Raw genomic sequence first — 114,591 nt, forward strand, 5'->3', positions numbered from 1 at the left:
ATTGTTTGAGTGTATTACAGTGGTTGGACATACACTTGGGGCTCTAACCCGTCTCTAACTGGGGGGGTCCCCCCCCGGGGGGCCGCCCGGGGCACCCCCCGCCCCGCCCCTCGCGTTCTCCCGGTGTCCCCGGGCTCCCGGGCGCTGCCCCTCGTGCGGAGGTCCGAAACCCGGGCGCGTGAGCACCGACGGTCATGGCTCGATACCATGGCCTTTCCGGGCCTGACCGGGGGACCCGGAACCGCACGAGGAGCGCTCTTGCCAGACGAGGCCCAGTCACTCTCCGCCGCGCAGCCCGACCCGAAGGCCGACAAGGCCGCGCAGGGGACCGGCACGCCCCAGAACAAGCCGGCGGAGACCAGGCCCGCGCCCGCCGCGCCCGCCCCGGCGCCGGCCGCCCCCGAGCGCCCCGCGCCCGCACGTTCCGGCGGCTCGTCCAACCGCGTCCGTGCCCGCCTCGCCCGCCTCGGCGTCCAGCGTTCGTCCCCGTACAACCCGGTCCTCGAACCGCTGCTGCGGATCGTCCGCTCCAACGACCCCAAGATCGAGACGGCCACCCTCCGTCAGATCGAGCACGCCTACCAGGTCGCCGAGCGCTGGCACCGCGGTCAGAAGCGCAAGAGCGGCGACCCGTACATCACGCACCCGCTCGCCGTCACCACCATCCTCGCCGAGCTCGGCATGGACCCGGCGACGCTGATGGCCGGCCTGCTGCACGACACCGTCGAGGACACCGAGTACGGCCTGGAGACCCTCCGCCGCGACTTCGGCGACCAGGTCGCCCTGCTCGTCGACGGCGTCACCAAGCTCGACAAGGTCAAGTTCGGCGAGGCCGCCCAGGCCGAGACCGTCCGCAAGATGGTCGTCGCCATGGCCAAGGACCCGCGCGTCCTGGTCATCAAGCTCGCCGACCGCCTGCACAACATGCGCACCATGCGCTACCTCAAGCGGGAGAAGCAGGAGAAGAAGGCCCGCGAGACCCTCGAGATCTACGCGCCCCTGGCCCACCGCCTGGGCATGAACACCATCAAGTGGGAGCTGGAGGACCTCGCCTTCGCGATCCTCTACCCCAAGATGTACGACGAGATCGTCCGCCTCGTCGCCGAGCGCGCGCCCAAGCGGGACGAGTACCTCGCCATAGTGACCGACGAGGTCCAGGCCGACCTGCGCGCCGCCCGCATCAAGGCGACCGTCACCGGACGCCCGAAGCACTACTACAGCGTCTACCAGAAGATGATCGTCCGCGGCCGTGACTTCGCGGAGATCTACGACCTGGTGGGCATCCGCGTCCTCGTGGACACCGTCCGCGACTGCTACGCGGCCCTCGGCACCGTCCACGCGCGATGGAACCCGGTCCCCGGCCGGTTCAAGGACTACATCGCGATGCCGAAGTTCAACATGTACCAGTCGCTGCACACGACGGTCATCGGACCCAACGGCAAGCCCGTCGAGCTCCAGATCCGCACCTTCGACATGCACCGCCGCGCCGAGTACGGCATCGCCGCGCACTGGAAGTACAAGCAGGAGGCCGTCGCCGGCGCCTCCAAGGTCCGCGCCGACGTGCCCAAGAAGGCCGGCAAGGACGACCACCTCAACGACATGGCGTGGCTGCGCCAGCTCCTCGACTGGCAGAAGGAGACCGAGGACCCCAGCGAGTTCCTGGAGTCCCTGCGCTTCGACCTCTCGCGCAACGAGGTCTTCGTCTTCACGCCCAAGGGCGACGTCATCGCCCTGCCCGCCGGCGCGACCCCCGTCGACTTCTCGTACGCCGTCCACACCGAGGTCGGTCACCGGACCATAGGAGCGCGGGTCAACGGACGGCTCGTGCCGCTCGAATCGACCCTCGACAACGGCGACCTCGTCGAGGTCTTCACCTCCAAGGCCGCCGGCGCCGGCCCCTCCCGCGACTGGCTCGGCTTCGTCAAGTCCCCGCGCGCCCGCAACAAGATCCGCGGCTGGTTCTCCAAGGAGCGCCGCGACGAGGCGATCGAGCAGGGCAAGGACGCCATCGCGCGGGCCATGCGCAAGCAGAACCTGCCGATCCAGCGCATCCTCACCGGCGACTCGCTCGTCACCCTCGCCCACGAGCTGCGGTACACCGACATCTCCTCGCTGTACGCGGCGATCGGCGAGGGCCACGTCACGGCCCAGTCCATCGTGCAGAAGCTGGTCCAGGCCCTCGGCGGCGAGGAGGCCGCCACCGAGGACATCGAGGAGGCGGCCCCGCCGACCCGCGGCCGCTCCAAGCGCCGCTCCAGCACCGACCCCGGCGTCGTCGTCAAGGGCGTCGAGGACGTCTGGGTGAAGCTGGCCCGCTGCTGCACGCCCGTGCCCGGCGACCCGATCATCGGCTTCGTCACCCGCGGCAGTGGCGTATCGGTTCACCGCAGCGACTGCGTCAACGTGGACTCGCTGTCCCGCGAGCCGGAGCGGATCCTGGAGGTCGAGTGGGCCCCCACCCAGTCCTCCGTCTTCCTGGTCGCCATCCAGGTCGAGGCGCTCGACCGGTCCCGGCTGCTCTCGGACGTCACGCGGGTCCTCTCGGACCAGCACGTCAACATCCTGTCGGCGGCCGTCCAGACCTCCCGCGACCGGGTGGCCACCTCCCGCTTCACCTTCGAGATGGGCGACCCGAAGCACCTCGGCCACGTCCTGAAGGCCGTCCGGGGCGTGGAGGGCGTGTACGACGTCTACCGCGTGACCTCGGCCCGCAGGCCCTGACGACGACCACGAGGAAGGCCCCCGGCACGGAGCCGGGGGCCTTCCTCGTACGCGTACGGATCCGGGGCGGTCAGCCGCCGAACTCCTCCAGGCCCTTCAGCGCCTGGTCGAGCAGGGCCTGACGGCCCTCGAGCTCGCGGCCGAGCTTGTCGGCCTTGGCGTCGTTGCCCGCGGCACGGGCGGCGTCGATCTGCTTGCGCAGCTTCTCGACGGCGTCCTGGAGCTGACCGGTCAGACCCGCGGCACGCGCACGCGCCTCCGGGTTCGTCCGGCGCCACTCGGCCTCCTCGGCCTCCTGGATCGCCCGCTCCACCGTGTGCATCCGGCCCTCGACCTTCGGGCGGGCGTCACGCGGCACGTGGCCGATGGCCTCCCAGCGCTCGTTGAGGGAACGGAAGGCCGCGCGCGCCGCCTTCAGGTCCGTCACCGGCACCAGCTTCTCGGCCTCGACCGCAAGCTCCTCCTTCAGCTTGAGGTTCTCGGTCTGCTCCGCGTCACGCTCGGCGAAGACCTCGCCCCGCGCCGCGAAGAAGACGTCCTGGGCACCGCGGAAGCGGTTCCACAGGTCGTCCTCGTGCTCGCGCTGCGCACGGCCGGCCGCCTTCCAGTCCGCCATCAGCTCGCGGTAGCGGGCCGCGGTCGCACCCCAGTCGGTGGAGTTCGACAGCGACTCCGCCTCGGCGACCAGGCGCTCCTTGGCCTTGCGGGCGTCCTCGCGCTGGGCGTCCAGCGAGGCGAAGTGGGCCTTGCGGCGCTTCGAGAACGCCGAGCGGGCGTGCGAGAAGCGGTGCCACAGCTCGTCGTCGGACTTGCGGTCGAGCCGGGGGAGACCCTTCCAGGTGTCCACCAGGGCCCGCAGCCGCTCGCCGGCGGAGCGCCACTGCTCGCTCTGCGCCAGCTCCTCGGCCTCGGTGACCAGCGCCTCCTTGGCGGCCCGCGCCTCGTCGGTCTGCTTGGCCTTCTGGGCCTTGCGCTCCTCGCGGCGGGAGTCCACCGACGCGACGAGCTTGTCCAGCCGGGCGCCGAGCGCGGCCAGGTCACCGACGGCGTGGTGCTCGTCGATCTGCTGGCGGATGTGCTCGATGGCCGCGGTGGCGTCCTTCGACGAGAGGTCGGTGGTCCTCACACGCTTCTCGAGGAGGCCGATCTCGACCACCAAGCCCTCGTACTTGCGCTCGAAGTAGGCCAGGGCCTCCTCAGGGGTGCCGGCCTGCCACGATCCGACGACCTTCTCGCCCTCGGCCGTCCGCACGTACACGGTGCCCGTCTCGTCGACGCGGCCCCACGGGTCGCTGCTCACAGCGCCTCCTCACCATGATGCCGTCGCGGGGTCGTACCCCCCGGGCATCGTCCACAGTTTCCCGGCGGGCCTCGCCCGCCATCCGCAGCGCGGCCGACGACGGCCCACACTGCACAACGCCAATCTAGGCGAACGGCGGCCCGGCTGTCCGCACTCAGCGCGACCGAAATTCAACGGTCGCGAAACGGTCGCGCTGGGGTGCGGAAGCGCCGGCTCACTTCTTGGTGACGGTCGCCTTCTCGATGGTGACGGCCTTCTTCGGAGCGCCGTCCGTCGCACCGCCCGCGACACCCGCCGCGGCCACGTCCTCGACGGCCTTCAGGCCGGCCGCGTCGATCTTCCCGAAGGGCGTGTACGACGGGGGCAGCTTGGTGTCCTTGTAGACGAGGAAGAACTGCGAGCCGCCGGAGCCGGGCTGGCCGGTGTTGGCCATCGCGACCGTGCCCGCCGGGTAGGTCACCGCCCCGTCCGAGCCCGCCTTGCCGAGCGCGTCCAGGTTCTCGTCCGGGATCGTGTAGCCCGGGCCGCCGGTGCCGTCGCCCTTCGGGTCGCCGCACTGGAGCACGAAGATGCCCTGCGTGGTGAGGCGGTGGCACTTCGTCCCGTCGAAGTACTTCTTCGCGGCGAGGCTGTGGAAGGAGTTCACCGTGCGCGGGGTCTTCGCCGCGTCCATGGTGATCGTGATGTCGCCCTCGTTGGTCTTGAGGGACATGGCGTACGTGCCCTTGGCGTCGATCCCCATCTTCGGCTCGGGGCTCGCCGACTCGCTCTGCGAGGGCGTGGGCGTGGGCGCGGCCGTCGTGGGCGTGTCGCCCGACGCGCTGTCCGAGGACTTCTTGTCGTCCGTCAGCTGAACCGACGCGTACACGGCGCCGCCGGCGGCGAGGACCACCGCGAGGCCGGCCGCGATGACGGTGTTGCGCTGCTTCGCCTTGCGCCGCGCTTCCTCACGCCGCTGCTGCTGCCGCGCGTACTTCTCCCTGGCAAGCTGCCGCCGCCGCTGATCGCTGGTGACCACCGGGTCCGCTCCTGTCGCTCGTCTGTTCCTGTCCTGGCCGGATGTGCCCGTACCGTATATGGGTTCGCTGTGGAAGCGGCACCGCCGGTAGGCTCTGATCTGCCGAATCGCGTGATCGCCACGACTTCCGCATCCCGTGCCGGACGACAACCTAAGGACGAACGTGCTGATTGCCGGGTTCCCCGCCGGGGCCTGGGGGACCAACTGTTACCTGGTCGCCCCCGCCGCAGGCGAGGAGTGCGTCATCATCGACCCGGGCCACCAGGCCGCCCAGGGAGTCGAGGAGACGCTCAAGAAGCATCGGCTCAAGCCCGTCGCCGTCGTCCTCACCCATGGACACATCGACCACGTCGCCTCCGTCGTCCCGGTGTGCGGCGCCCATGACGTCCCCGCGTGGATCCACCCGTCCGACCGCTACATGATGAGCGACCCGGAGAAGGCCCTCGGCCGTTCCATCGGGATGCCCCTCATGGGCGAGCTGACCGTGGGGGAACCCGACGACGTGCGAGAACTCATCGACGGCGCCGCGCTGACGCTCGCCGGCATGGAGTTCTCCGTCGCCCACGCGCCCGGTCATACCAAGGGGTCGGTGACCTTCAGGATGCCCGAGACCACGGAGATCCCCTCCGTGTTCTTCTCGGGGGACCTGCTCTTCGCCGGCTCCATCGGACGCACCGACCTGCCCGGCGGTGACATGGACGAGATGCTCGGATCGCTGGCCCGCGTGTGCCTGCCCCTCGACAACTCGACCGTGGTGCTGTCGGGGCACGGTCCCCAGACGACCATCGGCCAGGAGCGCGCCACCAATCCCTATCTGCGGCAGGTGGCCTCCGGCCTCGGGAGCGCGGACGCTCCCCGACGAGGAATGTGACGACTTTCGTGAGCAGCTTCAAGGCCCCCAAGGGCACGTACGACCTCATCCCGCCCTTCTCCGCCACCTACCTGGCGGTCCGGGACGCGATCTCCGCCCCCCTGCGGAAGGCCGGCTACGGCTACGTCGAGACCCCCGGCTTCGAGGACGTGAACCTCTTCGCCCGCGGCGTCGGCGAGTCCACCGACATCGTGACCAAGGAGATGTACGCCTTCGAGACCAAGGGCGGCGACAGGCTCGCCCTGCGCCCCGAGGGCACCGCCTCCGTCCTGCGCGCGGCCCTGGAGGCCAACCTGCACAAGCAGGGCAACCTCCCGGTCAAGCTCTGGTACTCCGGCTCGTACTACCGCTACGAGCGCCCTCAGAAGGGCCGCTACCGCCACTTCTCCCAGGTCGGCGCCGAGGCGATCGGTGCCGAGGACCCGGCGCTCGACGCCGAGCTGATCATCCTCGCCGACGAGGCCTACCGCTCGCTCGGCCTGCGGAACTTCCGCATCCTGCTGAACTCGCTCGGCGACAAGGAGTGCCGTCCCGTCTACCGGGAGGCCCTCCAGACCTTCCTGCGCGGCCTCGACCTCGACGAGGAGACCCTGCGCCGCGCCGAGATCAACCCGCTGCGCGTCCTCGACGACAAGCGCGAGGCCGTGCAGAAGCAGCTCGTCGGCGCGCCGCTCCTGCGCGACTACCTGTGCGACGCCTGCAAGGCGTACCACGAGGAGGTCCGCGCCCTGATCACGGCGGCCGGCGTCGTCTTCGAGGACGACCCGAAGCTCGTCCGCGGCCTCGACTACTACACCCGGACCACCTTCGAGTTCGTCCACGACGGCCTCGGCTCGCAGTCGGCGGTCGGCGGCGGCGGCCGCTACGACGGCCTCTCCGAGATGATCGGCGGCCCCGCGCTGCCCTCGGTGGGCTGGGCGCTCGGCGTCGACCGCACGGTCCTCGCCCTGGAGGCCGAGGGCGTCGCGCTCGACATCCCCGCCGCCACCAGCGTCTTCGCCGTGGCCCTCGGCGAGGAGGCCCGTCGCCTCCTCTTCGGCAAGGTCACCGAGCTGCGCCGGGCCGGGATCGCCGCCGACTTCTCGTACGGCGGCAAGGGCCTCAAGGGCGCCATGAAGGACGCCAACCGCTCCGGCGCCCGCCTCGCCGTCGTCGCCGGCGAGCGCGACCTCGCCGAGGGCGTCGTCCAGCTCAAGGACATGGAGTCCGGCGAGCAGCAGGCCGTCTCCCCGGAGGGCCTCCTGGAGGCCGTCAGGACCAAGCTGGCCTGACCGTCCCGCCTGATCGTCATACGGGGGAAGGGCCCGGACCGCACACCGGTCCGGGCCCTTCCTTATGTCCCGCAAACGGCCGAACGTCCCCTCCGTGTTGCAGAATGACCGTGCCCACAAGGCTCGCGAGCGAGGGAAGAGCGACATGGCGAAGGCAGCGGTGGACGGGACGGCGTCCGGCCGGGACGGCGGCACGACGGGCGCGCCCGGAACGATCGGCGCGAGCCGTGGCCTCGCCTGGCTGCTCGTGATCACCGGCGCGGCGGGCCTGCTCGCCGCCTGGGTCATCACGATCGACAAGATCAAGCTCCTGGAGGACCCGAACTTCGTCCCCGGGTGCAGCCTCAACCCGATCGTCTCCTGCGGCAACATCATGAAGAGCGAGCAGGCCTCGGTCTTCGGCTTCCCCAACCCGATGCTCGGCCTCGTCACGTACGGCATGGTCGTCGCGATCGGCGTCGGCCTCCTCGCGGGCGCCCGCTACCGCGGCTGGTACTGGCTCGGCCTCAACGCCGGCACCCTCTTCGGCGTCGGCTTCTGCACCTGGCTCATGCAGCAGTCGCTGTACGAGATCAACTCGCTCTGCCTGTGGTGCTGCCTGGCCTGGGTCGCCACCATCGTCATGTTCTGGTACGTGACCTCCCACAACGTCCGGCACGGCGTCATCCCCGCCCCGCGCGCCCTCAGGACCTTCTTCGCCGAGTTCACGTGGGTGCTGCCCGTCCTGCACGTCGGGATCATCGGCATGCTGATCCTGACGCGCTGGTGGGACTTCTGGACCAGCTGAACCGTTCCCGGAGTGTCAGTGGCCTGACTTAGGCTTCATGCGTGGAGCCCGACCTCTTTACCGCAGCCGCCGAAGACCGCCAGGAGAAGGACCCGTCCAGCAGTCCGCTGGCCGTCCGGATGCGCCCCCGCACCCTCGACGAGGTGGTGGGGCAGCAGCACCTGCTCAGGCCCGGATCCCCGCTGCGCCGCCTGGTCGGGGACGGTGACAGCGGACCGGCCGGCGCCTCCTCGGTGATCCTCTGGGGCCCGCCCGGCATCGGCAAGACCACCCTCGCGTACGTGGTCTCCAAGGCGACCGACAAGCGGTTCGTGGAGCTCTCCGCCATCACCGCCGGGGTCAAGGAGGTCCGGGCCGTGATCGACGGCGCCCGCCGGGCGGTCGGGGGCTACGGCAAGGAGACCGTCCTCTTCCTCGACGAGATCCACCGCTTCTCCAAGGCGCAGCAGGACTCCCTCCTGCCCGCCGTGGAGAACCGCTGGGTGACGCTGATCGCCGCCACCACCGAGAACCCGTACTTCTCGGTGATCTCCCCGCTCCTCTCGCGCTCCCTGCTCCTCACCCTCGAACCCCTCACGGACGGCGACCTGCGCGGCCTGCTCGCCCGCGCGCTCACCGACGAGCGGGGGCTGCGCGGGGCCGTGACCCTGCCCGAGGACGCCGAGGCCCACCTCCTCCGGGTCGCCGGCGGCGACGCCCGGCGCGCCCTCACCGCCCTGGAGGCGGCGGCCGGAGCCGCCCTCGCCAAGGGCGAGGAGGAGATCACGCTCCAGACGGTCGAGGAGACCGTCGACCGGGCCGCCGTGAAGTACGACCGGGACGGCGACCAGCACTACGACGTCGCCAGCGCCCTCATCAAGTCGATCCGCGGCTCCGACGTCGACGCGGCCCTGCACTACCTGGCGCGGATGATCGAGGCGGGGGAGGACCCGCGCTTCATCGCCCGCCGCCTGATGATCTCCGCCAGCGAGGACATCGGCCTCGCCGACCCGAACGCCCTGCCGATCGCCGTCGCCGCCGCCCAGGCCGTCGCCATGATCGGTTTCCCCGAGGCGGCCCTCACCCTGAGCCACGCCACGATCGCCCTCGCCCTGGCCCCGAAGTCGAACACGGCGACGACCGCGATCGGCGCGGCCCTCGCCGACGTGCGGAACGGCCTCGCGGGCTCCGTCCCGCCCCACCTGCGCGACGGCCACTACAAGGGCGCAGCCAAGCTCGGCCACGCCCAGGGGTACGTGTACCCGCACGACGTCCCCGGCGGCATCGCCGCCCAGCAGTACGCCCCGGACGCGATCCACGGCCGCCACTACTACGAGCCCACGCGGTACGGCGCCGAGGCGCGCTACGCGGACGTGGTGGAGAGGGTCCGCGAGCGCCTGAGGGGCGAGGGGAAGTAGCACCCGGGAAAGCCGGTACACTGGACCGGATTGCTGCGTCCCGTGACCGACTCCGGTCGGCACCACCAGAACGGGACAGTCAGCGGGAGACCGGGCCCCCGGGTCGGGTCTCCAGGAGCGTCGCGCACCTTCGAAGGTGTCGCGGGCAACCCATCACCCCCCGGATTCCCGGGACCGGCGATGGGCCGTTCGCGTGCTGCACGTATGTGCCCAGACCTGGGAGCGGCTGCCCGACAGGTCCGTCCCGTACGGACCGCACGGGTTTCCCGGGCTGCGGATGCGACCTCCCCTAACCCTGGTGAAGCCGTATTCGTTCAGATAGAGAGGTTGGTTCATGCCGAACCAGTCCCGTCCCAAGGTCAAGAAGTCGCGTGCCCTCGGCATCGCGCTGACCCCCAAGGCCGTCAAGTACTTCGAGGCCCGCCCCTACCCGCCGGGCGAGCACGGCCGTGGCCGCAAGCAGAACTCGGACTACAAGGTCCGTCTGCTCGAGAAGCAGCGTCTGCGCGCCCAGTACGACATCAGCGAGCGCCAGATGGCGCGCGCCTACGACCGCGCCAAGAAGGCCGAGGGCAAGACGGGCGAGGCGCTGGTCGTCGAGCTCGAGCGTCGCCTCGACGCCCTGGTCCTGCGTTCGGGCATCGCCCGCACCATCTACCAGGCCCGCCAGATGGTCGTCCACGGCCACATCCAGGTCAACGGTGGCAAGGTCGACAAGCCGTCGTTCCGCGTCCGTCCCGACGACGTCGTGATGGTCCGCGAGCGCAGCCGCACCAAGCCGCTCTTCGAGATGGCCCGTGAGGGTGGCTTCGCCGCCGACGGCGAGACCCCGCGCTACCTGCAGGTCAACCTGAAGGCCCTGGCCTTCCGCCTCGACCGCGACCCGAACCGCAAGGAAATCCCGGTCATCTGCGACGAGCAGCTGGTCGTCGAGTACTACGCCCGCTGATCCCAGCAGCGGCGCAGTACCACCCCCGCGGTGTTCAGCCCGCCGCTTCCCCGCCCTTACCGGTGGGGGAGCCGGCGGGCTTCCGCGTTCCCGAGCTCCGTCGCCCTCGCCGTACGGAACGGGCGCGGGGTCACGGGACCGGCCGCCCGCACCGCGCCGCCGAGCGCCGGACCGCGCCGGTGCGCCAGCGCCCGCTCCACCGCCGCGTCCAGCGAGAGTTCGAGCCCCGCGCGCAGCGCCGTCTCGTAGGCCTCGGCACCGAGCGCCTCGACCACCCGCTGCTCGCACAGCGCCCGCGGCCCGTTGAACGAACCCGAGCCGAACAGCCGGATGCCCACCGTGTCCCAGATCGGCACGGTCGCGCCCTGGAGCACGGCCGCCTCCACCGGCTCGCCCTCGCAGGCCGTCACCAGCGCGAGCAGCTCGATCGCGAGGACGAGCCCGACCAGGTCCCGGAAGGCGTGGTTGATGGTGACGCACTCGACGAGCAGCACCCGCGCCTCCCCGTACGCCCCCCGCGTCCACGCCGAGAACGCCAGCACGTACAGCGCGTACGCCCGGGTCCAGCGCTCCCCGCGCTCCTCGCAGACCTCCCGCACCTCGCGGCAGATCGCGACCGCGCCCTCCAGGTCGCCGCCGAAGGCCCGCGCCATCGCGACCTCGACCTGCCCCATCAGGACGTTGCTGTTGAGCTCGCCGAGCGTGCGGTACGCCGCCAGGGCGCGCCCGATCAGCTCCTCCGCCCGCCGCATGTCGTCCGACAGCAGCGCCAGGCACCCCATGCGGTGCGTCGCGTACGCCTCCGCCAACGCGTTGCCCGACGCCCTGGCCCGCTCCCCGCACTCGTGGAGCGCCGCCACCGCGGCCGTGCCGTCGCCCTGGAGGATCGTCACGTAACCGAGCACCCACAGTGCCTTGAGCCGTGCCTCCTCGTGCCCGGACTCCGCCGCGAGCGACCGCTCCAGCCAGTGCCGGCCCTCCGAGAGCCGTCCGCAGCCGACCCAGGCGAACCAGAGCGTGCCCGCCAGGTGCTGGGCGAGATGCCCGTCCTCCGGGTTCTCCAGACACAGGTCGAGAGCCGCCCGCAGATTCGGCAGCGCCCGGTCCGTACGGGCCGCCACCTCCGCCTGGCGCGGGCTGAACCACTCCAGCTCGCACCAGGTCGCGAGCCCCATGTACCAGTCGCGGTGCCGCCGCCGCATCCGGTCGGTGTCGCCGAGCGCGGCCAGCCACTCGGCCCCGTACGCGGCGACCGTGTCGAGGATCCGGTAGCCGGGCCCGGCCGGGGTGTCCTCCCGGACCACGAGCGACTGCGCGAGCAGGCCGCCCATCAGGTCCAGGATCTCTTCCTGCGCGAGCTCCGGACCGGCGCAGACGTACTCCACCGCCTCCAGGTCGAAGGGTCCGGCGAAGACCGAGAGCCGCGCCCAGAGCAGCCGCTCCTCCGGCGTGCACAGCTCGTGGCTCCACCCGATCGCGGTCCGCAGGGTCTGGTGGCGGGGGAGCGCCCCGCGCTCCCCGTGCGCGAGCAGCCGGAAACGGTCGTCGAGCCGGCTCAGCATCTGCTCGACGGAGAGGAGCGGCAGCCGTCCGGCCGCGAGTTCCAGGGCGAGCGGGATGCCGTCGAGCCGACGGCAGAGCTCCCGCACGGCGTCCCGTGGCGCCCGGGGCTCCGGTACGGGACAGGGATCGGGCACGGGGACGGGCGCGCCCGCCTCCGCCGCCCGCTCGGCGAGCAGCGCCACCGCGTCCGCCTCGCCCATCGGCGCCAGCGTGAGCACGGCCTCGCCCGCCACCCGCAGCGGCCGGCGGCCGGCCGCGAGGACGGTCAGGCCGGGGGAGTGCTCCAGCAGCTCCCGTACCAGGGGGGCGCAGCTCTCCACGAGGTGCTCGAAGCCGTCGAGGACCAGGAGGAGCCGCCGCTCCGCGAGGTGCTCGACGAGGACCTCGCGCGGGGCCCGCAGGGTGTGGTCGGTGAGGCCGAGCGCCTCGACCAGGGCGTGGTCCACGAGCTCCGGGTCGCGCACGGGCGCGAGCTCCGCGAGCCGCACCTCCCCGCCGTAGCGTTTCTGCACCGCGCCGGCGACCCGCAGCGCGAGCCGCGTCTTGCCGACGCCGCCCACCCCGACGACCGTGACGAGACGCGACTCCCCGAGGAGTCGGTCGAGTGCGGCCTGTTCCTCGGCCCTTCCGACGAACCGGTTCAGCTCGGCCGGGAGATTGCTCCGTCGCATGAGACACGGAGCGTACTGATCCACACGCGCTCCGTACAATCGGATTCTGTAACTCCCCTCCCACGGCCCGTAATGCGGTACGGCGGGACAGCCCGGGCGCGATAGGGTCGGGGGACTACTTTTGGCAAGGGCCCGACGACACATCAGACGACTTCGAGGAGCGGTGCAGAGTGACCGGTGGAGAGGTTGCCGGCATCCTGGTCGCCGTCTTCTGGGCGATCCTGGTCTCCTTCCTCGCCGTGGTGCTGGTGAGGCTGGCGCAGACGCTCAGGGCGACGACCCGGCTCGTGGCGGACGTGACCGAGCAGGCCGTCCCCCTGCTCGCCGACGCCTCCGCGACCGTGCGCTCCGCGCAGACCCAGCTCGACCGGGTCGACGCCATCGCCTCGGACGTCCAGGAGGTCACCTCCAACGCGTCCGCCCTCTCCTCCACGGTCGCCTCGACGTTCGGCGGCCCGCTCGTGAAGGTCGCCGCCTTCGGCTACGGCGTGCGCAAGGCGCTCGGCCGGGGCCGGGGAGCCGAGGACGTGCCGCGGACGACCGCGCGCCGTACTGTGATCGTCGGGCGTACGGTGCCGTCCGCACGGCGCCGGAAGCAGAAGGGCTGAGCCGCCATGTTCCGCCGCACGTTCTGGTTCACGGCCGGCGCAGCCGCCGGCGTGTGGGCCACCGCCAAGGTCAACCGGAAGCTGAAGCAGCTGACGCCCGAGAGCCTCGCGGCCCAGGCCGCGAACAAGGCGGTCGAGACCGGACACCGGCTCAAGGACTTCGCCCTCGACGTCAGGGCGGGCATGGTCCAGCGGGAAGCCGAGCTGGAGGAGGCCCTCGGCCTCGACGCGCCGGTGGACGCCGCGGACCGGGACCACGAGCTTCCGGCCCCCCGCCGCAGGGCGGCGCTCGGCCCCACCGCACGACCGCACACGACTTATTCGATCCCCACGATCTCGTACAACCGGAATGAGGACCACTGATGGAGTCGGCTGAAATCCGCCGCCGCTGGCTGAGCTTCTTCGAGGAGCGCGGGCACACCGTCGTCCCTTCGGCGTCGCTCATCGCGGACGACCCGACTCTGCTGCTCGTCCCCGCCGGCATGGTGCCGTTCAAGCCCTACTTCCTGGGTGAGGTCAAGCCGCCCTTCACGCGCGCGTCCAGCGTGCAGAAGTGCGTGCGCACGCCCGACATCGAGGAAGTCGGCAAGACCACTCGCCACGGCACGTTCTTCCAGATGTGCGGCAACTTCTCCTTCGGCGACTACTTCAAGGAAGGCGCCATCAAGCTCGCCTGGGAGCTGCTGACCACCCCGGTGGAGCACGGCGGCTACGGGCTCGAACCGGAGAAGCTCTGGATCACCGTCTACCAGGAGGACGACGAGGCCGAGCAGATCTGGCGCGACGTCGTCGGCGTCCCGGCCGAGCGCATCCAGCGCCTCGGCAAGAAGGACAACTACTGGTCGATGGGCGTCCCCGGCCCCTGCGGCCCGTGCTCCGAGATCAACTACGACCGCGGCCCCGAGTTCGGCGTCGAGGGCGGCCCGGCCGTCAACGACGAGCGGTACGTGGAGATCTGGAACCTGGTCTTCATGCAGTACGAGCGCGGCGAGGGCTCGGGCAAGGACGACTTCCCGATCCTCGGCGAGCTGCCGTCGAAGAACATCGACACGGGCCTCGGCCTGGAGCGCCTGGCGATGATCCTCCAGGGCGTCCAGAACATGTACGAGACGGACACCCTCCAGGTCGTCATCGACAAGGCCACCGCCCTCACCGGCGTCGCCTACGGCAAGGCCCAGGACAGCGACGTCTCGCTGCGCGTGGTCGCCGACCACATGCGCACCTCCGTCATGCTCATCGGCGACGGCGTCACCCCGGGCAACGAGGGCCGCGGCTACGTGCTCCGCCGCATCATGCGCCGCGCCGTACGCAACATGCGCCTCCTCGGTGCCACGGGCCCGGTCGTGCAGGAGCTCGTCGACACCGTCATCAACACGATGGGCGAGCAGTACCCGGAGCTCGTCACCGACCGCAAGCGCATCGAGACCGTCGCGCTCGCCGAAGAGGCCGCCTTCCTCAAGGCCCTCAAGGGCGGCACCAACATCCTCGACACCGCCGTGACCGAGACCAAGGCCGCCGGCGGCACGGTCCTCTCCGGCGACAAGGCGTTCCTGCTCCACGACACCTGGGGCTTCCCGATCGACCTCACCCTGGAGATGGCCTCCGAGCAGGGCCTCTCCGTGGACGAGGACGGCTTCCGCCGCCTGATGAAGGAGCAGCGGGAGCGCGCCAAGGCCGACGCCAAGGCCAAGAAGACCGGCCACGCCGACATGACGGCCTACCGGGAGATCGCCGACTCCAACGGCGCCACCGAGTTCGTCGGCTACACCAACACCGAGGGCGAGACCACGGTCGTCGGCCTCCTGGTGAACGGCGTCCCGTCGCCGGCCGCCTCCGAGGGCGACGAGGTCGAGGTCGTCCTCGACCGCACCCCGTTCTACGCCGAGGGCGGCGGCCAGATCGCCGACCAGGGCCGCATCAAGCTGCACTCCGGCGCCGTCATCGAGATCCGCGACGTCCAGCAGCCGGTCCCGGGCGTCTCGGTCCACAAGGGTTCCGTGCAGGTCGGCGAGGTGACCGTCGGCGCCACCGCCTACGCCGCCATCGACGTGCGCCGCCGCCGGGCCATCGCCCGCGCCCACTCGGCCACCCACCTCACGCACCAGGCCCTGCGCGACGCGCTCGGCCCGACGGCCGCCCAGGCCGGCTCCGAGAACCAGCCCGGCCGCTTCCGCTTCGACTTCGGTTCGCCGAACGCCGTCCCCGGCACGGTCCTCATGGACGTCGAGCAGAAGATCAACGAGGTCCTCTCGCGCGAGCTGGAGGTCCACGCCGAGGTCATGCCGATCGACGAGGCCAAGCGACAGGGCGCCATCGCCGAGTTCGGCGAGAAGTACGGCGAGAAGGTCCGCGTCGTCACCATCGGCGACTTCTCCAAGGAGCTGTGCGGCGGCACGCACGTCCACAACACCGCCCAGCTGGGTCTGGTGAAGCTGCTCGGCGAGTCGTCGATCGGTTCCGGCGTGCGCCGCATCGAGGCCCTCGTCGGCGTCGACGCGTACAACTTCCTCGCCCGTGAGCACACGGTCGTCGCCCAGCTCCAGGAGCTCGTCAAGGGCCGCCCGGAGGAGCTGCCGGAGAAGATCTCCTCCATGCTCGGCAAGCTGAAGGACGCCGAGAAGGAGATCGAGAAGTTCCGCGCGGAGAAGGTCCTCCAGGCCGCCGCCGGGCTGGTCGACTCCGCCCAGGACATCCGCGGCGTCGCCCTCGTCACCGGCCAGGTGCCGGACGGCACCGGCGCCGACGACCTGCGCAAGCTGGTCCTCGACGTCCGCGGCCGCATCCCGGGCGGCCGCCCGGCCGTCGTCGCCCTGTTCACCACGGCCAACGGCAAGCCGCTGACGGTCATCGCCACCAACGAGGCCGCCCGCGAGCGCGGTCTCAAGGCCGGCGAGCTCGTCCGCACGGCCGCCAAGACCCTCGGCGGCGGTGGCGGCGGCAAGCCGGACGTCGCCCAGGGCGGCGGTCAGAACCCCGAGGCCGTCGGCGAGGCCATCGCCGCCGTCGAGCGTCTCGTGGTGGAGACGGCGTGACGATGCGTCGCGGCCGTCGCCTCGCGGTCGACGTCGGGGACGCCCGGATCGGGGTCGCCTCGTGCGACCCCGACGGGGTCCTCGCCACGCCGGTGGAGACCGTGCCGGGACGTGACGTCCCGGCCGCCCACCGGCGGCTCCGCCAGATCGTCGAGGAGTACGAGCCCATCGAGGTCGTCGTGGGCCTGCCCCGCTCGCTCAGCGGGCGGGAGGGTCCGGCCGCGACGAAGGTCCGCGCCTTCGCCGGCGAGATGGCCAAGGGCATCGCCCCGATCCCGGTCCGGCTCGTCGACGAGCGGATGACCACGGTGACCGCGACCCAGGGTCTGCGGGCCTCGGGCGTGAAGTCCAAGAAGGGGCGCTCGGTCATCGACCAGGCCGCCGCTGTGATCATCCTGCAGAACGCTCTTGAGTCCGAACGGGTATCAGGTAATCCGCCCGGTGAGGGCGTCGAAGTGGTCATCTGATCGCGGTACGGTAACGTTCCGGCCGATGCGGCGGTGTTCGAACAGCTGCCGCACAACGTAGAGGCGGATCGACCGGAAGCCTCGCGGCTGTTTGGGGATCGATGACTGAGTATGGCCGGGGCCCTGGCTCCGAACCGTGGCACCCCACGGACCCGTTGTACGGGGACCAGGGGTGGGAAGGTCAGCAGCAGTACCAGCACCCGCAGCAGCAGGCGAGCCAGTACGGACAGGGCGGCGGCGGCCAGGGCTACGAGGGCGACCCGTACCAGTACCAGCAGCAGCACTACCAGCAGCCGCAGGGCTACGTGGACCCGCAGTACCAGCAGCAGGGGTACCAGCAGCAGTCGCACCAGCAGCCTCAGCAGCAGCATCAGCCTCACCAACCTCAGCACTACGGCACGGGGTACCCGGGCGGTTACGACACGCCCGGGCATCCCGCGCAGGCGTACGACGGCAACTGGGAGACGGGCCAGGCGGCGATGGCGTACGGCCAGCCGCCCGTCGACCCGTACGCCGGCCAGAACCCCGACCTCTACGGCACCCCCGAGGCGTACCCCCCGCCCCAGCCGCCCGGCCACCGGCAGAACCCGCCGGAGCCGGTGATCGACTGGGCTCCCGAGGAGGAGACCCGCCAGGCGCCCGAGGAGGACCACGCCTTTTTCAGCGACGGCCAGGGCACCGACGACCCCGATGACGGGTACGACGAGGAGCCCGCGCCCGCCGGCCGCGGCTCGCGCGGCGGCGACCGCGACCGCGAACGCCGCAGCAAGGCGAAGAAGCGCAAGGGCAAGAACGGCGTGGCCTGCCTCGTCGTGGCCGCCGTCCTCGTCGGCGGCGTCGGCGGCATCGGCTACTTCGGCTACCAGTTCTGGCAGGGCCAGTTCGGCGCGGCCCCCGACTACGCGGGCGGCGGCACCGGCGACGTCCAGGTCGAGATCCCGAAGGACTCCGGCGGCTACCAGATCGGCAACATCCTCAAGAAGGCCGGCGTCGTGAAAAGCGTCGACGCCTTCGTCTCGGCGCAGCAGCGGAACCCGAAGGGCCTGTCGATCCAGGCGGGCGTCTACACGCTGAAGAAGGAGATGTCGGCGGACAGCGCCGTCTCCCTGATGCTCGACCCGGTGAGCCAGAGCAACCTCGTCATCCCCGAGGGCAAGCGCAACGCCTGGGTGTACGAGCAGATCGACAAGCGCCTCGACCTCAAGGCGGGCACCACGAAGGACATCGCCTTCAAGGAGGCCGACTCCCTCGGGCTGCCCGACTGGGCCAAGAACCACGCGGAGACCAAGGACCCCCTGGAGGGCTTCCTCTTCCCCGCCAGCTACCCCGTCGCCAAGAACAGCAAGCCCGAGGACGCGCTGCGCCGGATGGTCTCCCGCGCCAACGCCGAGTACACCAAGCTGGACCTCGGCGCGAAGGCCAAGGAACTCGGCGTCCAGGGTCCGTGGGAACTCGTCACGATCGCGAGCCTCGTGCAGGCGGAGGGCAAGACGCACGACGACTTCCAGAAGATGGCCGAGGTCGTCTACAACCGCCTCAACCCGGCGTACAAGGAGACGGTCCAGCTCCTCCAGTTCGACTCGAGCCTCAACTACCTCAAGGGCCAGAGCGAGATCAAGATCTCCGAGCAGGAGACCCGTACCAACACGGACCCCTACAACACGTACAAGCACAAGGGTCTGCCGCCGGGTCCGATCGGCAACCCCGGCAACGAGGCGCTCGCCGCCATGCTCAGTCCCACCAAGGACGGATGGCTCTACTTCGTGGCCACGGACGGCATGAACAAGACCGAGTTCGCGAAGACGCACGCAGACTTCCTCAAGCTGAAGGAAAAGTTCAATGCCAGCACGAACCAGTGAGACGCGGCACCGCGCCGCCGTCCTCGGTTCGCCGATCGGCCACTCCCTCTCCCCGGTCCTGCACAACGCCGCGTACGCCGCGCTCGGCCTCGACGACTGGTCCTACGACCGCTTCGACGTCGACGAGGCCGCGCTGCCCGGGTTCATCGGCGAGCTGGACGACAGCTGGGCCGGGTTCTCGCTGACCATGCCGCTCAAGCGGGCCGTCATCCCGCTGCTCGACGAGATCAGCGAGACGGCCGCGGCCGTGGAGGCCGTCAACACACTGGTCTTCCGTGAGGACGGCCGCAGGGTCGGCGACAACACCGACATCCCCGGGATGCTCGCCGCCCTGCGCGAGCGGGGCATCGAGAAGGTCGGCTCGGCGGCGATCCTCGGCGCGGGCGCCACCGCGTCCTCGGCGCTCGCCGCCGTCGCCCGGATCTGCGACGGCCCCGTCACCGCGTACGTACGCAGCGAGGCGCGGGCCGAGGAGATGCGGGGCTGGGGCGAACGGCTCGGCGTGGAGGTCCGTACGGCCGACTGGGAGAAGGCGGCGCGGTCCTTCACGGCGGAGCTGGTCGTCGCGACGACCCCCGCCGGCACCACCAACGCCCTCGCCGAGTCCGTCCCGACCACGGTCGGCACGCTCTTCGACGTCCTGTACGACCCCTGGCCGACCGCCCTGGCCTCCGCCTGGTCCGACCACGGCGGCAAGGTCGTCAGCGGCCTCGACCTCCTGGTCCACCAGGCGGGCCTCCAGTTCGAGCAGATGACCGGCCTCCCGCAGGCCCCGCTCGCGGCCATGCGCGAGGCGGGGGAACGGGCGCTGGCCTCCCGATAGACCGGGCCGCCGCGCCGACGTGCGACGGAACGCGGCTGCGGCCCCGTCCGAGCGCGCCTCGAGCGGCTGCGCACAGGCTTCGGTCGGTCCCCCGGGGCCGCGCTCCTGTCCAGGAACACGACCTCCGCGTCCGATAGCTGGACCGGAGCACGGGTTCCCGTGCCGGACGTGGGAGGATCGGGGGCGGCGGGCCAGGGCCGCGCACCCGGTCGTGCCGTCGCAGTGCCAGGGCGCGAGCATGAGGAGCATCGTTGAGCAGGTTGCGTTGGCTGACCGCTGGGGAATCCCACGGACCCGCGCTGGTCGCGACGCTGGAGGGTCTTCCCGCCGGCGTCCCGGTCACCACTGAGCTGGTGGCGGACCACCTCGCGCGGCGGCGCCTCGGCTATGGACGCGGCGCCCGGATGAAGTTCGAGCAGGACGAGGTCACCTTCCTCGGCGGTGTCCGCCACGGGCTCTCCCTCGGTTCCCCGATCGCCGTCATGGTCGGCAACACCGAGTGGCCCAAGTGGGAGAAGGTCATGTCGGCCGACCCGGTCGACCCGGCCGAGCTCAAGGAGACGGGCCGCAACGCGCCCCTGACCCGGCCCCGCCCCGGCCACGCCGACCTCGCCGGCATGCAGAAGTACGGCTTCGACGAGGCCCGCCCGATCCTGGAGCGCGCCAGCGCCCGGGAGACCGCGGCCCGCGTCGCCCTCGGCGCCGTCGCCCGCTCCTTCATCAAGGAGGCGGCCGGCATCGAGATCGTGAGCCACGTCGTCGAGCTCGCCGCGGCGAAGGCCCCGTACGGCGTCTACCCGACCCCCGCCGACGTCGAGAAGCTCGACGCCGACCCGGTCCGCTGCCTCGACGCCGACGCGTCGAAGGCGATGGTCGCCGAGATCGACCAGGCCCACAAGGACGGGGACACCCTCGGCGGCGTCGTCGAGGTGCTCGCCTACAACGTGCCCGTCGGGCTCGGCTCGCACGTCCACTGGGACCGCCGCCTCGACGCCCGGCTCGCCGCCGCGCTCATGGGCATCCAGGCCATCAAGGGCGTCGAGGTCGGCGACGGCTTCGACCTCGCCCGCGTCCCGGGTTCCCAGGCCCACGACGAGATCGTGCGTGCCGAGGACGGCAGCATCAAGCGCACCTCCGGCCGCTCCGGCGGCACCGAGGGCGGCCTGACCACCGGCGAGCTGCTGCGCGTCCGCGCCGCGATGAAGCCCATCGCGACCGTCCCGCGCGCCCTCGCCACGGTCGACGTCGCCACCGGCGAGGCCGCGGCCGCCCACCACCAGCGCTCCGACGTGTGCGCCGTCCCCGCCGCCGGCATCGTCGCCGAGGCCATGGTCGCGCTCGTCATCGCGGACGCGCTCGTCGAGAAGTTCGGCGGCGACAGCGTCCCGGAGACCCGCCGCAACGTGCGGTCGTACCTCGACAACCTGCACATCCGGTGACCGCCGGACCGCTGGTCGTCCTCGTCGGGCCCATGGGCTCCGGCAAGTCCACGGTGGGCACGCTCCTGGCCGACAGGCTGGGCGTGCCCTACCGGGACACCGACGCCGACATCGTCGCCGCCGAGGGCCGTGAGATCTCCGACATCTTCGTCGAGGACGGCGAGGAGTACTTCCGCGCACGCGAGCGGGAGGCCGTCGCCGCGGCCGTCGCCGCGCACGGGGGCGTCCTCGCCCTCGGCGGCGGTGCCGTCCTCGACGCCGGCACCCGCGCCCTGCTCGCCGGGCTGCCCGTCGCGTACCTGTCGATGGACGTCGACGAGGCGGTCCGCCGCGTCGGCCTCAACACCGCGCGGCCGCTGCTCGCCGTCAACCCGCGCCGCCAGTGGCGCGAGCTGATGGAGGCACGCCGCCACCTCTACACCGAAGTCGCGCGCGTCGTCGTCGCCACCGACGACCGCACGCCCGAGGAGGTCGCCGACGCGATCCTCGCGGAACTCGATCTGAAGAAGGACGCATGACGACGGACCAGGAAGTCACCCGTATCCAGGTCGAGGGCAGCGCGGGCACGGAGGCGTACGAGGTGCTCGTCGGCAGCCAGCTGCTCGGCGAGCTCCCCGCCCTCATCGGCCCCCGGGCCAAGCGGGTCGCCGTGATCCACCCGGAGGCCCTCGCCGGCACCGGCGAGGCGCTCCGCGCGGACCTCGCCGACCAGGGCTACGAGGCCGTCGCCATCCAGGTGCCCAACGCCGAGGAGGCGAAGACCGCCGAGGTCGCCGCCTACTGCTGGAAGGCGCTCGGCCAGACCGGCTTCACCCGGACCGACGTCATCGTCGGCGTCGGCGGCGGCGCCACCACCGACCTCGCCGGCTTCGTCGCCGCGACGTGGCTGCGGGGCGTGCGCTGGATCGCCGTGCCGACCACCGTCCTCGCGATGGTCGACGCGGCCGTCGGCGGCAAGACCGGCATCAACACCGCCGAGGGCAAGAACCTCGTCGGCGCCTTCCACCCGCCGGCCGGTGTCCTCTGCGACCTCGCCGCCCTCGACTCGCTGCCCGTGCACGACTACGTCAGCGGCCTCGCCGAGATCATCAAGGCCGGCTTCATCGCCGACCCGGTGATCCTCGACCTCGTCGAGGAGGACCCCGAGGCGGCCCGTACTCCGGCGGGACCGCACACCGCCGAGCTCATCGTCCGGTCGATCCGGGTGAAGGCCGAGGTCGTCTCCGGGGACCTCAAGGAGTCCGGCCGCCGCGAGATCCTCAACTACGGCCACACCCTGGCCCACGCCATCGAGAAGAACGAGCGGTACAAGTGGCGCCACGGCGCCGCCGTCTCCGTCGGCATGGTCTTCGCCGCCGAGCTCGGCCGGCTGGCCGGCCGCCTCGACGACGCCACCGCCGACCGGCACCGCGCGGTCCTGGAGTCCGTCGGCCTGCCGCTCACCTACCGCGGCGACCAGTGGCCGAAGCTCCTGGAGACGATGAAGGTGGACAAGAAGTCCCGCGGCGACCTGCTGCGCTTCATCGTCCTCGACGGGCTCGGCAAGCCGTCCGTCCTGGAGGGCCCCGACCCGGCCGTCCTGTTCGCCGCGTACGGAGAGGTGTCGGTGTGACCACCGCCCGCCCCGGCCGTCCTGTCCTCGTGCTGAACGGGCCGAACCTCGGTCGGCTCGGCTCCCGGGAGCCGGACATCTACGGCGCGACCTCCTACAAGGGGCTCGTCGAGGCCTGCCGGACGCTCGGCGCGGAGCTCGGCTTCGACGTCGACGTGCGGGAGACCAACGACGAGGGCGAGATGATCCGCTGGCTCCACGAGGCAGCGGACGGCTCGATCCCCGTCGTCATCAATCCCGGTGCCTTCACGCACTACTCGTACGGGATGCGGGACGCGGCCGCGCAGCGGACCGCCCCGCTGGTCGAGGTGCACATCTCGAACCCGTACACCCGGGAGGAGTTCCGGCACACCTCGGTCATCGCGGCCGTGGCGAGCGGGACGGTCGCCGGCTTCGGGATCGGTTCCTACCGGCTGGCCCTGCGGGCGCTCGCCGAGGAACTCGCCGGCTGACGGCGGAGTGAGCGCGGCGGGGTGAGCACGCCGGAGTGAGCACGCCGGAGTGAGCGCGGCGGAGTCAGCTCGACGGGGGCGAACCCGACGGGGTGAGCGCCGCGGGGGCGGGCCGGGCACTTCGGGCCGCCCCCGCCCGTTCCCCCTGTGGGGGGTCGGGGCGGTAACGTTCCGGCGTCCGGGACAGCCCGGAGACGCCCGGAAACAACAGTCGGTCGCACGAGACGGAGTGGCACCGGATGCAGCACGCAGTGGGGGGTCCGCTGCCTCCGCCCGAGCAGACGCCGAGCGGGACCACGGGACCCGAGGGCGGTGCCCAGGCAGGACCGCCGTCCGCACCTCAGGCGCCCCCGCCGCCCGTACCGCGGACGGCTCCGCCGACCGGGCCGTACGCCCCTCCGGAGGCGTCCCGACTCGGCGTGCACCCGGCACTCCACGCCGGGCACCCGCCCCAGGCCGCCCCCGCCCCGCCGCCGCACGCGGCGCCGTCCGCACCCGGGTGGGGCGCCCCCGGGGCCGTACCGCAGCGGTCCGTCGGCCCGACGCACGCGGCCGGAGGCCACGGGCCGGGGCCGCACCCCGCGCCGCACTCCGCCCCGCCCCGCGTCGATCCCACCGGGCACCTGTCCCTCCCGCCCGGCAGCCGCCCCCTCGCACCCCTCGCGCCGCCCGTCGAGTACGGCGGCGGGACCGGGGCCGCGACGCTCGCCGTGCTGCTCATCGGCCCGGCAGGGGCCGGGAAGACGACCGTCGCGCGGCACTGGGCCCAGCGCCGCCGGGTGCCCACCGCGCACATCAGCCTCGACGACGTCCGCGAGTGGGTCTGCTCCGGCTTCGCCGACCCGCAGTCCGGATGGAACGAGCACTCCGAGGCGCAGTACCGTCTCGCCCGTCGGACCTGCGGTTTCGCCGCCCGGAACTTCCTCGCCAACGGCATCTCCTGCATCGTCGACGACGCCGTCTTCCCCGACCGGCCCGTCGTCGGCCTCGGCGGCTGGAAGCGGCACGTCGGCCCCGGCCTGCTGCCCGTCGTGCTGCTGCCGGGCCTGGAAGTCGTCCTGGAGCGCAACGCGGAGCGCAGCGGCAACCGCCGCCTGTCCGACGAGGAGGTCGCCGCCATCCACGGCCGGATGGCCGGCTGGTACGGCTCCGGGCTGCCCATCATCGACAACTCGACGTACGACGTGGAGACCACCGCGCGCGTCCTCGACGACGTCCTCGCCCGCGCGATCGCGAGCCCGCCCGCCTGGTGACCCGCCCCGCGCCGCCCCCGCCCCGCACGCTCCGTCCCGGCCGGCGGGCGGGCGAGGCGCCCGGCCCCGGTCGGACGCGCAGAACAGGCCGGGGCGACGAGCTGCTCGTAGGCTCGGAGCATGTCAGAGGTGTATGCGGACCGCCGTGTTCGACTGCGTGACCGGTGCGCGGCCGCGGGCAGCCCGGCGGCCCTGGTCTCCCGCCCCGCCAACGTCCGCTATCTCGCGGGTGGTTCGCCCCCCGGGGCGGTCCTGCTCGTGGGCCCCGAGCCGGAGGCGGACGTCCTGCTCTGTCCCGTCGCGCCCGGCGGCGAGCCCGCCGACGGGCGGCTCGACGAGCTGCTCCGGCAGCAGGTGCTGTCCGCCGGCGGCGGCGACCCGGCGATCACCGCGGTCGAGCTCGCCTCCCGGGCGGGAGCCGACGCGCTCGCCGTCGAGGAGCACCACCTGACCGTGGCCCGGCACCGGATCATGGGCTCCGCCGTGCCCGGACTCCGTCTCTCCGACCTCTCGTGCGCCGTCGAGCAGCTCAGGATCGTCAAGGACGAGGACGAGATCGCGTGCCTGCGGATCGCCGCCGAGATCGCCGACCAGGCCCTCGGCGAGCTCCTGGAGTCGATCCTCGTCGGCAGGACCGAGCGCCACCTCGCCCTGGAGCTGGAACGGCGGCTCGTCGACCACGGCGCCGACGGTGCCGCCTTCCCGACCTCGGTGGCGACCGGCCCGCACTCCGGCCGCCGTCGGCACCGGCCCACCGACCGCCGGGTCGAGGAGGGCGACTTCCTGTCCGTCTGCCTCGGCGCCGACTACCGCGGCTACCGGTGCGAGATCGGTCGCACTTTCGTCATCGGCACCGCCCCGGCGGACTGGCAGATCGAGCTGTACGACCTCGTCTTCGCCGCTCAGCGGGCCGGACGCGAGTCCCTCGCTCCCGGCGCGGAGTACCGGGACGTGGACCGCGCGGCCCGCCAGATCCTGGACGCCGGAGGCCATGCGGAGGCCGCCGTACCGCTCACCGGGCACGGTGTGGGGCTCGAAATCGACGAGGACCCGCAGTTGTCACCCTCGGCCATGGGTAAACTGGACGCTTGTGTGCCGGTCACCGTCGAACCGGGGGTTCACCTCCCGGGACGGGGCGGGGTCCGGATCGATGACACGCTCGTCGTACGCCAGGAGGCGGACGGCGGACCCGAGCTACTCACCATCACGACCAAGGAGCTGCTCGCGCTGTAGGGCGCGTACGCCTCCCCGGTCACGTCAGTCCAGGAGATTCCGCAACCGTGGCTTCCACGAACGACCTCAAGAACGGCATGGTGCTCAAGCTCGACGGGGGCCAGCTCTGGTCCGTCGTCGAGTTCCAGCACGTCAAGCCCGGCAAGGGCCCGGCCTTCGTGCGCACCAAGCTCAAGAACGTCATGTCCGGCAAGGTCGTCGACAAGACCTTCAACGCGGGCGTGAAGGTCGAGACGGCCACCATCGACCGTCGCGACATGCAGTTCTCCTACATGGACGGCGACTACTTCGTCTTCATGGACATGGAGACCTTCGACCAGCTCATGGTCGACCGCAAGTCGGTCGGTGACACCGCCAACTTCCTCATCGAGGGCTTCACCGCCTCCGTCGCGCAGCACGAGGGCGAGGTGCTCTACGTCGAGCTCCCTGCCGCCGTCGAGCTCGTCATCCAGCACACGGACCCGGGTGTCCAGGGCGACCGCTCCACCGGTGGCACCAAGCCCGCCACGCTGGAGACCGGCCACGAGATCCAGGTCCCGCTCTTCGTCACGACCGGCGAGAAGGTCAAGGTCGACACGCGCGACAGCAGCTACCTCGGCCGGGTGAACAGCTAACCGTGGCCGCTCGGAGCAAGGCCCGCAAGCGGGCCTTCCAGATCCTCTTCGAGGCCGACCAGCGGGGCACCTCCGTGCAGGAGGTCCTCGCGGACCAGGTCCGGCTGTCGCGGTCCGACGACCGCCAGCCGCCGGTCAGCGACTTCACCATGCAGCTGGTCGAGGGGTACGCGACCCAGGTCGCGCGCATCGACGAGCTCATCGCCACCTACGCGGTGGACTGGGACCTCGACCGGATGCCGGTCGCCGACCGGAACATCGTGCGCCTCGGCGCGTACGAGCTGATCTGGGAGGACGGCACGCCGGACGCGGTCGCCATCGACGAGGCCGTGCAGCTCGCCAAGGAGTTCTCCACGGACGAGTCGCCGAACTTCGTGAACGGCATCCTGGCGCGCTTCAAGGACCTGAAGCCGCGTCTCCGCCGGGACGCGGACGCCTGAGTTCCCGATCCCCACGGGGATACGCCGAAGGGGCCCGCAGCATTCGTGCTGTGGGCCCCTTCGGCGTATCCCGGGCATCCAGGGGCAAAGAGGGCGCCGGAGGGCTCTGGTGCCCCCTTCAGGGCCCGGCTCCGGGCAAAGCGACGGGCCCGTCGGACGTCCGGTGACGTCCAACGGGCCCGGCGGTACGTTTCTGCTGGCTCCCCGCACGGGAAGCGGCAGGATCAGTTCTCCTCGTGGGCGACCGCGCGGCGCGCGTCCGCGTCGAGGACGCCCCAGCTGATCAGCTGCTCGGTGAGGACCGAGGGGGACTGGTCGTAGATCACGGCCAGCGTGCGCAGGTCGTCCTGGCGGATCGACAGCACCTTGCCGTTGTAGTCGCCGCGCTGGGACTGGATCGTCGCCGCGTAGCGCTGGAGCGGGCCGGCCTTCTCCTGGGGGACGTGCGCCAGACGCTCCAGGTCCAGGACCAGCTTCGGCGGCGGCTCGGCGGCCCCGCCCGGCGTCGTGCCCGGCAGGAGCTCCTGCACCGGCACCCCGTAGAAGTCCGCCAGCTCGGCGAGGCGCTGCACGGTCACCGCGCGGTCGCCGCGCTCGTACGAGCCGACCACGACGGCCTTCCAGCGGCCCTGGGACTTCTCCTCCACGCCGTGGAGGGAAAGACCCTGCTGGGTACGGATGGCACGGAGTTTGGCCCCGAGCTGCTTTGCGTATTCGCTGGACATAACGCTCCCGGACGCTGTGACGACATGCGGCTGCGCCGCGCGGCTGGTAACTCACTGTGAGGTTACGCAGCGTTACTCTTTCCCGTCAAGCCGAACGGTCCGTACCACCCCTCCCGGGGGGCGAGAGGTGGTAGGGGGCCGCCGGACCCCCGGCAGGCGCGACACGCCGCTCCTGGTAATGTGGGGTCGCACATTCAGACGTCCTTTAAGAACCGTCCCGTGAGGCGGAGAAGGAGGTCCTTTCTTATGGACGCCCAGCAGTACGGCGACGAGGCCCGGCCCGTTCTCGAGGCCGCCGACATCGCGCGGGTCCTGACCCGCATCGCCCACGAGATCGTCGAGCGCGCCAAGGGCGCCGACGACGTGGTCCTCCTCGGCATTCCGACCCGAGGTGTCTTCCTCGCCCGTCGTCTCGCCGAGAAGCTCGAGTCGATCACCGGTGTCAAGGTCCCGGTCGGTTCGCTCGACATCACCATGTACCGGGACGACCTGCGGCTCAAGCCCGCTCGCGCCATCGGCCGCACCGAGATCCCCGGTGACGGCATCGACGGCCGCCTCGTGGTGCTCGTCGACGACGTCCTCTTCTCCGGCCGGACCATCCGCGCCGCCCTCGACGCGCTCGGCGACATCGGCCGCCCGCGCGCCGTCCAGCTCGCGGTCCTCGTCGACCGCGGCCACCGCGAACTTCCGATCCGCGCCGACTACGTCGGCAAGAACCTCCCCACGTCGCTGCGGGAGACGGTCAAGGTGCAGCTCGCCGAGGAGGACGGTCGCGACACCGTCCTGCTCGGTTCCCAGCCCGCCTCCTAGTCGGACCGGCCACCCCGCGGGGCCTCCGGGGGCACATCCCCGCGCCCCCGCATGCCCTCACGCCCTCCCCACCACGGAGAGAAACCCCGATGATGCGTCACCTCATCTCGGCCGCCGACCTCACCCGCGACGACGCCGTCCAGATCCTCGACACCGCCGAGGAGATGGCCCGGGTGGCCGACCGGCCCATCAAGAAGCTGCCGACCCTGCGCGGCCGCACGATCTGCAACCTCTTCTTCGAGGACTCCACCCGCACCCGGATCTCCTTCGAGGCCGCCGAGAAGCGCCTCTCCGCCGACGTGATCAACTTCGCGGCCAAGGGCTCCAGCGTCTCCAAGGGCGAGTCCCTCAAGGACACCGCGCAGACCCTGGAGGCCATGGGCGTCGACGCGGTCGTCATCCGACACGGCGCCTCCGGTGCCCCGTACCGCCTCGCCACCTCCGGCTGGATCGACGCCCCCGTCATCAACGCGGGCGACGGCACCCACCAGCACCCCACCCAGGCCCTCCTGGACGCCTTCACCATGCGCCGCCGCCTCGTCGGCCGCGACACGGGCCTCGGCCAGGACCTGGCCGGCAAGCGCATCACGATCGTCGGCGACGTCCTGCACAGCCGCGTCGCCCGCTCCAACGTCGACCTGCTGCACACCCTCGGCGCCGAGGTCACCCTGGTGGCCCCGCCGACCCTGGTACCCGTCGGCGTCGAGACCTGGCCCTGCGCGATCTCGTACGACCTCGACAGCGTGCTGCCGAAGTCCGACGCGGTGATGATGCTGCGTGTGCAGCGCGAGCGGATGAACGCCGCCTTCTTCCCGACCGAGCGCGAGTACTCGCGCCGCTACGGACTCGACGGCGAACGGATGGCGAGGATGCCCGAGCACGCCATCGTCATGCACCCCGGCCCCATGGTCCGCGGCATGGAGATCACCGCCGAGGTCGCCGACTCCGACCGCTGCACGGTCGTCGAGCAGGTCGCCAACGGCGTGTCCGTCCGCATGGCCGTCCTCTACCTGCTGCTCGGCGGCAACGAGTCGGCCCACCCGTCGCCCACCACCACCCCTGAACGAGACGCCGCGCGCCGCCCCTCCACCGCCACCCCCCGCACCGAGGAGAACAAGTAACCATGAGCAAGATCCTTATCCGCGGTGCGAAGGTCCTCGGCGGCGAGGCCCAGGACGTCCTGATCGACGGCGAGACCATCGAGGCGGTCGGCACGGGCCTGCCGGCCGACGGCGCGACCGTCGTCGAGGCCGAGGGCCAGATCCTCCTGCCGGGCCTCGTCGACCTCCACACCCACCTGCGCGAGCCCGGCCGCGAGGACTCCGAGACCGTCCTCACCGGCACCCGCGCCGCCGCCTCCGGCGGCTACACCTCCGTCTTCGCCATGGCCAACACCCACCCGGTCGCCGACACCGCCGGTGTCGTCGAGCAGGTCTGGCGCCTCGGCAAGGAGTCCGGCTACTGCGACGTGCAGCCCATCGGCGCCGTCACCGTCGGCCTCGAGGGCAAGAAGCTCGCCGAGCTCGGCGCCATGCACGACTCCGCCGCCGGCGTCACCGTCTTCTCCGACGACGGCAAGTGCGTCGACGACGCCGTCATCATGCGCCGCGCCCTGGAGTACGTGAAGGCCTTCGGCGGCGTCGTCGCCCAGCACGCCCAGGAGCCCCGCCTCACCGAGGGCGCCCAGATGAACGAGGGCATCGTCTCCGCCGAGCTCGGCCTCGGCGGCTGGCCTGCGGTGGCCGAGGAGTCGATCATCGCCCGCGACGTCCTCCTCGCCGAGCACGTCGGCTCCCGCGTCCACATCTGCCACCTCTCCACCGCCGGCTCCGTCGAGATCGTCCGCTGGGCCAAGTCCCGCGGCATCGACGTCACCGCCGAGGTCACCCCGCACCACCTCCTCCTGACGGACGAGCTGGTCCGCTCGTACAACCCGGTCTACAAGGTCAACCCGCCGCTGCGCACCGAGAAGGACGTCCTCGCGCTCCGCGAGGCGCTGGCCGACGGCACGATCGACATCGTCGCCACCGACCACGCCCCGCACCCGCACGAGGACAAGGACTGCGAGTGGGCCGCCGCCGCCATGGGCATGGTCGGCCTGGAGACCGCGCTCTCCGTCGTCCAGCAGACGATGGTCGAGACCGGCCTCCTCGACTGGGCCGGCGTCGCGGACCGCATGTCCTTCGCCCCCGCCCGCATCGGACGGGCCACCGGGCACGGACGACCCGTCTCGGCTGGTGAGCCCGCGAACCTGACGCTGGTCGATCCGGCATACCGTGGTGTCGTGGACCCCGCGGACTTCGCCTCCCGCAGCCGCAACACCCCCTACGAGGGTCGCGAGCTGCCGGGACGCGTCACCCACACCTTCCTGCGGGGCCGGGCAACGGTCGTGGACGGGAAGCTGGCGTGACACCACTCATCACCATCGCCGCACAGACGGCGGATCAGAAATCGGCGGAGGTCACCGACTGGGCCGGCCGGATCGGCTGGGTCGCCGGGCTGCTCCTCTTCGTCGTCCTCGTCTACTGGCTGATGCGCCAGGGATGGAAGTGGCGCGGCAGCCTCCAGTCCGACCTGCCCGAGCTCGCCACCGTGCCGGAGCACCCCGGTGAAGCGACACTTTCTCTCAGCGGCCGCTACCACGGCTCCACGACGGCCGGGCAGTGGCTCGACCGGATCGTGGCCCACGGCCTCGGCACCCGCAGCCGCGTCGAGCTCACGCTCACCGACGCCGGAATCGCGGTCGTACGCCCCGGGGCGAACGACTTCTTCATCCCGGCGGACGCCCTGCGCGGGGCCCGCCTCGACAAGGGCATCGCGGGCAAGGTCCTCGCCGAGGGCGGCCTGCTGATCGTCACCTGGGCCCACGGCGACAAGCTGCTCGACTCCGGCTTCCGCTCCGACCGGGCGGCCGAGCACACCGCCTGGGTCGAGGCCCTCAACTCCATGAACCACACCACCACGACGGAAGGCATCGCACGATGACGACCTCCACCAGGGGAGCCTCCAAGACTCCCGCCGTACTCGTCCTGGAGGACGGCCGCATCTTCCGCGGCCGCGCCTACGGGGCCGTGGGGGAGACCTTCGGCGAGGCCGTGTTCTCCACCGGCATGACCGGCTACCAGGAGACCCTCACCGACCCGTCGTACCACCGCCAGGTGGTCGTCATGACCGCCCCGCACGTCGGCAACACCGGCGTCAACGACGAGGACCCCGAGTCCGGCCGCATCTGGGTCTCCGGCTACGTCGTCCGCGACCCCGCACGCGTCTCCTCCAACTGGCGCGCCCAGCGCTCGCTGGACGAGGAGCTGGAGCGCCAGGGCGTCGTCGGCATCTCCGGCATCGACACCCGCGCCCTCACCCGCCACCTCCGCGAGAGCGGCGCCATGCGCGTCGGCATCTTCTCCGGCGGACAGATCGCCGACGACGCGGTCCTCCTGGCGAAGGTGCAGGAGCAGCCCCAGATGAAGGGCGCGAACCTCTCCGCCGAGGTCGCCACCAAGGAGACGTACGTCGTCCCCGCGATCGGTACGAAGAAGTTCACCGTCGCCGCCGTCGACCTCGGCATCAAGGGCATGACCCCGCACCGGATGGCCGAGCGCGGCATCGAGGTCCACGTCCTGCCCGCCACCGCCACCGCCGAGGACATCTACGCGGTCAACCCGGACGGCGTCTTCTTCTCGAACGGCCCGGGCGACCCGGCCACCGCCGACGGCCCCGTCTCCGTCATGCGCGCCGTCCTGGAGCGCAGGACCCCGCTCTTCGGCATCTGCTTCGGCAACCAGATCCTCGGCCGCGCCCTCGGCTTCGGCACGTACAAGCTGAAGTACGGCCACCGCGGCATCAACCAGCCGGTGCAGGACCGCACCACCGGCAAGGTCGAGGTCACGGCGCACAACCACGGCTTCGCCGTCGACGCGCCGCTCGACAAGGTCTCCGACACCCCCTACGGGCGTGCCGAGGTCTCCCACGTCTGCCTCAACGACAACGTGGTGGAGGGCCTCCAGCTGCTCGACCAGCCGGCCTTCTCCGTCCAGTACCACCCCGAGGCGGCCGCGGGCCCGCACGACGCCGCGTACCTCTTCGACCGCTTCGTTTCTCTGATGGAGGCCGAGCGTGCCTAAGCGCACCGATATCCAGTCCGTCCTGGTCATCGGCTCCGGCCCGATCGTCATCGGCCAGGCCGCCGAGTTCGACTACTCCGGCACCCAGGCGTGCCGCATCCTCAAGGCCGAGGGCCTGCGGGTGATCCTGGTCAACTCCAACCCGGCGACGATCATGACCGACCCGGAGATCGCCGACGCCACCTACGTCGAGCCGATCACCCCCGAGTTCGTCGAGAAGATCATCGCCAAGGAGCGCCCCGACGCCCTCCTGCCCACCCTCGGCGGCCAGACCGCGCTCAACACCGCGATCTCCATGCACGAGCAGGGCGTCCTGGAGAAGTACGGCGTCGAGCTCATCGGCGCCAACGTCGAGGCCATCAACAAGGGCGAGGACCGCGACCTCTTCAAGGGCGTCGTCGAGGCCGTCAAGGCCAAGATCGGCTACGGCGAGTCCGCCCGCTCGGTCATCTGCCACTCCATGGACGACGTCCTCCAGGGCGTCGAGACGCTCGGCGGCTACCCCGTCGTCGTCCGCCCCTCCTTCACCATGGGCGGCGCCGGCTCCGGCTTCGCCCACGACGAGGAGGAGCTGCGCCGCATCGCCGGCCAGGGCCTCACGCTCTCCCCGACCACCGAGGTGCTCCTGGAGGAGTCCATCCTCGGCTGGAAGGAGTACGAGCTCGAGCTGATGCGCGACAAGAACGACAACGTCGTGGTCGTCTGCTCCATCGAGAACTTCGACCCGATGGGCGTCCACACCGGTGACTCGATCACCGTCGCCCCGGCGATGACCCTCACCGACCGCGAGTACCAGCGCCTGCGCGACATCGGCATCGCGATCATCCGCGAGGTCGGCGTCGACACCGGCGGCTGCAACATCCAGTTCGCGGTCAACCCGGACGACGGCCGGATCATCGTCATCGAGATGAACCCGCGCGTCTCCCGCTCCTCGGCGCTCGCCTCCAAGGCGACCGGCTTCCCGATCGCCAAGATCGCGGCGCGTCTCGCCGTCGGCTACACGCTCGACGAGATCCCGAACGACATCACGGAGAAGACCCCGGCGTCCTTCGAGCCCACGCTCGACTACGTCGTCGTCAAGGCCCCGCGCTTCGCCTTCGAGAAGTTCCCCTCCGCCGACTCCACGCTGACCACGACCATGAAGTCGGTCGGCGAGGCCATGGCGATCGGCCGCAACTTCACCGAGGCGCTCCAGAAGGCCCTGCGCTCCCTGGAGAAGAAGGGCTCGCAGTTCACCTTCGTCGGTGAGCCCGGCGACAAGGACGAGCTCCTCGCCGAGTCCGTCCGCCCGACCGACGGCCGCATCAACACCGTCATGCAGGCCATCCGCGCCGGCGCCACCCCGCAGGAGGTCTTCGACGCCACGAAGATCGACCCGTGGTTCGTCGACCAGCTCTTCCTGATCAAGGAGATCGCCGACGAGCTGACCGCCGCCGAGAAGCTCGACCCCGAGCTCCTCGCCGAGGCCAAGCGCCACGGCTTCTCCGACGCCCAGATCGCCGAGATCCGAGGCCTGCGCGAGGACGTCGTCCGCGAGGTCCGCCACGCCCTCGGCGTCCGCCCGGTCTACAAGACGGTCGACACCTGCGCCGCCGAGTTCGCCGCCAAGACCCCGTACTTCTACTCCTCGTACGACGAGGAGAGCGAGGTCGCGCCGCGCGAGAAGCCCGCCGTGATCATCCTGGGCTCCGGCCCGAACCGCATCGGCCAGGGCATCGAGTTCGACTACTCCTGCGTCCACGCCTCCTTCGCCCTGAGCGACGCCGGCTACGAGACCGTGATGGTCAACTGCAACCCGGAGACCGTCTCCACCGACTACGACACCTCCGACCGCCTGTACTTCGAGCCGCTGACGCTCGAGGACGTGCTGGAGATCGTCCACGCCGAGACCCTCGCCGGCCCCGTCGCCGGTGTCGTCGTCCAGCTCGGCGGCCAGACCCCGCTGGGTCTGTCGCAGGCGCTCAAGGACAACGGCGTGCCGGTCGTCGGCACCTCCCCGGAGGCCATCCACGCCGCCGAGGACCGCGGCGCCTTCGGCCGCGTCCTCGCCGAGGCCGGCCTCCCGGCTCCGAAGCACGGCACCGCGACCACCTTCGCCGGCGCCAAGGCGATCGCCGACGAGATCGGCTACCCGGTCCTCGTCCGCCCGTCGTACGTGCTCGGCGGCCGCGGCATGGAGATCGTGTACGACGAGACCCGCCTCGAGTCGTACATCGCCGAGTCCACCGAGATCAGCCCCACCCGGCCGGTCCTGGTCGACCGCTTCCTCGACGACGCCATCGAGATCGACGTCGACGCCCTCTACGACGGCGAGGAGCTCTACCTCGGCGGCGTCATGGAGCACATCGAGGAAGCCGGCATCCACTCCGGCGACTCGGCCTGCGCCCTGCCCCCGATCACCCTCGGCGGCTACGACATCAAGCGCCTGCGCGCCTCCACCGAGGCGATCGCCAAGGGCGTCGGCGTGCGCGGCCTGATCAACATCCAGTTCGCGATGGCCGGCGACATCCTCTACGTCCTGGAGGCCAACCCGCGCGCCTCCCGGACCGTCCCCTTCACCTCGAAGGCGACCGCCGTCCCGCTCGCGAAGGCCGCCGCCCGCATCTCGCTCGGCGCCACCGTCGCCGAGCTGCGCGCCGAGGGCCTCCTCCCGAAGACCGGCGACGGCGGCACCCTGCCGATCGACGCGCCGATCTCCGTCAAGGAGGCCGTGATGCCGTGGTCGCGGTTCCGCGACATCCACGGCCGCGGCGTCGACACCGTCCTCGGCCCGGAGATGCGCTCCACCGGCGAGGTCATGGGCATCGACGCGGTCTTCGGCACGGCCTACGCCAAGTCGCAGGCCGGCGCCTACGGCCCGCTGCCCACCAAGGGCCGCGCGTTCATCTCCGTCGCCAATCGCGACAAGCGCTCGATGATCTTCCCGGCCCGCGAACTCGTCGCCCACGGCTTCGAACTGCTCGCCACCTCCGGCACGGCCGAGGTCCTCAAGCGCAACGGCATCAACGCCACCGTCGTGCCCAAGCTCAGCGAGGGCGAGGGCCCGAACGGCGAGAAGACGATCGTCCAGCTGATCCACGACGGCCAGGTCGACCTGATCGTCAACACCCCGTACGGCACCGGCGGCCGCCTCGACGGCTACGAGATCCGTACGGCCGCGGTGGCGCGCAGCGTCCCCTGCCTCACCACGGTCCAGGCGCTCGCCGCGGCCGTCCAGGGCATCGAGGCGCTCGGCCACGGCGACGTCGGCGTCCGGTCGCTCCAGGAGCACGCGGAGCACCTGACCGCGGCCCGCGACTAGCAGCCCGAACGAAAGGGGGGACACCGGAACACCGCGGTGTCCCCCTTTTCATGAGCAGACCTGGATCCGAGACATGTACAAGTTCTTCTTCACCGTCGTCTTCAAGCGCATGGACCCCGAGAAGGCCCACTACCTGGCCTTCCGCTGGATCCGGCTCGCCGCCCGCGTCCCCGTCCTGCGCACCTTCGTCGCCGCCGTCCTCGCGCCCCGGTACGAGGAGCTGCGCACCGAGGCCCTCGGCCTGCGGATGCACGGCCCCTTCGGCCTCGCCGCCGGCTTCGACAAGAACGCCGTCGCCATCGACGGCATGGCGATGCTCGGCTTCGACCACATCGAGATCGGCACGGTCACCGGGGAGGCGCAGCCCGGCAACCCCAAGAAGCGCCTCTTCCGGCTCGTCCCGGACCGCGCCCTGATCAACCGCATGGGCTTCAACAACGAGGGCTCCGCCGCCGTCGCCGAGCGCCTGGGCTCCCGTACCCCGGTCTTCAAGACCGTCGTCGGCGTCAACATCGGCAAGACCAAGGTCGTCCCGGAGGCCGAGGCCGCCGCCGACTACGTGAAGTCCACCGAGCGGCTCGCGGCCCACGCCGACTACCTCGTGGTGAACGTCTCCTCGCCGAACACCCCCGGCCTGCGCAACCTCCAGGCCACCGAGTCGCTGCGCCCGCTCCTCAGCGCCGTCCGGGAGGCCGCCGACCGCGCGGTCACCGGCCGCCGGGTCCCGCTCCTGGTGAAGATCGCCCCCGACCTGGCGGACGAGGACGTCGACGCGGTCGCCGACCTGGCCCTGGAGCTCGGCCTCGACGGCATCATCGCCACCAACACCACCATCGCGCGCGAGGGCCTCGGCCTGAAGTCCGACCCGGCCCTGATCAAGGAGACCGGAGGTCTCTCCGGCGCCCCCGTCAAGGAGCGCTCCCTGGAGGTCCTGCGCCGCCTGTACGCGCGCGTGGGCGACCGCATCGTCCTCGTGGGCGTCGGCGGCGTCGAGAACGCGGAGGACGCCTGGCAGCGCATCCTCGCCGGCGCGACCCTCGTCCAGGGCTACAGCGCCTTCATCTACGAGGGCCCGTTCTACGCCCGCGCGATCCACAAGGGCCTCGCCGCCCGCCTCAAGGCGTCCCCGTACGCCACCCTCGCCGAGGCCATCGGCGCCGACCACCGAAAGGCCACCAAGTGACCCTCTCCTTCGGCACCCGCCTGCGTACCGCCATGGACGAGCGCGGCCCGCTCTGCGTCGGCATCGACCCGCACGCCGCCCTGCTCGACTCCTGGGGCCTGCAGGACGACATCGCCGGCCTGGAGCGCTTCACCTTCACCGTCGTCGAGGCGCTCGCCGACACGGTCGCCGTCTTCAAGCCGCAGGCCGCCTTCTTCGAGCGCTTCGGCTCGCGCGGTGTCGCGGTCCTGGAGCGCGCCGTCGCCGACCTGCGCGCGGCCGGCGGCCTGGTCGTCATGGACGCCAAGCGCGGCGACATCGGCTCGACCATGGCCGCGTACGCCGAGGCCTTCCTCCGCAAGGACTCGCCGCTCTTCTCCGACGCGCTGACGGTCTCCCCGTACCTCGGCTACGGCTCCCTGAAGCCGGCCGTAGACCTGGCCCGCGAGTCGGGCGCAGGACTCTTCGTCCTCGCGCTCACCTCCAACCCGGAGGGGGCGGAGGTCCAGCGGGCGGTCCGAGAGGACGGCCGGACCATCGGCGCGACGATGCTGGGCCACCTCGCCGAGGAGAACGCGGGGGAGACCCCCATGGGCTCCTTCGGCGCGGTGGTCGGTGCCACGCTCGGCGACCTGTCCTCGTTCGACCTGGACATCAACGGCCCGCTCCTGGCTCCCGGCATCGGCGCCCAGGGCGCGACCCCCGCCGACCTTCCCGCCGTCTTCGGCGCGGCGGTCCGCAACGTGGTTCCGAACGTCAGTCGGGGCGTCCTCCGTCACGGCCCCGACGCGTCCGCCCTGCGGGCCTCGGCCGACCGCTACGCGGACGAGATCCGGACGGCCGTCGCCGGCTGACCGGTCCTCCGGACAATCCGCAGGTCGGAGCGGACGGGCCGGGCGAGAACGAGCCGTCTCACCATTTGACGAAAACTTGGCTCAAAACCGGGTCGTTTTGCCGGAAAAGTCCTAGTCGGTCGATGCTGACCAGGACTTTTCCTTCGTTCTCGCTGACGGGAGCGGCCTTGGCCGCTAGTCTCCGGAGCAGAGCAGGCGTTCAACGACCACTCCGTTGAGCGTTGCTCCACTGGTGTGGGGCGCAGGGTTCCTCACCGGTCCGTATCCGACAGATCGACATCCGAGGTGACGTAGGCGTGGCTCTTCCGCCCCTTACCCCTGAACAGCGCGCAGCCGCGCTCGAAAAGGCCGCCGCGGCTCGCCGGGAGCGGGCCGAGGTCAAGAATCGACTCAAGCACTCCGGCGCCTCGCTCCACGAGGTCATCAAGACCGGCCAGGAGAACGACGTCATCGGCAAGATGAAGGTCTCCGCGCTTCTGGAGTCCCTCCCGGGCGTCGGCAAGGTCCGCGCCAAGCAGATCATGGAGCGCCTCGGCATCTCCGAGAGCCGCCGGGTCCGCGGTCTCGGTTCCAACCAGATCGCCTCCCTGGAGCGTGAGTTCGGCAGCACTGGCGCCTGACTTTCCCGGACATTTCCGGCATGCGGCGTCCTCCCTGCGCAAGCGGGGGTGAACCACTGGAATAATCGCTGCATGGCAGCAGAGGTACGTCCGCGGCTGACCGTGCTCTCCGGCCCCTCGGGGGTCGGCAAGAGCACGGTCGTCGCGCATATGCGCAAGGTCCACCCCGAGGTCTGGCTCTCGGTGTCGGCGACGACACGGAAGCCCCGCCCCGGCGAGAAGCACGGCGTCCACTATTTCTTCGTGACGGACGACGAGTTCGACAAGCTGATCGCCAACGGTGAGCTCCTCGAATGGGCCGAGTTCGCGGGGAACCGCTACGGCACCCCCCGTGGCGCCGTCCTCGAGCGGCTCGACTCCGGCGAGCCCGTCCTCCTGGAGATCGACCTCCAGGGCGCCCGCCAGGTCAAGGACTCCATGGACGAGTCCCAGCTGGTCTTCCTGGCCCCGCCGAGCTGGGACGAGCTGGTCCGCCGGCTCACCGGCCGCGGGACCGAGTCGGCCGAGGTCATCGAGCGCCGCCTGGCGGCCGCGAAGGTCGAGCTGGCCGCCGAGTCGGAGTTCGACACCACGCTCGTCAACACCTCCGTCGAGGACGTCGCGCGCGAGCTGCTAACGTTGATGCACGTTGTCTGATCTTTTCTCCATCTTCGGAAGGTAGAGCGTGTCCTCTTCCATGACCGCGCCCGAGGGCATCATCAACCCGCCGATCGACGAGCTGCTCGAGGCCACGGACTCGAAGTACAGCCTCGTGATCTACGCTGCCAAGCGCGCGCGTCAGATCAACGCGTACTACTCCCAGCTCGGCGAGGGCCTGCTGGAGTACGTGGGTCCGCTGGTCGACACCCACGTCCACGAGAAGCCGCTCTCGATCGCCCTGCGCGAGATCAACGCGGGTCTGCTGACGTCCGAGGCCATCGAGGGCCCGGCCCAGTAAGCGCGCATCGCTTGTCATGATTGCCACCACAGGCCCGGCGGAACATCCGCCGGGCCTGTGGTGTCTCATGGAGTCGTACGCATCCGAGTGCGGGGAGTGGCAGTGGTGACCGAACCGAAGGTCGTTCTGGGTGTCAGCGGCGGGATCGCCGCCTACAAGGCGTGCGAGCTGCTGCGCCGGTTCACCGAGTCCGGCCACGACGTCCGCGTCGTGCCCACCGACTCCGCCCTCCACTTCGTCGGCGCGGCCACCTGGTCCGCGCTCTCCGGCAACCCGGTCTCCACCGAGGTCTGGGACTCGGTCCACGAGGTCCCGCACGTCCGCATCGGCCAGGCCGCCGACCTCGTCGTCGTCGCCCCCGCCACCGCCGACATGCTCGCCAAGGCCGCCCACGGCCTCGCCGACGACCTGCTGACCAACACGCTGCTCACCGCGCGCTGTCCGGTCGTCTTCGCCCCCGCCATGCACACCGAGATGTGGGAGCACCCGGCGACCCAGGAGAACGTGGCCACCCTGCGCCGCCGCGGCGCCGTCGTCATCGAGCCGGCCGTCGGCCGCCTCACCGGTGTCGACACCGGCAAGGGCCGGCTGCCCGACCCCGGCGAGATCTTCGCGGTCTGCCGCAGGATCCTGGCCCGCGGCGTCATCGCCCCCGACCTCGCCGGACGCCACGTCGTGGTGAGCGCGGGCGGCACCCGCGAGCCGCTCGACCCCGTCCGCTACCTGGGCAACCGCTCCTCCGGCAAGCAGGGGTACGCCCTCGCCGGGGCCGCCGCCGCGCGCGGCGCCCGGGTCACGCTCATCGAGGCCAACACCGGCATCGCCGACCCGGCCGGCGTCGACGTCGTCCACGTCGGCACCGCGCTCCAGCTCCGCGAGGCCGTCCTGAAGGCGGCCGCGGACGCCGACGCGGTGGTCATGGCCGCGGCCGTCGCCGACTTCCGGCCCGCCGCCTACGCCACCGGGAAGATCAAGAAGAAGGACGACGGGGGCGCGCCGACCGTCGAGCTCGTCCGGAACCCCGACATCCTCGCGGAGATCTCCGCGGAGCGCGCCCTGCCCGGACAGGTGGTCGTCGGCTTCGCGGCCGAGACCGACGACGTCCTCGCCAACGGGCGGCAGAAGCTGGCCCGCAAGGGCTGCGACCTCCTCGTCGTCAACGAGGTGGGGGAGCGGAAGACCTTCGGATCCGAGGAGAACGAGGCCGTGATCCTCGCCTCGGACGGCGCCGAGACCCCTGTGCCGTACGGTCCGAAGGAAGCGCTCGCCGAGACGGTCTGGGACCTGGTCCTGCCGCGGCTGCGCGCGGCCGACTGAGCGGACCTCCGGGCCCGGGGCGGGGCGTGAGCTTGGCTCGATGTCGACCAGGCGAGGGGGAATCGCCGACTGTCGAGTGATTTACGCCCCACCCGAACGCACGGTTCCGCCCCGTCTGAGGCCGATTCCGCGCGCTTCCGACCATTCACCTGGCGAGACACCTGGTCCATTGGCCGACCGTGACCGATAGACTGTTCGTGGAACGTCGCGGGGCGCAGCTCCCTGCGTCGGTCCGAGAAGATAGCCAGCAGCCGCTGCAACCACAGGGAGCGTTGTGTCCCGTCGTCTGTTCACCTCGGAATCCGTCACCGAGGGACACCCCGACAAGATCGCTGACCAGATCAGCGACACCATCCTCGACGCACTGCTGCGCGAGGACCCCACCTCGCGCGTCGCCGTCGAGACGCTGATCACCACCGGCCTCGTGCACGTCGCCGGTGAGGTGACCACGAAGGCGTGGGCGGACATCCCCACCCTCGTCCGGAACAAGATCCTCGAGATCGGTTACGACTCCTCGAAGAAGGGCTTCGACGGCGCCTCCTGCGGCGTGTCGGTGTCCATCGGGTCGCAGTCCCCGGACATCGCCCAGGGTGTCGACACGGCGTACGAGCAGCGTGTCGAGGGCGACGAGGACGAGCTCGACAAGCAGGGCGCCGGCGACCAGGGCCTGATGTTCGGCTACGCGTCGAACGAGACGCCCGAGCTGATGCCGCTGCCGATCCACATCGCGCACCGTCTCTCGCGCCGCCTGACCGAGGTGCGCAAGAACGGGACCATCCCCTACCTGCGCCCCGACGGCAAGACCCAGGTCACCATCGAGTACGACGGCGACAAGGCCGTCCGCCTCGACACCGTCGTCGTCTCCTCGCAGCACGCCTCGGACATCGACCTCGAGTCGCTGCTCGCTCCCGACATCCGTGAGTTCGTCGTCGAGCACGTGCTCAAGCAGCTCGTCGAGGACGGCATCAAGCTGGACACCGAGGGCTACCGCCTCCTGGTGAACCCGACCGGCCGCTTCGAGATCGGCGGCCCGATGGGCGACGCCGGCCTCACCGGCCGCAAGATCATCATCGACACCTACGGCGGCATGGCCCGTCACGGTGGCGGCGCGTTCTCCGGCAAGGACCCGTCCAAGGTCGACCGCTCCGCCGCCTACGCCATGCGCTGGGTCGCGAAGAACGTCGTCGCCGCGGGCCTCGCCTCGCGCTGCGAGGTCCAGGTCGCCTACGCGATCGGCAAGGCCGAGCCCGTGGGCCTGTTCGTCGAGACCTTCGGTACGAACACGGTCGAGACCGAGAAGATCGAGAACGCCATCGGCGAGGTCTTCGACCTCCGCCCGGCCGCGATCATCCGCGACCTCGACCTGCTCCGCCCGATCTACTCCCAGACCGCCGCCTACGGCCACTTCGGCCGCGAGCTGCCGGACTTCACCTGGGAGCGCACGGACCGCGTGGACGCGCTCAAGAAGGCCGCCGGTCTGTAAGACCCGGTCGCACCCGTACGGACGGGAGCCCGGCACCCCTCGGGGTGCCGGGCTCCCGGCTTTCCGCACGCCCGGCTGTCGGTGGCGTCTGGTAGTTATGGGGCTGTGAGCAGCGAGAAGGAGCATGCCGAGAGCGGGGACGGGCCCGAGCAGCTCGCGCTCATCCGGGAGACCGTCCGGAAGGCGAAGGTGCCGCGCGCCAAGCCGCGGACCTGGCGCGGGGCCGCCCTGGCCAAGGAGCTGCCCGTCGCCCGGGTCGTGGTGAACAAGGGCGCGCTCCACCTCGACCAGTTCTTCGACTACGCGGTCCCCGAGGAGCTCGACGGGGTCGCCCGCCCCGGGGTCCGGGTCCGGGTCCGCTTCGGCGCGGGCGCGCACCAGGTGCGGGGCGGTCGCCGCGAGGGAGGCCGGCTCATCGACGGCTTCCTCGTCGAGCGGCGGGCCACCTCCGACTACTCGGGGCCGCTCGCCGCGCTCGCCGACGTCGTCTCGCCCGAGCCGGTCCTCGGCCCCGAGCTGCTCGGCCTGGCCCGGGCCGTCGCCGACCGGTACGCGGGAAGCCTCGCCGACGTCCTCCAGCTCGCCGTGCCGCCGCGCAGCGCCAAGGCCGAGGGCCGTCCCTCGCCCGCGCCGCTGCCGCCGCCGCGGCCCCCGGAGCCGGGGAGCTGGTCGCGGTACGAGCGGGGGACCGCGTTCCTCGACTCCCTCGCGCGCGGCGGCGCGCCCCGGGCCGTGTGGAACGCGCTGCCGGGGCCGTACTGGGCCGAGGAGATCGCCCGGGCCGTCGCCGCGACCCTCGCCTCCGGCCGGGGCGCCCTCGTCGTCGTCCCCGACGGGCGGGCTGCCGGGCGGGTCGACGCGGCGCTGACCGAGGTCCTCGGCCCGGGGCGGCACGCGCTGCTCACCGCCGACGCGGGACCCGAGAAGCGGTACGCGCAGTGGCTCGCCGTCCGGCGCGGCTCCGTGCGGGCCGTCGTCGGCACCCGGGCGGCGATGTTCGCGCCCGTGCGGGACCTCGGGCTCGTCGCCATCTGGGACGACGGCGACGGCAGCCACAGCGAGCCCCACGCGCCCCAGCCGCACGCCCGTGAGGTGCTGCTCCTGCGCGCCTCCCACGACCGCTGCGCCTTCCTCCTCGGCTCGACCAGCTGCACCGTCGAGGCCGCGCAGCTCGTCGAGTCCGGCTGGGCCAAGGCGCTCGGCGCGGGCCGCGAGCAGGTCCGCAGGGCCGCGCCCCTGGTCCGTACCGTCGGGGACGGCGAGCTCGCCCGCGACGAGGCCGCGCGGGCGGCCCGGCTGCCCTCGCTCGCCTGGCAGGCCGTGCGCGAGGGCCTCAGGACCGGCCCGGTCCTCGTCCAGGTGCCCCGCCGGGGGTACGTGCCGAGGCTGGCCTGCGAGCGCTGCCGCACGCCCGCCCGCTGCCGGCACTGCGCAGGGCCCCTCGAAGCGCCCGAACAGCAGGAGCTGCGGTGCGGCTGGTGCGGGAAGGGTGCTCCGGACTGGCACTGCGTGGAGTGCGGCTCGAACCGGCTGCGGGCCCAGATCGTCGGCGCACGCCGGACGGCGGAGGAGCTGGGGCGGGCGTTCCCCGCCGTGCCCGTGCGGACCTCCGGACGCGACCACGTCCTGGACAGCGTGCCCGGACGGCCCGCGCTCGTCGTCTCCACGCCCGGCGCCGAACCCGTCGCCGAGGGCGGATACGCGGCGGCGCTGCTCCTCGACGGCTGGGCGATGCTCGGCCGCCCCGACCTGCGGGCGGGCGAGGAGGCGCTGCGGCGCTGGATCGACGCGGCCTCCCTGGTCCGGGGCCAGGCCGAGGGCGGTGTCGTCGTCGTGGTGGCCGAGCCGACGCTCCGGCCGGTCCAGGCGCTCGTCCGCTGGGACCCGGTGGGCCACGCGCAGCGGGAGCTGGCCGAGCGGGCCGAGCTGGGGTTCCCGCCGGTCTCCCGGATGGCGGCGGTGACCGGGGCGCCGGAGGCCGTGGAGGGCTTCCTCGCCGGGGCCGCGCTCCCCGGTGACGCGGAGATCCTGGGACCCGTACCGCTGCCGGTGGTCCGTCCCGGCGGCCCGCGCCGCCCGGGAGACCCGCCGCCGGGCGAGCAGTGGGACCGGGCCCTGGTCCGGGTGCCGCCGGGGAGCGGGTCGGCCCTGGCGGCGGCCCTCAAGCAGGCGAGGGCCGCGGGTCTCGCGCGGGGCGGGGGCGGCGACCAGGTGCGGATCCGGGTCGATCCGCCGGACATCGGCTGAACCACGCGGGACGGCCGCCCGCCCCGGGGGGTCCGGGGGCGGGCGGCCGTCGGGGTGCGGCGGGTCAGCCGTTGCGCGGGCTGGGGAAGGCGGAGGGACGGGGTTCCTCGCGGAGGGTCGCGCTGCCGGAGGTGGGCTGCGGCGGCATCGAACGGGCGGCGGGGACGGACGGCAGCGTGCGGGTCACGCCCGGCTCCGGTGCGTGGTCCTGGTCCACGGCCATGCCCGGCTGGGGCACGCGCCGGGAACCGTAGCGGCGGTGGACGGCCTGCTTGGTGACGCCGAGCGCGGAGCCGACGGCGTCCCACGAGAAGCCGAGCGAGCGGTCGAAGTCGACCGCGGCGGTCACCAGGGTCTCGACGCTGTCCCGCAGCTCCTGGGCGAGACGTACGGTCGGGGCGGGGGCGCGTCCGTAGACGACGAAGCCCGTGGAGGGGCCGGAGCGGCGGGGGCGGTAGACATTGCCCAGCTGGGCCGTGAGCGTGCGCAGTGCGTCCACCTGCCGCCGGACCCGCTCGATGTCCCGCACCAACAGGTGCAGGCTCGCCCGGGCTTGGGCGTCGTGGGTTGCGTGGTCGGCCATGTGAAAGCCTCTCGAACCGGCGTGGAAGGGGGCGGGTCGCGGAGGGGGGAACGGCGACCCGATTCGGTCAATCTCTCTTGACCAACGCGCCACCGGGAGTTGGGTCACGCTGCGGGGGCGTACACGCATATGCGCGGGGCGCTCGTCCTCCCGTACGCCCCCTGCGTCACTCCCGCCTAGACTGGTGCGTCGCCCGCAATCGCCCCGGACAGACAGGCAGTCGTCACCCATGAAGCTCGTCTTCGCAGGCACCCCCGAGGTCGCCGTACCCGCCCTGGACGCCCTGCTCGCCTCCGGTCGGCACGAGGTGGCCGCCGTCGTCACCCGGCCGGACGCCCCGGCGGGACGCGGGCGGCGGCTCGTCGCCAGCCCCGTGGCCCAGCGGGCCGAGGAGGCCGGGATCGAGATCCTGAAGCCGGCGAAGCCGCGCGACGAGGAGTTCCTGGCCCGGCTGCGGGAGATCGCCCCGGACTGCTGCCCGGTCGTCGCGTACGGCGCGCTGCTTCCCAAGGTCGCGCTCGACGTCCCCGCCCGCGGCTGGGTCAACCTGCACTTCTCGCTGCTGCCCGCGTGGCGCGGCGCGGCGCCGGTGCAGCACTCGCTGATGGCGGGGGACCAGGTGACGGGCGCGTCGACGTTCCTCATCGAGGAGGGCCTCGACTCGGGCCCGGTCTACGGGGTCGTCACCGAGGACGTCCGCCCCACGGACACCAGCGGCGACCTGCTGACCCGGCTCGCGTTCGCGGGCGCGGGGCTGCTCGCCGCGACCATGGACGGCATCGAGGACGGCACCCTCCAGGCCGTACCGCAGCCCGTCGAGGGCGTCACCCTCGCGCCCAAGATCCAGGTCGAGGACGCGCACGTCGACTTCGCGGCCCCCGCGCTCCGCGTCGACCGCGTCGTCCGCGGCTGCACCCCGGCCCCCGGCGCCTGGACCCTCTTCCGCGGCGAGCGCCTGAAGCTCATCCAGGTCACCCCCCTCCCGGACCGCACGGACCTGGCCCCCGGCGAGCTGTCGGTCGGCAAGAACAACGTCTACGCGGGCACGGGCTCGTACGCCGTCGAACTCCTCTGGGTCCAGCCCCAGGGCAAGAAGCCCATGAAGGCCGCCGACTGGGCCCGCGGGGTCCGCATCGGGGCGGGGGAGCGGCTGGGGGCGTAGGCACCCCGGGTGCGGGGCCCAGCGGGGCGCACTGCCGGGAGGACGTAGGCTGAGAGGGTTCGACCTCGTCATTTCGTCACGCGGAGCACCTTTGAGCGAGCAGGCACGTCGCCGTCCCCCCAAGCCCTACCGGCGGCCCCAGAAGGACCCCGTCCGGATGCTGGCGTTCGAGGCGTTGCGGGCGGTGGACGAGCGGGACGCGTACGCGAACCTGGTGCTGCCGCCGCTGCTGCGGAAGGCGCGTGAGAAGGGCGATTTCGACGGGCGGGACGCGGCGCTCGCGACCGAGCTCGTCTACGGGACGCTGCGGCGCCAGGGGACGTACGACGCGATCATCTCGGCCTGCATCGACCGGCCGCTGCGCGAGGTCGACCCGCCCGTGCTCGACGTGCTCGCGCTCGGCGCGCACCAGCTGCTCGGGACCCGCATCCCCACCCACGCCGCCGTCTCCGCCAGCGTCGAGCTGGCCCGGGTCGTCCTCGGCGACGGGCGGGCCAAGTTCGTGAACGCCGTGCTGCGGAAGATCTCGCAGCAGGACCTCGACGCCTGGGTCGCGCAGGTCGCCCCGCCGTACGACGAGGACGCCGAGGACCACCTCGCCGTCGTGCACTCGCACCCGCGCTGGGTCGTCTCGGCCCTGTGGGACGCCCTCGGCGGCGGTCGCGCGGGCATCGAGGACCTCCTGGAGGCCGACAACGAGCGGCCCGAGGTCACCCTCGTCGCCCGTCCCGGCCGCTCCACCACGGAGGAGCTCGCCGCGGCCACCGAGACGCTGCCGGGCCGCTGGTCCCCGTACGCCCTCAGGATGGCCGAGGGCGGCGAGCCCGGTGCCATCGAGGCCGTGAAGGAGGGCCGGGCCGGCGTCCAGGACGAGGGCAGCCAGCTCGTCGCGATCGCGCTCGCCAACGCCCCGGTCGAGGGCACCGACGCCCGGTGGCTCGACGGCTGTGCCGGGCCCGGCGGCAAGGCCGCGCTCCTCGCCGCCCTCGCCGCCGAGCGCGGCGCCGCGCTGCTCGCCTCCGAGAAGCAGCCGCACCGCGCCCGCCTCGTCGAGCGCGCCCTCGCCGGCAACCCCGGCCCCTACCAGGTCATCGCCGCCGACGGCACCCGCCCGCCGTGGCGCCCCGGCACCTTCGACCGGGTCCTCATGGACGTGCCCTGCTCGGGCCTCGGCGCCCTGCGCCGCCGCCCCGAGGCCCGCTGGCGCCGCCGTCCCGACGACCTCGACGGCTTCGCCCCGCTCCAGCGCGCGCTGCTGACCGAGGCGCTGAGCGCCGTCCGCGTCGGCGGTGTCGTCGGGTACGCGACCTGCTCGCCGCACCTCGCCGAGACGCGGGTCGTCGTCGACGACGTCCTGAAGAAGGTCGGCGGAGCCGAACTGATCGACGCCCGCCCGCTGCTCCCCGGCGTCCCGGCGCTCGGCGACGGGCCGGACGTCCAGCTGTGGCCGCATCTGCACGGTACGGACGCCATGTACCTGGCGCTGATCCGCCGTACCGCCTGAGCAACACCCGACCGTAATCACCAGGTTCGTCCCGGTCCGGTCCTCGTCGCTTCGTACCGAAAATGGTCTGGACCGGACCCGAAACCGCTCAGCGGCAAAGAAGTAACCAAGAACGTGGGAGGCTTGGCACATGGCGCAGATCAACCCCAGCATCCTGTCCGCGGACTTCGCCCGGCTCGCCGATGAGGCGAAGGCCGTCGAGGGCGCGGACTGGCTGCACGTCGACGTGATGGACAACCACTTCGTCCCCAACCTGACGCTGGGCGTGCCGATCGTGGAGTCGCTCGCGCGGGCGACCTCGACGCCGCTCGACTGCCATCTGATGATCGAGGACCCCGACCGCTGGGCCCCCCAGTACGTCGAGGCCGGCGCAGGCTCGGTCACCTTCCACGCGGAGGCCGCCGCCGCGCCCGTGCGGCTCGCGCGGGAGATCCGGGCCAAGGGCGCGCGCGCCTCGATGGCGCTCAAGCCGGCCACGCCGATCGAGCCGTACGAGGACCTGCTCCCCGAGCTCGACATGCTGCTGATCATGACGGTCGAGCCGGGCTTCGGCGGCCAGGCGTTCCTCGACATCATGCTCCCCAAGATCCGCCGCACCCGTGAGCTGATCGCCAAGCACGGTCTGGAGCTGTGGCTCCAGGTCGATGGCGGGGTCGCGGAATCCACGATCGAGCGCTGCGCCGAGGCCGGCGCCGACGTCTTCGTCGCGGGCTCCGCGGTCTACGGCGCGGCCGACCCGGCGGCGGCCGTGGCGAGCCTCCGCGCCCGCGCCGAGGCCGCGACGGCCTCGGCCCCGTGGGCGTGTGGCCACTGAGCCTCCGACGAGCCTCCGCCGGATGAACGCGGTCCGTCGGCCCGCCGACAGGACTGATCAAGACCCGCCGTTTCTGACAGGATGAACGGTGAGTCCAGAGTGTGAACGACAGCCGTATCCGAACAGCGGTACGTGAACAGCAGTGAGGAGATCGCGGTGGCGGGTATGTCGGCGGGACGGTCAGCCCTGCGGATGGGCCCCGCGGAGCTGGTGCAGGCGGCGGCCATGGCGCGCCGCTTCTACCTGGAGGGCAAGTCCAAGATCCAGATCGCCGAGGAGTTCGGCGTGAGCCGCTTCAAAGTGGCCCGGGTCCTGGAGACCGCGCTGGAGCGCGACCTCGTCCGCATCGAGATCCGTGTGCCGGCCGAGCTGGACGCCGAGCGCTCCGACGCGCTCCGCGCCCGCTACGGCCTCCGCCACGCCGTCGTCGTCGAATCCCCGGCGGAGGGCGACGACGAGTCGCCCGACCCGGAGAACCTCGGCGAGGTCGCGGCCGACCTGCTCGGCGAGCTGGTGACCGAGGGCGACGTCCTCGGCCTGGCCTGGGGCCGCTCCACCATCCACATGGCGGCGGCCCTCGACCGGCTGCCCCCGTGCACGGTCGTGCAGCTCACCGGCGTGTACGACGCCGGGACCGCCGAGCGCGGCTCCGTCGAGGCGGTCCGGCGCGCCGCCCAGGTCTCCGGCGGCGAGGCCCACCCCATCTACGCGCCCATGCTGCTCCCGGACCCGGCGACCGCGGCGGCGCTGCGCAACCAGACCGGCATCGCGCGGGCCTTCGAGTACTTCGACAAGGTGACGGTCGCCTGCGTCTCCATCGGCTCCTGGGAGCCGGGCATCTCCACCGTCCACGACATGCTCTCCGACACCGAGCGCGCCCACTACGCCTCGCTCGGCGTCGCCGCCGAGATGTCCGCGCACCTCTTCGACGCCGACGGCCGCCGGGTCGGCCGCGACCTCGGCGAGCGCTGCATCACCGTCGAGGCGGACCGGCTCCGCCGCATCCCCGAGGTCGTGGCGATCGCCGGCGGCCAGCGCAAGGCGGCGGCGATCGGCGCGGTGCTCCGCTCCGGACTCGTCACCAGCCTGGTCACCGACCGCGCCGCCGCGGACTACCTGCTCACCGAGTCGCGCCCCGGCACGCACCCGGCCCTGGAGCGCAAGGACCCCGACGGCAACTGACGGCCGCCCGCGGAGTCGTCCAGGGGCCGGAGCCATCCCGTAACGGTATGTTCGGGACATGTTGCTCCGGCCCTTCCGCGTGCTCCTCGCGCTCGTCCTCGCCGTCCTCGCGGCCGTCTTCCTGGCCGGGTGCTCGTCGGCGGGCGAGGCGGTCTCCGCAGGGCCCTCGTCGGGCGCCTCGCGTCCCGCCGCGGCCCCCGCCACCACCGGGACCTCGGGCCTCCCCACCGTACGCGCCGCCGACCTGCCCGCCGAGGCCCGGAAGACGCTCGACCTCATCGCGCGCGGCGGCCCCTTCCCGTACGCCAAGGACGGCACCGTCTTCTCGAACTTCGAACGGGTCCTCCCGCGCGAGAAGCGCGGCTACTACCACGAGTACACCGTGAAGACCCCCGGCTCGCGCGACCGCGGGGCCCGCCGGATCGTCACCGGCGGCGAGGGGGAGCGGTACTACACCGACGACCACTACGAGAGCTTCCGGGAGGTGGTCGGCCGATGAGACTCGACGACCCCGTGGTCCTCGACCTGACCGGCGTCACCGGCAAGGCCGCCCTCATGGAGCGGTGCGCCGCCGCCCTCGCCCTGCCGGAGTGGTTCGGCCGCAACTGGGACGCCCTCGCCGACTGCCTCGCCGACCTCCCCGAGCCCGTCACCCTCGTCGTCGCGGGCTGGCGGGAGTACGCCGAGACGCGCCCCGACGAGTGGGCGACCGCCCAGGAGGTCTTCGCCTCGGCGGTCGACGGGAGCCCCGCCCGCCTCACCGTCCTCGTCGCTCTGGGGGAAGTCTTCGGAGGATCCGACGAACCACCTGCCGCGAGGCTCGGATGAATCGCCCGGGGCTGGTATGCGTAGTCCCGTGGGACAATGAACTACGTGCTTTTTCCCCTGGCTGAAATGCCTAGGGGCCGATCCGAACGACTGGGATGTCAGCACGTGCGTTTCCTCAATGACGTCAAGCCGCCCTACGACCTGACGTACGACGATGTCTTCATGGTGCCGAGCCGCTCGGCCGTCGGTTCCCGCCAGGCGGTGGACCTCTCCTCGCCGGACGGGACCGGGACGACGATCCCGCTGGTCGTCGCGAACATGACCGCCATCGCCGGCCGTCGCATGGCCGAGACCGTCGCCCGCCGCGGCGGCCTGGTCGTCATCCCCCAGGACATCCCGATCGACGTCGTCACCGACGTCATCTCCTGGGTCAAGAGCCGTCACCACGTGCTCGACACCCCGATCGTCCTGGCTCCCCACCAGACCGTCGCCGACGCGCTCTCCCTGCTGCCGAAGCGCGCGCACAACGCCGGCGTCGTCGTCGACGAGAACCACCGCCCGGTGGGCGTCGTCACCGACGCCGACCTCTCCGGCGTGGACCGCTTCACGCAGCTCTCCGAGGTCATGTCCAAGGACCTGCTGCTCCTGGACGCCGACATCGAGCCGCGCGAGGCGTTCAACACGCTCGACGCCGCCAACCGCCGCTACGCCCCGGCCGTGGACAGGGACGGCAAGCTCGTCGGCATCCTGACCCGCAAGGGCGCGCTCCGCGCGACCCTCTACAGCCCGGCCGTCGACAAGAACGGCATGCTCCGCATCGCCGCCGCCGTCGGCATCAACGGCGACGTCGCGGGCAAGGCCAAGCAGCTGCTCGACGCGGGCGTCGACACGCTCGTCATCGACACCGCGCACGGCCACCAGGAGTCGATGATCGCCGCGATCAGGACCGTCCGGGCGCTCGACCCGCAGGTCCCGATCGTCGCGGGCAACATCGTCGCCGCCGAGGGCGTCAAGGACCTCATCGAGGCGGGCGCGGACATCATCAAGGTCGGTGTGGGCCCCGGCGCCATGTGCACCACCCGCATGATGACCGGCGTCGGCCGGCCGCAGTTCTCCGCCGTCCTGGAGTGCGCCGCCGAGGCGAAGAAGTACGGCAAGCACGTCTGGGCCGACGGTGGCGTCCGGCACCCGCGCGACGTCGCCATGGCGCTCGCCGCCGGCGCGTCCAACGTCATGATCGGCTCGTGGTTCGCCGGGACGTACGAGTCCCCGGGCGACCTTCAGCACGACGCGAAGGGCCGCGCCTACAAGGAGTCCTTCGGCATGGCCTCGGCCCGCGCGGTCAAGAACCGCACGAGCGACGAGTCCTCCTACGACCGCGCCCGCAAGGCGCTGTTCGAGGAGGGCATCTCCACCTCGCGCATGTTCCTCGACCCGCAGCGTCCGGGCGTCGAGGACCTGATCGACTCGATCATCGCGGGCGTCCGCTCCTCCTGCACCTACGCCGGTGCCGGCTCGCTCGCCGAGTTCGAGGAGAAGGCCCTGGTCGGCATCCAGTCCGCCGCCGGTTACGCCGAGGGCAAGCCGCTGCACGCCAGCTGGAGCTAGTCGGCCGCAGTCAGGTCAGTCAGTCCGTCCGTGGGCCCCCGGGAGGTTCTCCTCCCGGGGGCCCACGGCGTTCGCGGGGCCGGTACGTACGGGCGCAGGGCCGCCGCGACCGCCGCGGCGATCCGGGCGTGGCCACCGTCGTTCGGGTGCAGGCCGTCCGCCAGGTGCTCGGGGCCCAGCAGGGAGCGCCCCGGCAGCACCAGGAGCCGCCGGTCGCCCTCCGCCGCCAGGTCGCGGCCCGCGCGCTCCATGGCCCTGCGCAGCTCCGTGAGCGTGGCTCCTAGGGCGTTGCGGGTGTGCTCGGCCTCCGGGCGCAGGACCGGCGAGACGATCAGGAGCGGCGTGTCCGGGTGCCCCCGGCGGACCAGGCCCACGAAGGCCCGCACCGTCGCGTACAGCCAGTCGGCGGTGACGGGCACCCGCGACCAGCAGTTCGTGCCGAAGGCGAGCGTGACGAGGTCGCCGGGGAGCCGGGCCAGGTGCTCGGCGAGCGGGAGTTCGCCGCGTGCCCCGCCCGCGTATCCCAGATTGACCGGATCCACGCCGAGGATCCGCCCCGCCGTGGCGGGCCAGGAGTGCGCGGGGCGGGTCGACCACCAGCCCTCGGTGATGGAGTCGCCGTGGACGAGCCACCGCGGGCGGGCCGGGGCGGGGGAGAGCCGGCCGTCGACGGCCCGCAGGGCGAGCGGGACGGGCGCCTGGCCCTCCGGGAGGTGGACGGCGAAGACGCCGCCCTCCGGGGGCAGCGGGAGCCTGACGACGGCCTCGGCGGCCGGGACGGCGAAGGTCTCCCCGACGAGCCGGGCGCCCTGCCAGAGCGCGAAGCCGTGGCGCAGGGCGGCGAGCGGGTCGCCCGGAGCCGGGACGGCCGCACGGTACCGCAGCTCCACCGCCCGCGTCCCGGGCTCCGCCGTGAACTCGATCCGTACGCCGATGGGCAGCGCGGCCCGCTCGGCGATGTCCCACGGCAGCCGCTCCAGGTCGTCCGGGTCCGCCCGCACCGGCCGGTCCCCGTCCAGCCAGGCCGTGCCGCGCAGGAAGGGTGCGGGGGCGAGCCAGCCCACCGGGGCCTCCTCCGGTCGTGGATGTCGAGGGCTCGCAGCGTGGGCGACGGGGGCGGAGGAGTCAATGCACGCGCAAGGACTCGGCCATGCCCTTGATGTGTGGATTCATGCGGGGGAGCGCAATGTTTCCCCGTCTGCGCCCCAAGCGCGCAATGATCAACTGGTACTGCGCAACAACACTGCATTACGACTGCGAAGCTTCGACCCTTAGGCTCATGCCTCGTACCAGGAGTGGCGGCGACCGCCTGCTCGGCGGTTCCCCATCCTTCGCGGGTCGATTCGTCATGCCCGCGTACCGCCGCGGTCGTCCTCGCGTTCACAGGCAGCGATAAGGAGCCTCCGCAGTGCTGGACCAAGGCGTAGCCCCACCGGCCGTCGACACGACCGCCCCCAAGACCTCCGTCCTCGGCGCGCTGATCCGGCGCAAGCCGGTGGAGCGCCTGGTCAGCGAGGGTGGGCAGGGTGAGGGCGGCAGCCTTCGCCGCTCGCTCTCCATGTGGCAGCTGACCATGATCAGCATCGGCGCCACGCTCGGCACCGGCATCTTCGTCGTCCTCGGCGACGCCGTGCCGAAGGCGGGCCCCGCGGTCACGGTCGCGTTCGTCATCGCCGGTCTGACGGCACTCTTCTCGGCCCTCTCGTACGCCGAGCTGGCCGGCTCCATCCCGGTCGCCGGGTCCTCGTACTCGTACACGTACGCAACGATGGGCGAACTCCTCGCCTGGGTCTGCGGCTGGTGTCTGATCCTGGAGTACGGCGTCTCCGTCGCCGCCGTGGCGGTCGGCTGGGGCGAGTACCTCAACGAGCTGCTCGACGGCACGATCGGCGTCACCATCCCCGACGTGCTCTCCTCCGCGCCCGGCGAGGGCGGCATCATCAACCTGCCCGGCCTGATCGTCGTGCTGCTCGCCATGGTCTTCCTGCTCGGCGGCGCCCGTGAGTCCGCCGTCGTCAACACGGTCATGGTGGCCGTGAAGATCGCCGCGCTCGTGCTCTTCTGCGCGATCGGCTTCACCGGCTTCAAGTCCGGCAACTACGACGACTTCATGCCGCTCGGTACGGCGGGCATCGGCGCCGCGAGCGCCACGCTCTTCTTCTCGTACATCGGCTTCGACGCCGCCTCCACGGCCGGCGAGGAGGCCAAGAACCCCAAGCGCGACCTGCCCCGGGCCATCATGCTCTCGCTGGTCATCGTCACCGCGCTGTACGTCCTCGTCGCCGCGGTCGCCGTCGGCGCCTGGCACTGGAAGGACTTCGACGGCTCCGAGGCCACCCTCGCGGCGATCATGAACGACGTCACCGGCCAGTCCCACTGGGGCACCCTGCTCGCCGCCGGCGCCGTCATCTCCATCGCCAGCGTCGTCCTGACCGTGCTCTACGGCCAGACCCGCATCCTCTTCGCGATGTCCCGCGACGGCCTCGTGCCCAAGGTCTTCGGCAAGGTCAGCGCCAAGACCGGCACCCCGCGCGTGAACACGGTCGTCGTCTCCCTCTTCTGCGCCGCCCTCGCCTCGGTCATCCCGCTGGGCAAGCTCGTCGACGCCACCAGCATCGGCACCCTCTTCGCCTTCGCCCTCGTCAACGTCGCCGTCGTCGTGCTCCGCTACACCCGCCCCGACATGCCGCGCACCTTCAAGGTCCTCTTCGGCCCGGTCTTCCCGGTCCTCGGCTTCGTCTTCTGCGCGTACAACATGTTCAGCCTCGACGCCGTCACCTGGGTGGTCTTCGGTTGCTGGATGGCCGCCGGGCTCGTGTTCTACTTCTTGTACGGCATGCGCCGCTCCCGCCTGGCCACCGAGGCACCGGAAGCGGTCCCCGCAGCGACAGAGAAGTGATCCACCCGTAGTGCGACTCAACGACCTCGACGAACGCATCGTCCACGCCCTCGCGGAGGACGCCCGCCGCAGCTACGCCGACATCGGCTCGCTCGTCGGACTCTCCGCGCCCGCCGTGAAGCGGCGCGTGGACCGGCTCAGGGCCGACGGCGCCATCACCGGCTTCACCGTACGGGTGGACCCGGCGGCGCTCGGCTGGGAGACCGAGGGCTTCGTCGAGATCTACTGCCGCCACAACACCTCGCCGGAGGACATCCGGCGGGGTCTGGAGCGGTACCCCGAGGTGGTGTCCGCGTCGACCGTCACCGGTGACGCGGACGCCGTCGTCCAGGTCTTCGCCTCCGACATGCGCCACTTCGAGCGCGTCCTGGAGCGGATCGCGGGCGAGCCCTTCGTGGAGCGCACCAAGTCCGTCCTGGTGCTCTCGCCGCTGCTGCGGCGCTTCTCCTCGGGCTCGCCCGCCTGACCCGGTCCTACTCCGTCGGGTAGACGAACTCCCACGGCGTGACCCGGAAGTCCCCGGAGCCCTCCTTCACCTTCTCGAAGGGGGCGCCGCTGAGGCACGGCTGCACCTTGTCCTTCTTCGGGTCGGCCGTCATCCACGTGTAGCCGAGCCGGTCGGGGCCGCCCTCGACGTCGTGGACCGTGACGCCCACCCGCGCCTTCTCGAACTGCTTCACGTCGGTCTCCACGACGACGCCCGAGACCACGGCCACCTTGCCGCCCGTCGTGAGGCAGTCGACCCGCACCTTCGCGTAGCCGCCCCAGTCGCCCTTGTAGTGGCTGAAGCGGAACGTACCGGTCGCCTTCATCGGATCCTGCCGGTCCTGCTCCGCCAGGTGCGCGTCGAAGGAGAAGGTGATGTCGTCGCCGGCCGGGCGGTACAGCTTCGCGGCGCCGGTGAGGGCGGCGGCCTCCACCGCCGCGGCCGGCGCCGGTACGGGGTTCTCGTCGCCCGTGGCGACGGCCACGCCCCCGGCGCCGAGGGTCAGCAGGACGGCCGCGGCGACGGCGACGGTCTTCGTGCGGCGGCTCATGCGGGGGCTGATGCGGTGGGTCATGGTCTTCCGGTCCCTTCGGCAGGTCGTCCGGTGTTCTCCCGGACGCCCACCACTCTTCCGGGACCGCCGCTCCCGGTCGTCGGGCCCGGGGACGGTCCCCCTCCGCCGCGCGGGGGAGGGGCCCCGCGACCGTGGTCGGAGCCGTACGCAACGAATCGCCGCACGCCCGTCCGATCGCGCAACGGTTCGACGGTCGGTGCACAACGGTCCAGCCTTGTCCCCGGCGAGCCCGGAACCGTACCGTTTTTGAGGTCTCCCTCCCCGTTTCCCACCCCCCGAGGATCGCCCATGCCCGCGCTGCGCACCGCCCTGCTCCAGAGCTCCGGCGAGCTCGGTGACGTGGCCGCCAACCTCAAGATCCTCGACGAGGCCGCCGGCCGCGCCGCGGCCGCCGGAGCGGACGTGCTGCTCGCCCCCGAGCTCTTCCTCACGGGGTACGCGATCGGCGACGCCATGGCGCGCCTCGCCGAGCCGGCGGACGGCCCGTCCGCCCGCGCCGTCGCCGCGATCGCCGTGCGCCACGGCCTCGCCGTCGGCTACGGCTACCCGGAGCGGGACACCGAGGCCCACGGGGTCCTCTACAATGCGGCGCAGCTCTTCGACGCCGACGGCACCTCGCTCGTCCGGTACCGCAAGACCCACCTCTTCGGCGGCTTCGAGTCCGCCTGGTTCACCCCCGGCGACGAGGCCGTCGTCCAGGCCGAGCTCGGCGGACTGACCGTCGGCATGATGATCTGCTACGACGTCGAGTTCCCGGAGAACGTACGGGCGCACGCGCTGGCCGGCACCGACCTCCTCCTCGTGCCGACCGCGCTCATGCACCCCGCCGAGGTCGTGCCCCTGTCCGTGGTGCCGGTCCGCGCCTTCGAGAACCAGCTGTACATCGCGTACGCCAACCGCACCGGGCCCGAGGGCGACTTCGAGTTCGTCGGCCTCTCCGCCCTCGCCGGTCCCGACGGCACCGCCCGGGCCCGGGCCGGCCGCGGCGAGGAGCTCGTCTTCGGCGACGCCGACCCCGACCTCCTGGCGGCCTCGCGCGCCGAGAACCCCTACCTCCGCGACCGGCGCCCGGGCCTCTACGGCCCCCTCGTCTGAGCCGCCCCCAGCCCTCCCGACCTGCCACATCTTTTTTCCGTGCAAGGAGTCCGTACCCCATGACGTCCACGGTGCCCACGACCGCCGTTCCGCACAGCGACGGCCAGCCGCCGATCACCATGTTCGGTCCGGACTTCCCGTACGCCTACGACGACTTCCTGGCCCACCCGGCCGGCCTCGGCCAGGTCCCGGCCACCGCGCACGGCACCGAGGTCGCGGTCATCGGCGGCGGCCTGTCCGGCGTCATCGCCGCGTACGAGCTCATGAAGATGGGCCTCAAGCCCGTCGTCTACGAGGCCGACCAGATCGGCGGCCGCCTGCGGACCGTCGGTTTCGAGGGCACGGGCACCGAGGGCCTCACCGCCGAGATGGGCGCGATGCGCTTCCCGCCCTCCTCGACCGCGCTCCAGCACTACATCGACCTCGTCGGCCTGGAGACCACGCCGTTCCCCAACCCGCTCGCCGAGTCGACCCCATCGACCGTCGTCGACCTCAAGGGCGAGGCGCACTACGCCACCACCGTCGACGACCTCCCGCAGGTCTACCGCGACGTGATGAACGCGTGGAACGCCTGCCTGGAGGAGGGCGCGGACTTCTCCGACATGAACCAGGCCATGCGCGAGCGCGACGTCCCGCGCATCCGCGAGATCTGGGCCAAGCTCGTCGAGAAGCTCGACAACCAGACCTTCTACGGCTACCTCTGCGAGTCCGAGTCCTTCAAGTCCTTCCGGCACCGCGAGATCTTCGGCCAGGTCGGCTTCGGCACGGGCGGCTGGGACACCGACTTCCCCAACTCCATCCTGGAGATCCTCCGCGTCGTCTACACCGAGGCCGACGACCACCACCGCGGCATCGTCGGCGGTTCCCAGCAGCTGCCGCTGCGCCTGTGGGAGCGCGAGCCGGAGAAGATCGTCCACTGGGCGCAGGGCACCTCGCTCAGCTCCCTGCACGGGGGCGCGCCGAAGCCGGCCGTCACCCGCCTGAACCGGACCGCCGGGAACCGCATCACGGTCACCGACGCCTCCGGCGACATCCGCACGTACCAGGCGGCGATCTTCACCGCCCAGTCCTGGATGCTGCTCTCCAAGATCGCCTGCGACGACTCGCTCTTCCCGATCGACCACTGGACGGCGATCGAGCGGACCCACTACATGGAGTCCTCGAAGCTGTTCGTCCCGGTCGACCGGCCGTTCTGGCTGGACAAGGACGAGGAGACCGGCCGTGACGTCATGTCGATGACGCTGACCGACCGGATGACCCGCGGCACGTACCTCCTGGACGACGGCCCGGACAAGCCGGCGACGATCTGCCTCTCGTACACGTGGTGCGACGACAGCCTGAAGTGGCTGCCGCTCTCCGCGAACGAGCGGATGGAGGTCATGCTGAAGTCGCTCGGCGAGATCTACCCGAAGGTCGACATCCGCAAGCACATCATCGGCAACCCGGTGACGGTCTCGTGGGAGAACGAGCCCTACTTCATGGGCGCCTTCAAGGCGAACCTGCCGGGCCACTACCGCTACCAGCGCCGCCTGTTCACGCACTTCATGCAGGACCGGCTGCCCGAGGACAAGCGGGGCATCTTCCTCGCGGGCGACGACATCTCCTGGACGGCCGGCTGGGCCGAGGGCGCGGTGCAGACGGCGCTCAACGCGGTGTGGGGCGTGATGCACCACTTCGGCGGCGCGACCGACGCCACCAACCCGGGTCCGGGCGACGTGTACGACGAGATCGCCCCGGTCGAGCTGCCGGAGGACTGATCCCCTCACGGGGCGATCCCCTCACGGATCAGGGCCTGGTCAGGGGCGTGAGCAGCATCCGACCCACCAGGCCCACCGAGCGGTCGAGGCGTTCCGTGAACTCCCCGGCCAGCTCGGGCAGGCCGCGCAGCTGCCAGAGCGAGCGCGCGGCGAGCCAGGCCCCGTCGCGGGCCCGGTCCAGGCTCCACGCGCCGAGCAGGTGCGTCAGCGGGTCCGCGATCTCCAGGAGGTCCGGGCCCGGAGTCAGTTCCTCCCGGATCCGCTCCTCCAGGAGCACCAGGATGTCCCCGACCCGGTCGAACTCGTCCTCCAGGTCGCCGGGGGCGCACTCCAGGGTCCGGCAGGTGTCGACCACGGCGAGCGCCAGGTCGTGGCCGACGTGGGCGTTGATCCCGGCCAGCGCGAACTGGAGCGGGCGGACGCCCGGATGGCTGCGGTACTGGAACAGGGGCCGCCAGCAGGCGGGCGGCGGGGCCCCGGTGGCGACGGCGTCCACCGCCGCCAGATAGCGCTGGGCGAACCGTACGTCGAGGGTCGCGGCGGCCCGCCGGTCGGCGAAGGTGCCCGCCTCGATGGCGTGGCCGATCTCCTCGGTGACGGTCAGGTAGACCCGGTTGAAGACGCCGACCCCGTCGGCCGGGTGCCAGGTGCCCCGCAGGGCCCGCATCCGGTCCACGACGGGGTCGACGGCCACGAACGGCCCGAGTTCTCCGGCCTGCTGCTGCCTGATCTGCTGGGTCTGCGCCACGGGGGTCTGTGCCATGGGTGGCACGTTTCCAGCCGCCGGGCCGTCGGGGGAACACCTCCGGCCCGGCTTCCCCGGATCGGGCGAATCAGTCAGTTCTTCGACGCGTCGCCGTCGCTCTTCTCGTACGAGCTGGTGCCGGAGTCCAGGAGGGGCTCCTGCTCCTTGAGGTGGGCCGGGGCGAAGGCCCGCAGCACGTGGTAGCCGGTGATGACGACGATCGTGCCGAGCGCGATGCCGCCGAGCTCGAAGGTGTCGGTGAAGGTCAGCTTCACGCCGCCGACGCCGATGATGATGCCGGCGGCGGCCGGGACCAGGTTGAGCGGGTTGCGCAGGTCGACCTCGGCGTTGATCCAGATCTGGGCGCCGAGGAGGCCGATCATGCCGTACAGGATGACGGTGATGCCGCCGAGGACACCACCGGGGATCGCGGCGACGACCGCGCCGAACTTCGGGCAGAGGCCGAAGAGGAGCGCGAAGCCGGCGGCGGCCCAGTAGGCGGCGGTGGAGTAGACCCGGGTGGCGGCCATGACGCCGATGTTCTCGGAGTACGTGGTGTTCGGCGGGCCGCCCACGGCGGTCGACAGCATCGAGGCGGCGCCGTCGGCGGCGATCGCGGTGCCCAGCTTGTCGTCCAGGTTGTCGCCGGTCATCTCGCCGACGGCCTTGACGTGACCGGCGTTCTCGGCGATGAGGGCGATGACGACGGGCAGGGCGACGAGGACCGCGGACCACTCGAAGCTCGGGCCGTGGAAGGAGGGAAGGCCGATCCAGTCGGCCTTCCCGACGCCGGAGAGGTCGAGCCGCCAGTGGTCGGTGACCTGGCCGCTCGGGGACATCGAGTGGATCTTGCCGAAGACGAGGTCGAAGACCCAGGAGATGCCGTAGCCGAAGAGGAGGCCGAGGAAGATCGCGATGCGGGACCAGAAACCGCGCAGGCAGACCACGGCCAGACCGGTGAACAGCATGACGAGCAGCGCCGTCCACTGGTCCTGCGGCCAGTAGGTGGACGCGGTGACCGGGGCGAGGTTGAAGCCGATCAGCATGACGACGGCGCCGGTCACGACCGGGGGCATCGCCGCGTGGATGATCCGCGCGCCGAACTTCCGCACCGCGAGACCCGCGAGGAAGAGCACCGCGCCGACGACGAGCACCGCGCCGGTCACGGTGGCGCTGGTGCCGCCCGAGGCGCGGATGGCTGCGGCGACGCCGACGAAGGAGAGCGAGCAGCCCAGGTACGACGGGACGGTGCCGCGGGTCGCGAGCAGGAAGATCGCGGTGGCGACACCGGACATCATGATCGCGAGGTTCGGGTCCAGGCCCATGAGGACCGGGGCGACGAACGACGCGCCGAACATGGCGACGACGTGCTGGGCGCCGAGGCCGACGGTACGGGGCCAGGAGAGCCGTTCGTCCGGCCGGACGACGGCCCCGGGAGCCGGTGTTCTTCCGTCGCCGTGCAGGGTCCAGCGCACGCCGAGGTTCATGAGGTCGCTCCCGTTCCGAGGTTCCGGCGGCCGACCGCTCGCGAGGGCGTGACCGCAAAAGTCCAGCCACATGCTATGCGTGATGACCTGCCGGTACCGCTTCACGGCCGAGGCTCCGGCCCCGTGCTCCGACGCGACCGGCCCCGAGCTCCTACGCGACCGGCCCCGCGCTCCTCGCCGGCGCGGCCCCCGCCCCGTCGGCCTTCGCTGTGGCCCCGCGCGACCCGGTCCGCAGCACGCCGGCGCCGGCCACGAGCCCCAGGGCGAGCAGCGTGACCAGGCAGAAGGAGAAGACCAGCGAGGTCGCGTCGGCGATGCCGCCGATCGCCGAGGGCGCGATGAGGCCCGAGGTGTACGTGATCGTGGCTACGCCCGCGATGGCCTGGCTCGGGTTCGGACCGCTGCGCGCGGCGGCGGCGAAGGCGAGCGGGACGACGACGGCGATGCCGAGTCCGATCAGACCGAAACCGGCCATCGCCACGGCGGGGTGCGGGGCGAGGACGACCATGAGGCCGCCGAGGGTGGCGACTGCGCCCCCGGCCCGTACCGTACGGACCGCCCCGAAGCGGTCCACGACCCGGTCGCCGGCCAGCCGGGCCACCGCCATCGTCAGGGCGAAGGCGGTCGTGGAGGCGGCGGCGGTCCCGGCCGAGGCACTCAGCTCGTCGCGGAGGTAGACGGCCGACCAGTCGAGGCTGGCGCCCTCGGCGAAGACGGCGCAGAAGCCGATGGCGCCGATGACCAGCGCGGACTTCGGCGGCAGCGAGAAGCGCGGCGGCGCCTCCCCGTCCGGCGCGCTCTGCACGTCGAGGACGCCCTGGCAGAAGACCAGGCCCAGCGCGGTGAGCGCGACGGCGGCGATCAGGTGGTGGGCCCGGGCGTCGCCGCCGAGGTGGGCGGCGAGCGTGCCGGTGGCGGAGCCGAGCAGCGCGCCCACGCTCCACATGCCGTGCAGGCTCGACATGATGGACTTCCCGAGCCGGGTCTCGGTCTCGACGCCCAGCGCGTTCATCGCCACGTCGGACATGCCGGCGGTCGCCCCGTACACGAAGAGGACCCCGCACAGGCCCCAGACGTTCGGGGCGAGCGAGGGGAGCGCGAGCGAGAGGGTCCACAGGGCCAGCAGGACGCGCAGCGCGGTGCGCGCGCCGAGGCGGTGGGAGACCGCCCCGGCCAGCGGCATCGCGAGGGAGGCTCCGAGCGCGGGGAAGGCGAGGGCGAGACCGAGCTGACCGGCGCTGACGCCCGCGTGCTCCTGGATCCAGGGGATGCGGGTCGCGAAGCTGCCGGTCACCGCGCCGTGGACGCAGAAGACGGCGGCGACGGCGAAGCGCGCCCGTCGCAGGCGATCGGTGGCGAAGACGGGCTCGGCCGTCATGGTCCCTCCCTGTGCGGAGTGCGGAGTCGATGCGCCGTAAACTATCAGGGACCCTTCCTGATAAATAGATAGCGGGAGGGATTCCCGGCAGCACCGCGTCTGAGAGGATCCCCGTATGGCCGCATCCCCGAGCACCGCGCGGGCCATCAACGACCGGCTCGCCCTGCGACTGCTCCAGGACGAGGGCCCGTTGACGGCCGCTCAGCTCAAGACCCTCACCGGACTCTCCCGGCCGACCGTCGCCGACCTCGTCGAGCGACTCCGGGAGTCCGGCCTCGTCCACGTCGTGGGGGAGTCGGGCGCGGAGCGCCGTGGCCCCAACGCCAAGCTGTACGGGATCGTCGCCGAGCGCGCCCACCTCGCGGCGCTCGACGTGCGCACCGACTCGGTCTCCGTCGTCGTCGCCGACCTCCTCGGCACCACGCTCGCCGAGGCGTCCGTTCCGGTCGGCGGCGACAGCGCCACCGGACCCGCCGTCGAGAAGGCGGTCACGCTCCTGGAGCGCACCGCGAAGGAGGCCGGTGTCGACCGGCTCCACACCGTGGCCGTGGGCGCGCCCGGCCTGATCGACCCCGCCACCGGGGAACTCCGCGACTCCACCGGGCTGCCGGCCTGGCACCGGCGGCTCGTCGCCGTCCTCCAGGAACGGCTGCCCGCCCGCGTGCTCGTCGAGAACGAGACCAACCTCGCCGCCACGGCCGAACTCCGCGAGGGCGCGGCCCGCGACCGCGAGGACTTCGTGCTCCTCTGGCTCGGCCAGGGCGTCGGCGCCGCCGTCGTCCTCGGCGGCCGGGTCAGGCGCGGGGCCTCCGGCGGAGCGGGCGAGATCGGCTTCCTGCCCGTCCCCGGCACCTCGGGCCTGCCGTCGGGCACGAGCTGCGACGGCGGCTTCCACGAACTGGCCTGCGCGGCCGCCGTCGACACCCTCGCCGCCACCCACGGCCTCGACCCGGCCACGGCGCTGTCCCCCGGTGCGTCCGCCCCCGGCGGCGGGGCGGACGTCTTCCTCGACGCGCTGGCGGAGCGCCTCGCGATCGGTGCCGCCGCCGTCGTCTCCGTACTCGATCCCGGCTGCGTGGTGCTCGGCGGGGAGACCGGGCACCGGGGCGGCCCCGGTCTGGCCTCCCGGGTGGAGACCGGGCTCGCGCGGCTCTCGCCGCTGCGCGCCGAGGTCCGGGCCACCGCCCTCGGCGACGCGGCCGTCCTGCGCGGCGCCCTCCTGCGCGCCCGCGACGCGGCGCAGGACGAGCTCTTCCCGTAGACGCGCGCTTCCGGAAGCACCCGGGAACACCCGAGCGCCGCACCCCCTCGGAAGGGGGTGCGGCGCGGGGGTGGGAGCCCGGCGGCGGCAAGGGCCGTGAGTCCGCCGCCGGGGGGTTTCGGGGGACTGCTCTCAGGGGGTCGTTCTCAGGCGTTCCGCCTCAGCAGGCGCCCTGGTCCTTCCAGACGCCCCACTCGCCGGTCGTGCCCGGCTCCTCGTTCTGGGTCCACCACTGGGCCTTCCAGGTGTGGCCCTTGTGGGAGACGAGGTTGCCCGCGTTGTAGACCGTGCCGGCCACGTACGCCGGGGCGGTGCAGCCCGTGGTGGGCGGCGTCGTCGGCGGGGTCGTCGGAGGCGTGGTCGGGGGAGTCGTCGGCGGGGTGGTGGGCGGCGTGGTCGGCGGGGTGGTCGGCGGAGTGGTGGAGCCGGGCTCCACGACCGTCGTGCCGCGCGCCAGGTCACCGGCGAGGGCGTACGTCGTGCCGTTGATGTTCACCGTCCAGTTGGAGGGGGTGGACACCGGCAGGTAGTAGTTGAACGACAGGTCGATCGTCGCGCCGGGGGCCAGGGACTGCCAGGCCGGGAGCTTCAGCGAGACGCGGTGGAAGTCGCCCTTCAGGCCGCCCACGTTGGAGCCCGTGTGGTCGCTGCTGATGACCTTGGTGCCGAAGCCGGACTGGTCGGAGGCGTTGGCCGGGGCCGAGGTGGAGTAGTCGAACTGGAACTCCGTGCCGCCGGGCAGCGTCGTCGCCGTCCTGTTGGTGATCTTGATCTTCGGCGTGATCGGGTAGTTCGAGTCGCCCAGCTTGAACTCGGTGAACTGGGTCTCGATGTTCACGGCCTGGGCCGGCAGCGCCTTGTTGGACTTCTTCGCGCCGTACGGGGTGGCCGCCTTGAACTTGTCGTACATCAGCGAGGTGAGCGTGGAGCCCATCTCGTACTGGCCCTTGGCGGCGTTCCAGGCGTAGTCGCCGGCCATCTCCCAGACCATGGTGCCGCCGATGCCGCGGTCGACCACGTAGTCGGCCTTCGCGGCCACGGACTGCTCGTCCTCGGTGGAGAGGAAGACCTTCTTCTGCGCGTTCCACAGCCACGGCGCGACCAGGGTCGAGTCGTACTTGCGGGCGTAGGTGCCGGTCAGCGTCGTGTTCGCCGGGAAGCCGTACTGGGTGACGTAGTCGCCGACGATCCCCTTCTCGAGGTTCTTGGCGTGCCACATCGGGTTGGAGCCCGCGGGCGACTCGACACCGTTGGTGTCCTTGTCGTGCCACAGGTTGTCGATGCCGGTGGCGCCGTCACCGCACTTGGTCAGGCCCGCCCCGGCCGGGCAGGTGGCCGCGGAGGCCTTGCCCCACAGGCCGTCGGTGCCGCCCTGCACGTTCTTGTGGCCGCGGGTGTAGTACGGCAGGCCGATGTTGATGCGGCCGGCCGGCATCGAGCCGCGGAAGTAGTGGTAGGCCCAGTCGGTGTTGAGGTAGCCGATGCCGCCGTACTGCGAGGAGCCGTAGACGTTGGCCGCGGCGAGCTCGCCGTCCTTGCCGTCGTCGAAGAGCGAGGCGTTCGGACCGACGTACTCGTTCCAGGCGCCGTGCAGGTCGTAGGACATGATGTTGACGTAGTCCAGGTACTTCTGCATCTGGAACGTCTCCATGCCGCGCAGCAGGTAGCCGGAGGAGGGGGCGGCGACGGTCAGCATGTAGTGCTTGCCGTCGGCGGCGCCGGCCGTGTCCAGCTTCTCGCGCAGGGACTTCATGAGGGCCGCGTAGCCCTGGACGAGCCCGGCGCGGCGCGCGTTGGCGAAGGTCCAGTCGAGCGGGTTGCCCGCGTCCTTCATCGTGGTCGGGTACTCGTAGTCGATGTCGACGCCGTTGAACCCGTACTTGCGGATGAAGTCGACCGCGGAGGTCGCGAAGGTGTCGATGCCGGCCTGGTTGACCGAGCCGTCGGCGTTGGTGGCCATCGAGTAGAAGCCGCCGGAGTTGACCCGGTCGCCGTTGTCCGCGAAGTAGCCGCCGGTCTCCGCCCAGCCGCCGACCGAGATCAGCGTCTTGACGTTCGGGTGCTGCTTCTTGAACTTGTTGAGCAGGTTGAAGTGCCCCTTGTACGCGAAGGCGGGGTCCATCTCGGCACCGGCGACGCCGGGCCAGGTCATTCCCGTGGCCGCGTTGTTCGGACCGTCCGTCCCGACGGAGAGCTTGTTGTCACCGCCGATGTGGCCGAAGGCGTAGTTGATGTGGGTGATCTTGTCCCACGGAATGTCCTTGGCCAGGTAGGCGGGCTGGCCGTTCTTGCCGTCGCGCCAGCCGGTGAAGTAGCCGATGACCCGGCGCTGGTGGTCCGCGCCCATTTTCTCGCGGCCCTCGGTGTCGTAGACCGAGCAGTACGGGACGTCGACGCCGGGGGTCTTGTAGAGCCCGTCGGGACGACAGGACTCGTTGTCGGCCGCGTACGAGACGCCGCCGGAGAGAGAGCTGAGCAGCAGTCCGGCGACGGCCGCGCCGGACGCGAGCGCAGAGGCTCTCTTGGTCGTGGGGGACAGCACGATGGGTTCCTCCTGGGGAGGTGGAAAACACAACGAACAAGGGGGTGGGTCGTGTTGGGCCCGGGGAGTGCGCACACCGTCGGGCCGGGTACCTCGGAGGTGACACGGACATTAAGAGGACTAGACCAGTGCGTCAATAGGTCTGGACCATGCGGAGAGATATTGGTCTCGTGTGAGCCAGGCCACAGCCCTCGGCCGCATGGGCTCGCGCCGGGCGTGGCACACTGGCCCTGTATCAGCAGCAGCGCACTCCGGGGTCGGTGTAATTCCGAACCGGCGGTATAGTCCGCGACCCGTCCGCAGCCAGCGGCCGGTTGACCAGGTGAAATTCCTGGACCGACGGTGAAAGTCCGGATGGGAGGCAGTGCGCGGCGGGTGACCCCTCTCCGGAGGTGTGCCGGCCGTATCGTCCGCTGGTCGCCGTGTCGGCTCGTGCCGCGTCGGCGTACCCGTGGGACGCGGCCCTTTCGGCGCACCCCGTGCGAGTCGTCCCACCCGCTCTCTGTCGTCATCGACAGCCCCGGAGTCCGTGCCCGAAGAGGCAGGAGGACCCGGTGGCCCAGCAGGCCGACATCACCGCCATGCGCCGAGCCGTCGCGCTCGCCGCACGCGGAACCGGCGCCACGAGCCCCAACCCCGTCGTCGGCTGCGTCATTACCGACGCCTCCGGCCACCCGGTCGGCGAGGGCTGGCACCAGCGCGCCGGCGGCCCGCACGCCGAGGTCCACGCCCTGCGCGAGGCCGGCGTCCTGGCCCGCGGCGGCACCGCCTACGTCACCCTCGAACCCTGCAACCACACCGGCCGCACCGGCCCCTGCGCGCAGGCCCTCGTCGAGGCCGGGGTCAGCCGGGTCGTCTACGCGGTCGGCGACCCGAACCCGCAGGCCACGGGCGGTGCGGAGACCCTGCGCGCCGCCGGGGTCGAGGTCTCCCGTGGCCTCCTGGAGGACGAGGCCGAGGCCGTCAACATCGCCTGGCTCACCTCCGTCCGCCGCGGCCGCCCCTTCGTCCGCTGGAAGTACGCCGCCACCCTCGACGGCCGCAGCGCCGCCGCCGACGGCACCTCCCGCTGGATCACCTCCGCCGAGTCCCGCGCCGACGTCCACCGGCTGCGCGCCGAGGCCGACGCCGTCGTGGTCGGCTCCGGCACCGCCCGCGCCGACGACCCCCACCTGGCCGTACGGGGCGTGGAGGGAGCCGTCCAGCCGCTCCGGGTCGTCGTCGACACCGAGGCGGGCGCGGTCAAGCCCGGCGCCCGCGTCCTCGACGACGCCGCGCCGACCCTGATCGCGGTCGCCGAGGACGCCGTCACCGACCTCCCCGACGTCGTACGGCTCCCCAGGGCCGAGCGCGGTCTCTCCGTACCCGCCCTCCTGGACGCCCTGCACGAGCGCGGCGTCCGCTCCGTCCTCCTCGAAGGCGGCCCCACCCTCGCGGGCGCCTTCCTCGCCGCGGGCGCCGTCGACCAGGTCGTCGGCTACCTCGCCCCGGTTCTCCTCGGCGCGGGCCCCCAGGTCCTCGCCGACGCGGGAATCGGCACCATCACCGACGCGTTGCGGCTCGACATCACCGAGACCGTCCGCTTCGGCCCCGACCTTCGCATCACCGCCACTCCCCAGAAGGAGCACTGACCGTGTTCACCGGAATCGTCGAAGAACTGGGCGAGGTCGTCGCCGTCGAGCAGCTGGAGGACGCCTCCCGCTTCCGCCTGCGCGGCCCCCTGGTCACGGAAGGCGCCCAGCACGGCGACTCCATCGCCGTCAACGGTGTCTGTCTCACGGTCGTGGAGTTCGGCGACGGCGAGTTCACCGCCGACGTCATGGCCGAGACCCTCAAGCGCTCCAGCCTCGGCGCCCTCGCCGTCGGCAGCCGCGTCAACCTGGAGCGGCCCATGGCCGTCGGCGGCCGCCTCGGCGGTCACATCGTCCAGGGCCACGTGGACGGCACCGGCACCATCCTCGAACGGACCCCGTCCGAGCACTGGGAGCTCGTCAAGGTCGGCCTCCCCACCCACCTCGCGCGGTACGTCGTCGAGAAGGGCTCGATCACGGTCGACGGCGTCAGCCTCACCGTCGTCGAGGTCGCCGACGACTGGTTCACCATCAGCCTCATCCCCACCACCCTCGCCCTGACCACGCTCGGCATCAAGAAGTCCGGCGACCCGGTCAACCTCGAAGTGGACGTCATCGCCAAGTACGTCGAGCGGCTGCTCGGCCCCAGCGCCCGGGAGAACGTCAAGTGAACTGGCTCAACTCCGAGGCGTTCACCGTCCTCGGCCAGCACATCAAGTGGTCCGACATGATCGGCAACACGATCGGCCTGGTCGCGCTCGCGCTCGGCTGGCGCCGGTCGATATGGACCTGGCCGGCCCAGTTCCTCTCCGGCGTGATCCTCTTCGTCGCCTTCGCCGCCGGCCACCTCGCGGGCAGCGCGGGCAAGCAGGTCGTCGTCATGCTGGTGGCCGCCTGGGGCTGGTGGCAGTGGAACCGCGGGCGCCAGAACGCCCAGGACGGCTCCATCGCCGTCCGCTTCGCCACCTGGCGCGAGCGCGGCGCGCTGGTCGGCGCGGCCGCCCTCGGTACCGTCGCCGTCGCGATGCTCTTCACCGCGTTCCCCGAGCTGTCCTGGGACCCGTGGCCCGACGCGTACATCTTCGTCGGCACGATCGTCGCCATGTACGCCCAGTCCCGCGGCATGGTCGAGTTCTGGTTCGCCTGGCTGCTCGTCGACCTGGTCGGCGTCCCGCTGAACTTCGCCAACGGCTACGCCTTCTCCGGCTTCGTGTACGTCATCTACGGCGCGCTCGTCCTGTGGGGCATGCGCGACTGGTGGCTGCGCTCGCGCAGTGGCGCCACCGTCCTGGAAGGAGCCCACGCATGACCACGAACCCCCTCTGGGACGCCACCGACCTCGCCCTCGACCCCGTCGAGCAGGCCATCCGGGACATCGCCGCCGGGCGCCCCGTCGTCGTCGTCGACGACGAGGACCGCGAGAACGAGGGCGACCTCGTCATCGCCGCCGAGAAGGCGACCCCCGAGATCGTCGCCTTCATGATGAGCGAGTGCCGCGGCCTCATCTGCGCCCCCATGGAGGACGAGGAGCTCCAGCGCCTCGAGCTCCCGCAGATGGTCGACCACAACACCGAGTCGATGCGGACCGCCTTCACCGTCTCCGTCGACGCGTCCCCGGCGTACGGCGTCACCACCGGCATCTCCGCCGCCGACCGCGCCACCACCCTGCGGATGCTGGCGAGCGGCCGCCACGAGCCCTCCGACTTCGTCCGCCCCGGACACGTCTTCCCGCTCCGCGCCAAGGCCGGCGGCGTCCTCGTCCGCAACGGCCACACCGAGGCCGCCGTCGACCTCGCCCGCCTCGCGGGCCTGCGCCCGGCCGGCGCGATCGTCGAGATCGCCGGCGAGGACGGCGTCATGCTGCGCCTGCCCGAACTGGTGCCCTTCGCCCGCAAGCACGGCCTCACGATCATCTCCATCGAGGACCTGATCGCGTACCGCCGCTCCGCCGAGCCGACCGTGCGCCGCGAGGCCGAGGTCCGGCTCCCCACCGCGCACGGCGACTTCACCGCGTACGGCTACCGCTCCACCGTGGACGGCGTCGAACACGTCGCCCTCGTCCACGGCGAGATCGGGGACGGCGAGGACCTCCTCGTCCGCGTCCACTCCGAGTGCCTGACCGGCGACATCTTCCACTCGCTCCGCTGCGACTGCGGCCCGCAGCTCCAGGCCTCCATGGACCGCATCCAGGAGGCCGGCCGTGGCGTCGTCGTCTACCTGCGCGGCCACGAGGGGCGCGGCATCGGGCTGCTCTCCAAGCTGCGCGCGTACGAGCTCCAGGAGCAGGGGCGCGACACCCTCGACGCCAACCTGGAACTCGGCCTGCCCGCCGACGCCCGCGACTACGCGGCCGGCGCCCAGATCCTCGCCGACCTCGGCGTCCGCGGCCTGCGGCTGATGACCAACAACCCCGACAAGATCGAGGCCCTCACCCGGCACGGTCTGCGGGTCGAGGGCCGCGAGCCCATGCCGGTCACGGCCGGCGAGCACAACCTCCGCTACCTGCGCACCAAGCGCGACCGGATGGGCCACGACCTGCCGTGGCTCGACGGCTCGCAGGGCTCCACCTGCGGCAACCAGTAGTCACGCGAGCAGCAGTCACGCGACCTGTGGTCACGCGACCTGTAGTCACGCGACCTGTGGTCACGTTCACCGGCAATCACGTACGTACGAAAGAACGGCTAGGAGAGACATGAGCGGCAAGGGCGCACCCGTCCTCAGCGTGAAGAACTGCGGCGACCTCCGGGTCGCGGTCATCGCGGCCCAGTGGCACGAGAAGATCATGGACGGCCTCGTCGACGGCGCCCTGCGCGCCCTCAGCGAGCTCGGCATCGACGAGCCCACCCTGCTGCGCGTCCCCGGCAGCTTCGAGCTCCCCGTCGTGGCCAAGGTCCTCGCCGGGCGCGGCTACGATGCCATCGTCGCGCTCGGTGTGGTCATCCGGGGCGGAACCCCGCACTTCGAGTACGTGTGCCAGGGCGTGACCCACGGCCTCACCCAGGTCTCGATCGACACCGGCGTACCCGTCGGATTCGGCGTCCTCACCGTCGACAACGAGGAGCAGGCCCTCGACCGGGCCGGCCTCGAGGGCTCATCCGAGGACAAGGGCCACGAAGCGGTCACCGCCGCCGTCGCCACCGCCACCACGCTGCGCACGGTCAGCGAACCCTGGCGCTGAGTGGCGTCTCCCGACCCCGTACTCTAAGGACATCATGGCGAACGGAACCCGCAAGACTTTCGAAGAGCTCTTCGCCGAGCTGAAGCTCAAGGCCGAGAGCGGCGACCCGGCCACCTCCCGCACCGCGGAGCTGGTGGACAAGGGCGTCCATGCCATCGGCAAGAAGGTCGTCGAGGAGGCCGCCGAGGTCTGGATGGCCGCCGAGTACGAGGGCAAGGAAGCGGCCGCCGAGGAGATCTCCCAGCTGCTGTACCACGTCCAGGTGATGATGGTCGCCCGCGGGATCTCCCTCGACGACGTCTACGCCCACCTCTGAGCACACCCGCACCACCGTTCCGAACACCCCAGGTCCGCACACTCCCAGGCAAAGGAAGCTCACCTCATGCTGCGCATCGCCGTTCCCAACAAGGGTTCCCTCTCCGGACCTGCGTCGGCCATGCTCCATGAGGCCGGCTACCGCCAGCGCAAGGAGTCCAAGGAACTGGTGGTGATCGACCCCGACAACGAGGTCGAGTTCTTCTACCTGCGGCCGAAGGACATCGCGATCTACGTCGCCTCCGGGAAGCTGGACATCGGCATCACCGGCCGTGACCTGCTCCTGGACTCCGGAGCCAGCGCCGAGGAGATCCTCGCGCTGAACTTCGGCCGCTCCACCTTCCGTTACGCGACCCGGCCGGGCACGGCGAACGGCGTCGAGGACTTCGGCGGCATGACGATCGCCACCTCCTACGAGGGCATCGTCGCCAAGCACCTCGCCGACCAGGGCGTCGACGCCTCCGTCGTCCACCTGGACGGCGCCGTCGAGACCGCGATCCAGCTGGGCGTCGCCCAGGTCATCGCGGACGTCGTCGAGACCGGCACCAGCCTGCGCAACGCCGGCCTCGAGGTCATCGGCGAGCCGATCCTCACCTCCGAGGCCGTCGTCGTCCGCCGCCACGGCGCCCCGGAGGACCACCCGCAGGTCCAGCAGTTCCTGCGCCGCCTCCAGGGCGTCCTGGTCGCCCGCTCGTACGTGATGATGGACTACGACTGCCGCGCCGAGCACCTGGAGCAGGCCGTCGCCCTCACCCCGGGCCTCGAGTCGCCGACCGTCTCCCCGCTGCACAACGAGGGCTGGGTCGCCGTCCGCGCGATGGTCCCCGCCAAGGAGGCGCAGCGGATCATGGACGACCTGTACGAGATCGGCGCCCGCGCCATCCTCACCACCGCCATCCACGCCTGCCGCCTCTGACGGCCGGCCCGGGGCCCCACACACACCCCGGGCCGCATCCCCGGCACGTACGCACGTCCCCAGGCTCCGAGGAACCCCCGATGTCCCAGTCGACTGCCCCCGCCCTTCCGGTCACCTTCCGTCCCGGGCGCACCCGGGCCGTGCTGCTGACCGTGGGCGCCGCGATGTTCGCCGTCATCACCGCCGTCGCGCTGATGCTGGAGCGGCTCAGCCCGGGGGAGCGCGTCAGCTTCGTCTTCACGGCGGCGCTGCTCACCGGGGTCCTCGTCCTGCTCAGCCGCCCCAAGGTCGTCGCCGACGACGAGGGCGTCACGGTCGTCAACATCACCCGGACGCGGCGGCTCGCCTGGGCGGAGATCCTCAAGGTCAACCTCCGCCCCGGCGACCCGTGGGTCTTCCTCGACCTCAGCGACGGCACGAGCATGCCCGCGCTCGGCATCCAGCCCGGCATCGCCAAGGAGTCGGCGATCCGGGACGCCCGCGCCCTGCGGGCCCTGGCGGACCAGCACGGGACGGGCGCGGAAGCGGCCTGAGACCCGGGCCTCCCGTAGGGGGGACGGCCAGGGGGAACCCCGGTCTGTCCCCCATACGGGGCTGACCCCCTGCCACGCGGGGCGTCCGCGTGACTACTCTGGAGGCGGTGGTGCCGAGCGGCACCACCGCCTCGCACGTGTAGGGCCCCCGCTTCACGGCCCGCGAGGCTCCCCTTCGACCCGAGGAGTGACTCCCTCCAGCAATGGACGGATCATCCGGTAGTACCCGCGCCGCCACCTCTCCGGAGGCGGCGGCATGATCGTCTCTCTCCTGCTGCTCTGCGCGGCCTTCCTTCTCATCCTCGCCAACGGCTTCTTCGTGGCCGCCGAGTTCGGTCTCGTGACCGTCGAGCGCGCCGAGGCCGAGCGGGCCGCGGCCGCCGGCGACCGGCGCGCCCGCACCGTCGTCACCGCGCTCCGCGAGCTCTCCTTCCAGCTCTCCGGCACCCAGCTCGGCATCACCATCACCTCGCTCGTCGTCGGCATGCTCGCCGAGCCCGCGCTCGCCGGACTCCTGCACGGGCCGCTCACCGCGACCGGACTGCCCTCCGGGGCCGTCTCCGGGATCGCCGTGGTGATCGGGATGCTGCTCGCCTCCGCCCTCCAGATGGTCGTGGGCGAGCTCGTGCCGAAGAACTGGGCGGTCTCCCGGCCGCTCCAGGTCGCCCGCTTCGTCGCCACCCCGCAGCGTCGCTTCTCCGCGCTCTTCCGGCCGGTGATCTCGCTGCTCAACCGGGTAGCCAACCGGCTGGTCCGGCTCCTGGGCGTCGAGCCCACCGAGGAGCTGGACTCCGTCCGCACCCCGGGCGAACTCGTCTCGCTCGCCCGGCACTCGGCCCTGGCCGGTGCGCTCGAACAGGACACCGCCGACCTCTTCGTACGGACCCTCTCCCTCGGCGGCCTCACCGCCGAGCAGGTGATGACGCCGCGCGTGAAGGTCAGCGCCCTCCAGTGGGACGCGACCGCGGCCGACGTCCTCAACCTCACCCGGGCCACCGGCCTCTCGCGCTTCCCGGTCTACCGCGAGCGCATCGACGAGGTCGTCGGCATGGTCCACCTCAAGGACGCCCTCGCGGTCGCCCCGCACGCCCGGCTCCGCACCCCCGTCGGCCGGATCTCGGTCCCGCCGCTCCTCGTCCCCGGCACCCTGCCCGCCCAGGCCCTCCTGGAGCGGCTGCGCCGGGAGCAGCCCATCGCGGTCGTCGTCGACGAGTACGGCGGCACCGCGGGCGTCGTCACCCTGGAGGACATCGTGGAGGAGCTCGTCGGCGAGGTCCGCGACGAGCACGACACGCCCGCCGACGGGCGTCCCGAGCTGGCCGCGGCGCCCGCCGAGGACGGCCGGCCCGCCTGGGAGGCGGACGGATCCTGCCGGGTCCACACCCTGCGCCGGATAGGCCTCGACGTGCCCGACGGGCCGTACGAGACCGTCGCCGGGCTCGTCGCCGACCTCCTCGGGCGGATCCCCGCCCCGGGCGACCGGGCCGAACTCCCCGGCTGGCGGCTCTCGGTCCGCCAGGTCGACCGCTACCGGGCCGAACGCGTCCGGATCGTCCGCACGGATGCGGCGGCGGAGCCCGTAGGGGTGTCCGGGGCATCGGCGGCATCAGTGGCATCAGGGGTGTCCGAGGCGCCCGGGGTGTCCGTGGCGGCGGGGGCGGTCCGATGAGCACCCTGCAACTCCTCCAGCTGGTCTTCGCCGTGCTCCTGGTCCTGGCCAACGGCTTCTTCGTCGGGGCCGAGTTCGCGCTCGTCTCCGTCCGCCGCAGCCAGATCGAGCCCCTCGGCGGCGCCCGCGCCCAGCAGGTCCTGCACGGGCTGGAGAACCTGCCGCAGATGATGGCGGCGGCCCAGTTCGGCATCACCGTCTGCTCGCTCACCCTCGGCGCCGTCGCGGAGCCGACGGTCGCCGGCCTCCTCGAACCGGTCTTCCACACGGCCGGTGTCCCCGAGGGCCTGATCCACCCCCTCGGCTACGTCATCGCCCTCGCCGCGGTCGTCTTCCTCCACCTCGTCATCGGCGAGATGGTCCCGAAGAACCTGGCGATGGCCGCGCCCGAGAAGACGGCGCTCTGGCTCGCGCCCGGCCTCGTCGGCTTCGCCCGGCTCTGCCGGCCCGTCACGGCCGCGCTCGGCGCGTGCGCCCGGCTGGTCCTGCGGGTCTTCAAGGTCGAGCCGAAGGACGAGGTGGAGGCGGTCTTCACCCGGACGCAGCTCGGCCGGCTCGTGGAGGACGCGGGCCAGGCCGGTCTGCTGGACCCGGTCGAGCAGGAGCGCCTGGAGGACGCGCTCGAACTGGGCAGCCGCCCGGTGACGGACGTCCTCATCGCCCCGGCCGCCCTGGTCACGGTCCCGCCGTCGGTCACCCCCCGCGAGATCGAGGAGCTGACCGTACGGACCGGCTACTCGCGCTTCCCGGTCCGCGCCCAGGCGTCCGGCACCTTCATGGGCTTCGTGCACGTGAAGGACGTCCTCGACCTGGAGGAGCGGGAGCGGGCCGTCCCGCACCCGCTGTGGCGGCCGATGGCTACGCTCCGCCCGGAGCTGCCCCTCGACGACGCCCTCACGGTGATGCGGCGCGCCGCGACCCACCTGGCGCAGGTCGCGGACGGCTCGGGGCGGGTGCTGGGCCTGGTCGCCCTGGAGGACGTCCTGGAGATGCTGGTGGGAGAGGTCCGCGACCCGGCCCACCGGCTGCCCGTCGGTCAGTAGCCGGGGGGTGGCTCCTGCTGGGGGCCGCGGTCGACCGGACCGCGGCCGGACAGCACCTCGCCGTACGCCTGCATGAGGTCGGCGAGCCTGAGCGTGGCCAGGTCGTCCCGGGTCGGCGTGCCCGGGTATCCGGAGAGCCGCAGGTCGCGGTAGGCGCAGGACTTCTCGTACAGCGTGCGCAGGAAGCGGCCGTTGCCGAGCTCGTCGATCCAGCCCTGCTCGACGACGTGCCCGGCGATCGAGCGCAGCTCCTCCAGCGCCTCCTCGTCCCAGCCGTCCCCGTTGGCCGCCGCCAGGACCTCGCCGATCGCGGTGAGTTCGAGCGGGCGGTACGAGGGGAAGTCGACCCGCGACGTGAAGCGCGAGGAGAGCCCCGGGTTGGTGGTGAGCAGCCGGTCCATGCCCTCGGGGTAGCCCGCGAGGATGACCACCAGGTGGTCGCGGTTGTCCTCGGCCCGTTTCAGGAGCACCTGGAGGGCCTCGTCGCCGTAAGCGTCGCCCTTGCTGTAGCCCGTGTTGGAGAGCGCGTACGCCTCGTCGACGAAGAGGACCCCGCCGAGCGCCGAGTCGATGAGCTCGTTCGCCTTCACCGCGGTCTGCCCGAGGAACTCGCCGACCAGATCGGCCCGCTGGGCCTCCACCAGGTGGTCGCCGCCCAGCAGCCCGAGGGCGTAGAAGACCCGCCCCAGGATCCGTGCGACCGTGGTCTTCCCGGTGCCGGAGGGGCCGGAGAAGACGAAGTGCCGCTTGGGCGGCTGGACCGGGAGCCCCTGGTCCGCGCGGAACCGCGCCATCTCCAACTGCGCCGAGAGCGCCTTGACCTGGCGTTTCACCGGGTCGAGGCCGACCATCCCCTCCAGCTCGGCGAGCGCCTCGGCGAGCAGGACGGGATCGGTGGGCCCGGCCGGGAAGCGCGGCGGCCCGGCCTGGTGGGGGAGCGCCGACTTGTGCCGCGCGGTCTCGGCCGACGGGACGGCCGGGAGCGGCGGGACGGGCAGGGGGGTGCCCGGCTCCGGCGCGAGCCGCAGCCCGTCGCCCTCGCCGTCTCCCGCGGCGTCCGCCGTCTCCGTACCCGCCCCGCCGCCGGGCGTGCCCGCCGCACCGCCGGCCGTGCCCGTGCCGCCACCGGCCGCGCCCGGCCCGCCACCGGTCGTGCCCAGGGCGACCGTCGCGAGACCGGACGGGTCGTCGACGCCCTCGTACCCCTCGAAGCCGTCGTACTCGGCGATGGCGGCGAGCCGAGCGGCCGTGTCCATGAACGCCGGGTCGATCCGGTGGACGGCCCGGTAGAGCGGCAGGGCGGCGGCGCTGCGCCCCGTGCCCTCGTGGGCGCGGGCGAGCCAGTAGCGGAGCTCCTTGCGCTGCGGCTGCTCGCTGCGACAGCGCATCAGCGAGGCGGAGAGCAGGGGTTCGGCCTGTCCGTACATCTCCAGGCGCACGCGGGCCATGCCGCCGAAGAGGCCGGCCTCGATGCCGAGCAGCGGGTCGTCGACGAGGGTCTCGGTGTGCCGGACGAGCTGGTCCCAGTCCTTGACCAGGTACGCGCGGCAGGCGTGCAGGAAGCGGACCTGCGGGTCGGTGTCGACCGGCGGGAGGCCGGCGAGCGCCCGGTCGAGCTCCGGGACGTGCCGCCCGTCGAGCCAGTGGGAGGCGTGCGCGAGGAGCAGGTCGCGGGGGCTCTCCAGGACGGGCTGGACCCACCAGCCGAGCCAGTACCAGGAGTTGAGCGTGCGGCGGTGCCGGGCCCGCTGCTCGCCGAAGCGCTCCCGGTTGCGGTACATGCGCAGGAGGGCGGTCGTGGTGTCCACCCGGAGCGCGTGCAGCCCGAGCCAGGCGTCCGCCATTCCGGGGTCGATCCGAACCGCGGTCCTGAACTCGTCCTCCGCCTGCGGATAGGCGCCCATGGTGTAGGCGTCGATGCCGCGCAGCCAGGCGAGTTCGGCCGGGGCCAGTGAGCCCTGCGTGCCGATGTCCATCGGGTCCCCCACAACCGTCTTCGCATGGACGGGATTTGACCGCACCTGCGGGCATCGTACCTGCGCAGGGGGTGCGTGCTTAAGGAGAAGGACATGATCCGGAAGCGGTGACCCTGGGTGATCACGAAGAACTCCGGAGCACCTCCGGAGGGGGCCGGAAAGGGCAGAACGAAGCCCCCGGTCACGGGGGAACGACCGGGGGCTTCGTGTCTGCGGCGGCTCCGAAAAGCCGCACATTGAGAACGTAAGACCTGTCCGCCCCCGGGGTCAAGCGGAGTTCGGGCACTTGCGGAAGCGGACTTCCGCCTGCTCATTCCGCCGGGGAAGAGCGGTCACCGTGTGTGATGATCTGGTCCAGGTTCGCCGTCACAGCTGGCCCGGGGAGCCAGTCGTATCCCTCCGGAACCTCCCGCACCAGGGTGTCGGCGAAGGGCCGCGAGGGGTCCTCGGCGAAATGGCGAGTCTCCGCCACGGTCCAGCCGTCCCAGAACGCGGCCTGCGCCGGACCGTCCCGGTGCCGCCCCCGGACCCAGGACGCCTCGGCCGCGCGCTCCATCCACACCAGCCACGCCAGGAACGGCCGCACCGCGGCCCGGCCCGCCCCGACGCCCTCCACGAGGACGACGGGGGCCGCGGGCAGCGGCACGGGCTCCCCGAAGCGGCGCTCCACCCAGTCGTACGGGCGGAGGAGCGCCGTCTCGCCCCGCGCGAAGGGTTCCAGGACCTGCCGCCGCAGCCGGCCGGTCCACGCGAAGAGCTCCTCGTGGGTCGCGAGGTCGTCGAGGTGGAGGACCGGGGCGCCGCCGAGTGCCTCGGAGAGCCGGGACGCGAGGGTGGACTTGCCGGACCCCGCGTGGCCGTCGACGGCGACGAGCCGGACCGGTCCGCAGGAGGGCGGGAGCCGGCGCAGGGCGTGGGCCGCGCGGTCGAGGTCGGTCATGGGCCCAGGGTAGGCGAGCGCTCCCGGCGCAGGTCAGAGAGGTGTCACCGCCACCGGTCGAGACCAATATTGGTAGCCCGACGCGGGGTGAAGTGCTGGCGGAGGGCGGGCGGGAGCGGCGATAGTGGGCCGCGCGGCCCGGCCCGTTCCGGCCGCACCGCTCCGTGCCGCACGCATGCCGTACCGCCGCCGATCGCCGACGACCGAGGGGGTCACGCCCATGACCAGCTCCACCCCGCGCAGAACCGTCCTCGCCGCGGCGCTCGCGGCGGCGGCGGGAGCGGTGACGCCGGGCCAGGCAGCCGCCGACGCCCCGCCCGCCGACCCCTCCGCCGCTCCCTCCACGGCTTCCTCCCTCCCTTCCCTCCCCGCCCTCGTCCCCGTCGTCGACAACCACTTCTGGTCGAGCTACCCGGAGTGGAGGTCGGGCGAGGCCGTCGGTACGCGTCCCGTCGCGGGCCGCCGCCCGGGACTGGTCGTCGAGGCCCCGCAGGGCCGTACCGAGTACGCCGACCCGCACACCGGCAGGACCTCGGCGTGGGAGTACGCGAGCTGGACGTCCCCGCTCCACGCACCGGCCGTCCCGGCCACGGAGGTCATCGCCTCCTGGAACGCGGACACCCCGCCCGGCACCTGGCTCCAGGTCGAACTGACCGGCACGTACTCCGACGGGACGGCGACGCCCTGGTACGTCCTGGGCCGCTGGGCCTCCGGCGACGGCGACATCCGGCGCACGTCGGTCGACGACCAGAGCGACGGCAGGAGCTCGGTGTGGACCGACACCTTCGCGATCGACGACGCGTCGAGCGGCCTGCGCCTGACCGCGTACCGCCTGCGCCTCACCCTCTACCGCACCCCGGGCAGCGGCCTCACGCCCACGGTCTGGCGGGTCGGTGCCATGGCCTCGGACGTCCCGGACCGCTTCACGGTCCCGGAATCGACGCCGGGTCCGGCGCACGAGCTGATCGTCCCGCGCTACTCGCAGAACACCCACGTGGGCCAGTACCCCGAGTACGACAACGGCGGTGAGGCCTGGTGCAGCCCCACCTCGTCCCAGATGATCGTCGAGTACTGGGACCGCGCCCCCACCGCCGAGGACCTCGCCTGGGTGAACCCCTCCTTCGCCGACCCCCAGGTCTGCCACGCGGCCCGCTTCACCTACGACCACCAGTACGAGGGCTGCGGCAACTGGCCCTTCAACGCGGCGTACGCGGCGACGTACCCCGGCATGAACGCGGCGGTCACCCGCCTGAACTCCCTCACGGAACTCGAAGCCCTGGTCCGCGCGGGCATCCCCGCCATAACGTCCCAGTCCTTCCGCAAGGAGGAACTGACCGGAGCGGGCTACGGCACCTCGGGCCACCTCATGACCGTCATCGGCTTCACCGACACCGGCGACGTCATCGCCAACGACCCCGCCTCCCCGACCAACGAGGCGGTCCGCCGCGTCTACCGCCGCCGGGAGTGGGAGAACATCTGGCTGCGGACCAAGCGTTATGACGCAAACGGCAAGGTCAGAGGCGGTACGGGGGGTGTCTGCTACATCTTCTGGCCGGTCAAGTCAGCACCAAGTCAGCACCGCGCACTGCGGTCGCTCGGCCTGGTGTGAGCATGTGCGGCCCGACGGCCGTCCCGACGACCTGACGGCAGCGCTCCTGGCCGTCCTGCGTGAGGTGGCCGTACCGGTCCACCGTGACCTTGATCGAACGATGTCCGAGCCAGCGAGACACCTCGTGAATGGACACTCCGTTGGTCAGGGCCACGGTGGTCCATTTGTGCCGCAGGTCGTGCGGGTTGTACGCGGGAAGCCAACCTGGTCACCCATCTCTGCTCACACAGCCGTTCGCCGTGTTCTTCGGTGTGGGTGGTGTTGTGGTCGGTGTTTCCGGCCGCGCCAAATTCCTGGGCACGGGAAGATTCGACGATCCGCGCCTCCTTGGGCTGTAAAGACACGATGGTGCCCATGCGGGCACGCCGTCGCTGCTCGAAGACCGTCCGGGCAAGTCCGTTGGCCAGGTCGGGAGCGAGCTGCATTGTCGGTCTGTACGCGGCGATCCGTCGTGATGCCAAGGCCGGCCCGTCGCTGGTGGCTAGGATCATCGAACTGCCGCGCGGTTGATCCGCGTGCGCGGGCGCGGAGCCCACCTGGGTGCCGTGGATGATACGGATCCCGGTCGCCGCGGCTCGGATCATGTGACGGAGGCGAACGTGCTGATCACTGTCGCGGACGTGGAAGCCGCAGCCGAGCGGATCGCCGGGCATGTTCTACGGACCCCGACAGTACCGAGCCACGGGTTGTCCGCGCTCCTGGGCGCGCCTGTCACCGCGAAGCTGGAAGTGCTGCAGCGCACGGGCTCCTTCAAAGCACGCGGCGCGACGGCGAAGCTGCTCGCGCTCAGCGAGGTGGAACGCGCCGCCGGGGTCGTCACGGTGAGCGGCGGCAATCACGGCATCGGGCTCGCGGTCATGGCCGGAGTACTGGGCATCAAGGCGACCGTCGTCATGCCACGGTCCGCCCCCAGCCGCGCCGTGGACCTTGCCGAGGCCGCTGGGGCGAAGGTCATCATCGCGGACACCATGGACGGCGCGTTCGCCCTCGTGGACGAACTCCGGACCCAGGGGCTCACCCTGGTTCACCCCTTCGACGACCCCGTCGTCATCGCTGCCCAGGGCACGGTCGGCCTGGAGTTCGCGGAGGATGCCGGGGAGCTCACCGACGTACTCGTCAGCATCGGCGGTGGGGCGCTGATCTCAGGAGTCGCCACCGCGCTGCACGCGCGCCGCCCCGGTGTACGGATCTGGGGCGTGGAGACCGAAGGCGCGCGAGCCATGTCGGCGGCCCTGGCCTCCGGCGGGCCGGTGCCGGTCGAGCTGTCCTCGATCGTCTCGACACTGAGCGCTCCCAGTGCCTCGCAGCTCACCTACGAGCATGTCTCCGCGCTGGTCACCGATGTCCTCACGGTGACCGACACCGAGGCCGTGCAGGGCACCCTCGACCTGGCCGACCACGCGAAGGTCTGGGCCGAGCCCGCCGCCGGATGCCTGCTGCCCGCGGCACGCCGGGTCCTGGAGCGCGTCGGCGAGGGTGCCAGGATCGGCCTGGTGGTCTGCGGCGGCAACGCGAAGACCACCGATGTGACTGCCTGGGCCGAGCGCTTCGGGCTGCGCTGATCGCGCGGGCTTCGGACCCGGCTGGGCCGGGGTCCGACAGCTCCGGGCCTGATGACCGTCGTCATCTCCTGGTCTACCGGGCCACGGTCGCCCGTCGGCGAGGTCGCCGAAGGGCGACCGGAACGTGCTCAATCTACGCGGCCGGAGTGTAGTGGACGATGGCGGTCTCGCAGGCCTCAACATACGTCTTGGGGGCGTCGACCTCGGCCCGGTCGACGGACAGACCCGGCTCATGCACGGGCTTCAGCGGCCGCTTGAGGTGCGGTTCAGGACCTTGCTGGGGCAGTCGGGGATGTCGGAGCCGTCCGATGCCCTGGCCGTGTCGCCGCCACGGAGGTAGTAGGCGGACACCCAGGCGTTCCTGCCGGTCGGGCCGGATTCCGTCAACAGCCACCACGAGTTCCAGATGTCGCCGAGGCCATTGACGTCTCCGCCCCGGACGCGGCAGTGGACATGGCTGCGGCCGGCATCGAACTCGCCGAGTCGGTCGGAGTCCCTGGTCGGCTCGCTGCGGATCACACCCGCCAGGACGAAGGTCACCGCAACCTCGCGCAGACCGGTCGCGGATGACGACGCGCGCGTGGCGGTCGGTGAGCCAGGTGTCGTGCTCGGCGTGGTGGATGTCGTGCTCGAGGAGGTGGGTGTCGTGCTCGGCAAGGACCCGCCAACGTGGTCCTCTCGCTGGGAGTTGGCGTAGAGCACGGCCGAGACGACGAGGCCACGGTCGACAGCACGGTGCTGACCGCAATCACGGCCCGGCGCGGAAAGGCCGACCTGGCGGAGCCGGGAGCGCCCTTCGTCCGGTTGTCCGTACGGTCGTCGCGGCGAGCTTTCCTCTTGAGGTCCGGGCCCGCTGACGGGCTGTCACCGCTGATGGGTTCCGGCACGCCTCCGGGAATGACGTCCGGCGCCTGCTCCGGAACGAGCTCCATCTTCGGTGCCGGTGCCGGTGCCGGTGCCGGGTCCAGGGCCGTGGGCTCCGGGCCCGTCACCGCCGTCGTCCTCCGCACGGCGTGGGCGACCAGCACCGGAAGCCAGAGTTCGGGGACCGCGAGCCGGTCGGGACGGTCGCCATGCGTCCCCGAACAGGCCTCTACCGGTCGCTGTCCACGCCAGGAGAGCTCCGAGTGAGAAGACGTCGGAGCCCGGCCCGACCGGGTCTCCGGTCACCTGCTCGGGGGCCACGAAACCGGGGGTTCCGATGATTGCCCCGGTCTTCGTCACCCTGTCGGCACCGGTGGTGTCGGCGGTGCCGACCGAGATGCCGAAGTCGATCACGCGCGGGCCGTCCGCCGACAGCAGGACGTTCCCCGGGTTGAGGTCCCGGTGCACCACCCCGGCGGCGTGGATGGCCACCAGCGCCTCGGCCAGCCCCGCCCCCAGCGCGAGAACGGAGTCCTGAGCCCAAGGCCCGTACGCGCTCACGGCATCACTCAGGGACATACCGGGGACGTAGGCGGTGGCGAGCCACGGCGGGTCCCCGTCCGGCTCCGCGTCCACCACGGCGGCCGTGAAGACGCCGTTCACCCTGCGGGCGGCGGCAACCTCCTGGGCGAACCGGCGCCGGAAGCCGTCATCCTCCGCCAGGGCCCATCGTCATTGCCGCCCCCGTACCGCCCGACTCCTGCGGCGGGAGACTATCCAGCCCGCCGCCGGGGGCCGCCAGGCCCGGCTCTACCGCACGGCTGATGGGCGGGTGTCCGTGGGACTTCCTCCACCGCCTTCCCGGCTCGACCTTGCGGAGGAGGGACGGGTCTACCCCGTGCGTTTGGAGGGCTGCCAGCGGACCACGTGGCCGAGCCCACCTCCCAGAACGCCTCAGGACTGGCTCGACACGGACGAGCTGTAGTTGCCCGAGCAGCAGGTGCCCCTTCTGTCGGGTTCGTGCACGCGGTGGCGGTGGCTGCGGCCACGGTGATGGCTCCGCGCGAGCGACGGCGCCGGGGTTGTCGTTCCGGAGGGGGGATGCAACCCGACTGCCCGGCCGCCCCTTCGGGATGAGGTCAGAAGAACGTCATCAGCTCGACGCGCTTGTCCTCAGGGTTGAACCGAAGTCCGATGGTGAACGTCTGGTACCGGCCGCCGTCCACCTCGACGTCGACCAGCGCCGTGTAGAGCAGGTTCCCGTACGCGTCAAGGCGCAGGTTGTACAGGTATCCCTGTGCCACCAGCTTGCTGGCCGCGGCCTCCAGCGCGGGCTGATCCAGATGGAGCAGGCCGGCCTGTTCCATGGAGTCCCGGTGCTTGCCGTCCTGGAGGTATCCGTACCGGCCCCGCGACATCCAGATGTCGGGTGACTCCAGATGCGCGGCGTCAGGGCTGAGCGTCGCGAGCGCCGAGTGGCTGTCCTCGCGGTTCTGGCCGGTGAGGTGGCTGTTGATGCGGTAGCCCAGGAACGGTAGGAACAGCGTGTCGATCACTGCCATGGGCGTGAAGCCGAGTGCCTCGAACGGCAGCCCTGCTCCGTTGGGCTTCGCGCCGTATTCGCTCACACCTTCCAGGATCAGGTCGCCTACACGAAGGCCCGAGTTCATCAGGGACAGACCCAGGTGCGCCTTGAGGACGTTGCGGCCGGTGCAGTCGGCGTACCCGATGTAAGCGGGGTGCTCAGAAGCGGTGGAGGTGAGCGCCTTGGCCTGTTCCTCGGACAGGTTCGTGACGTACACGCAATACACCTGAAGCGAGTGGACGACCGTGAACGGCCGATGGTAGACGACGCTCCGGTCCATGGCGGTCTGCACGGCGTCGGCGGGGGCTTCGAGGAGGTCGCCGCGCAGGATCGAGTTGACCGGGACCCCCTTCCGCGGCCGGGGCAGACCGGATATCCACGCCTCAGCCACGTGTCTGCCGTAGAAGCCGTTGGAGCTCAGGGAGGCCACCGCGGAGTCGAAGAGAAGAGCGATCTCTCTGCGGCGGTGATCCGGTATCAACGCCTTGGCGAGGCCGCTGTAGGCAACGCCCATTTCGTCGAGGGTTCGGGTGAGCCGGAGGTGATCGGTGCGCATCATCCGGTGGAACACGCCATCGGTCACCTTGAACATGTTCCGCATCGCAGCGAGGAGGGCGTTGTTGTGGGTCGTAATCGAGTGGATGTTGAACGGTCCGGCGAGCAGCTCATCCCACGTCGTTGGGCTGTCGGCGGCCATGCTTGCCTCCTCGTGTCGGGCCCGCCACATGGTGGGGGGGACCACAAGGCTAGGCGCTCCATCACACGCGGAGCCCCGGATTTCGCCGGTCCTCGTGTGCAGCTCGCCAAGCCGTGGCCGGATCGCGGCGGGCCAGCGGGTTTCAGCTCCTCTCGAGGGCGGCGAAGTGGCGGAGGCCGAAGGCGAGCCATGCTCCGGTGGACTGGGCGCGGCCCTGTCGGTTCTCAGGGCACGGCTCCTGGCGGACACTGCGCTGCAAGCCCCCGTGCGCCACTGCGGTGCAGGTCCGCATGACCATGCCCGTACCGATCGCGAGCTGTCCGCCAAGTCCGGGCGCGGCGATTATGAGTGGAATCCGGGCAAGTGGGTTGAGGGCGAGAGCGGCGAGCATGACCGGTCCGGGTCCCCACCGTCGCTCCAGAGGCCGCCACATCACGGCGCCGAGGAAGCCGCCAACGCCGCCGGCACCCATGACGATGCCGAGGGCGGTCGGACTCCAGGACAGTTCCCGCAGCAGATATAGGGACCAGAGGGCCGTGCTCGCGGCGAGGACGAAGCTGGTGGTGGCGTTGGCCGGGACGGTGGAGTGGCGTCCGGCACACGGACGGGCCGCCGGTGGGCCGGCCCGGGTGCTCCTCGCCCTTGCGGCGCAAGGGCCCTGGGGTCTGCGTGGGCGGTGGGGCGGGTGGGTGGGCGCGGGGTGGGTGACCGACGTCTCTACCCCGGGGGCGGCTCCATGGCGCAGTGTGGTGGCCATGACCGCAACCACCTGCACCCGTCTCCTCACCCGTGCCCGCACCGGCGGCCCCCGTGACGGTGACGGGCCCAAGATCCTCGAGCACGTGCTCGGGTGGACGCTCGTCGTCGTGCTGGCCGTGTTCGTCACCCGGGCCGGGTTGATGTGACCCTCCGTCGGCCGTGATCCCCGGTACGTAACGGGGCATACTCCCTGCGCATCCGCCAGGGAGGAGCGCCGTCATGGCCGAGGGTCGTGGGACCGACGAGGCGCGGGAGCTGTTCGCGCTCGTGCGGGAGATCGCGCGGCGGGAGATCGCGCCGCGTGCCGCCGAGGAGGAGGCCGAGGGGCGGTTTCCCCGTGAGGTGTTCTCGCTGCTCTCCCGTTCGGGGCTGCTCGGGCTGCCGTACGACCCCGCGTACGGCGGGGGAGGGCAGCCGTACGAGGTCTACCTCCGGGTCCTGGAGGAGCTCGCCGCCGTCCGGCTGACCGTGGGGCTCGGCGTGAGCGTGCACACGCTGTCCTGCCACGCCCTCGCCGCCTTCGGCAGCGACGAGCAGCGCGCCGCCCACCTGCCCGCGATGCTCGGCGGCGGCCTCCTGGGGGCGTACTGCCTCTCCGAGCCCTCGGCGGGTTCCGACGCCGCCGCCCTGCGGACACGGGCCGTCAGGGACGGGGACGGGGGCGGGTGGGTGATCGACGGGGACAAGGCCTGGATCACGCACGGGGGCGTCGCCGATTTCCTCACCGTCATGGCCCGGACCGGCGGGCCCGGCGCCCGCGGCATCACCGCCTTCCTCGTGCCCGGCGACGCGCCGGGGCTCAGTGCCGCGCCTCCCGAGCGGAAGATGGGCATGAAGGGCTCGCCCACCGCGCAGCTCCGCTTCGAGGGGGTGCGCGTCCCCGACGCGCGGCGTCTCGGCGACGAGGGGCAGGGGTTCGCCATCGCGCTCGCCGCGCTCGACGCGGGGCGGCTCGGCATCGCCGCCTGTGCCGTCGGGCTCGCCTGTGCGGCGCTCGACGAGGCCGTGGCGTACGCGCGGGAGCGCCGCCAGTTCGGGCGGCCGATCGCCGACTTCCAGGGGCTCCGCTTCCTGCTCGCGGACATGGCGACGCTCGTGGAGGCGGGCAGGGCGCTCTACCTGTCGGCGGCGCGGCTCCGCGACGAGGGGCGGGACTTCGGGCGCGCGGCGGCGATGGCGAAGCTCTTCTGCTCGGACGCCGCCATGAAGGTCACGACCGACGCGGTGCAGGTGCTCGGCGGGTACGGCTACACCGCGGACTTTCCCGTGGAGCGCTATCTGCGCGAGGCGAAGATGCTCCAGATCGTGGAGGGAACCAACCAGATCCAGCGGGTCGTCATCGCGCGTCACCTGGTCGGACCAGAGTCCCGCTGACCCGTACCGTCCGGTCCGCCCAGACCGGCCCGGCGGCCAGCCGGTTCCACTCCTGGTCCCGGTGGCCGGGCAGGGTGCGGCCCTGGCTCGCCCAGAGGGCGACGAGGTCCTGGTAGATGGGCGGGTCGGGGAGCACGGGTACGGGCACCGGTGCGGGCGGAACGATCTGAGGAACCGATTCTTCAGCGCGGAGCGCGGCGCCGTGGGGTGCGGCGCCGTGGAGTGCGGCGGCATGGGGCGCGGCGCCGTGGGGTGCGTCAGTGTGCGGTGCGGCAGGGTGCGGTTCGGCCTGCCGGTGCCGGCCGTATCCGCTGGGAGCCGTGTGCAGCGTGGTCATGCACGGACCAACGCGTCCCCGGCGGCCCCGGTCACCGCCCCGCATGCTCGATCGGGAGTTCGGCCGTTACCCGTGCCCCCTGCCGGACCGCCTCCTCGGCTCGCCGGCCCCGGGGACGCCTCCCGTACCCCGTGCACGGATCTGGTCCCCCGGCCTCCAGCTGACGTACCGTCAGATCCACTTCGCGGAAGCCCCGTCGATCAGGAGGTCACCCCATGCCGGAGAACCGGCACGCCGACGACCGGCCCGTCGCCCTCGACGAATACCCGGTTCACCAGGCCCCGCTGTCGATGAAGCACCACGTCAGCGGCGACCGGAACGCCTACGACCGCTGCATCTTCCACGTCTTCGACCACTCGGGCCGGGCCCTGCTCATCGCCGGCCTCGGCGTCTACCCCAACCTCGGGGTCGTCGACGCCTACGCCACCCTGCGCGTCGGCGACACGCTGCACGCCGTCCGCGCCTCCGACGCCCTCGGCGACGACCGGATGAACCTCTCCGTCGGTCCGCTCGCCATCACCGTCGACGAGCCCCTCAAACGGCTGAGCCTCCGCTGCGAGGCCGCCCCCGACGATCCCGGAGGACTCTCCTTCGAGCTCACCTGGACCGGAGACTTCCCCGCCGTCTGGGAGCCCCACCACACCCAGCGCCACGGCGGCCGCCTCACCCTCGAAGGCCGCCGCTTCGTGCAGGCCGGGCGCTGCACGGGCACGATCAGGGCCGGTGGCGAGGAGTTCACGGTCACCGAGGGGGAGTGGACCGGAACCCGGGACCGCAGCTGGGGCGTTCGCCCGGTGCCCGGCGAAGAGCACGGCCGGAAGGACGAGTTCCGGCCGGAGGGCTTCCACTGGCTCTGGATCCCGATGCGCTTCGAGGACCGCTTCCTCATGGTCATCGCCCAGGAGGACGCCGACGGCTACCGCAGCCTCAACGAGGCCCTGCTCGTGCGGAACGGCCACCGCGACACCCAACTCGGCTGGCCCCGCACTGACATCACGTACCGCCCCGGCACGCGCGACCCCGAGCGGGCCGTCGTGCACGTCACCGACCCTGCCGGAAAGCCCCTGGAGATCGGCGTCGAGATCCTCGCCTCCTCGCCGCTCGCCGTCGGCGCCGGATACCCGCCCGCCACCGACTGGCAGCACGGCACCTGGCAGGGGCGCGGCTGGACGGACCGGCGCGCGTACGACCTCTCCGACCCGTCCGCGCACCCCATGGCCGCGTACGGCGTGACCGACCACGCCGCCCGCTTCACCCTCGACGGGCAGACGGGATACGGCATCTTCGAGCACGGCTCCTTCGGCCGCCACGACCCCAGCGGCTTCGCCGACCACACCTCGACCGCGAGCTGAGGAGACCGACGTGGCCACGCCCCGACCCCGCACCACCACCCGCGACCCCGAGGAGCTCGCGCGGCGCCTCGCCGTCTGGCTCGACCGGCACCTGCCCGGCGCCAGGGTCACCGACCTCGCGGTCCCCGGCTCCAACGGCATGTCCAGCGAGACGCTGCTCTTCGACCTGGACCACCCCGACGCGCCCGTGCGCGGCTGCGCCCTGCGCCTGGCCGCCGACCCGGCCGCGTACACCGTCTTCCCCGTCTACGACATGGCCAGGCAGCACCGCGTCATGCGCCTGGTCGGCGAGCACACCGACATCCCCGTGCCGCGCGTGCTCTGGCTGGAAGAGGACCCCGAACCGCTCGGCGCGCCCTTCTTCGTCATGGCCCGGGCCGAGGGACGCGTACCGCCGGACGTCATGCCCTACACGTACGAGGGGAACTGGCTCCACTCCGCGACGGACGCCGAACGCGCCCACCTGGAGGCCGAGTCGGTCTCCGTCCTCGCCAGGCTGCACGACCAGTTCCCCGCGAAGGAGGCGGAGTTCCTGCTGCCCGACGGCCCGGGGACCCCGCTGCGCCGCCACGTCGACGCCCAACGCGCCTACTACGCCTGGGTGGTGGACGGTCTCCCGGCCTCGCCGCTCATCGAGTCGGCCTTCGATTGGCTGGAGGAGCACTGGCCGGCGGACGAGGGCCCGGCCGTCCTCGGCTGGGGCGACGCCCGCATCGGCAACATCGTCTACGACGGGTTCACGCCGGCCGCCGTCCTGGACTGGGAGATGGCGGCCTGTGTCCCGCGCGAGGTCGACCTCGGCTGGAGCGTCTACCTCCACCGCTTCTTCCAGGACCTCACGGTGAGCTTCGGCCAGCCCGGCCTGCCCGAGTTCCTGCGGCGCGAAGCCGTCGAGCGGCGCTACGCGGAACTGACCGGGCACACCCCGCGCGACATGGAGTTCCACACGCTCTACGCGGCGCTGCGGCACGCGATCGTGATGCTCAGGGTCGCGTACCGGCAGGCCCACTTCGGAGAGGTCGAGGTGCCGGCGGACCCGGACGGCCTCATCCTGCACCGCGCCACGCTCGCGGCGATGGTGCAGGGCACGTACTGGTAGGTGGCTGGGCGCGCGGCGTGCCTACGCCGCGCGGCGCAGCTGGCCGACCCGCAGCGGGCGCGAGCCCGGACCGCCGACGTGCGAGAAGGGCTGCGTCCGCCAGTCGAGCCCCTGGGGGAGCGTCAGGAGCAGCGCGGTGTCCTGCTCCTGGACCTCCAGACTGTCGTCGGCGGCGCGGGCCTCGGAGGCCGTGATCCCCGTCCCCTGGCAGACCGTGAGGACGAAGGGGTTCCACGGCGTCGGGCAGAGCGCGTGCTCCGGCAGGACGTCCTCGTCGGCGAGCAGCGCGATGGGCTGCTCGCACGCCGGGCAGACGACCCGGAACATCTCAAAGGTGTCGTACGCGTCGAGCTCGTCGGACGTGTCGACGGAATCAGCAGACTCCTGCATGGAGAACTCCCCCTCGGGTGGGTCGGCCGGATCTGTACGGCCTCGACCACAGCAAGCACTTCCCCGGCCGAACTCCGCGTAACCGCTTGCCGGTGTCCCGTGTTCGGCGCAAACCTGTGGCGTTCGTCACATGCCCGGCGCAGGTGCCCCGTGATCGCCCATAGCGGTCTATACGGGGCCGCCCCGGCTGTTCCCCGGAGCCTTCGGCGCACTAGGGTCACCGCATGGAGGAGCTGGATCGTCAGATCGTCGAGTTGCTCGTCAAGGACGGGCGCATGAGCTACACCGACCTGGGCAAGGCCACCGGCCTGTCCACCTCGGCTGTGCATCAGCGCGTCCGCCGTCTCGAGCAGCGCGGTGTCATCCGCGGCTATGCCGCCGTCGTCGACCCCGAGGCCGTGGGCCTGCCGCTCACCGCCTTCATCTCGGTCAAACCCTTCGACCCGAGCGCCCCGGACGACACCCCCGACCGCCTCGCCGACATCCCCGAGATCGAGGCCTGCCACAGCGTCGCCGGTGACGAGAACTACATCCTCAAGGTGAGGGTCGCCACGCCGCTGGAGCTGGAGCACCTGCTCAGCCGCATCCGCTCCCAGGCCGGGGTGTCCAGCCGGACGACCGTCGTCCTCTCCACCCCGTACGAGGCCAGGCCGCCGCGCATCTGACGCGACGCCGCCCCGGGGCGGGGGACCCGCCGGTCGGCCGGGGCTGGGGTCCGCCGGTCGCCCGCGGCGGGGGACCTGCCGGACAAACCGGGTCCCGGCAGGTCATAGCCTGGTCCCATGAGTGAGTCCTTGCCCGAGGTGTCCGCCGCCTCCGTCGCCTCCGCCACCTCCGCCGCCGATCAGCGCACGGTGCTGCTGCGCGGCGGGGAAGTCCACAGCCCCGCCGACCCCTTCGCCACCGCCATGGTGGTGGAGCGCGGGCACGTCGCCTGGGTCGGCTCGGAGGGCGCGGCCGACGCCTTCGCCTCCGGCGTGGACGAGGTCGTCGACCTCGAAGGCGCGCTCGTCACCCCGGCGTTCGTCGACGCGCACGTCCACACCACGGCCACCGGACTCGCCCTCACCGGCCTCGACCTGTCCTCCGCCGCCTCGCTCGCCGAGGCGGCGGAGCTGATCCGCGCCCACGCCGCAGCCCGCCCCGGCGACCGCATCCTCGTCGGCCACGGCTGGGACGCCTCCCGCTGGCCCGAGCGCCGCCCCCTCACCCGCGCCGAGCTCGACGGGCTGACCGCCGGCCGCCCGCTCTACCTCACGCGCATCGACGTCCACTCGGCCGTCGTCACCACCGCCCTCCTCGACCTCGTTCCGGGCGTCCGCGACCTGGACGGCTTCCACGACGGGCAGCAGCCGCTCACCGGCGACGCGCACCACGCCGTCCGCGCCGCCGCCTACGCCGCGATCTCCCCGGAGCAGCGCACGGAGGCGCAGCGCGCCGCCCGCGCCCACGCGGCCTCGCTGGGCATCGGAACGCTGCACGAGTGCGGCGGGCCGCGGATCTCCTCCGAGGACGACTTCACCGGCCTCCTCGACCTCGCCCGTGCCGAGGCCGGGCCCCGCGTCGTGGGCTACTGGGCCGACCTCGACGTCGAGCGGGCCCGCGCCCTCGGCGCCCTCGGCGCGGCCGGCGACCTCTTCGCCGACGGCTCCCTCGGTTCGCACACCGCCTGCCTCCACGAGCCGTACGCGGACCACGCCGACCGTGCGCACACCGGCGCCGCCCACCTGGACGCGGCCACCGTCGCCGCCCACGTCGTCGCCTGCACCGAGGTCGGCCTCCAGGCCGGCTTCCACGCCATCGGCGACGCCGCCGTGACCGCCGTCGTCGACGGCGTGCGGGCCGCGGCCGAGAAGGTCGGTCTCGCCCGGGTCCGGGCCGCCCGGCACCGTGTCGAGCACGCCGAGATGCTCACCCCCGAGACGATCGCGGCCTTCGCCGAGCTGGGCCTCACCGCCTCGGTCCAGCCCGCCTTCGACGCGCTCTGGGGCGGCGACGAGGGCATGTACGCCGACCGGCTCGGCGTGGAGCGGGCCCGCACCCTCAACCCGTACGCGGGACTCCTGCGCGCGGGCGTGCCGCTGGCCTTCGGTTCCGACAGCCCGGTCACCCCGCTCGACCCGTGGGGGACCGTCCGGGCCGCCGCCTTCCACCGCACTCCCGAGCACCGGATCTCGGTCCGCGCCGCCTTCACCGCCCACACGCGCGGCGGCTGGCGGGCCGTGGGGCGCGACGACGCCGGGACGCTCGTCCCGGGCGCGCCCGCCGACTACGCGATCTGGAGCACCGGCGAGCTCCTGGTGCAGGCGCCCGACGACCGGGTGGCCCGCTGGTCCACGGACCCCCGGTCCGGTACGCCCGGTCTGCCCGATCTGTCGCCGGGCGCCGAGCTTCCGGTCTGCCTGCGGACCGTGGTGTACGGGCAGACGGTTTTCGTACGGCCGAACGAGTGATGTAGGGATATATCCGGCCCCTCGCGACCGTCCCGCACGCTTGTCCCCGACCTGCGGATCTTCCCCTCCGGCCTGGACTTTTGGGACATTTCCGCAGGTCAAGCGGGTGTTGACAGGCAACAGGCGGGGGCGGGTAGGTTCTCGGCGTCCACCAATGGACGTCCGACCGGTTCGAACCCCCTCGCAGTCGCCGACCGCCGCCCGCGACTCGGTCGCGAGGGAAGGTTTCTCCGGCGGAAGGTGCGACCCGGGTGGGGCCCGGACGTTCAGTAGACAACGGCTCTCGGTCGACCCGCAGCCAGCGGATCCCAGGTCGGACCGAAGGACGTCGGGCCCCGCACCGCACGGCACGCCCCCATATGTCCCGCCCTGCCCTCCCGCCCCAGGGCTCCCGCGCGACCGCCGCGGCGGACCACTCCGAGGACCTCGCTATGGTGGGGTTCTGCGTTTGTATCCGAAGGGGCAGTAGTGAACGACGGTGGCCAGAGGCGTTACGGCCCGCTCGGCAAGGCCTTGGTGATCATTCCGACCTACAACGAGGCGGACAACATCAAGCCGATCGTCGCGCGGGTGCGGGAGGCCGTACCCGAGGCGCACGTTCTCGTCGCCGACGACAACAGCCCTGACGGCACGGGCAAGTTCGCGGACGAGATCGCGTCCGAGGACGATCACGTCCACGTCCTGCACCGGAAGGGCAAGGAGGGGCTCGGCGCCGCCTACCTCGCCGGCTTCCGCTGGGGCATCGAGAACGGCTACGGCGTCCTCGTCGAGATGGACGCGGACGGCTCCCACCAGCCCGAGGAGCTGCCCCGGCTGCTCACCGCCCTCAAGGGCGCGGACCTCGTCCTCGGCTCCCGCTGGGTGCCGGGCGGCCGGATCGTGAACTGGCCGAAGTCCCGCGAGTTCATCTCCCGCGGCGGGAGCCTCTACTCGCGCGTGATGCTCGACGTGCCGATCCGCGACGTCACCGGCGGCTACCGGGCCTTCCGCAAGGAGACCCTGGAGGGCCTCGGCCTGGAGAACGTGGCCTCGGCCGGCTACTGCTTCCAGGTCGACCTGGCCCGCCGCGCGGTCGCCGCGGGCTTCCACGTCGTCGAGGTCCCGATCACCTTCGTCGAGCGCGAGATCGGCGACTCCAAGATGAGCCGGAACATCGTCGTCGAGGCGCTGTGGCGGGTCACCGGCTGGGGCCTGACCGCGCGCGCGGAGAAGGTCGGCAAGCTGATCGGCCGCAAGTCCGCCTGACGCACGCGCCGCACGCGCGGGGCCGGCTCCTCCGGGGCCGGCCCTGATCCTTCCTTTACGACGTTCCGGCGGCGCGCCAGGCACACTGGGGTCCATGACGACCGGCGCAACGCCTCCCCTCGCCCGCAAGCGCTCACGCGCGCGTACCTACCTGCCCCTCGCCGTCGCCGCCTGGCTGGTCCTGGAGATCTGGCTGCTCACGGTGGTGGCGAACGCGGCGGGCGCGCTGACCGTGCTCCTCCTGCTCGTCGGCGGCGCCGTCCTCGGCGCCACCGTCATGAAGCGGGCGGGCCGACGCGCCTTCCGGAACCTCGGCTCGACCTTCAAGGAGGCCCAGGCGGCCGCGCAGGCCGGCGGGGTGCCTCCGGCGGCGGCCGACCGGACCGGCGCCGACGACCGCAACGGCTTCCTGATGCTCGGCGGCCTGCTCCTGATGATCCCCGGCCTGATCTCGGACGCGGCCGGCCTGCTCCTGCTGATCCCGCAGGTCCGCTCGTTCCTCGGGCGGTACGTGGAGAAGACCGTGGAGCGCCGGATGAGCGCCGCGCCTCCCGGCAGCCTCCAGGACGCCTTCCAGCAGGCTCGTATCCACCGCCCGGACGGAAAGGTCGTCCAGGGCGAGGTCGTCCGCGAGGATGCGCACCAGGGGCCGCGTCGACCCGACGAGCCCCGCCCGCCCCTGACGCCCTGACCTGAATCCGTACGGCGCCGTCGAACCGTACGCGGTACTGCGCGGCAGGCGCCGACCTCGACCCGTACGCGGCGGACGCCACACGACACAACGCCGAGGGGCCCGGTACACGAGATGTGTACCGGGCCCCTCGGCGTTGTGCTTCCGGAGGTCCGCTAGGCGGACTTGCGGCTGTCGCGCGGATGCACGGCGATGTTCATGGCGCCGGAGCGGAGAACGGCCAGCCTTTCGGCGAGGACCTCCTCCAGTTCCTCGCGGGTGCGCCGCTCCATGAGCATGTCCCAGTGCGTACGCGCAGGCTTGCCCTTCTTCTCCTCAGGTCCGTCCCCGTCCACCAGGAGAGCCTGGATTCCGCAGACCTTGCATTCCCACTCCGGCGGAATCTCCGCCTCCACCGAGAAGGGCATCTCAAAACGATGGCCCTTCTCGCATGCGTACTCCACGGCCTGGCGCGGGGCCAGATCGATGCCGCGGTCGGTCTCGTAGCTGGTCACCACGAGGCGCGTGCCGCGAAGAGCTCGCTCACTCATGAATCGTGCCTCCCGGGCTTGTCGCCCACAGGACAGGTGTCGCTGTCGTCGTTATCCGGTCAACGTCCGGTCGGCGGTAAAGATTCCCGTGCCGGGTCATGCGTCGCCCGTCGTGCCGCCCCTTGTTGTACCCACCAGTGCCCGTTTTGTCACATCTGACGGCAGATGTAACCCACTGTCTTCACCAAAGCAGCACGCAGTAACGGTCCGCCTGGCAGGCCAAAGGCGTACACTACCGGCCTTTCACTTCCGCGTCTAAATCCGCTCCGGCAGCGGGTTGCCCGCCTCCTCCACCGCGCGCCGCACCGGGACCCGGGCGAGGAGGACGAAACCGACACCGAAGAAGATCACGAGAGAGATGATCGCATCCCGATAGCTTCCGGTCAGCTGGTACGCGAGGCCGAAGACGAGAGGACCCAGCCAGCTGAGGCCGCGATCGCTCATCTCGTACGCCGAGAAGTACTCCGCCTCCTTGCCGCGCGGCACGAGGTGCGAGAACAGCGAGCGGGACAGGGCCTGGCTTCCGCCCAGCACCAGGCCGATCGCGGCCGCGAGACTGTAGAAGAACACGGGCGCGTCGGCCGGGAGGAAATAGGCCGCCGCGAGGATCAGCGTCCAGATCGCGAGAGAGGCGAGAATCGTCCGCTTGGCGCCGTACACCCGGGCGAGTCGCCCCATCCCCAGCGCGCCCGCCACCGCGAGCACCTGCACGAGCAGGACCGCCGTGATGAGCGTCGTCTGGTCGAGGCCCAGCTCCTCGGAGCCGTAGATCGACGCCTGTGAGATCACCGTCTGCACGCCGTCGTTGTAGATCAGGTAGGCGAGCAGGAAGGAGAGCGTCAGCGGGTGCCGCCGCATGTCCTTCAGGGTGGCCCGCAGCTGGCTCCAGCCGCCGCCCACCGCGCCCTCGGCGGAGTGCCGCTGCCCGCCCGCCGCCTTCCGGTCCCGCAGCCGCGCCAGGGGTACGAGGGTGAAGGCGCCCCACCACAGACCGGCCGAGGCGAGGCAGATCCGGACCGCCATGCCCTCCGTGAGGCCGAACGAGTCGTGGCCCGAGTACAGGACCAGGTTCAGGACCAGGACCAGCGCGCCCGACGTGTAGCCGAAGGCCCAGCCGCGCGAGGAGACCGCGTCCCGCTCGTCCGGCTCCGCGATCTGCGGCAGGAAGGCGTTGTAGAGCACCATCGAGACCGACAGCGAGGCGTTCGCCACGATCAGCAGGAAGGCGCCGAGCAGGTAGCGGTCGCCCGACAGGAAGAACATCCCCGCCGTGGCCGTCGCCCCCAGGTACGCCGCCGCGGCCAGCAGCGGCTTCTTGCGGCCCGTCCGGTCCGCCACCGCGCCCACCAGCGGCATCACCAGCACCGCGACGACGATCGAGACCGAGACGGCGTACGCGAAGAGCGATCCGGCACGCACCGGGATGCCGAGCGGGTGCACGAACCCCTCGGAGTCGGCGGCGGCCCGGGCCACCGAGGTCAGGTACGGCCCCAGGAACACCGTCACCACGCTCGTCGAGTAGACCGAGCACGCGAAGTCGTAGAAGTACCAGCCGTGCTGCTCCCGCCGCCGCTCGGCGGGACCGGCGGCGTACTCCTCCGGCTCGGTGGTCTCAGCGGTCATGGCCGCGCCCCCTGTTCGTCCCCGTGAATCCCCGTGAACCGTCCCCGCCTGGCGGGGCGGGCGTGGCTCAGACCCACGCCCCCCGCTCGGTGAGGACCGAGCGCAGCGTCTCCAAATGATCGGTCATGATGCCATCCACGCCCAGGTCGAGGAGAGAGTTCATCCGCTCCGGATCGTTGACCGTCCAGACGTGGACCTGGAGCCCGCGCGCGTGGGCCTCCCGGACGAAGCGGCGGTCGACCACCGTGACCCCGCCCTGCCGCTCCGGGACCTGTGCCGCCACGGCGCCCGCCCGCAGCGCGGCCGGGATGCCGAGGGACCGCAGCCGGAGGCCGACGACGCCCCGGACGCCGTACGAGGTGGCGAGCCGGGGGCCGGCGAGGCGCTGCGCCCTGGCCACCCGGGCCTCGCTGAAGGACCCCACGCAGACCCGGTCCCAGGCACCCGTCCTGCGGATGAGGTCCACGAGGGGGAGCAGGGCCGACTCGGCCTTGATGTCGATGTTCCAGCGGGCCTCGGGGAACTCCTCCAGGAGGTCGGCGAAGAGCGGCAGCGGCTCCTCGCCGGCCACGCGCGCGTGGCGGACCGTTTCCCAGGGCAGGTCGGCGATCCGGCCCGAGGCGTCCGTGACCCGGTCGAGGGTCGCGTCGTGGAAGGCGACCAGGGCGCCGTCCGCCGTCGTGTGGACGTCGGTCTCGAAGTAGCGGTAGCCCGCCGCGGTGGCCCGGCGGAAGGCGGCCGCGGTGTTCTCCAGGCCGTTCGCCGTGCCGCCGCGGTGGGCGAACGGGAGGGGGGAGGGGTGGTCGAGGTAGGGGTGGCGTACGCGAGTCACGGGCGAAGTATGGCCTGCTCCGGTGTCCCGGCGGCGACCTCGGGGCGTACGACGGACCCCGCCTCCCCGGGCGGCTCCCCCTCGATCCCCTCCGCAGGGGCCTCTTCCGGGCCCTCGGTCAGGACCTTCTCCGGGCCCTCCTCCGGCACCGCGAACCAGCGCAGGAAGAACTGGGCCAGCGGCCCGATCGCCAGGGCGTACAGGACCGTGCCGACGCCGACCGAGCCCCCGAGGACGAAGCCCGTCGCCACGACCGCCAGCTCGATCGCCGTCCTCACCAGCCGGATGGAGCGACCGGTGAGCCGGTGCAGGCCCGTCATCAGGCCGTCGCGAGGACCGGGACCGAAGCGGGCCGCGATGTACAGGCCGGTGGCGACGCCGTTGAGGACGATGCCGAGCACGAGGAGCGGTATCCCCCGCGCCAGGCCGTCGACGCCGGGCACCAGGGCCAGGGTGCCGTCCATCGCCAGGCCGATCACGAACACGTTGGAGACCGTCCCGAGCCCCGGACGCTGCCTGATCGGGATCCACAGGAGCAGCACCACCGCCCCCACGACGATCGACACCACACCGATGGTCAGGCCGGTCTTCTCGGCGAGACCCTGGTGGAGGACGCCCCAGGGCTCGAGGCCGAGTCCGCCGCGCACGAGGAGCGCGGAGCTGACCCCGTACAGCGTGAGCCCGGCGTAGAGCTGGACGAGCCTGCGGGTGAGGTGCCGGCCGCGGAGGCCGGAGGCGATGGACAAGGGACTGCCCCCCATGGTGGTGGTAGTGGACTGACTCATGACACTCTGTGGCGGGGTGTTCGATCCCAACCATGGCCAATTCGATGAAGGTGGACTGATTTCCATGGCGCAGTGGACTTCGGCCGTGGGACCGGCCCAACTCGCCCGGCAGCTCCAGGCGCAGCAGCCGAGGCCCGTCGGCCCCGGCGCGCGCAAGCCGCCCGCCTACCGGGCCCTGGCCGACGGCATCCGCCTGCTCGTCCTGGAGGGCCGCGTCCCCGTCGCCGCCCGCCTCCCCGCCGAGCGGGAGCTCGCCGTCGCCCTCACCGTCAGCCGGACGACCGTGGCCGCCGCCTACGAGGCGCTGCGCACCGAGGGCTTCCTGGAGTCCCGGCGCGGGGCGGGCAGCTGGACCGCCGTCCCGGCCGGGAACCCCCTGCCCGCGCGCGGCCTCGAACCGCTGCCGCCCGAGGCCCTCGGTTCCATGATCGACCTGGGCTGCGCGGCGCTGCCCGCGCCCGAGCCGTGGCTCACGCGGGGCGTCCAGGGAGCCCTGGAGGAGCTGCCGCCGTACGCCCACACGCACGGCGACTACCCGGCCGGGCTGCCCGCGCTGCGGCAGATGCTCGCCGACCGGTACACCGCGCGCGGTATCCCCACCATGCCCGAGCAGATCATGGTGACCACCGGCGCGATGGGCGCCATCGACGCCATCTGCCACCTCTTCGCCGGGCGCGGCGAGCGGATCGCCGTCGAGTCGCCCTCGTACGCCAACATCCTCCAGCTGATGCGCTCGGCGGGCGCCCGCCTGGTGCCCGTCGCGATGTCCGAGGGGCTCGGCAGCTGGGACCTGGGCCGCTGGCGCCAGGTGCTGCGGGACGCTGCGCCCCGTCTCGCGTACGTCGTCGCCGACTTCCACAACCCGACCGGAGCACTCGCCGACGAGGACCAGCGGCGCGGGCTCGTCGAGGCGGCCCGCTCGGCCGGGACGGTCCTCGTCGTCGACGAGACGATGACCGAGCTGTACCTCGACGACGACCTGGAGATGCCCCGCCCGGTCTGCGCCTTCGACCCGGCTGGCTCGACCGTCCTGACGGTCGGCTCGGCCAGCAAGGCCTTCTGGGCCGGCATGCGGATCGGCTGGGTGCGGGCCGCGCCCGACGTCATCCGCTCCCTCGTCGCGGCGCGCGCGTACGCGGACCTCGGCACGCCCGTCCTGGAGCAGCTCGGTGTGAACTGGCTGATGCGGACCGGCGGCTGGGAGGAGGCCGTGAGCCTCCGGCGCGACCAGGCCCGCGAGAACCGGGACGCGATCGTCGCTGCGGTCCGCCGGGAGCTGCCCGAGTGGGAGTTCTCCGTGCCGCGCGGCGGCCTCACCCTGTGGGTCCGTACGGGCGGGCTGTCCGGCTCGCGGCTCGCGGAGGCGGGCGAGCGGGTCGGCGTCCGGGTGCCCTCGGGGCCGCGGTTCGGCGTGGACGGGGCCTTCGAGGGGTACGTCAGGCTGCCGTTCACCGTGGGCGGCGCGGTCGCCGACGAGGCGGCGGCCCGGCTCGCGGCGGCGGCGCGGCTGGTGGAGTCGGGCGCGGGCGGGGGAGTGGAGCCGCCGCGCTCGTTCGTGGCGTAGGAGCGGGCTTCCCGGGCCCGCTCCTCACGGGAGGAGGCCGGTACGGATTGCCCGTACCGGCCTCTTCGGCGTACCCGTCGGCCAGGGCCTGTCCGGCCCTGGTCCGCCGGACAGGACCTAGCCCTCCGCCGCCACGGGCGCGTGCCGGGGGGCCGGGCCGTGGTCCGGCTCGTAGCGGGGGGTGGGGGCCGTGTCGGGGTCGGGAGCCGAGCCCGGGACCGTGCCGATCGCCTTCGCGGTCGGGAGCGTGTCCGCCGTGACGATGTCGGCCGCGCCCTCCGCCGTGCCCGCCGTGATCGACGTGCTCGCCGTGATCGACGTGCTCGCCGTCATCGGCGTGCCTGCCGCGACCGTGGCGTCCACCGCCGTCCGGCGCTCCGGGAGGAGGTCCAGGACCGCCTGGCGGTGCGTCTCGCTGGTGGCGTCGTCGTACGGGTCGGGCGTCGCCGGCACCTGGAGGCGCAGCACCTCGCCCGCACCGAGGCGGGCGTACCCGCGGCCGGGCGGGACCTGGGGCGTCGGCGTGGTGTGCGGGGCGGCGCCGAGGACCCACTCGATCTGCTCGGGGGCGGCGGGGCCGAGCACGACACGCGCCCGCGTGTGGCCGCGTACCGTCTCGCTCAGCGTGTCGACGCTGTCGAACTGCTCGGCCACGACCACCGTGACCTGCGCCGCGCGTCCGTGCCGCAGCGGCACCTGGAGCAGCTCCTGCGGGTCGGGCCGGCCGTCGGCGGCGGCCAGGTGGCCGAGGATGCTCGGCCGGTCGAGGAGGATCCACAGCGGGCGGCGGGTGTCCTCCGGCGCGGGGTGGCCGGCCTGCCGGGCGCGGTTGGCGGCGATGAGCCGCCGCTCCGTCTCGTGCGCCGCCCACTCCAGGCTGGCGAGCGCCCCGGAGAGCCCGCACTCGACGGCGAGGACCCCGGTCCTGCCGGTCAGGCAGGCGTACTCGCCGGTGCCGCCGCCCTCGATGATCAGGACGTCACCGTGCGGGAGCGCCTGGAGCGCGAGGGAGCGGAGCAGGGAGGTCGTGCCGCTGCCGGGCTGGCCCACGGCGAGCAGGTGCGGCTCGGTGGAGCGCGGACCCGTGCGCCAGACGACGGCGGGCGCGTCCTCCGTGCCGTCGGAGGCGAGGACGGGCACGGTCCGCTGCACGGCGTCCGCGTCGGTGAAGCCGAGGACGGTCTCGCCCTGCACGGTGACGAAGCGCTGGGCGGCGATCGTGGTGGGCAGGGGCGGCAGCACGCTCATGACGAGCCGGTTGCCCTCCTCGTCCCAGTCGAAGAGGTACTCGCGCCCGCGCCCGGACTTGGCGTGCAGCAACTGCTCGATACGCGCGCGTGCGGCGGGTTCTCCGTCGGTGAAGTACGGGGGGTACGCGATCCTCAGCCGGGTCAGCCGACCGTCCTCGTCGAAGGCGTACTCCCCGAAGGCGCCGCTCCAGTCGCCGCCGTGGGCGAAGAGCGGGGCCGGGTCGTCGGGGACGGAGAGGTACGGCACGAGGGCCTCGTACAGGCCCTTGAGGCGCGCGATCTCGGCGTCGTCGGGCCCGGTCCTCACGACCGGACGTTCCCGCCCCTTCCACGCGGCGGCGCCCATGAGCGTGACGAGCGCGAGCAGCGGCCCGTACGGCACGAGGGCGACGACGAGGACGCAGGCCGCGACCAGGAACAGCGTGGGACCCCGCCGTTCCTTGGGGGTCGCGGCCCACTTGGCGCGCGCGGTCGCGGCCAGCTTCCGCAGACCACGGGTGACCGTGATCAGCGGATGGAGCACGTCGGTGGCGCTGTCGGCGGCCGTGCGCGCGATCTCTCGACTGCGAGCGATCTGCGCGCTGCCGCTGCTCAGAATGCGGGGGAGTGGTCGCCGGGCCACGTCGTACTCCTGGATTCGTGGAAGGGGCTGAGGAGCGTCAGAACTTGATTCCGCCCAGGAGGCCGGCGAGAGACTGCCCGCCCGCCGTGATGCTGGGGGCGATGGCGGTGCCCGCGAGGTAGAAGCCGAACAGCGCGCAGACGAGGGCGTGCGAGGCCTTGAGCCCGTCCTTCTTGAAGAACAGGAAGCAGATGATGCCGAGCAGGACCACGCCTGAGATGGACAGGATCATTTGGTGTTCTCCTGGTTGAGGGGACAGTCACCACGAGTCCTTCCATGTTCACAGCCAGTATCTATGTGACTAAAGGTGCATTAGGGTGAATTTCGGGTGTTTTCACTTCACCGGCCGACGGCGGATGCCGCGCCGGGTGGCGAAAAGCCCGCGGTGCGCTAGGGGTGGACGGGTCCGGACTGCCGTGATCTTTGCCTCAGTCGGGCGCGGTCATGTCACCGAACGGGCAGTACCCTGTCGATTCACTCGTACGGCCGCGCTTGCCGTGCGCATGCCGAACCCGCAGGAGAAAGGCGGTCCCCACCCATGAGCGAGACTCCGGACCCCGAGGTCATCGAGCTGGCGTCCAAGGTCTTCGACCTCGCGCGCACCGGGGACGCCGAAACCCTGGCCGCCTACGTGGACGCGGGCGTTCCCGCGAACCTCACCAACGACAAGGGCGACTCCCTCGTCATGCTCGCCGCCTACCACGGCCACGCCGCCGCGGTGACGGCCCTCCTGGAGCGCGGCGCCGACGCCGACCGCGCCAACGACCGCGGCCAGACCCCGCTCGCCGGAGCCGTCTTCAAGGGCGAGGAGTCCGTGATCCGCGCGCTGCTCGCCGGCGGGGCGAATCCGGAGTCCGGCACTCCGTCCGCCGTCGACACGGCACGCATGTTCGGGAAGGCGGATCTCCTGGAGCTCTTCGGAGCCCGCTGAACCGGTTCTCCGGAGCCCCGCGCACGGAGCTCCTCCGAGCACGGTGAACAGAGACTGAACCCCAGGTGAGAGCAGCTCCGTAAATGTGGTCGCGGTGGCGAAATGGGTGGGTCATCATGACGTCGGGCCCGGCAGACCGGGCCACCGACGAGAGGCAGAGGAAGATGATCACTGGCAAGCGCAGGACGACGGGCGGCCCTACTTGTTGCCGCGCGGCCTAGGCGTACAGCGATGTACCGCCTGACCCGGGTCATCCCGGATTCCACCGGTCGTGTCGACAGCTTGATGTGAGGCGTCTTCCCATGTTCGAACCAGTCATAGCGCCGAGCGGCACCCTGCTCGGTCTGCTGCAGAGGGGCCGCGGCGACGGCACCCTCCACGCGCTCGCCGCGCCACGCGCCGAGGCCCTCGCGGCCCTGAACCACTGCGTCCTCGACGACCCCCGCCACGACTGGCAGGTCGAGAACCGCTCCCTCTACTACGCCCGTCTCTACCTGGACCTCCACGGAGGCCTCGACGAGATCGAGGCGCACCTCTTCGGTGCCGAGGACCACCTCGACACCGAGGAGTCCAGGACCGGGCTCGCGCTCGCCGTCCTCGGACACCTGGCCTCGTACGGCCGCCACGACGCCCTGCTCCTGCTCCGGCGCTACGCGGCGACCGGCACGAACTGGGCCTGGGCCCTGGACGAGCTCGCCGTCCGCGACGACGACGCGGGCCTGCGCGCCCTCGCCCTGCCCGTCCTGGCCCGCTTCGCCGCCGACCCGGAGGGCGAGGCCGAGCTCGCCGCCGTCGTCCGCGACGCCTTCGAGCCCCGGCCCTGGCGCCTGTGGGCCGAGGACCCGCGCCCGTCCGTCGGCGCCCGGATCAAGGCCGCCCGGGAACAGGGCTCCTTCGACCGCTGGCAGCGCCAGATGCGCCCCTCGGGCCCCCGGCCCGAGTGGGGCGTCCGCGCCGTCCTCGACTGGGCGCAGGCGGGGTACGAGCGCGGAGCCGTGCTCCACGGCCCCGCCGCCCGCTGCCTGAGCGCCGTCGCCGGACCCGAGGACCGTCCCGAGATCCTCGCCGCCGCCCGGTCAGGCGCCGAGGGCGAGCGCGGCGCCGCCCTCCACCACCTCGCCGAAGCGCGCGACCCCGCCGTCCTCGACCTCGTGGAGCTCGCCGCGAACGGCGACTCGCGACCCGTCGCCGAGGCCGCCGTCGCCGCCTACCGCCGCATGTGCGGAGACGACGCCGTCGCCCGCGCCCGCGCATGGGTCCGGCGCACCGACGACCTCGGCAAGGCCGCCGCCGAGGTCCTCGCCGGCCGCGGCACCGCCCAGGACGCCGGACTCGTCCTCGGCGCGCTGCGCGGCACCATCCGCTCCGCGGGCCCCGACGCCCCCGAGCTCGCCGTCCTCGTCGACGGGGTGGGCCGCCTCGACATCGCCGTCGCCGCGCCCGCGCTCCGCCACGTCTACCGCGAGACCTCCTCCTCCCAGCTGCGCGGCCGCGTGGCCCGCGCGCTCGCGGCCACCGACCCCACCTTCGCGACGGGCTTCGCCGTCGAATGCCTCTGGGACTGCGAGGAGACCACCCGCGAGGTGGCCGCGCTCCATGCCGAGACCGGTGACGTACGGGTCGCCGAGCGCCTCCGACGCCTCGCCGCCGACCCGGCCGAGGAGGCCGAGGTCCAGACGGCGGTGCGCAACCGGATAGGGCCGGACCTCCAGGTCTGACGCCCGCGCTTCCGCACGCGGCTCGGCGACGACAGGTCCGACCACCCCTCCCGGCCCGACCTCGCTCGCGCACCAGAGCCACCGGAAGAGCCCGCCACCCGGGCCCCCGGGGCGGAGCGGCCCCCGACGGAGACCCCGTCGTGCGAGGCCCCGCCCCCGGGGCCGGCGCGGCCCGCGGCCCTGCGCGGGGAAACGCCCACGGGACGTTCCCCCGCCGTCGGGACACCGCGCTCGCCGCCACAATGGGGGGATGACCGGGCGCTGGGAGTTCTGGATCGACCGGGGCGGCACCTTCACGGACGTCGTCGGACGACGTCCCGACGGGCGGCTCGTCACCCGCAAGCTGCTCTCGCACGACCCGAACCGGCTCCAGGACGCCGCCGTCGCGGGGATCCGCGCGCTCCTCGGCCTCGGCCCGGACGAACAGATCCCCGCCGACCGGATCGCCGTCGTCAAGATGGGCACCACCGTCGCCACCAACGCCCTCCTGGAGCGGCGCGGCGAACCGACGGTCCTGTGCGTCACCGAGGGGTTCCGCGACGCGCTGCGGATCGCGTACCAGAACAGGCCCCGCCTCTTCGACCGTCACATCGTGCTGCCGGAGGCGGTGTACGCGCGCGTGGTCGAGGTCCCCGAGCGCGTCGACGCCCGCGGCCGGGTCGTCAGGCCCCTCGACGAGGACGCCGTCGCCGCGTCCCTCGCCGCCGCCCACCGCGACGGCCTCCGCTCCGTCGCCGTCGTCCTGCTGCACGGCTACCGCCACCCCGAGCACGAGCTGCGGATCGCCGAAGCGGCCCGCGCCGCCGGCTTCCCGCAGATCAGCTGCTCGCACGAGGTGAGCCCGCTCATCAAGCTGATCCCGCGCGGCGACACCACCGTCGTGGACGCCTACCTCTCGCCCGTCCTCCGGCGGTACGTCGACGAGGTCGCCCGCGAACTCGCCGGAATCCCGATCCTGTTCATGCAGTCCAACGGCGGGCTGCGCGAGGCGGCCCACTTCCGGGGCAAGGACGCCGTCCTCTCCGGTCCCGCGGGCGGTGTCGTCGGCATGGCCCGCACCTCGGAACGGGCCGGGCACACGCGGGTCATCGGTTTCGACATGGGCGGCACGTCCACCGACGTCTCCCACTACGCCGGCGCCTTCGAGCGCGAACTCGGCACCCAGGTGGCCGGCGTGCGGATGCGGGCGCCGATGATGAGCATCCACACCGTCGCCGCGGGCGGCGGATCCGTCCTCCACTACGACGGCCGCCGCTACCGCGTGGGTCCCGACTCGGCCGGCGCCGACCCGGGACCCGCCTGCTACCGCCGGGGCGGCCCGCTCACGGTCACCGACGCCAACGTGATGCTGGGGCGCGTGCAACCAGCCCACTTCCCCGCCGTGTTCGGCGAGACAGGTGACCTGCCCCTGGACGCCGACGTCGTACGGGAACGGTTCACGGCCCTCGCCGAGGAGACCGGCGACGGTCGTACCCCCGAGGAGGTCGCGGCCGGCTTCCTGGAGATCGCCGTCCTCAACATGGCCAACGCCGTCAAGAGGATCTCCGTCCAGCGCGGCCACGACGTCACCCGGTACGCCCTCACCAGCTTCGGCGGAGCCGGCGGCCAGCACGCCTGCGCCGTGGCCGACGCGCTCGGTGTCGACACCGTCCTCGTACCCCCGTTGGCCGGGGTCCTCTCCGCGTACGGCATCGGACTCGCCGACGCGACCGCCCTGCGGGAGCGGTCCGTCGAGGCCGAGCTCGACGCTCCCGGCACCCCCGCGCGCATGACCGCCGTCCACGCCGAACTCGCCGACGTGACCCGCGCGGAGCTGCGCGCCGACGGCCTGCCGGACGAGGCGATCACCACCCACGCGCGCGTGCTCCTGCGTTACGCCGGAACGGACGCGAGCCTCGCCGTCGACCTCGCACCGACGGAACAGCTGAAAACCGCGTTCACGGACACCCATCGGGCCCGCTACGGCTTCGCCCTGGACCGGCCGTTGATCGTCGAGGCCGTCACCGTCGAAGCCGTCGGCGCCACGGGCCCCCACGCTCCGGACGTCCTGGACGCGGAGGGGAGCCGAGACCCCCTGACCCCCCTCGCCACCGTCCGGATGCACAGCGCCGGCGCCGCGCACGACACCCCGCTCCACCGCCGCGAGGACCTCCGGCCGGGCCAGGCAGTCGACGGCCCCGCGATCCTCGCCGAGGCCGACGCCACCACCGTCGTCGACACCGGCTGGCGGGCCACCGCCACCCAGGAGGGCCACCTCAGACTGCACCGCGTCGTGCCCCGCCCCGCGCGCGTGGCGGCGGGCACGGACGTGGACCCCGTCCTCCTCGAAGTCTTCAACAACCTCTTCATGTCCATCGCCGAGCAGATGGGCGTCCGCCTGGAGAACACGGCCCAGTCCGTGAACATCAAGGAGCGCCTCGACTTCTCCTGCGCCCTCTTCGACGCCGAGGGCAACCTCGTCGCGAACGCCCCCCACATCCCGGTCCACCTCGGCTCCATGGGCGAGTCCATCAAGGAGGTCCTGCACCGCCGGACCGACGACCTGCGCCCCGGGGACGTGTACGCGATCAACGACCCGTACCACGGCGGCACCCACCTCCCCGACGTGACCGTGGTGACCCCCGTCTTCGACGCCGCCGGTGCGGAACTCCGCTTCCTCGTCGCCTCCCGCGGCCACCACGCGGAGATCGGCGGCATCACCCCCGGCTCCATGCCCGCCTTCAGCACCACCGTCGACGAGGAGGGCGTCCTCTTCGACAACTGGCTCCTCGTCCGCGACGGCCGACTGCGCGAGGCCGAGACCCGCGCGCTCCTCACCGGCGCCCGGTACCCCTCCCGCGACCCCGACACCAACCTCGCCGACCTGCGCGCCCAGATCGCCGCCAACGAGAAGGGCATCGAGGAACTCCGCAAGGCCGTCGACGAGTTCGGCCTCGACGTCGTCCGCGCCTACATGCGGCACGTCCGCGCCAACGCCGAGGAGTCCGTCCGCCGCATCGTCGCGACCCTGCACGACGGCGCGTACGCCTACGAGACCGACGGCGGCGCGGTCATCCGGGTCGCCGTCCGCGTCGACCGCGAACGGCGCACCGCCGTCGTCGACTTCACCGGCACCTCCCCGCAGCTGCCGGGCAACGCCAACGCGCCCACCTCCGTCGTCAAGGCCGCCGTGCTGTACGTCTTCCGCACCCTCGTCGACGAGGACATCCCCCTCAACAGCGGCTGCCTCGACCCCCTGGAGATCCGCGTCCCGCCCGGATCGATGCTCGCGCCCGTCCATCCCGCCGCCACCGTCGCCGGGAACGTCGAGACCTCCCAGGCCGTCACCGGCGCCCTCTACGGAGCACTCGGCGTCCAGGCCGAGGGCTCGGGAACCATGAACAACGTGACCTTCGGCAACGCGCGCGTGCAGTACTACGAGACCGTGGCGAGCGGCTCCGGCGCCGGCCGGGGCTTCGACGGCGCCGACGCCGTCCAGACCCACATGACCAACTCCCGGCTCACCGACCCCGAGATCCTGGAGTGGCGCCACCCCGTCCGCGTCGACGCCTTCGCGGTACGGGAGGACGCCGGCGGGCGCGGCCGGTGGCACGGCGGCCACGGCGTGGAGCGACGCATCCGCTTCCTCGAACCCATGACGGTGGCCCTCCTCACCGGGCACCGCCGCGTGCCCCCGTACGGCATGGCGGGCGGCGAGCCCGGCGCGCTCGGCGAGAACCTCGTCGAACGCGCCGACGGCACCGTCGAGCGGCTCTCCGGCGCCGCGACCACCGAGGTCGGCCCCGGGGACGTCCTCGTCCTGCGCACACCCGGCGGAGGCGGCTACGGCACCCCGCAGGCCCCCTGAGGGCTCACCGCACCGGCACGAACCGCACCGGCGTCCCCGGCACCGCCTGGGCCGCCGCTCCGAGGTCCGCCTCCCGCACCACCGCGACCACCGGATAGCCGCCGGTCGTCGGATGGTCCGCGAGGAACACCACGGGACGCCCGTCCGGCGGCACCTGGACCGCGCCGAGGACCATGCCCTCGCTCGCCAGCTCGCCCGTCACCGCCCGCTCCAGCGGCGGCCCGTCGAGCCGGAGCCCGATCCGGTTGCTCGCCGAGGACACCCGGTACACGCGCGTGGCGAACGCCCGCAGGGCGGCGTGCGTGAACCAGTCGTCACGGGGACCCAGCCGGACCCGCAGGACGAGTTCGTCCGGCGGGCCCGGCCAGGGGGGAGCGTCGGCCGACCCCCGTACGGCCGTGTCCGCTCCCAGCGGCAGAACCGCCCCCTCCACCAGCCGTGCCGGGCCGAGCCCGGACAGCAGGTCGGTGGAGCGGCTCCCCAGCTCCGGGGCGACGGCGAGACCCCCGCCGAACGCCACGTACGCGCGCAGCCCGCGCACGGCCGCGCCGATCTCCAGGAGGGCCCCCGCCGGGACCCGTACCGCCGCCCCCCAGGGCGCCGGACGGCCGTCAACCCGTACCGGGCAGGGCGCTCCCGCGACGGCGACGGTGACCGGACACCGGGGCCGCAGCGCGCACCCGTCGACGGTCGTCTCCAGGACGGCGGCCGCCTCCGGGTTGCCCACCAGGCGGTTGAGGAGGCGCACGGCCCCGGGGTCGAGGGCACCGGAGCGGGGCACGCCGAGGTGCGCGTACCCCGGTCGCCCCAGGTCCTGAACGGTCGTCAGGGCACCGCCCCTGACGACGGCCACGGCGCGGTCGTTCATCGGCCGCCCTCCGCCGTGAACCGCACGCGCGTGCCGGGTGCGAGCAGCGCGGCCGGCTCGCGCCCGGCGTCCCACAGGACGACGTCCGTCGTGCCGACGAGCTGCCAGCCACCGGGGGAGGAGCGCGGATACACGCCCGTGTACGGGCCCGCCAGCGCGACCGACCCCGCCGGGACGGCCGTACGGGGAGTGGCGCGGCGCGGGACCGCGTACCGCTCGCCGAGCCCGGTCAGATAGCCGAAGCCCGGTGCGAACCCGCAGAACGCGACCCGGAACTCGGCCGCCGTGTGCACCCGTACCGCCTCGTCGGCCGAGACCCCCCACAGCGCGGCCACCACCTCCAGATCCGGCCCGTCGTAGCGGACCGGGATCTCCACGACCTCGCCCACGCGCGCGTGGAGCGGCCCCACCTCCCAGCCGGGCAGCTCGGCCGCGAGCCGCGCCGGATCGGCCACCCCGTCGAGGAGCACGGTCCGTGCCGCCGGCACGATCTCCCGTACGGCTGGCAGCGCACCGGCCGCCCTCCGCCGCAGCACCTCGGCGTGGAAGGCCTCCGCCGCCCCGCCGCCGTCCAACTCGACCAGGAGGGCACTCTCCCCCACCCGCAGGACCCTCACGCGAAGGCCTCCACCCGCACGCCCGAGTCCTCCAGGCGCCGCCGGACCAGCCGGGCGAGGTCCACCGCGCCCGGGGTGTCGCCGTGCAGGCACAGCGACCTGGCCCGTACGGCGACGGGCTTCCCGCAGTGCGCGGTGACCGTCCCGGCGGTGGCCATGGCCACCGAGCGCTCGGCGACCCGCTCCGGGTCCGAGACGACGGCTCCCTCCTCCCCCCGTGGCAGGAGGGTGCCGTCCGCCCGGTAGGCCCGGTCGCCGAAGGCCTCGGCGACGACCGGAAGACCGGCCTCCGCGGCGGCCGCGTGCAGCCGGGAACCCGGGAGCCCCAGGACCGGCAGCGAACGGCCGGCGAGCAGCACGCCCTCGACGACCGCCGCCGCCTGTTCCTCGTCGCGCACTACCCGGTTGTAGAGCGCGCCGTGCGGCTTCACGTAGGACACCCGCGATCCGGCCGCGCGGGCGAAGACCTCCAGGGCGCCGATCTGGTACGCCGTTTCGGCTGCCAGCTCGGCGGCCGGGACGTCCATCGAGCGGCGCCCGAACCCGGCCAGGTCCCGGTAGGAGACCTGGGCCCCGATCCGTACCCCGCGCTCGGCCGCCAGCTCGCAGACCCGGCGCATGGTGGCCGCGTCCCCGGCGTGGAAGCCGCAGGCCACGTTCGCGCTGGTGACGACCGAGAGGAGCCGGTCGTCGTCGGTCAGAGTCCAGCGGCCGAAGCCTTCGCCGAGGTCGGCGTTGAGGTCGATGGGGGCCCAGGTCATGCGGTGCTTCCTTCGGTTGGTGCGCCGTGCGGGGTGGTCGCGGGACGGTCTCGGTGGGTCGGTGGGTCGGTGGGTCGGTGGGTCGGTGGGTTGGGAGGTCGGGCGGGCTGTCAGACGGATATGCGGTACCTCTCGTCGCGGACGTCGGTCACGAGCATCCGCCCCGGCGCGTGGGTGATCGCGAACGGCGGACGCGAGGCCATGACCGCCGCCTGCGGGGTGACCCCGCAGGCCCAGAACACCGGCACGTCCCCCGGCTCGGCATCGACCGGGTCCCCGAAGTCCGGCCGCCCCAGGTCGCGGATGCCGAGCGCCGCAGGATCGCCCGCGTGGACGGGCGCCCCGTGGACGGCCGGCAGCAGGCCGCTGACCCCCCGCGCCACCGGGACGAGCTCCGCCGGGACGTGCCGCATCGAGACCACCATCGGCCCGTGCAGCCGCCCCGCCGGCCGGCACTCCCGGTCGGTGACGTACATCGAGACGTTCCGGCCCTGCGCGACGTGGCGCAGCGGCACGCCCGCCTCGGCGAGCGCCCCCTCGAAGGTGAAGCTGCACCCGATGAGGAAGGAGACGAGATCGCTCCGCCAGTACGCGGTGACGTCCGCCGGCTCGTCGACCAGCCTCCCGTGCTCCCACACGCGGTAGCGCGGGATGTCCGTGCGCAGGTCGGCGTCCGGGGCGAGCGGCGTCGTCCACGAGCCGGCGTCGGTGACGTCGAGGACCGGGCACGGCCGGGGGTTGCGGGTGCAGAAGAGCAGCACGTCGTAGGCCCAGTCGGCGGGGACCGCGATCAGGTTGGCCTGCGCGTGGCCCGGCGCCCAGCCCGCCGTCGGCCCGGCCGTCCCGGCCCGCGCACGCGCGCGTGCGTCCCGCGGATCGGGAACCGCCGCCGTCGCGCTCATACGAGTTCCCTTCCGCGCGTCTCCGGCAGCCCGAACAGGGCCAGGACGGCGAGCCCGTACCCGACGGCGCCGAAGACCAGCGCCCCGCCCACGCCCCAGCTGCCCGAGAGATAGCCGACCAGGGTCGGGAAGACCGCGCCGACCGCGCGGCCGGTGTTGTACGTGAGCCCCTGTCCCGTCCCGCGCACCGGCGTCGGGTACAGCTCGGCGAGGAAGGAGCCGAAGCCGCTGAAGATCGCCGACATGCAGAACCCGAGTGGGAAACCGAGCACCAGGAGCAGGGTGTTCGAGCCCTCGGGGATGCGCGTGTACGCCAGGACGGAGGCGGCCGACAGGACGGCGAAGAGCGCGATGTTCTTCTTCCGGCCCAGCCGGTCGGTGAGGTAACCCCCGGTCAGGTAGCCGGTGAAGGCCCCGGAGATCAGCAGCGTCAGGTACCCGCCGGTGCCGACCACCGTGAGGCCGCGCTCGGTCTTCAGGAAGGTCGGCACCCAGGTCGCGAGCGTGTAGTAGCCGCCCTGCACGCCGGTGGAGAGCAGGATCGCGAAGAGCGTGGTGCGCAGCAGCTCGGGCCGGAACACCGCCGTGAACGAGCCCCGGTCCGCACTCGTCCTGCGGACCTCGGCCGCCCGCGGGGCGTCCTCCACGTTGCGCCGTACGTAGACCACGAGCAGGGCGGGCAGCGCGCCCGTCCAGAACATGACCCGCCAGGCGAGGTCCGCGTCGACGAACTGGAAGACGAGCGTGTAGACGAGGACGGCGAGCGCCCAGCCGGCCGCCCACGCGCTCTGGATGCCGCCGAGGGTACGGCCCCGGTGCTTCGCGGAGGCGTACTCGGCGACCAGGATCGCGCCGACGGCCCACTCGCCGCCGAAACCGAGGCCCTGGAGCGCCCGGAAGACCAGCAGGGTCTCGTAGTTCGGGGCGAAGCCGCAGAGCACGGTGAAGAGCGCGTACGTGACGACCGTGATCATCAGGGCCTTCACCCGGCCGACGCGGTCGGCGAGGACGCCGGCCAGCGCGCCGCCGATCGCCGAGACGACGAGGGTCACGGTGGTGAGGAGGCCGGTCTGGCCCTTGTCGAGCTGGAAGTAGGCGGCGATGGCCACCATCGACAGGGGCAGGGTGAAGAAGTCGTAGGAATCCAGGGCGTATCCGCCGAAAGCGCCGCCGAAGGCGCGTCGGCCGCGCGGCCCGAGGGTGCGTAGCCAGGCGAACGCGCCCGCGTCGTCGGGTCGTTCGCCCTGGAGCCGTTGCCGGGTCTGTGCCGTGCTCATCTGCACCTCGCAGGAAGGGGAGGGCGTGCGTGAGAGACGTACCGAGGGACCGTGCGGTGTCGACAAGGTAGAGGATTGTTGAACGATCCGACAAGGGGCCTGTTGTCCCTTCCCCGGATCTGCGATTGACTCGGCCCGGACGACGACGAACGACGAGGGGCCGTGGGCGTGGGAGACGTGCGGGACATGAGCGACGCGGCCGAGGCCGGGGGCCTGGCGGACGACCGGGCGCTGCTCGGGCGGACGAGCACGGCGGAGAAGGTCGCCGACATCCTGCGGAGCCGCATCGCGGAGGGATACTTCGCGCCCGGCGTCCGCCTCTCGGAGGAGAGCATCGGCGGCGCCCTCGGTGTGTCCCGCAACACACTGCGCGAGGCCTTCCGCCTCCTCACCCACGAGCGGCTGCTCGTCCACGAGCTCAACCGCGGGGTGTTCGTCCGGGTCCTCGCCGTCGGTGACGTGGACGACATCTACCGCACCCGGCGGCTGGTCGAATGCGCGGTCGTCCGGGGCCTGGGGCAGCCGCCGTTCGCCCTCGGCGGCCTCGAGGCCGCCGTCGCCGACGGCGAGGCGGCGGCCCGCGCCGCCGACTGGACCGGCGTCTCCACCGCCAACATCCACTTCCACCGCGAACTCGTCGCCCTCGCCGGAAGCGCCCGCACCGACGAGCTGATGCGGAGCGTCCTCGCCGAACTCCGCCTCGCCTTCCACCTCGTGGGCGACCCCCGGGCCCTCCACGAGCCCTACCTCCTGCGCAACCGCGAGATCCTGGACGCCCTGACCGCCGGCGAACGCGCCACGGCCGAACGGCTCCTCGCCCGCTACCTCGACGACTCCCGCACCCGCGTCGGGGCGGCCTACGCGGACGCGGTCGAGGACCCGAAGGACTGAGCGCCCGGGGCCGCCGCGGCGGGCCCGTGTGACCCCGGTCGCATCTGCGCCGTTTCGACCGTTGTCAGTGCGAGGACCTAATCTGTCCACCGTGACTTCGCCTGCCTCGACGGACCTCGCTCCGCCCCAGCTCAGCGCGGCGCCGCGACCCGCTCAGGGCCCGGCCGCCGACGAAGGGCTCGCGCGGCGCCTCCGCGCGCTCGCGTGCACGGCCCCGCTGCACGACCTGGACGCCCGCAAGGCGAACCTGGCCGGCGAGTACACGATCTACGCGATGGCCGAGGTGGCGCTCTCCGCCATCGACCTCGTCACGCTCAACATGGACTTCGACACCGGCGCCGACCACGAGCAGATCGTCGCCCGACTGCTGCCCCGCGTCGCCGCCCAGGCCCCCGAGCGCCCCGCCGCCGAGCACGAGCGCGTGGCCCGCTGGGTCCTGGAGAACCTGATCAACGTCGGCAGCGTGGACCGCGGCTTCCGCGCGGTCTACGGCACCTTCGGCACCGACGGCGTGTACGTCCGCAGGGACTACGACTTCAAGCTCATCGAAGAGGTCCCGGGATACGGCGGCGGCGTCTACCTCCGCACCACCGACGAAGCGGTCAACGTCCTCGTCGGCGCCCTCGACACCGACGTCACCAGCGCCCAGATCGCCGCCGAGGTGAAGCTGGAGGTCCTCATCAGCCGGGGCCGCCTCGCCGACGCCCAGCTCGCCGCCGAGCAGGCGCGCTACCGGACCGTGCAGTACGCCGAGTCGCTCCGCAAGACCCTGGAGGCCACCCGGCGCAACGTCCGCGCGGTGGACTGGCTCCAGGCCGTCCCGGACATGATCGACGAGGCGCTCGACCACGTGGCCGACCGCTACCGCCACGAGAACGCGATCCTCACCAACATCCGCAAGGCCCGCGACGAGGCCGAGGCCGCGTCCGACCCGAAGACGGCGGAGCACAAGCGCCGCGCCGCCGAGCTCGTCGACATCGTCAAGGACTGCATCCGGCGCCACACCCAGCTCCAGTCGCGCCTCCTGGAGGCCGGCCCCCTCTTCCGCGCCGAGCAGGACCGGCAGGCCTTCGCCGCCCCCACCGCGTACACCGGCCTCGACCTGTACGGGCAGCTGGTCGCCCCGGCCCTGACCCTCCCCGTCGAGCACGCCACGCGCGTGACGGACGCCTTCTTCGCACACGGCACGGGCCTGCGGACCCCCGCCTCCGTCCGCCTCGGCGACCTCGTGGACCTGCTGCTCACACCGCCCGTCGAGCGCGAGCACCTCGGCGCGGAGATGCCCGAGCCCGACCTCATCGCCACCCCGGACGACTCCCGCTTCAGCGAGGAGCAGCTCGCGAGCGCCATGCGCCTGCTCGACCTGGAGCACGACGCGCCCCGCCGCCTCTCCGGCCTGCTCGCCGAGGCCCGACGCCTCGACCCCGACCTGCCGTACCTCGTCGCCCTCCTCGCCGTCCACGCGGCGAGCCCCCCGGTCGGGACCGCCTACCGCCAGGGCGAGGAGCGCCTGCTCTTCGCCGTCGACGACGGCACCCCGCTCGACGACCCCGAATTCGGCGGCGCCGACCTCGTCGTGGGCACCGCCCTCCTGGACGCGGTGGGCATG

Annotated in this window: 101 protein-coding genes, 1 pseudogene and 1 riboswitch (1 of these 103 only partly in view); of the genes and pseudogenes, 72 read left to right on the plus strand and 30 right to left on the minus strand. The window is 72.3% G+C overall.

Translation table 11 applies throughout. From position 1 onward, the window contains the following. The first annotated feature begins 258 nt into the window (after positions 1-258). A complete protein-coding gene (locus tag AB0G79_RS24340) occupies positions 259-2,721 on the plus strand; it encodes a bifunctional (p)ppGpp synthetase/guanosine-3',5'-bis(diphosphate) 3'-pyrophosphohydrolase (RefSeq protein WP_360809808.1) in 2,463 nt (820 codons plus the stop codon). Positions 2,722-2,791: 70 nt separating this feature from the next. Here the strand turns inward: AB0G79_RS24340 and AB0G79_RS24345 are convergent, their stop codons facing one another. Together AB0G79_RS24345 and AB0G79_RS24350 are read right to left on the minus strand one after the other, a co-directional pair. Next, on the minus strand, positions 2,792-4,021 hold the full coding sequence (locus AB0G79_RS24345) for a DUF349 domain-containing protein (protein ID WP_360809810.1): 1,230 nt from the start codon (positions 4,019-4,021) through the stop codon (positions 2,792-2,794). A gap of 214 nt (positions 4,022-4,235) precedes the next feature. After that, the gene (locus AB0G79_RS24350; RefSeq protein ID WP_360809812.1) at positions 4,236-5,039 is read right to left on the minus strand and encodes a peptidylprolyl isomerase; all 804 of its coding nucleotides are present in this window, start codon (positions 5,037-5,039) and stop codon (positions 4,236-4,238) included. A 163-nt stretch (positions 5,040-5,202) separates the two neighbouring features. Here AB0G79_RS24350 and AB0G79_RS24355 point away from each other — a divergent pair, with 163 nt between their 5' ends. The 5 genes from AB0G79_RS24355 to rpsD all read left to right on the plus strand — a co-directional run bounded on the left by AB0G79_RS24355 (position 5,203) and on the right by rpsD (position 10,314). Then, positions 5,203-5,910, plus strand: a complete 708-nt coding sequence (locus tag AB0G79_RS24355; protein WP_360809814.1) for an MBL fold metallo-hydrolase — start codon at positions 5,203-5,205, stop codon at positions 5,908-5,910. 8 nt (positions 5,911-5,918) lie between these two features. Then, positions 5,919-7,181 (plus strand): histidine--tRNA ligase, encoded by a 1,263-nt coding sequence (hisS, locus tag AB0G79_RS24360; protein WP_360809816.1) that lies wholly within the window; start codon positions 5,919-5,921, stop codon positions 7,179-7,181. A gap of 145 nt (positions 7,182-7,326) precedes the next feature. Then, entirely contained in the window at positions 7,327-7,968 is a 642-nt protein-coding gene (locus tag AB0G79_RS24365; RefSeq protein ID WP_360809818.1) for a vitamin K epoxide reductase family protein, read from the plus strand. Positions 7,969-8,009: 41 nt separating this feature from the next. After that, positions 8,010-9,365, plus strand: coding sequence for a replication-associated recombination protein A (locus tag AB0G79_RS24370; RefSeq protein ID WP_360809821.1), 1,356 nt, complete (start codon positions 8,010-8,012; stop codon positions 9,363-9,365). A 334-nt stretch (positions 9,366-9,699) separates the two neighbouring features. After that, complete coding sequence (rpsD, locus tag AB0G79_RS24375; protein ID WP_015032311.1) at positions 9,700-10,314, plus strand: 30S ribosomal protein S4; 615 nt, start codon at positions 9,700-9,702, stop codon at positions 10,312-10,314. Positions 10,315-10,370: 56 nt separating this feature from the next. On the opposite strand, the gene AB0G79_RS24380 is transcribed toward rpsD, so the two are convergent. Next, positions 10,371-12,548, minus strand: a complete 2,178-nt coding sequence (locus AB0G79_RS24380; RefSeq protein ID WP_360809823.1) for a regulator — start codon at positions 12,546-12,548, stop codon at positions 10,371-10,373. A gap of 170 nt (positions 12,549-12,718) precedes the next feature. On the opposite strand from AB0G79_RS24380, the gene AB0G79_RS24385 reads away from it, so the two are divergent. The 14 genes from AB0G79_RS24385 to nusB all read left to right on the plus strand — a co-directional run bounded on the left by AB0G79_RS24385 (position 12,719) and on the right by nusB (position 26,380). Beyond that, positions 12,719-13,156 carry a DUF948 domain-containing protein gene (locus AB0G79_RS24385; protein ID WP_360809825.1) on the plus strand — a complete coding sequence of 146 codons (438 nt, stop codon included), beginning with the start codon at positions 12,719-12,721 and terminating at the stop codon, positions 13,154-13,156. A gap of 6 nt (positions 13,157-13,162) precedes the next feature. Further along, entirely contained in the window at positions 13,163-13,519 is a 357-nt protein-coding gene (locus AB0G79_RS24390) for a DUF6167 family protein (RefSeq protein ID WP_360809827.1), read from the plus strand. Continuing rightward, positions 13,519-16,188, plus strand: a complete 2,670-nt coding sequence (gene alaS / locus AB0G79_RS24395; RefSeq protein ID WP_360809829.1) for an alanine--tRNA ligase — start codon at positions 13,519-13,521, stop codon at positions 16,186-16,188. The genes AB0G79_RS24390 and alaS overlap by 1 nt, the downstream gene beginning before the upstream one ends. 2 nt (positions 16,189-16,190) lie before the next feature. Then, positions 16,191-16,655: a Holliday junction resolvase RuvX gene (gene ruvX / locus AB0G79_RS24400; RefSeq protein ID WP_360810020.1), complete on the plus strand. Its 465-nt coding sequence runs from the start codon at positions 16,191-16,193 to the stop codon at positions 16,653-16,655. Between the two features lie 101 nt (positions 16,656-16,756). Further along, positions 16,757-18,514 (plus strand): endolytic transglycosylase MltG, encoded by a 1,758-nt coding sequence (gene mltG / locus AB0G79_RS24405; RefSeq protein WP_360809830.1) that lies wholly within the window; start codon positions 16,757-16,759, stop codon positions 18,512-18,514. Further along, a complete protein-coding gene (locus AB0G79_RS24410) occupies positions 18,495-19,337 on the plus strand; it encodes a shikimate dehydrogenase (RefSeq protein WP_360809832.1) in 843 nt (280 codons plus the stop codon). The genes mltG and AB0G79_RS24410 overlap by 20 nt, the downstream gene beginning before the upstream one ends. Positions 19,338-19,588: 251 nt before the next feature. Continuing rightward, positions 19,589-20,776, plus strand: coding sequence for a chorismate synthase (gene aroC, locus AB0G79_RS24415; protein WP_360809834.1), 1,188 nt, complete (start codon positions 19,589-19,591; stop codon positions 20,774-20,776). Continuing rightward, positions 20,773-21,294, plus strand: coding sequence for a shikimate kinase (locus AB0G79_RS24420; protein WP_360809836.1), 522 nt, complete (start codon positions 20,773-20,775; stop codon positions 21,292-21,294). The genes aroC and AB0G79_RS24420 overlap by 4 nt, the downstream gene beginning before the upstream one ends. Continuing rightward, complete coding sequence (aroB, locus tag AB0G79_RS24425) at positions 21,291-22,388, plus strand: 3-dehydroquinate synthase (protein WP_360809838.1); 1,098 nt, start codon at positions 21,291-21,293, stop codon at positions 22,386-22,388. Before AB0G79_RS24420 ends, aroB begins: the two co-directional genes overlap by 4 nt. Next, positions 22,385-22,840, plus strand: a complete 456-nt coding sequence (gene aroQ / locus AB0G79_RS24430; protein ID WP_360809840.1) for a type II 3-dehydroquinate dehydratase — start codon at positions 22,385-22,387, stop codon at positions 22,838-22,840. The genes aroB and aroQ overlap by 4 nt, the downstream gene beginning before the upstream one ends. A gap of 239 nt (positions 22,841-23,079) precedes the next feature. Continuing rightward, entirely contained in the window at positions 23,080-24,093 is a 1,014-nt protein-coding gene (locus tag AB0G79_RS24435; RefSeq protein ID WP_360809842.1) for an AAA family ATPase, read from the plus strand. Between the two features lie 120 nt (positions 24,094-24,213). Further along, entirely contained in the window at positions 24,214-25,326 is a 1,113-nt protein-coding gene (locus tag AB0G79_RS24440) for an aminopeptidase P family protein (protein ID WP_360809844.1), read from the plus strand. Positions 25,327-25,373: 47 nt separating this feature from the next. Next, a complete protein-coding gene (gene efp / locus AB0G79_RS24445; RefSeq protein WP_360809846.1) occupies positions 25,374-25,940 on the plus strand; it encodes an elongation factor P in 567 nt (188 codons plus the stop codon). A gap of 2 nt (positions 25,941-25,942) precedes the next feature. Continuing rightward, the gene (gene nusB, locus AB0G79_RS24450) at positions 25,943-26,380 is read left to right on the plus strand and encodes a transcription antitermination factor NusB (protein ID WP_360809848.1); all 438 of its coding nucleotides are present in this window, start codon (positions 25,943-25,945) and stop codon (positions 26,378-26,380) included. A gap of 224 nt (positions 26,381-26,604) precedes the next feature. Here the strand turns inward: nusB and bldD are convergent, their stop codons facing one another. Beyond that, positions 26,605-27,105 carry a transcriptional regulator BldD gene (gene bldD, locus AB0G79_RS24455; RefSeq protein ID WP_015032294.1) on the minus strand — a complete coding sequence of 167 codons (501 nt, stop codon included), beginning with the start codon at positions 27,103-27,105 and terminating at the stop codon, positions 26,605-26,607. 246 nt (positions 27,106-27,351) lie between these two features. Between bldD and pyrR the strand changes: the two genes are divergently transcribed. The 14 genes from pyrR to AB0G79_RS24525 all read left to right on the plus strand — a co-directional run bounded on the left by pyrR (position 27,352) and on the right by AB0G79_RS24525 (position 43,960). Further along, complete coding sequence (pyrR, locus tag AB0G79_RS24460) at positions 27,352-27,915, plus strand: bifunctional pyr operon transcriptional regulator/uracil phosphoribosyltransferase PyrR (protein ID WP_360809850.1); 564 nt, start codon at positions 27,352-27,354, stop codon at positions 27,913-27,915. 89 nt (positions 27,916-28,004) lie between these two features. Then, positions 28,005-29,036, plus strand: coding sequence for an aspartate carbamoyltransferase catalytic subunit (locus tag AB0G79_RS24465; protein WP_360809852.1), 1,032 nt, complete (start codon positions 28,005-28,007; stop codon positions 29,034-29,036). A gap of 2 nt (positions 29,037-29,038) precedes the next feature. After that, positions 29,039-30,325 (plus strand): dihydroorotase, encoded by a 1,287-nt coding sequence (locus AB0G79_RS24470; protein WP_360809854.1) that lies wholly within the window; start codon positions 29,039-29,041, stop codon positions 30,323-30,325. Then, positions 30,322-30,900, plus strand: coding sequence for a hypothetical protein (locus AB0G79_RS24475; protein WP_360809856.1), 579 nt, complete (start codon positions 30,322-30,324; stop codon positions 30,898-30,900). The genes AB0G79_RS24470 and AB0G79_RS24475 overlap by 4 nt, the downstream gene beginning before the upstream one ends. Beyond that, positions 30,897-32,039 (plus strand): glutamine-hydrolyzing carbamoyl-phosphate synthase small subunit, encoded by a 1,143-nt coding sequence (gene carA / locus AB0G79_RS24480; RefSeq protein WP_360809858.1) that lies wholly within the window; start codon positions 30,897-30,899, stop codon positions 32,037-32,039. The genes AB0G79_RS24475 and carA overlap by 4 nt, the downstream gene beginning before the upstream one ends. Next, on the plus strand, positions 32,032-35,340 hold the full coding sequence (carB, locus tag AB0G79_RS24485) for a carbamoyl-phosphate synthase large subunit (protein WP_360809860.1): 3,309 nt from the start codon (positions 32,032-32,034) through the stop codon (positions 35,338-35,340). The genes carA and carB overlap by 8 nt, the downstream gene beginning before the upstream one ends. A gap of 73 nt (positions 35,341-35,413) precedes the next feature. Continuing rightward, positions 35,414-36,523: a quinone-dependent dihydroorotate dehydrogenase gene (locus AB0G79_RS24490; protein ID WP_360809862.1), complete on the plus strand. Its 1,110-nt coding sequence runs from the start codon at positions 35,414-35,416 to the stop codon at positions 36,521-36,523. Continuing rightward, entirely contained in the window at positions 36,520-37,356 is an 837-nt protein-coding gene (pyrF, locus tag AB0G79_RS24495; protein WP_360809864.1) for an orotidine-5'-phosphate decarboxylase, read from the plus strand. The genes AB0G79_RS24490 and pyrF overlap by 4 nt, the downstream gene beginning before the upstream one ends. A gap of 296 nt (positions 37,357-37,652) precedes the next feature. Beyond that, a complete protein-coding gene (locus AB0G79_RS24500) occupies positions 37,653-37,976 on the plus strand; it encodes an integration host factor (protein WP_030204477.1) in 324 nt (107 codons plus the stop codon). A gap of 72 nt (positions 37,977-38,048) precedes the next feature. Continuing rightward, positions 38,049-38,612 carry a guanylate kinase gene (gmk, locus tag AB0G79_RS24505; protein ID WP_360809867.1) on the plus strand — a complete coding sequence of 188 codons (564 nt, stop codon included), beginning with the start codon at positions 38,049-38,051 and terminating at the stop codon, positions 38,610-38,612. A gap of 28 nt (positions 38,613-38,640) precedes the next feature. Continuing rightward, positions 38,641-38,913: a DNA-directed RNA polymerase subunit omega gene (gene rpoZ, locus AB0G79_RS24510; protein ID WP_017242218.1), complete on the plus strand. Its 273-nt coding sequence runs from the start codon at positions 38,641-38,643 to the stop codon at positions 38,911-38,913. Between the two features lie 105 nt (positions 38,914-39,018). Continuing rightward, the gene (gene coaBC / locus AB0G79_RS24515) at positions 39,019-40,230 is read left to right on the plus strand and encodes a bifunctional phosphopantothenoylcysteine decarboxylase/phosphopantothenate--cysteine ligase CoaBC (RefSeq protein ID WP_360809869.1); all 1,212 of its coding nucleotides are present in this window, start codon (positions 39,019-39,021) and stop codon (positions 40,228-40,230) included. A 274-nt stretch (positions 40,231-40,504) separates the two neighbouring features. Further along, positions 40,505-41,713 (plus strand): methionine adenosyltransferase, encoded by a 1,209-nt coding sequence (metK, locus tag AB0G79_RS24520; protein WP_360809871.1) that lies wholly within the window; start codon positions 40,505-40,507, stop codon positions 41,711-41,713. 105 nt (positions 41,714-41,818) lie between these two features. Further along, a complete protein-coding gene (locus AB0G79_RS24525) occupies positions 41,819-43,960 on the plus strand; it encodes a primosomal protein N' (RefSeq protein WP_360809873.1) in 2,142 nt (713 codons plus the stop codon). A gap of 64 nt (positions 43,961-44,024) precedes the next feature. Here AB0G79_RS24525 and AB0G79_RS24530 read toward each other — a convergent pair whose 3' ends face one another. Continuing rightward, on the minus strand, positions 44,025-44,543 hold the full coding sequence (locus AB0G79_RS24530) for a hypothetical protein (protein WP_360809875.1): 519 nt from the start codon (positions 44,541-44,543) through the stop codon (positions 44,025-44,027). 229 nt (positions 44,544-44,772) lie between these two features. On the opposite strand from AB0G79_RS24530, the gene fmt reads away from it, so the two are divergent. The 7 genes from fmt (at position 44,773) to AB0G79_RS24565 (ending at position 51,581) form a co-directional block, all read left to right on the plus strand. Further along, positions 44,773-45,705, plus strand: a complete 933-nt coding sequence (fmt, locus tag AB0G79_RS24535; RefSeq protein ID WP_360809877.1) for a methionyl-tRNA formyltransferase — start codon at positions 44,773-44,775, stop codon at positions 45,703-45,705. A 91-nt stretch (positions 45,706-45,796) separates the two neighbouring features. Further along, entirely contained in the window at positions 45,797-47,209 is a 1,413-nt protein-coding gene (locus AB0G79_RS24540) for a transcription antitermination factor NusB (protein WP_360809879.1), read from the plus strand. Between the two features lie 130 nt (positions 47,210-47,339). Next, complete coding sequence (gene rpe, locus AB0G79_RS24545; protein WP_360809881.1) at positions 47,340-48,023, plus strand: ribulose-phosphate 3-epimerase; 684 nt, start codon at positions 47,340-47,342, stop codon at positions 48,021-48,023. A 165-nt stretch (positions 48,024-48,188) separates the two neighbouring features. Then, positions 48,189-49,205 carry a sugar-binding domain-containing protein gene (locus AB0G79_RS24550; protein WP_360810023.1) on the plus strand — a complete coding sequence of 339 codons (1,017 nt, stop codon included), beginning with the start codon at positions 48,189-48,191 and terminating at the stop codon, positions 49,203-49,205. A gap of 58 nt (positions 49,206-49,263) precedes the next feature. Next, a complete protein-coding gene (locus tag AB0G79_RS24555) occupies positions 49,264-49,704 on the plus strand; it encodes a ribonuclease domain-containing protein (RefSeq protein ID WP_360809883.1) in 441 nt (146 codons plus the stop codon). Next, the gene (locus AB0G79_RS24560; RefSeq protein WP_360809885.1) at positions 49,701-50,033 is read left to right on the plus strand and encodes a barstar family protein; all 333 of its coding nucleotides are present in this window, start codon (positions 49,701-49,703) and stop codon (positions 50,031-50,033) included. Before AB0G79_RS24555 ends, AB0G79_RS24560 begins: the two co-directional genes overlap by 4 nt. A 105-nt stretch (positions 50,034-50,138) precedes the next feature. Next, positions 50,139-51,581, plus strand: a complete 1,443-nt coding sequence (locus tag AB0G79_RS24565; RefSeq protein ID WP_360809887.1) for a GuaB1 family IMP dehydrogenase-related protein — start codon at positions 50,139-50,141, stop codon at positions 51,579-51,581. On the opposite strand, the gene AB0G79_RS24570 is transcribed toward AB0G79_RS24565, so the two are convergent. Further along, complete coding sequence (locus AB0G79_RS24570; protein ID WP_360809889.1) at positions 51,578-52,645, minus strand: GDSL-type esterase/lipase family protein; 1,068 nt, start codon at positions 52,643-52,645, stop codon at positions 51,578-51,580. The genes AB0G79_RS24565 and AB0G79_RS24570 overlap by 4 nt on opposite strands. A 344-nt stretch (positions 52,646-52,989) precedes the next feature. Here AB0G79_RS24570 and AB0G79_RS24575 point away from each other — a divergent pair, with 344 nt between their 5' ends. Together AB0G79_RS24575 and AB0G79_RS24580 are read left to right on the plus strand one after the other, a co-directional pair. Further along, positions 52,990-54,480, plus strand: coding sequence for an amino acid permease (locus AB0G79_RS24575; RefSeq protein ID WP_360809891.1), 1,491 nt, complete (start codon positions 52,990-52,992; stop codon positions 54,478-54,480). A gap of 10 nt (positions 54,481-54,490) precedes the next feature. Then, entirely contained in the window at positions 54,491-54,946 is a 456-nt protein-coding gene (locus AB0G79_RS24580; RefSeq protein ID WP_360809893.1) for an Lrp/AsnC family transcriptional regulator, read from the plus strand. 7 nt (positions 54,947-54,953) lie between these two features. Here the strand turns inward: AB0G79_RS24580 and AB0G79_RS24585 are convergent, their stop codons facing one another. Further along, positions 54,954-55,517, minus strand: coding sequence for a Repetin (locus tag AB0G79_RS24585; protein WP_360810025.1), 564 nt, complete (start codon positions 55,515-55,517; stop codon positions 54,954-54,956). A 312-nt stretch (positions 55,518-55,829) separates the two neighbouring features. Between AB0G79_RS24585 and AB0G79_RS24590 the strand changes: the two genes are divergently transcribed. After that, a complete protein-coding gene (locus tag AB0G79_RS24590; RefSeq protein WP_360809895.1) occupies positions 55,830-56,636 on the plus strand; it encodes a carbon-nitrogen hydrolase family protein in 807 nt (268 codons plus the stop codon). Positions 56,637-56,695: 59 nt separating this feature from the next. Continuing rightward, positions 56,696-58,393 carry an NAD(P)/FAD-dependent oxidoreductase gene (locus AB0G79_RS24595; protein ID WP_360809897.1) on the plus strand — a complete coding sequence of 566 codons (1,698 nt, stop codon included), beginning with the start codon at positions 56,696-56,698 and terminating at the stop codon, positions 58,391-58,393. Positions 58,394-58,421: 28 nt separating this feature from the next. Here the strand turns inward: AB0G79_RS24595 and AB0G79_RS24600 are convergent, their stop codons facing one another. The 3 genes from AB0G79_RS24600 to AB0G79_RS24610 form a co-directional block, all read right to left on the minus strand. Further along, positions 58,422-59,156 carry a DUF5995 family protein gene (locus AB0G79_RS24600; RefSeq protein WP_360809899.1) on the minus strand — a complete coding sequence of 245 codons (735 nt, stop codon included), beginning with the start codon at positions 59,154-59,156 and terminating at the stop codon, positions 58,422-58,424. A 74-nt stretch (positions 59,157-59,230) separates the two neighbouring features. Continuing rightward, a complete protein-coding gene (locus AB0G79_RS24605) occupies positions 59,231-60,625 on the minus strand; it encodes a solute carrier family 23 protein (RefSeq protein WP_360809901.1) in 1,395 nt (464 codons plus the stop codon). A 151-nt stretch (positions 60,626-60,776) separates the two neighbouring features. Next, the gene (locus tag AB0G79_RS24610; protein ID WP_360809903.1) at positions 60,777-62,003 is read right to left on the minus strand and encodes an MFS transporter; all 1,227 of its coding nucleotides are present in this window, start codon (positions 62,001-62,003) and stop codon (positions 60,777-60,779) included. 115 nt (positions 62,004-62,118) lie between these two features. Here AB0G79_RS24610 and AB0G79_RS24615 point away from each other — a divergent pair, with 115 nt between their 5' ends. Then, positions 62,119-63,264 carry an ROK family transcriptional regulator gene (locus AB0G79_RS24615; protein ID WP_360809905.1) on the plus strand — a complete coding sequence of 382 codons (1,146 nt, stop codon included), beginning with the start codon at positions 62,119-62,121 and terminating at the stop codon, positions 63,262-63,264. 160 nt (positions 63,265-63,424) lie between these two features. Here AB0G79_RS24615 and AB0G79_RS24620 read toward each other — a convergent pair whose 3' ends face one another. Next, on the minus strand, positions 63,425-65,806 hold the full coding sequence (locus AB0G79_RS24620; RefSeq protein WP_360809907.1) for a chitinase C-terminal domain-containing protein: 2,382 nt from the start codon (positions 65,804-65,806) through the stop codon (positions 63,425-63,427). A gap of 242 nt (positions 65,807-66,048) precedes the next feature. Beyond that, a riboswitch (FMN riboswitch) is annotated at positions 66,049-66,178 on the plus strand. Positions 66,179-66,360: 182 nt separating this feature from the next. On the opposite strand from AB0G79_RS24620, the gene ribD reads away from it, so the two are divergent. From ribD to AB0G79_RS24670, 10 genes are all read left to right on the plus strand, one after another. Then, positions 66,361-67,437: a bifunctional diaminohydroxyphosphoribosylaminopyrimidine deaminase/5-amino-6-(5-phosphoribosylamino)uracil reductase RibD gene (gene ribD, locus AB0G79_RS24625; protein WP_360809909.1), complete on the plus strand. Its 1,077-nt coding sequence runs from the start codon at positions 66,361-66,363 to the stop codon at positions 67,435-67,437. A 2-nt stretch (positions 67,438-67,439) separates the two neighbouring features. After that, the gene (locus AB0G79_RS24630) at positions 67,440-68,048 is read left to right on the plus strand and encodes a riboflavin synthase (protein WP_360809911.1); all 609 of its coding nucleotides are present in this window, start codon (positions 67,440-67,442) and stop codon (positions 68,046-68,048) included. After that, positions 68,045-68,686, plus strand: coding sequence for a nicotinamide mononucleotide transporter family protein (locus tag AB0G79_RS24635; RefSeq protein WP_360809913.1), 642 nt, complete (start codon positions 68,045-68,047; stop codon positions 68,684-68,686). Before AB0G79_RS24630 ends, AB0G79_RS24635 begins: the two co-directional genes overlap by 4 nt. After that, positions 68,683-69,960 (plus strand): bifunctional 3,4-dihydroxy-2-butanone-4-phosphate synthase/GTP cyclohydrolase II, encoded by a 1,278-nt coding sequence (locus AB0G79_RS24640; RefSeq protein ID WP_360809915.1) that lies wholly within the window; start codon positions 68,683-68,685, stop codon positions 69,958-69,960. Before AB0G79_RS24635 ends, AB0G79_RS24640 begins: the two co-directional genes overlap by 4 nt. Before the next feature lie 109 nt (positions 69,961-70,069). Continuing rightward, positions 70,070-70,555, plus strand: a complete 486-nt coding sequence (gene ribH, locus AB0G79_RS24645; protein ID WP_024760819.1) for a 6,7-dimethyl-8-ribityllumazine synthase — start codon at positions 70,070-70,072, stop codon at positions 70,553-70,555. 34 nt (positions 70,556-70,589) lie between these two features. Continuing rightward, positions 70,590-70,871, plus strand: coding sequence for a phosphoribosyl-ATP diphosphatase (locus AB0G79_RS24650; RefSeq protein WP_360809917.1), 282 nt, complete (start codon positions 70,590-70,592; stop codon positions 70,869-70,871). Positions 70,872-70,937: 66 nt separating this feature from the next. After that, entirely contained in the window at positions 70,938-71,786 is an 849-nt protein-coding gene (gene hisG, locus AB0G79_RS24655) for an ATP phosphoribosyltransferase (RefSeq protein ID WP_360809919.1), read from the plus strand. Positions 71,787-71,866: 80 nt separating this feature from the next. Then, a complete protein-coding gene (locus AB0G79_RS24660) occupies positions 71,867-72,319 on the plus strand; it encodes a PH domain-containing protein (RefSeq protein WP_360809921.1) in 453 nt (150 codons plus the stop codon). Positions 72,320-72,575: 256 nt separating this feature from the next. After that, the gene (locus AB0G79_RS24665) at positions 72,576-73,988 is read left to right on the plus strand and encodes a hemolysin family protein (RefSeq protein ID WP_360809923.1); all 1,413 of its coding nucleotides are present in this window, start codon (positions 72,576-72,578) and stop codon (positions 73,986-73,988) included. A 5-nt stretch (positions 73,989-73,993) separates the two neighbouring features. Then, entirely contained in the window at positions 73,994-75,031 is a 1,038-nt protein-coding gene (locus tag AB0G79_RS24670) for a hemolysin family protein (RefSeq protein ID WP_360810027.1), read from the plus strand. On the opposite strand, the gene AB0G79_RS24675 is transcribed toward AB0G79_RS24670, so the two are convergent. After that, positions 75,025-77,007 carry an AAA family ATPase gene (locus AB0G79_RS24675; RefSeq protein WP_360809925.1) on the minus strand — a complete coding sequence of 661 codons (1,983 nt, stop codon included), beginning with the start codon at positions 77,005-77,007 and terminating at the stop codon, positions 75,025-75,027. The two genes, AB0G79_RS24670 and AB0G79_RS24675, sit on opposite strands and share 7 nt — an antisense overlap. A 310-nt stretch (positions 77,008-77,317) precedes the next feature. Next, a complete protein-coding gene (locus AB0G79_RS24680; RefSeq protein ID WP_360809927.1) occupies positions 77,318-77,947 on the minus strand; it encodes a hypothetical protein in 630 nt (209 codons plus the stop codon). A 220-nt stretch (positions 77,948-78,167) separates the two neighbouring features. Between AB0G79_RS24680 and AB0G79_RS24685 the strand changes: the two genes are divergently transcribed. After that, positions 78,168-79,556, plus strand: coding sequence for a C39 family peptidase (locus tag AB0G79_RS24685; protein WP_360809929.1), 1,389 nt, complete (start codon positions 78,168-78,170; stop codon positions 79,554-79,556). Here AB0G79_RS24685 and AB0G79_RS24690 read toward each other — a convergent pair. After that, positions 79,504-79,734: pseudogene (locus AB0G79_RS24690) on the minus strand (site-specific integrase); the annotation flags it as partial. The gene AB0G79_RS24685 and the pseudogene AB0G79_RS24690 overlap by 53 nt on opposite strands. 424 nt (positions 79,735-80,158) lie before the next feature. On the opposite strand from AB0G79_RS24690, the gene AB0G79_RS24695 reads away from it, so the two are divergent. Then, positions 80,159-81,118: a threonine/serine dehydratase gene (locus AB0G79_RS24695; protein WP_360810029.1), complete on the plus strand. Its 960-nt coding sequence runs from the start codon at positions 80,159-80,161 to the stop codon at positions 81,116-81,118. Between the two features lie 243 nt (positions 81,119-81,361). Here the strand turns inward: AB0G79_RS24695 and AB0G79_RS24700 are convergent, their stop codons facing one another. From AB0G79_RS24700 to AB0G79_RS24710, 3 genes are all read right to left on the minus strand, one after another. Continuing rightward, positions 81,362-81,658 (minus strand): hypothetical protein, encoded by a 297-nt coding sequence (locus tag AB0G79_RS24700; protein WP_360809931.1) that lies wholly within the window; start codon positions 81,656-81,658, stop codon positions 81,362-81,364. Positions 81,659-81,982: 324 nt separating this feature from the next. Beyond that, positions 81,983-82,705, minus strand: a complete 723-nt coding sequence (locus AB0G79_RS24705; protein ID WP_360810031.1) for a serine/threonine-protein kinase — start codon at positions 82,703-82,705, stop codon at positions 81,983-81,985. A gap of 416 nt (positions 82,706-83,121) precedes the next feature. After that, positions 83,122-84,264 carry a hypothetical protein gene (locus tag AB0G79_RS24710; protein WP_360809933.1) on the minus strand — a complete coding sequence of 381 codons (1,143 nt, stop codon included), beginning with the start codon at positions 84,262-84,264 and terminating at the stop codon, positions 83,122-83,124. Positions 84,265-85,019: 755 nt separating this feature from the next. On the opposite strand from AB0G79_RS24710, the gene AB0G79_RS24715 reads away from it, so the two are divergent. Together AB0G79_RS24715 and AB0G79_RS24720 are read left to right on the plus strand one after the other, a co-directional pair. Then, a complete protein-coding gene (locus AB0G79_RS24715) occupies positions 85,020-85,169 on the plus strand; it encodes an SCO1431 family membrane protein (protein WP_360809935.1) in 150 nt (49 codons plus the stop codon). A 73-nt stretch (positions 85,170-85,242) separates the two neighbouring features. Further along, positions 85,243-86,397 (plus strand): acyl-CoA dehydrogenase family protein, encoded by a 1,155-nt coding sequence (locus AB0G79_RS24720; RefSeq protein ID WP_360809937.1) that lies wholly within the window; start codon positions 85,243-85,245, stop codon positions 86,395-86,397. Here the strand turns inward: AB0G79_RS24720 and AB0G79_RS24725 are convergent. Next, complete coding sequence (locus AB0G79_RS24725) at positions 86,360-86,734, minus strand: hypothetical protein (protein WP_360809939.1); 375 nt, start codon at positions 86,732-86,734, stop codon at positions 86,360-86,362. The two genes, AB0G79_RS24720 and AB0G79_RS24725, sit on opposite strands and share 38 nt — an antisense overlap. Before the next feature lie 215 nt (positions 86,735-86,949). Between AB0G79_RS24725 and AB0G79_RS24730 the strand changes: the two genes are divergently transcribed. After that, a complete protein-coding gene (locus AB0G79_RS24730; protein ID WP_360809941.1) occupies positions 86,950-88,086 on the plus strand; it encodes a hypothetical protein in 1,137 nt (378 codons plus the stop codon). A gap of 10 nt (positions 88,087-88,096) precedes the next feature. After that, positions 88,097-89,185: a phosphotransferase family protein gene (locus AB0G79_RS24735; RefSeq protein WP_360809943.1), complete on the plus strand. Its 1,089-nt coding sequence runs from the start codon at positions 88,097-88,099 to the stop codon at positions 89,183-89,185. 21 nt (positions 89,186-89,206) lie between these two features. Here AB0G79_RS24735 and AB0G79_RS24740 read toward each other — a convergent pair whose 3' ends face one another. Then, complete coding sequence (locus tag AB0G79_RS24740; protein WP_360809945.1) at positions 89,207-89,575, minus strand: hypothetical protein; 369 nt, start codon at positions 89,573-89,575, stop codon at positions 89,207-89,209. Positions 89,576-89,799: 224 nt separating this feature from the next. Between AB0G79_RS24740 and AB0G79_RS24745 the strand changes: the two genes are divergently transcribed. From AB0G79_RS24745 to fxsA, 4 genes are all read left to right on the plus strand, one after another. Then, positions 89,800-90,240, plus strand: a complete 441-nt coding sequence (locus tag AB0G79_RS24745; RefSeq protein WP_017242178.1) for an Lrp/AsnC family transcriptional regulator — start codon at positions 89,800-89,802, stop codon at positions 90,238-90,240. A gap of 117 nt (positions 90,241-90,357) precedes the next feature. After that, positions 90,358-92,028, plus strand: a complete 1,671-nt coding sequence (locus AB0G79_RS24750) for an amidohydrolase (protein WP_360809947.1) — start codon at positions 90,358-90,360, stop codon at positions 92,026-92,028. Positions 92,029-92,496: 468 nt separating this feature from the next. Then, positions 92,497-93,273 (plus strand): polyprenol monophosphomannose synthase, encoded by a 777-nt coding sequence (locus tag AB0G79_RS24755; protein ID WP_360809949.1) that lies wholly within the window; start codon positions 92,497-92,499, stop codon positions 93,271-93,273. A 94-nt stretch (positions 93,274-93,367) separates the two neighbouring features. Continuing rightward, positions 93,368-93,964: an FxsA family membrane protein gene (gene fxsA / locus AB0G79_RS24760; protein ID WP_360809951.1), complete on the plus strand. Its 597-nt coding sequence runs from the start codon at positions 93,368-93,370 to the stop codon at positions 93,962-93,964. Between the two features lie 155 nt (positions 93,965-94,119). Here the strand turns inward: fxsA and AB0G79_RS24765 are convergent, their stop codons facing one another. The 4 genes from AB0G79_RS24765 to AB0G79_RS24780 all read right to left on the minus strand — a co-directional run bounded on the left by AB0G79_RS24765 (position 94,120) and on the right by AB0G79_RS24780 (position 97,710). Then, positions 94,120-94,494 (minus strand): RNA polymerase-binding protein RbpA, encoded by a 375-nt coding sequence (locus AB0G79_RS24765; protein WP_015032218.1) that lies wholly within the window; start codon positions 94,492-94,494, stop codon positions 94,120-94,122. A gap of 255 nt (positions 94,495-94,749) precedes the next feature. Beyond that, entirely contained in the window at positions 94,750-96,117 is a 1,368-nt protein-coding gene (locus AB0G79_RS24770) for an MFS transporter (protein WP_360809953.1), read from the minus strand. Between the two features lie 67 nt (positions 96,118-96,184). Then, entirely contained in the window at positions 96,185-96,949 is a 765-nt protein-coding gene (locus AB0G79_RS24775; RefSeq protein ID WP_360809955.1) for a glycerophosphodiester phosphodiesterase, read from the minus strand. Then, complete coding sequence (locus AB0G79_RS24780) at positions 96,946-97,710, minus strand: hypothetical protein (protein WP_360810033.1); 765 nt, start codon at positions 97,708-97,710, stop codon at positions 96,946-96,948. Before AB0G79_RS24780 ends, AB0G79_RS24775 begins: the two co-directional genes overlap by 4 nt. Before the next feature lie 88 nt (positions 97,711-97,798). On the opposite strand from AB0G79_RS24780, the gene AB0G79_RS24785 reads away from it, so the two are divergent. Then, a complete protein-coding gene (locus AB0G79_RS24785) occupies positions 97,799-99,298 on the plus strand; it encodes a PLP-dependent aminotransferase family protein (RefSeq protein ID WP_360809957.1) in 1,500 nt (499 codons plus the stop codon). A gap of 117 nt (positions 99,299-99,415) precedes the next feature. On the opposite strand, the gene AB0G79_RS24790 is transcribed toward AB0G79_RS24785, so the two are convergent. Next, positions 99,416-101,170 carry a hypothetical protein gene (locus AB0G79_RS24790; protein ID WP_360809959.1) on the minus strand — a complete coding sequence of 585 codons (1,755 nt, stop codon included), beginning with the start codon at positions 101,168-101,170 and terminating at the stop codon, positions 99,416-99,418. A 37-nt stretch (positions 101,171-101,207) separates the two neighbouring features. Continuing rightward, on the minus strand, positions 101,208-101,402 hold the full coding sequence (locus tag AB0G79_RS24795) for a hypothetical protein (RefSeq protein ID WP_030493667.1): 195 nt from the start codon (positions 101,400-101,402) through the stop codon (positions 101,208-101,210). Between the two features lie 306 nt (positions 101,403-101,708). Here AB0G79_RS24795 and AB0G79_RS24800 point away from each other — a divergent pair, with 306 nt between their 5' ends. The 3 genes from AB0G79_RS24800 (at position 101,709) to AB0G79_RS24810 (ending at position 107,666) form a co-directional block, all read left to right on the plus strand. Beyond that, on the plus strand, positions 101,709-102,101 hold the full coding sequence (locus AB0G79_RS24800; protein ID WP_360809962.1) for an ankyrin repeat domain-containing protein: 393 nt from the start codon (positions 101,709-101,711) through the stop codon (positions 102,099-102,101). Between the two features lie 302 nt (positions 102,102-102,403). Beyond that, on the plus strand, positions 102,404-103,819 hold the full coding sequence (locus tag AB0G79_RS24805; protein ID WP_360809964.1) for a HEAT repeat domain-containing protein: 1,416 nt from the start codon (positions 102,404-102,406) through the stop codon (positions 103,817-103,819). Positions 103,820-104,069: 250 nt separating this feature from the next. Beyond that, positions 104,070-107,666, plus strand: a complete 3,597-nt coding sequence (locus AB0G79_RS24810) for a hydantoinase B/oxoprolinase family protein (RefSeq protein WP_360809965.1) — start codon at positions 104,070-104,072, stop codon at positions 107,664-107,666. 4 nt (positions 107,667-107,670) lie between these two features. On the opposite strand, the gene AB0G79_RS24815 is transcribed toward AB0G79_RS24810, so the two are convergent. The 5 genes from AB0G79_RS24815 to AB0G79_RS24835 all read right to left on the minus strand — a co-directional run bounded on the left by AB0G79_RS24815 (position 107,671) and on the right by AB0G79_RS24835 (position 112,091). Beyond that, positions 107,671-108,534, minus strand: coding sequence for a biotin-dependent carboxyltransferase family protein (locus AB0G79_RS24815; protein WP_360809967.1), 864 nt, complete (start codon positions 108,532-108,534; stop codon positions 107,671-107,673). Further along, on the minus strand, positions 108,531-109,151 hold the full coding sequence (locus tag AB0G79_RS24820) for an allophanate hydrolase subunit 1 (protein WP_360809969.1): 621 nt from the start codon (positions 109,149-109,151) through the stop codon (positions 108,531-108,533). Before AB0G79_RS24820 ends, AB0G79_RS24815 begins: the two co-directional genes overlap by 4 nt. Then, entirely contained in the window at positions 109,148-109,912 is a 765-nt protein-coding gene (locus AB0G79_RS24825) for a 5-oxoprolinase subunit PxpA (RefSeq protein WP_360809971.1), read from the minus strand. The genes AB0G79_RS24820 and AB0G79_RS24825 overlap by 4 nt, the downstream gene beginning before the upstream one ends. Before the next feature lie 110 nt (positions 109,913-110,022). Further along, positions 110,023-110,814, minus strand: coding sequence for a putative hydro-lyase (locus tag AB0G79_RS24830; protein WP_360809973.1), 792 nt, complete (start codon positions 110,812-110,814; stop codon positions 110,023-110,025). Further along, entirely contained in the window at positions 110,811-112,091 is a 1,281-nt protein-coding gene (locus tag AB0G79_RS24835) for an MFS transporter (RefSeq protein ID WP_360809975.1), read from the minus strand. Before AB0G79_RS24835 ends, AB0G79_RS24830 begins: the two co-directional genes overlap by 4 nt. A gap of 186 nt (positions 112,092-112,277) precedes the next feature. Between AB0G79_RS24835 and AB0G79_RS24840 the strand changes: the two genes are divergently transcribed. Together AB0G79_RS24840 and AB0G79_RS24845 are read left to right on the plus strand one after the other, a co-directional pair. Then, positions 112,278-112,982 (plus strand): GntR family transcriptional regulator, encoded by a 705-nt coding sequence (locus AB0G79_RS24840; RefSeq protein ID WP_360809977.1) that lies wholly within the window; start codon positions 112,278-112,280, stop codon positions 112,980-112,982. 91 nt (positions 112,983-113,073) lie between these two features. Then, on the plus strand, positions 113,074-114,591 hold the 5' portion of the coding sequence (locus AB0G79_RS24845; protein WP_360809979.1) for a hypothetical protein. It continues 27 nt past the right edge of the window; 1,518 of the gene's 1,545 nt are visible here — the first part of the coding sequence; it begins with the start codon at positions 113,074-113,076; the stop codon falls past the right edge of the window.

Origin of the sequence: Streptomyces sp. NPDC020807, from assembly GCF_040641575.1 — a bacterium.
Classification (GTDB): Bacteria; Actinomycetota; Actinomycetes; order Streptomycetales; family Streptomycetaceae; genus Streptomyces.

Bases quoted from the DNA above. Each gene is read 5' to 3' on its own strand.
- AB0G79_RS24365 (WP_360809818.1), top strand. From the start codon at position 7,327: ATGGCGAAGGCAGCGGTGGACGGGACGGCGTCCGGCCGGGACGGCGGC.
- rpsD (WP_015032311.1), top strand. From the start codon at position 9,700: ATGCCGAACCAGTCCCGTCCCAAGGTCAAGAAGTCGCGTGCCCTCGGC.
- AB0G79_RS24380 (WP_360809823.1), bottom strand. From the start codon at position 12,548: ATGCGACGGAGCAATCTCCCGGCCGAGCTGAACCGGTTCGTCGGAAGG.
- AB0G79_RS24390 (WP_360809827.1), top strand. From the start codon at position 13,163: ATGTTCCGCCGCACGTTCTGGTTCACGGCCGGCGCAGCCGCCGGCGTG.
- alaS (WP_360809829.1), top strand. From the start codon at position 13,519: ATGGAGTCGGCTGAAATCCGCCGCCGCTGGCTGAGCTTCTTCGAGGAG.
- ruvX (WP_360810020.1), top strand. From the start codon at position 16,191: ATGCGTCGCGGCCGTCGCCTCGCGGTCGACGTCGGGGACGCCCGGATC.
- mltG (WP_360809830.1), top strand. From the start codon at position 16,757: ATGACTGAGTATGGCCGGGGCCCTGGCTCCGAACCGTGGCACCCCACG.
- AB0G79_RS24410 (WP_360809832.1), top strand. From the start codon at position 18,495: ATGCCAGCACGAACCAGTGAGACGCGGCACCGCGCCGCCGTCCTCGGT.
- aroB (WP_360809838.1), top strand. From the start codon at position 21,291: ATGACGACGGACCAGGAAGTCACCCGTATCCAGGTCGAGGGCAGCGCG.
- AB0G79_RS24435 (WP_360809842.1), top strand. From the start codon at position 23,080: ATGCAGCACGCAGTGGGGGGTCCGCTGCCTCCGCCCGAGCAGACGCCG.
- AB0G79_RS24440 (WP_360809844.1), top strand. From the start codon at position 24,214: ATGTCAGAGGTGTATGCGGACCGCCGTGTTCGACTGCGTGACCGGTGC.
- bldD (WP_015032294.1), bottom strand. From the start codon at position 27,105: ATGTCCAGCGAATACGCAAAGCAGCTCGGGGCCAAACTCCGTGCCATC.
- pyrR (WP_360809850.1), top strand. From the start codon at position 27,352: ATGGACGCCCAGCAGTACGGCGACGAGGCCCGGCCCGTTCTCGAGGCC.
- AB0G79_RS24465 (WP_360809852.1), top strand. From the start codon at position 28,005: ATGATGCGTCACCTCATCTCGGCCGCCGACCTCACCCGCGACGACGCC.
- AB0G79_RS24470 (WP_360809854.1), top strand. From the start codon at position 29,039: ATGAGCAAGATCCTTATCCGCGGTGCGAAGGTCCTCGGCGGCGAGGCC.
- carA (WP_360809858.1), top strand. From the start codon at position 30,897: ATGACGACCTCCACCAGGGGAGCCTCCAAGACTCCCGCCGTACTCGTC.
- AB0G79_RS24490 (WP_360809862.1), top strand. From the start codon at position 35,414: ATGTACAAGTTCTTCTTCACCGTCGTCTTCAAGCGCATGGACCCCGAG.
- gmk (WP_360809867.1), top strand. From the start codon at position 38,049: ATGGCAGCAGAGGTACGTCCGCGGCTGACCGTGCTCTCCGGCCCCTCG.
- AB0G79_RS24530 (WP_360809875.1), bottom strand. From the start codon at position 44,543: ATGGCCGACCACGCAACCCACGACGCCCAAGCCCGGGCGAGCCTGCAC.
- fmt (WP_360809877.1), top strand. From the start codon at position 44,773: ATGAAGCTCGTCTTCGCAGGCACCCCCGAGGTCGCCGTACCCGCCCTG.
- rpe (WP_360809881.1), top strand. From the start codon at position 47,340: ATGGCGCAGATCAACCCCAGCATCCTGTCCGCGGACTTCGCCCGGCTC.
- AB0G79_RS24550 (WP_360810023.1), top strand. From the start codon at position 48,189: ATGTCGGCGGGACGGTCAGCCCTGCGGATGGGCCCCGCGGAGCTGGTG.
- AB0G79_RS24555 (WP_360809883.1), top strand. From the start codon at position 49,264: ATGTTGCTCCGGCCCTTCCGCGTGCTCCTCGCGCTCGTCCTCGCCGTC.
- AB0G79_RS24560 (WP_360809885.1), top strand. From the start codon at position 49,701: ATGAGACTCGACGACCCCGTGGTCCTCGACCTGACCGGCGTCACCGGC.
- AB0G79_RS24585 (WP_360810025.1), bottom strand. From the start codon at position 55,517: ATGAGCCGCCGCACGAAGACCGTCGCCGTCGCCGCGGCCGTCCTGCTG.
- AB0G79_RS24590 (WP_360809895.1), top strand. From the start codon at position 55,830: ATGCCCGCGCTGCGCACCGCCCTGCTCCAGAGCTCCGGCGAGCTCGGT.
- AB0G79_RS24595 (WP_360809897.1), top strand. From the start codon at position 56,696: ATGACGTCCACGGTGCCCACGACCGCCGTTCCGCACAGCGACGGCCAG.
- AB0G79_RS24600 (WP_360809899.1), bottom strand. From the start codon at position 59,156: ATGGCACAGACCCCCGTGGCGCAGACCCAGCAGATCAGGCAGCAGCAG.
- AB0G79_RS24605 (WP_360809901.1), bottom strand. From the start codon at position 60,625: ATGAACCTCGGCGTGCGCTGGACCCTGCACGGCGACGGAAGAACACCG.
- AB0G79_RS24610 (WP_360809903.1), bottom strand. From the start codon at position 62,003: ATGACGGCCGAGCCCGTCTTCGCCACCGATCGCCTGCGACGGGCGCGC.
- AB0G79_RS24615 (WP_360809905.1), top strand. From the start codon at position 62,119: ATGGCCGCATCCCCGAGCACCGCGCGGGCCATCAACGACCGGCTCGCC.
- AB0G79_RS24640 (WP_360809915.1), top strand. From the start codon at position 68,683: ATGACCACGAACCCCCTCTGGGACGCCACCGACCTCGCCCTCGACCCC.
- ribH (WP_024760819.1), top strand. From the start codon at position 70,070: ATGAGCGGCAAGGGCGCACCCGTCCTCAGCGTGAAGAACTGCGGCGAC.
- AB0G79_RS24650 (WP_360809917.1), top strand. From the start codon at position 70,590: ATGGCGAACGGAACCCGCAAGACTTTCGAAGAGCTCTTCGCCGAGCTG.
- hisG (WP_360809919.1), top strand. From the start codon at position 70,938: ATGCTGCGCATCGCCGTTCCCAACAAGGGTTCCCTCTCCGGACCTGCG.
- AB0G79_RS24660 (WP_360809921.1), top strand. From the start codon at position 71,867: ATGTCCCAGTCGACTGCCCCCGCCCTTCCGGTCACCTTCCGTCCCGGG.
- AB0G79_RS24665 (WP_360809923.1), top strand. From the start codon at position 72,576: ATGATCGTCTCTCTCCTGCTGCTCTGCGCGGCCTTCCTTCTCATCCTC.
- AB0G79_RS24675 (WP_360809925.1), bottom strand. From the start codon at position 77,007: ATGGACATCGGCACGCAGGGCTCACTGGCCCCGGCCGAACTCGCCTGG.
- AB0G79_RS24680 (WP_360809927.1), bottom strand. From the start codon at position 77,947: ATGACCGACCTCGACCGCGCGGCCCACGCCCTGCGCCGGCTCCCGCCC.
- AB0G79_RS24685 (WP_360809929.1), top strand. From the start codon at position 78,168: ATGACCAGCTCCACCCCGCGCAGAACCGTCCTCGCCGCGGCGCTCGCG.
- AB0G79_RS24710 (WP_360809933.1), bottom strand. From the start codon at position 84,264: ATGGCCGCCGACAGCCCAACGACGTGGGATGAGCTGCTCGCCGGACCG.
- AB0G79_RS24715 (WP_360809935.1), top strand. From the start codon at position 85,020: ATGACCGCAACCACCTGCACCCGTCTCCTCACCCGTGCCCGCACCGGC.
- AB0G79_RS24720 (WP_360809937.1), top strand. From the start codon at position 85,243: ATGGCCGAGGGTCGTGGGACCGACGAGGCGCGGGAGCTGTTCGCGCTC.
- AB0G79_RS24725 (WP_360809939.1), bottom strand. From the start codon at position 86,734: ATGACCACGCTGCACACGGCTCCCAGCGGATACGGCCGGCACCGGCAG.
- AB0G79_RS24730 (WP_360809941.1), top strand. From the start codon at position 86,950: ATGCCGGAGAACCGGCACGCCGACGACCGGCCCGTCGCCCTCGACGAA.
- AB0G79_RS24740 (WP_360809945.1), bottom strand. From the start codon at position 89,575: ATGCAGGAGTCTGCTGATTCCGTCGACACGTCCGACGAGCTCGACGCG.
- AB0G79_RS24745 (WP_017242178.1), top strand. From the start codon at position 89,800: ATGGAGGAGCTGGATCGTCAGATCGTCGAGTTGCTCGTCAAGGACGGG.
- AB0G79_RS24750 (WP_360809947.1), top strand. From the start codon at position 90,358: ATGAGTGAGTCCTTGCCCGAGGTGTCCGCCGCCTCCGTCGCCTCCGCC.
- fxsA (WP_360809951.1), top strand. From the start codon at position 93,368: ATGACGACCGGCGCAACGCCTCCCCTCGCCCGCAAGCGCTCACGCGCG.
- AB0G79_RS24765 (WP_015032218.1), bottom strand. From the start codon at position 94,494: ATGAGTGAGCGAGCTCTTCGCGGCACGCGCCTCGTGGTGACCAGCTAC.
- AB0G79_RS24770 (WP_360809953.1), bottom strand. From the start codon at position 96,117: ATGACCGCTGAGACCACCGAGCCGGAGGAGTACGCCGCCGGTCCCGCC.
- AB0G79_RS24780 (WP_360810033.1), bottom strand. From the start codon at position 97,710: ATGGGGGGCAGTCCCTTGTCCATCGCCTCCGGCCTCCGCGGCCGGCAC.
- AB0G79_RS24785 (WP_360809957.1), top strand. From the start codon at position 97,799: ATGGCGCAGTGGACTTCGGCCGTGGGACCGGCCCAACTCGCCCGGCAG.
- AB0G79_RS24795 (WP_030493667.1), bottom strand. From the start codon at position 101,402: ATGATCCTGTCCATCTCAGGCGTGGTCCTGCTCGGCATCATCTGCTTC.
- AB0G79_RS24800 (WP_360809962.1), top strand. From the start codon at position 101,709: ATGAGCGAGACTCCGGACCCCGAGGTCATCGAGCTGGCGTCCAAGGTC.
- AB0G79_RS24805 (WP_360809964.1), top strand. From the start codon at position 102,404: ATGTTCGAACCAGTCATAGCGCCGAGCGGCACCCTGCTCGGTCTGCTG.
- AB0G79_RS24810 (WP_360809965.1), top strand. From the start codon at position 104,070: ATGACCGGGCGCTGGGAGTTCTGGATCGACCGGGGCGGCACCTTCACG.
- AB0G79_RS24815 (WP_360809967.1), bottom strand. From the start codon at position 108,534: ATGAACGACCGCGCCGTGGCCGTCGTCAGGGGCGGTGCCCTGACGACC.
- AB0G79_RS24825 (WP_360809971.1), bottom strand. From the start codon at position 109,912: ATGACCTGGGCCCCCATCGACCTCAACGCCGACCTCGGCGAAGGCTTC.
- AB0G79_RS24830 (WP_360809973.1), bottom strand. From the start codon at position 110,814: ATGAGCGCGACGGCGGCGGTTCCCGATCCGCGGGACGCACGCGCGCGT.
- AB0G79_RS24835 (WP_360809975.1), bottom strand. From the start codon at position 112,091: ATGAGCACGGCACAGACCCGGCAACGGCTCCAGGGCGAACGACCCGAC.
- AB0G79_RS24840 (WP_360809977.1), top strand. From the start codon at position 112,278: ATGAGCGACGCGGCCGAGGCCGGGGGCCTGGCGGACGACCGGGCGCTG.